The organism is Bifidobacterium callitrichos DSM 23973 (assembly GCF_000741175.1).
GTDB lineage: Bacteria > Actinomycetota > Actinomycetes > Actinomycetales > Bifidobacteriaceae > Bifidobacterium > Bifidobacterium callitrichos.
Map to the genome: position 1 here is coordinate 1 of NZ_JGYS01000013.1, position 88,138 is coordinate 88,138.

General features: G+C 60.4%; 50 protein-coding genes and 2 pseudogenes. 24 read left to right on the forward strand and 28 right to left on the reverse strand.

All coding sequences use genetic code 11. From position 1 onward, the window contains the following. On the forward strand, positions 1-554 hold a 554-nt coding region (locus tag BCAL_RS13405; protein WP_043260060.1), incomplete at its 5' end, for a hypothetical protein. A gap of 165 nt (positions 555-719) precedes the next feature. Here BCAL_RS13405 and phoA read toward each other — a convergent pair. Together phoA and BCAL_RS12265 are read right to left on the reverse strand one after the other, a co-directional pair. Next, complete coding sequence (phoA, locus tag BCAL_RS07725) at positions 720-3,104, reverse strand: alkaline phosphatase (protein WP_081887363.1); 2,385 nt, start codon at positions 3,102-3,104, stop codon at positions 720-722. 232 nt (positions 3,105-3,336) lie between these two features. Continuing rightward, positions 3,337-4,953, reverse strand: coding sequence for a hypothetical protein (locus tag BCAL_RS12265; RefSeq protein WP_052119280.1), 1,617 nt, complete (start codon positions 4,951-4,953; stop codon positions 3,337-3,339). Between the two features lie 200 nt (positions 4,954-5,153). Here BCAL_RS12265 and BCAL_RS07735 point away from each other — a divergent pair, with 200 nt between their 5' ends. The 3 genes from BCAL_RS07735 (at position 5,154) to BCAL_RS07745 (ending at position 10,080) form a co-directional block, all read left to right on the forward strand. Beyond that, positions 5,154-6,512, forward strand: a complete 1,359-nt coding sequence (locus BCAL_RS07735; protein ID WP_043167254.1) for a DUF2142 domain-containing protein — start codon at positions 5,154-5,156, stop codon at positions 6,510-6,512. 52 nt (positions 6,513-6,564) lie between these two features. Continuing rightward, positions 6,565-7,866, forward strand: coding sequence for a hypothetical protein (locus tag BCAL_RS13500; protein ID WP_052119281.1), 1,302 nt, complete (start codon positions 6,565-6,567; stop codon positions 7,864-7,866). Between the two features lie 120 nt (positions 7,867-7,986). Next, on the forward strand, positions 7,987-10,080 hold the full coding sequence (locus BCAL_RS07745; RefSeq protein WP_043260062.1) for a DUF2339 domain-containing protein: 2,094 nt from the start codon (positions 7,987-7,989) through the stop codon (positions 10,078-10,080). A 120-nt stretch (positions 10,081-10,200) separates the two neighbouring features. On the opposite strand, the gene BCAL_RS07750 is transcribed toward BCAL_RS07745, so the two are convergent. The 4 genes from BCAL_RS07750 to BCAL_RS07765 all read right to left on the reverse strand — a co-directional run bounded on the left by BCAL_RS07750 (position 10,201) and on the right by BCAL_RS07765 (position 15,452). Further along, positions 10,201-12,312 (reverse strand): alpha-galactosidase, encoded by a 2,112-nt coding sequence (locus tag BCAL_RS07750; RefSeq protein ID WP_238549666.1) that lies wholly within the window; start codon positions 12,310-12,312, stop codon positions 10,201-10,203. A gap of 78 nt (positions 12,313-12,390) precedes the next feature. Continuing rightward, the gene (locus BCAL_RS07755) at positions 12,391-13,257 is read right to left on the reverse strand and encodes a carbohydrate ABC transporter permease (RefSeq protein ID WP_052119282.1); all 867 of its coding nucleotides are present in this window, start codon (positions 13,255-13,257) and stop codon (positions 12,391-12,393) included. A 1-nt stretch (position 13,258) separates the two neighbouring features. Then, entirely contained in the window at positions 13,259-14,167 is a 909-nt protein-coding gene (locus BCAL_RS07760; RefSeq protein ID WP_052119283.1) for a carbohydrate ABC transporter permease, read from the reverse strand. 31 nt (positions 14,168-14,198) lie between these two features. Beyond that, the gene (locus BCAL_RS07765) at positions 14,199-15,452 is read right to left on the reverse strand and encodes an ABC transporter substrate-binding protein (protein ID WP_043167259.1); all 1,254 of its coding nucleotides are present in this window, start codon (positions 15,450-15,452) and stop codon (positions 14,199-14,201) included. Positions 15,453-15,727: 275 nt separating this feature from the next. Here BCAL_RS07765 and BCAL_RS07770 point away from each other — a divergent pair, with 275 nt between their 5' ends. Beyond that, entirely contained in the window at positions 15,728-16,717 is a 990-nt protein-coding gene (locus tag BCAL_RS07770) for a LacI family DNA-binding transcriptional regulator (protein ID WP_043167261.1), read from the forward strand. Positions 16,718-16,737: 20 nt separating this feature from the next. Here BCAL_RS07770 and BCAL_RS07775 read toward each other — a convergent pair whose 3' ends face one another. The 3 genes from BCAL_RS07775 to BCAL_RS07795 form a co-directional block, all read right to left on the reverse strand. After that, complete coding sequence (locus tag BCAL_RS07775; RefSeq protein ID WP_043167262.1) at positions 16,738-17,388, reverse strand: hypothetical protein; 651 nt, start codon at positions 17,386-17,388, stop codon at positions 16,738-16,740. Positions 17,389-17,489: 101 nt separating this feature from the next. Then, the gene (locus BCAL_RS12275) at positions 17,490-18,992 is read right to left on the reverse strand and encodes an Ig-like domain-containing protein (protein WP_160268301.1); all 1,503 of its coding nucleotides are present in this window, start codon (positions 18,990-18,992) and stop codon (positions 17,490-17,492) included. A 325-nt stretch (positions 18,993-19,317) separates the two neighbouring features. Beyond that, a complete protein-coding gene (locus BCAL_RS07795; protein ID WP_043167298.1) occupies positions 19,318-20,589 on the reverse strand; it encodes an ATP-binding protein in 1,272 nt (423 codons plus the stop codon). Positions 20,590-20,788: 199 nt separating this feature from the next. Here BCAL_RS07795 and BCAL_RS07800 point away from each other — a divergent pair, with 199 nt between their 5' ends. Next, complete coding sequence (locus BCAL_RS07800) at positions 20,789-22,108, forward strand: ATP-binding protein (RefSeq protein WP_052119286.1); 1,320 nt, start codon at positions 20,789-20,791, stop codon at positions 22,106-22,108. A 67-nt stretch (positions 22,109-22,175) separates the two neighbouring features. Here BCAL_RS07800 and BCAL_RS07805 read toward each other — a convergent pair whose 3' ends face one another. Beyond that, entirely contained in the window at positions 22,176-23,648 is a 1,473-nt protein-coding gene (locus BCAL_RS07805; RefSeq protein ID WP_052119287.1) for an RNA-binding domain-containing protein, read from the reverse strand. Positions 23,649-23,945: 297 nt separating this feature from the next. Further along, positions 23,946-25,214: an RNA-binding domain-containing protein gene (locus BCAL_RS07810; protein WP_052401204.1), complete on the reverse strand. Its 1,269-nt coding sequence runs from the start codon at positions 25,212-25,214 to the stop codon at positions 23,946-23,948. A 198-nt stretch (positions 25,215-25,412) separates the two neighbouring features. Between BCAL_RS07810 and BCAL_RS07815 the strand changes: the two genes are divergently transcribed. Further along, positions 25,413-27,572 (forward strand): InlB B-repeat-containing protein, encoded by a 2,160-nt coding sequence (locus BCAL_RS07815; RefSeq protein ID WP_043167272.1) that lies wholly within the window; start codon positions 25,413-25,415, stop codon positions 27,570-27,572. Between the two features lie 454 nt (positions 27,573-28,026). Here BCAL_RS07815 and BCAL_RS07820 read toward each other — a convergent pair whose 3' ends face one another. The 3 genes from BCAL_RS07820 to BCAL_RS13250 form a co-directional block, all read right to left on the reverse strand. Beyond that, positions 28,027-28,434 (reverse strand): hypothetical protein, encoded by a 408-nt coding sequence (locus BCAL_RS07820; RefSeq protein WP_152600418.1) that lies wholly within the window; start codon positions 28,432-28,434, stop codon positions 28,027-28,029. 120 nt (positions 28,435-28,554) lie between these two features. Further along, complete coding sequence (locus tag BCAL_RS12280) at positions 28,555-31,008, reverse strand: InlB B-repeat-containing protein (RefSeq protein ID WP_052401205.1); 2,454 nt, start codon at positions 31,006-31,008, stop codon at positions 28,555-28,557. 131 nt (positions 31,009-31,139) lie between these two features. After that, positions 31,140-31,301 carry a hypothetical protein gene (locus BCAL_RS13250; RefSeq protein ID WP_156101972.1) on the reverse strand — a complete coding sequence of 54 codons (162 nt, stop codon included), beginning with the start codon at positions 31,299-31,301 and terminating at the stop codon, positions 31,140-31,142. Positions 31,302-32,047: 746 nt separating this feature from the next. Between BCAL_RS13250 and BCAL_RS07830 the strand changes: the two genes are divergently transcribed. Next, positions 32,048-34,495, forward strand: coding sequence for an InlB B-repeat-containing protein (locus BCAL_RS07830; protein WP_043260063.1), 2,448 nt, complete (start codon positions 32,048-32,050; stop codon positions 34,493-34,495). Positions 34,496-34,840: 345 nt separating this feature from the next. On the opposite strand, the gene BCAL_RS12285 is transcribed toward BCAL_RS07830, so the two are convergent. Together BCAL_RS12285 and BCAL_RS12290 are read right to left on the reverse strand one after the other, a co-directional pair. Next, positions 34,841-37,327, reverse strand: a complete 2,487-nt coding sequence (locus tag BCAL_RS12285; protein WP_052401206.1) for an InlB B-repeat-containing protein — start codon at positions 37,325-37,327, stop codon at positions 34,841-34,843. A gap of 243 nt (positions 37,328-37,570) precedes the next feature. Continuing rightward, on the reverse strand, positions 37,571-38,908 hold the full coding sequence (locus BCAL_RS12290; protein WP_052119348.1) for a tyrosine-type recombinase/integrase: 1,338 nt from the start codon (positions 38,906-38,908) through the stop codon (positions 37,571-37,573). A 275-nt stretch (positions 38,909-39,183) separates the two neighbouring features. On the opposite strand from BCAL_RS12290, the gene rfbA reads away from it, so the two are divergent. The 6 genes from rfbA (at position 39,184) to BCAL_RS07870 (ending at position 48,988) form a co-directional block, all read left to right on the forward strand. Then, complete coding sequence (rfbA, locus tag BCAL_RS07845) at positions 39,184-40,077, forward strand: glucose-1-phosphate thymidylyltransferase RfbA (protein ID WP_043167776.1); 894 nt, start codon at positions 39,184-39,186, stop codon at positions 40,075-40,077. Between the two features lie 136 nt (positions 40,078-40,213). Next, positions 40,214-41,038 (forward strand): ABC transporter permease, encoded by an 825-nt coding sequence (locus BCAL_RS07850; protein ID WP_081887370.1) that lies wholly within the window; start codon positions 40,214-40,216, stop codon positions 41,036-41,038. A 79-nt stretch (positions 41,039-41,117) separates the two neighbouring features. Then, entirely contained in the window at positions 41,118-42,287 is a 1,170-nt protein-coding gene (locus BCAL_RS07855) for an ABC transporter ATP-binding protein (RefSeq protein ID WP_052119350.1), read from the forward strand. Between the two features lie 23 nt (positions 42,288-42,310). After that, the gene (locus BCAL_RS12795) at positions 42,311-46,411 is read left to right on the forward strand and encodes a glycosyltransferase family 2 protein (protein ID WP_081887372.1); all 4,101 of its coding nucleotides are present in this window, start codon (positions 42,311-42,313) and stop codon (positions 46,409-46,411) included. 93 nt (positions 46,412-46,504) lie between these two features. Then, entirely contained in the window at positions 46,505-47,527 is a 1,023-nt protein-coding gene (gene rfbB / locus BCAL_RS07865; protein ID WP_043260064.1) for a dTDP-glucose 4,6-dehydratase, read from the forward strand. A gap of 6 nt (positions 47,528-47,533) precedes the next feature. Then, positions 47,534-48,988, forward strand: coding sequence for a sugar nucleotide-binding protein (locus BCAL_RS07870; RefSeq protein WP_043260068.1), 1,455 nt, complete (start codon positions 47,534-47,536; stop codon positions 48,986-48,988). A gap of 109 nt (positions 48,989-49,097) precedes the next feature. Here the strand turns inward: BCAL_RS07870 and BCAL_RS07875 are convergent, their stop codons facing one another. Next, positions 49,098-51,704: a hypothetical protein gene (locus BCAL_RS07875; protein WP_043165696.1), complete on the reverse strand. Its 2,607-nt coding sequence runs from the start codon at positions 51,702-51,704 to the stop codon at positions 49,098-49,100. 132 nt (positions 51,705-51,836) lie between these two features. Here BCAL_RS07875 and BCAL_RS07880 point away from each other — a divergent pair, with 132 nt between their 5' ends. Then, positions 51,837-53,396 carry a hypothetical protein gene (locus BCAL_RS07880; protein WP_152600340.1) on the forward strand — a complete coding sequence of 520 codons (1,560 nt, stop codon included), beginning with the start codon at positions 51,837-51,839 and terminating at the stop codon, positions 53,394-53,396. On the opposite strand, the gene BCAL_RS07885 is transcribed toward BCAL_RS07880, so the two are convergent. The 5 genes from BCAL_RS07885 to BCAL_RS12295 form a co-directional block, all read right to left on the reverse strand. After that, entirely contained in the window at positions 53,371-54,534 is a 1,164-nt protein-coding gene (locus tag BCAL_RS07885) for a glycosyltransferase (RefSeq protein ID WP_043165692.1), read from the reverse strand. The genes BCAL_RS07880 and BCAL_RS07885 overlap by 26 nt on opposite strands. After that, positions 54,534-55,601: a glycosyltransferase family 2 protein gene (locus BCAL_RS07890; RefSeq protein ID WP_081887373.1), complete on the reverse strand. Its 1,068-nt coding sequence runs from the start codon at positions 55,599-55,601 to the stop codon at positions 54,534-54,536. Before BCAL_RS07890 ends, BCAL_RS07885 begins: the two co-directional genes overlap by 1 nt. Before the next feature lie 81 nt (positions 55,602-55,682). Continuing rightward, complete coding sequence (locus tag BCAL_RS07895) at positions 55,683-57,158, reverse strand: MATE family efflux transporter (RefSeq protein WP_043165689.1); 1,476 nt, start codon at positions 57,156-57,158, stop codon at positions 55,683-55,685. Between the two features lie 151 nt (positions 57,159-57,309). Further along, entirely contained in the window at positions 57,310-58,560 is a 1,251-nt protein-coding gene (locus BCAL_RS07900) for a UDP binding domain-containing protein (protein WP_043165687.1), read from the reverse strand. 264 nt (positions 58,561-58,824) lie between these two features. Next, entirely contained in the window at positions 58,825-60,027 is a 1,203-nt protein-coding gene (locus BCAL_RS12295) for a CAP domain-containing protein (RefSeq protein WP_052119127.1), read from the reverse strand. 245 nt (positions 60,028-60,272) lie between these two features. Here BCAL_RS12295 and BCAL_RS12800 point away from each other — a divergent pair, with 245 nt between their 5' ends. From BCAL_RS12800 to BCAL_RS12310, 4 genes are all read left to right on the forward strand, one after another. Then, positions 60,273-64,133, forward strand: coding sequence for an Ig-like domain-containing protein (locus BCAL_RS12800; RefSeq protein ID WP_081887375.1), 3,861 nt, complete (start codon positions 60,273-60,275; stop codon positions 64,131-64,133). A gap of 212 nt (positions 64,134-64,345) precedes the next feature. After that, complete coding sequence (locus BCAL_RS12300; protein WP_052119125.1) at positions 64,346-68,239, forward strand: bacterial Ig-like domain-containing protein; 3,894 nt, start codon at positions 64,346-64,348, stop codon at positions 68,237-68,239. A 219-nt stretch (positions 68,240-68,458) separates the two neighbouring features. Beyond that, on the forward strand, positions 68,459-71,683 hold the full coding sequence (locus BCAL_RS12305) for a VWA domain-containing protein (protein WP_052401208.1): 3,225 nt from the start codon (positions 68,459-68,461) through the stop codon (positions 71,681-71,683). Positions 71,684-71,880: 197 nt separating this feature from the next. Continuing rightward, positions 71,881-74,667, forward strand: a complete 2,787-nt coding sequence (locus BCAL_RS12310) for a hypothetical protein (RefSeq protein WP_052119123.1) — start codon at positions 71,881-71,883, stop codon at positions 74,665-74,667. A 116-nt stretch (positions 74,668-74,783) separates the two neighbouring features. Here the strand turns inward: BCAL_RS12310 and BCAL_RS07935 are convergent, their stop codons facing one another. The 4 genes and pseudogenes from BCAL_RS07935 to BCAL_RS14090 all read right to left on the reverse strand — a co-directional run. Beyond that, positions 74,784-75,821 (reverse strand): glycosyltransferase family 2 protein, encoded by a 1,038-nt coding sequence (locus BCAL_RS07935; RefSeq protein WP_043165684.1) that lies wholly within the window; start codon positions 75,819-75,821, stop codon positions 74,784-74,786. Positions 75,822-75,929: 108 nt separating this feature from the next. Next, positions 75,930-77,105, reverse strand: a complete 1,176-nt coding sequence (gene glf, locus BCAL_RS07940) for a UDP-galactopyranose mutase (RefSeq protein ID WP_043165682.1) — start codon at positions 77,103-77,105, stop codon at positions 75,930-75,932. A 101-nt stretch (positions 77,106-77,206) separates the two neighbouring features. Beyond that, a complete protein-coding gene (locus tag BCAL_RS14005; protein WP_420796823.1) occupies positions 77,207-78,391 on the reverse strand; it encodes a glycosyltransferase in 1,185 nt (394 codons plus the stop codon). Then, positions 78,392-78,622, reverse strand: a pseudogene (locus BCAL_RS14090) (glycosyltransferase family 2 protein); the annotation flags it as partial. Between the two features lie 1,555 nt (positions 78,623-80,177). Here BCAL_RS14090 and BCAL_RS07950 point away from each other — a divergent pair. Further along, a complete protein-coding gene (locus BCAL_RS07950) occupies positions 80,178-80,738 on the forward strand; it encodes a hypothetical protein (protein WP_052119121.1) in 561 nt (186 codons plus the stop codon). On the opposite strand, the gene BCAL_RS07955 is transcribed toward BCAL_RS07950, so the two are convergent. Both BCAL_RS07955 and BCAL_RS07960 read right to left on the reverse strand, forming a co-directional pair. Further along, positions 80,739-81,812 (reverse strand): glycosyltransferase family 2 protein, encoded by a 1,074-nt coding sequence (locus BCAL_RS07955; RefSeq protein WP_052119120.1) that lies wholly within the window; start codon positions 81,810-81,812, stop codon positions 80,739-80,741. A 406-nt stretch (positions 81,813-82,218) separates the two neighbouring features. Further along, entirely contained in the window at positions 82,219-83,001 is a 783-nt protein-coding gene (locus BCAL_RS07960) for a TetR/AcrR family transcriptional regulator (RefSeq protein ID WP_052119119.1), read from the reverse strand. Positions 83,002-84,051: 1,050 nt separating this feature from the next. Here BCAL_RS07960 and ftsY point away from each other — a divergent pair. The 4 genes and pseudogenes from ftsY to BCAL_RS07980 all read left to right on the forward strand — a co-directional run. Beyond that, positions 84,052-85,110 (forward strand): annotated as a pseudogene (ftsY, locus tag BCAL_RS07965) (signal recognition particle-docking protein FtsY); the annotation flags it as partial. Between the two features lie 192 nt (positions 85,111-85,302). Continuing rightward, complete coding sequence (locus tag BCAL_RS07970; protein WP_043165678.1) at positions 85,303-86,589, forward strand: ammonium transporter; 1,287 nt, start codon at positions 85,303-85,305, stop codon at positions 86,587-86,589. Position 86,590: 1 nt separating this feature from the next. After that, complete coding sequence (locus BCAL_RS07975) at positions 86,591-86,929, forward strand: P-II family nitrogen regulator (RefSeq protein ID WP_043165676.1); 339 nt, start codon at positions 86,591-86,593, stop codon at positions 86,927-86,929. 129 nt (positions 86,930-87,058) lie between these two features. After that, on the forward strand, positions 87,059-88,138 hold a 1,080-nt coding region (locus tag BCAL_RS07980), incomplete at its 3' end, for a [protein-PII] uridylyltransferase family protein (protein ID WP_043260065.1).

The following is an 88,138-nucleotide window of genomic DNA, read 5'->3' on the forward strand; positions in this document are numbered from 1 at the left end:
TCGCCGACGCCATTCGCTCCGCACAATCGGTGGATGCATACGATATGGATGCGCTTCGGCAGATGGCTGCGCATGTGGTGACCGCTACGGCGGCGGTATCCGATGCGATTGCAGCCCATGATGCGCAAGCCGCTCTTGATGCGGCTCAGCAAGAGCAGAGGAAGACAGCCAAGACGCCATCGTCCTCACGTAGAGCTTCATCAACGACTGACAGCCATACTTATCAGAGCGGAAACGACACGACCGATTACACGTTTGCTGGCGACTGTTACACGGCAGCCGAATGCCAAGCGGCCATCGACGGTGCAGGACGTAATCAGGTGCATGCGCTGCACACGCAAAAGGGGTCCACCTACTATGAGATCCACAATGATCATGGTGGATCATCAACATGGGGCAAGGATAGCGTAACGATCAACGGCCAGGCCCATACGCTCGGGCAGTGGCGTCCGGCGACGTATGTCAATGGGCAGCCGATGGAGGAATCCCAGAAGGGTGAGTATTTCCAGACCTGTGACGCCAACGGCAAAGTGTGGTTCGCTCCGATTCAGTAATTGCCCCCTCAGTGACTACCCCTCAGACCTGCTTTGCAGGCCAGCTCTTCTCACCTGACAACGATAACGTATCGTCAGACTTTCAACGACAAAAGAGGCTGTCACCGGATTTGCTCCGGCGACAGCCTCTCTCCGTTAACCTAACTCGTCGTTAGTCGAGTGGGGTCACTTCTTGACGGCGTAGGCCTTGAAGGAGACGCCTTCGTTGTTCCATCCGGCCTTGACCGCGGAGTTGACCTCGGTTTCGGACAGGGTGAGAACGTGCTCGCCGGAGTTCGGGTTGTAGATGCGGAAGACGCTGTCAGGAGCATCGTCGGTCACGTACCAGGCGATGGTCTCGTACTTCCATCCGGCCTTGACGAGGTTGTTCTTTTCCTTCTCGCTCAAGGTGTAGTGGTGAGAGCCGTCGTTCTTGTTGTACAGACGGTAGACGGGCTTGGCCTTGGTGTCGCTGGTGGTCTGGAACTGCTCGCCTTCACCCTTCCAACCGGCGCGGACCAGAGCGGAGTACTCGGCGTAGCTGGTGGTGTACAGGTGGGAGCCGCCGCGGGTCTCGTTCGGGTTGAACGCACGGTAGACGGCAGCGCGGCCTTCCGGCACGTCCGGCTGCTCCGGCTGACCCGGGGTAGGCGTCTCGCCGCCCTCGCCGAGGGTCACGGTCACGGTCTTGCCGGACTGGCGGCCGGTGACGGTGAGCTTGTAGCCTTCCTTCGCGTTCTTCAGCGCGATCTCGGTGGTGCCGGCGGTCTGGACGCGCACGCCGGAGAGCGGGGTGCTGGAGGCGGACTGGTCGACGACCTTGCCGGAGGCATCGGTCAGCTGGTAGGCGAGAACCGCGTCACCGTTGAAGCCGGTGGCCTTGGCGGTGTAGGCGCCGTCCTTGCCCTCGACGCTCACTTGGGCGCCGTCGGACAGCTTCTTCTGGGCGTCGGTGCTGGTGGCGAGGCCGAGCGCGTTGCCGATGGTGTAGAAGTTGTCGGTCTGGTCGGTCAGGCCGTCGACGCGGGAGGCGTTCGGGCCGGAGGCGGCGATGCGCAGCTGGGTGCCGGTGTGGCTCATGTTGCCCTGAGCGTCGCTCGGATCGGCCTTGCCTTCGACGTCGTTGGAGGTGTCCTTGCCATTGCCGTAGAGGTCGTCCTCGGAGGTGCCGTAGGAGATGACGGTCTTGGAACCGTCACGGTTCTTGAGCACGGTGCTGAGGGCGTAGATCGGCTGGGACTCGACGATCTGGGAGGTGTGGGCGTGGTCGGCGGTGACGATGACGAGCGTGTTGCTCAGGTCAACCTTGGCGAGGGCCGCGGAGATGGCCTTGTCGAGGTCGTCGGTCTCACCGATCTGGCCGCAGGCGTTGGCGTTGTGGTCCTGCTTGTCGATCGAGGCACCCTCGACCTGCAGGAAGTAGCCGTTCTTCTGGCCGTTCGGGTTCTTCTGCAGCAGGTCGATCGACTTGCTGGTGAAGTCGGCGAGGGACGCGCCCTGATTGCCGAGCCAATTCGGGTTGACGGAGCAGACGGTCGGGTTCTCGTCCTTCTTCGGGTCCTGCTTGGTGGCGACGGACGGGTTGAACTCGGTCGGCAGGTTGCCGTCGCCGAGCAGGGCGAGGACCGGCTTGGTCTGGTCGGCGGAGGAGAGGTTCTTGAAGCCGTTCACGTCACCGGACTTGACGGTCTGGAAGCCACGGGCCGCGGCCTGATCCCACAGGGTCTTGCCGTCGAGGCCGAACTGGTTGAAGTACTTGGCGCCACCGCCGATGGTCACGTCGGCGCGGGTGTCGAGCAGCTGCTCGGAGATGGAGCCGATGCCGCCGTTGGCCTTGAGCTGGTCGGCGAGGCAACGCTTGGCGGCTTCGGCGGCACCGTCGGAGGCGTCGATCTTGCCGTCCTTGTTGGTGTCGGTCTTGCCGTCCCACTTGCCCTGCGGGCCGTAGCAGGCGCGCTCGGAGGAGTGGGATTCGAGGACGGCCGGGGTGGCGTCCTGGATCTCGGCGGTGGTCACGTTGCCCGTGGCCTTGCCGGCAGCCTTGGCGAGCTCGATGAGGTTGAGCTGCGGGTTGCCCTTGACGTCGATGTCGACGGCGTTGTTGTAGGTCTTGGTGCCGGTGGCCCAGCCGGAGCCGGACGCGGAGGAGTCGGTGACCGGGGTCAGGACGCCCGCGGTCTTGGAGCCGGCGAGCGTACCGTCGGACTTCTTGGCCAGCAGGCCGTCGTTGGAGCTGTTGCCCAGCGAGAAGGTGGTGTACTGGCCGACACCGGTCTCGACACCCTGCGTGGGCTGGCCGAGGCGGTCGATGCCCTCGAACTTGCCGTTGAGGCCGTGCAGGTAGTTGCGGGCGACGGTGATCTCGGAATCACCCATGCCGTCGCCGATGAACAGGATCACGTTCTTAGCGTTCTTCGAGCCGACGGCGGCGATGCGCTGCGCACCGCCGTGGACGGACAGAGCCGCGACGTCCTTACCTTCCGCGGCAGTCGCCGTGCCCGCGACACCCGCGAGCGTGGCCACCGCGGCGAAGGCGGCCACTGCCGCCTTCAGACCATTGTGCTTCCCCATGATTGGTCCTTTCGTACCTCTGATTTCAGTACGAGGCTCACGTTAGGAATCGTATCCGTCGCCTGAACGACACCTATGGGGCACCTTGGGGATATTTGGGTGAATTCTGGGAGTACGTAGTGAGAATGAGAATCATATGAAAGAACGTCTCCTCTGAATCCTCAGAGGAGACGTTCTCGCGAGATTTACGTAATCGCTATCGAATCATCACTGGTCTATCATCCGCTAGCCATCATCGAAGGACGTTCCAGGCGATGTCCTCGCTCTTCCAGCCGTGCGCGACGTCGAAATCGACCTCGGCCTTCCTCACGGTGTAGAAGTGCTCACCCGAGTTCGGGTTGTAGACGCGATACAGCGGCACCTTCGCATCCTCGGACACGTAGAAGCCGATTCCCTCGTCATGCCATCCGGCCTTGATCGCGTGATCGAACTCGACCTTGCTCAGGGTGTAGAAGTGCGAGCCATCGTTCGGGTTGTACGCACGATAGACGGGCTTGCCCTTGTCCACCGTGACGAACGACTGCCCCTCATCCTTCCAGCCGAGAGCCGTCAGATGCCTGACCTCGGCGAGACTGGACGTGTAGTGGTGGGAGCCGGCGCGTGTCTCGTTCGGGTTGAACAGGCGATATACGGTGACCTCCTTGGCGGTCTCGGCAGTGCCATCCTTGTCCACGGTGACGTCGGTCCAGCCCTGCAGCTGGCCTTCGCCGTCGGTGAGCGCGATCGTGTGCTTGCCGTCGGCCACGGTCTTGGGGATATACGCGTCCACGTAGTACTGCTTGGCGGGGTCGGTAGCCTTGGAGTCCTTCTGGACCTCGAGGTAGGGGGCGCCACTCGGGTCAGTCAGCGCGGTGGGTGTGGAGTAGATGTAGCCGTACCAGATGCACGGGTCGGTGTTGTCGGTGGCGTCGAGCTTGGCCTTGCACTCGGCGCTCAGGTTCCTGACGTACAGGCGGTAGACGGATCCCTGCTTGGCGTTGCCGTCCTGGGCGGTGACGCCGTTCCTGTCGGAGCCGAGCACGGTCTCCTCGCTCGGGGCCGTGGGCTCGGAACCGGTGGTGAATCCGGGGGCGGCGTAGGCGTAGTTGCCTGCCATGTTCGTGGTGCCGTCGTTGAATTCGATGTGCGCGCCCACCGAGAGCGTGTGGACGTCGACGTTGACCGGCTGGTTGAACTTGCCCAGTTTGCGCAGTTCGATGCCCCAGATGGTGGAGAGGTCGTAGAGCGAGGTGTATCCCTCGTAGTCCGAAGTGGTCTGGTTGCGGTTGCCGTAGAAGTGGTTGGGCTGCAATCCGACCAGCGTCATGTCGAACGTGCCGGTGGCGGGACGGGTTTCGGTGTCCCATGCGTCCGGGTAGTAGCGGACCCATTCGCGATACGTGTAGTCGACGTAGTCGTTAGTGCCGAAATCCCTGCGACCGGTGTGTTCGCCGAAGAACTTCTCATAGTCCTCCTGCGTCAGATCCTCGTCGGAGACGCCCTTGCATGAGGAATCCCAGGCGACTCCCCAGGCGGACGGGTCGGGCGTGCCCGGATGATAGGTCATCGTGCTGATCTCGTTCACGTAGGCGACCGGGCAGATCGACTTGATCTGGTCCTTGTACTCCGGGTCGATGCTGTAGCTGACCTTCAGTCCGGCGGAGTGCGCGCCGACGTCCTCGACCTTGACGTCCGTGATGGTGACGGCCTTCTCCTTGTCGGCGGCGTACGTCGACTCGCGGCTTTCGGACAGCGTCTGCGGCGCGGGTTCGGCCACGGTGCCGTTGTCGGCGGCGTTGGCGGCGGGCGCTCCGGCGAACAATGTGCCGGCGGCGACGAGCAGCGCCGCGATTCTTGCCAGTTTCCTCATCTCTTCTGGAACTCCTTTCGTTCCGCTGTGGATGGGTCCGACGCCCATCCGATGAGCACCAACTTACTCGTACACCGCTTCGGACTTGCCAATCTTGGCAACCTTTGGTGAAGCCGTGCGTGGTCAGGCCTTTGGCAGTCCGATCATCGTCCCGTCACTATGATGGTGGTGTCCATATAGCCGACTGTGGGGGTTTAACAATGTGGCGGCAGCAAGTCGAGCGGTTTCTGGAGCGGAATCTGGCGCCATTGCTGGTGTTCCTCGTGATCGCTTCGCTGCAGGGCGCCTACTACATGGAGGCTGTGGGGCCGTTGAGCATGCCCGATCCCGATCTGCATGCCACTACGTCGTATGCGGTGGCGACAGGTCAGGCGTTCAATCCCACGACGACGAAGACCGATGAACATGGCAACACGGTGAAGGTCCAGCATCTCACCGGTGATTCGCGTTTCCTGGAGAATGAGGCCTTCCGTAACATTCTGGTCTCCTCGGTGTTGGACAAGCCCTTCACCAGGGACAAGCACATAGGTCTGCAGCAGGGGGCGGACAGGGAAACGCCGAGGATGGTGACGATCCCCAACGTTCATGTACGCAACCGATCCAACCAGTATTTCCCCATCGCATACCTGCCACAGGGTCTCGGATTGGCTTTGGGAATGCACGGCGGTCATTCGCCGTACGAGTGCTGGCAAATGGCACGTCAGACCAATCTCATCATGTTTCTCATCCTGTTCTCTCTGGCGATCGCGCTGACACCTCGGGCCAAGTTCCTCGTCGTGCTCGTGGGCGCACTCCCGCAGGTGGCGTTCATCTCCTCCAGTCTTATGGCCGACGCCACGTATATCGGCGTGAGCGCTTGCTTTGTGGGCATGCTGCTGCATCTTGCGGATAAGAAATCCTCCGCACGATGGTGGGAGCTGACAGCGCTGATAGCGCTTATCGTGCTGTTGTTCTTCTGCAAGGTCGTATACGTTCTGGAGGCATTGCTGGTTCTTGTCCTGCCGTCCGCGGTGGTCTCATGGAAGCGCAAGGGACTGGTCGTAGGCCTGTCCGTGTTGCTGGGTGTGGTGCCATATGTGTTATGGCACAATCGGTTCGGCGGCATGCTGGCGCGCGTGAACGTGGCCGACAACATCGGGTTCATGATTCATTACCCGGTTCGCGTGCTCAAGATCATCCTATGGAATGTCCTCCAGCTGCCGCAGACGCTCGGCGACGTGCCGGCCTCGTCCTCCGTGGCGGTCGCAGCCATGGCCTTGGGGTGGGTTCTGGTCATGGCGTGCACGTCGAAGATCGAGCGGCCCGATTCGATGCTCGGCTGGCTGAGCGCATACCGCTACTCGATCGTGGCGGTAGCGGCGGCGCTGCTGGCGACGATGCTGATCTATCTGTCGTTGATGGCGACGTGGATGAACATGCCGAAGCTTCCGCTCACCGGCGAGATCGAAGGGTTCCAAGGGCGTTATCTGTTGCCGCTCCTGCCTCTGCTGCTGTGCTCGACGGCAGTGAGTTCAGTGCCGACGGCTACACTGTCGACGGGAACGGGCATGAAGGGATAGATCGCCCGTTATGCAGAGAGGAATCAGAGTTTTGGGAAACGGCATGTTTCATATGATGAGGCGGATGTGCGCGCTGATCGTGGCGGGTGCCGCCTCGGTGTCGTTCGGTCTGGTGGCGCAGTCCACAGCGGTGGCAGATGAGGGTGATTCGGGCACGACGCCCATGTATCGTCTGTACAACCGTAATTCGGGAGAGCACTTCTACACGGCCAATGCCGATGAGCGCGACTATCTGCTGGACCAGCACTGGCGCGACGAGGGCATCGGCTGGGTGGCTCCGAAGCATTCCGATACGCCCGTCTATCGTCTATACAATCCCAACGCCGGAGACCACCACTACACCGTGGGGGCCAAGGAGCGCGATCACCTCGTCAGGCAGGGCTGGAACTATGAAGGCATCGGCTGGTATTCCGATGACAGCGAGCGAGTGCCACTCTACCGCCAGTACAATCCCAATGCGATCGCCGGAGCGCATAACTACACCACCAGCTCCGATGAGAGCGACATGCTCGTGAGCCGCGGCTGGCATGATGAGGGCATCGGCTGGTACGCCGTGGCCAAGGGGCAGGCGCAGCAGCCGGTGACGATGGACAAGGACGGATCGTACGCCTCCATCGAGGGGTACATGCGTCTCGACGGTACGGGAACTGGATACCACACGAAGATCGACATTTCGGACAACAGGGGCGCCGTGGTCTCATTCGGTATCCAGTACGAGAAGGACATCCATCTGGTGTCTCCGCGTCTCGCCTCCAACACGGCGTTTCTGGTGGAGAACGTGATGTCACACTCCGATGTGCCGGGACCCGAGGGCAAGGAATACCTGTATCTGGATGCGGCACCGCTGCGCGAGGACGTGAAGGTGCGCCTGTCCTGGTACCGAGACAACACCATCAGGGTGTACGTCAACGATCTGGAGGTCGTACGCACCAGGACCCGTCTGGCCAGCCCGTTCATCTTCTCGACCGAGGGCAGCGTGGCGAGGAACGGTGATTCCATCGATGCCGGCATACACGGCGTCCGCATCAAGGTGGGCAGGGACGCCTCCTCCTACGGCACCATGGGCGAGTGGAACGACCGCAACGACTACTTCGGTCTGGACGCGATCATCTCCAAGTACGGTCAGAAGGTCGACCAGGCCGGACCGTATGCCACGCATGGCGGGCACGTGCAGGGTGCCGACTTCGTGTTCCGCGGGACTTCGGACATCCCCGGCGTGGATGCGAAGGGACAGCCGTGGACGTGGGACACGAGCTTCGAGACCATCGAGCCCAACACCGGAGAGATTGGCCATCCGCTCTCCGCCATCGCGAACATCGCCCAGTATCGGGTGGACGAAGAGGACGACGAGTGACTCCACGCGTCGCGGATGTCGTCATCCGCCGCATATAATCCATCTTCCAATGGGTTTCGCTTCACCGTGAATTCCCGATAGATGGTGTCATAGAGGTACTCACGGGAGACGCTTGTGCGGTTGGATGACATTTCGAGGCTGAGGGCCACCCTGCTGAAATGGGCATGGTGGCTCCTCCAAGCCGTCGTATGCACGTGGCTGTCATGGAAGGCCGTGCTTGTCCGATGGGACTTCGGCCAGCATCTGCCGTTGGACGGATACCGATCGACCCGTGGCCTGTTCGACGACTGGCTGCTCATCCAGTATGCGCAGCTTGACAGGCACTTCCACCCGGTTTCCGCTTGGGACAAGGCGTTCGCATTGGCGAAGACCATGTCCTTCCCCTACTTCCTCAACGCCGCTCGAGAGCAGGGAATCCCCTACCGTACCGCGTTCACCGCACTGTACGTCATCGGAGCGTTCCTTGCCACGTTCGGGCTGTGGCGACTATGGCGTCGCCTGACCGCCATACCCAGTCGAAAGGCCGACGAACGCGGCGTCCGCGGATGGCGGCCGCCCGTCTGGTTCTGGCACCTCGCATTCGTGTTCCTGCTGTTCTCCCCGACCGGCGTCGAGGACGTCTCAGGCATCAGGATTTACCGCGAATCGCTGCTTCCGCCGATCGTGATGCTGCTGGCCGGATTGACGATGGCGTTCGTCGCGGGCTTCCTGCCGCGCGCCCGCGCACCGTATGACCGTAGGTGGTGGGTGCTGTCGTGGCGTCTGTGCCAGTGGATGGGCCGCTGGGGTCTGCAGATCGTTCTGGCACTGGCCCTTGGAGGCGTGTGGGCGTTCTTCTGGTTCATCAAGGAATCGAGCGTCTGGCTTGCGCCGATGGCAGGTGCGGCGCTGCTCGCATCCGCCATTGGCATACTGTGTACGGCGTTCCATCGGGACGGCAGACATATCGTCGTGCGACTCGTCGCTATGGTGGCGGCTGTTGCCATCGCCGTGACACCGCTGTATGTCTTCGATCAGGGAGACAAGGCGTACCGTCAGGTCAACATGGACAACTATGGCGTCTCCATCGCCTCCTCACGCACCGAAGGCGAGATCGCCGGCTTCTTCCAGCGTCTGTACAACATCCGCAGCAAGGATCGCACCATCAAGCAGTGGGCCCCGTGGTCCGTGATCGAACGGGTCTACCAGATCTCGCCAACCTTGCAGTCCGAGCCCGCACTCATGTGGTACATGGGGGCGGAGGGTTTCCTCGGCTCCGGATCATGGGATGGCACCGCCACCAAGGACATGGGCGTATGGTCCGTGCACTGGGACATCGCCTCGCTGCGCCTCTTCCGCAACCAGAAGGAGACGCAGAAGTTCTTCCACAAGGTCAATCAGGAGATCGACGCGGCCCATCTGCCGCAGCAGACCGAAGGCTTCACACCGTCTGCCTCCCTCGGACCGCTCACTTGGGATCAGATATGGAGCCTCAACCCCTCGTTCCAGACGTCGGCGAACAGCGTGCTGTACTGGTACGGCTACAACATCAACGACCCGGTGAAGTACGTGTGTTCGACGAACCCCGGTGATGACGCCTCCGTAACACGACACAAACTCGCCAAACGATGCGAGACCGTGGCGAAAACCATCGGTGAGAAGGTGCCGACCTCGACCAAGGACCCGATGGTCAAGGCGCAGCGCCCGTATGTGGCCCGTGCGAGGGGGATCATCCACGATTATCAGCGGTATGCGCCGGTATTGGTGAACGCGGGCATCGTCGCTCTAGGTCTTGCCCTGCTGCTCGCTCTGGCATGGCCTCTACGACGCACCAGCCGTGATTGGAATCGCCGAGGCATGGCGTTATGGGGATTGTTCCTTTCCTTCGGCACCTGCGCCTGCGCGCTGATTCTGGCCACCGCGTGGATCACCTACCCGACCAGCGACGAGCTCATGCACCTGCACAGCAAGCTGTACACGGTGGGTATCACCCCGCTGGTGCAGATCCTTGAAGTGGCCGCCTGCCTGTTCCTGCTGCAGAGCATCGCACAGACCACGAAACTGATCTGGCGCGGATACACGGCCCGCCTCACCGTGCGGCTTGCGGAATCCCCGATCTGGTGCCAGCCCGTGACGATCGACTGGCCCGTTCCGCCGGCGCAACCTCGCGAGCGCGCCGGACATCCCAAGCCGCGGAAGGTGCGGAAGGGACGCCGTCATCACCCGAAGCGGTGACGCTGGAGATGACGCCGTCCCTATTTTCGGCACATTCATTCGAGCAATCGGAAGTGGCCATGAGCGCCAGCGGAACATGGGGAAAGCTCATCGAATCATCCCATCTCGAGGCCTTGCCGATCACACTTGCACGATCTCGATGATGCGCATGGTCTCCGGCCGGCATCGTGGCATCCAGAAGCCGATTCGCTCCAGAGTCCTGCCGGTGATGGTGGAATCTCCGATGGGTCCGTTCGGATTGAACTCCTCCAAGGCCGCACCATCCACCGGACGGGGGCCGGACCAGCGCAGACGGTACTCGGCGGACGGTTCCAGTCCCGGAACGCGTAGCCAGACACCGCGGTTGGAGGAGGATTCATCGACCTGGACGTGTGCGATGACCGCCCGTCGGCCATCACGTTCGCTTACTCCGTATGCGTATACCGAAGGATCGGGGATATCCAGTCTCCTCACGATTCCATTGTGCAGCAGCGTCCGATTGGCCTTGAACCATGCAATCCAAGCGGCCAGCTGGGAGAGATCACCCTCGGATGCCTGCATGATGTTCCACTCGATGCCGAATCCGTAGAACACTGCGGTCGCGGCGCGGAACGGCAGCGAGTACGTTCGTCCGCTTTGATGGGAGGTGGGTGCCGATACGTGGGCGCCCATATACTCTGGCGCGATATTCTGCACGGTCCAGCGCTGGATGCGCTGGCGGCTCAAAGCGTCGGTCATGTCTGAGGTCCATACGCGGGATACGTGTTCGATGACGCCGAGGTCGATTCTTCCTCCGCCTGACGCGCAGGACTCCCATTGGATGGAGGGGAATCGTTCTCGCAGTTCGTCGAGCAGCCGATAATAGGCCTGCGTCTGTCGGTGTACGGCGGCAGCGCCGCCGCGTGTGTTGGATCCCGCTTCGTTGAGGTCGCGATTATGGTCCCATTTGACATAATCGACCGGATTGGCCGTCAACACCGTACTTATTGCCTCGAGAACATGCGCATAGGCATGCGGGTTGGTCAGATCAAGTACGTACTGGTTGCGGAACGGGAGAGGAAGCCGATCCGAGGCCTGCATCACCCAGTCCGGGTGGGCACGGTATAGGTCGGAATCCTGATTGATCATCTCAGGCTCGAACCACAGTCCGAACTGCATGCCGAGACCATGCACGAGTTCCGTCAGCGGACGCAGGCCGTTGGGCCATACCGTCGGATCGACCCACCAGTCGCCGAGACCTGCGTGGTCGTCTCTCCGTAGATGGAACCAGCCATCGTCCAGCACATATCGTTCCACGCCGATGGCCGCTGCTCGTCGAGCGATTTCCGCCAGTGTGTCGAAATCATGGTCCATATACACGGCTTCCCAGACGTTAAGGGTGACCGGCTGCATGTCGGGATGAGAGGCCAGCCCTCGTTGCCATGTATGCAGGCTCTGCGCGATGCCGTCCAGTCCTTGGTCGGAAGTGGAGACGACGACCCAAGGCGTCTCATATGAATCGCCTTGGCCGAGCATGATCTCACCGGGCAGCAGCTGCTCTCCGGCGTAGATGGCCGTCCCGTCCTCACAGGTGCGGTCCACGGCCAGCACGCTGTTGCCGCTCCATGCGGGCTGTACTGAAATCACCGAGCCCGATCCGAATCCGAATCCCGGCGTTCCGGCGATGAGTGCGCATCCCTCATAGGACGGTTTGCCGCGGCGGCCCTCCTTCGTCCAGGTGCCGTCCGCAACGGTATGGCGCTGGGGTTGTCGTTCGTTTTCGTGACGGCCGGTGAAGTCCATGAATTCGGTCTGGTTGTCCGATAACGGTATGCGAACCTCCAGTCCCTCGATCACATAGGTGCCGGGGCAGATGTTCGTCAGCCGGTGACGGATTCGTAGCGATCCACCAATCAAAGGTTCAACGGTGGTCTGCAACTGCAGTCCGGCGGACCGGTCTTCCGCCGTAAAGACGAGGACGCCGTTTTCGACGGCAGGATCATCGATCAACGTGAAGCGGGTGGACCAGTCCACTCCATCGGTGACATCCGCAGTCTGCGACATGATGCGGTATCCCCGCAGAGCTGGACGTGCACAGGATCCATGCGATGGCTCATTCAGCAGACTTGACAGGCGCAGCGAAGGCTCGGCGACCTGCTTGGACGCGGATTTGGGATTAGGCGCAATCGGGTCGATCCCGTCCGTATCGGCAGCGGGGAAGACGGCGATCACCGCAGGCAGCGGGTCTCCAACATGGGCATCCGTGAACGCCATTCGTGTTGCAGACTGGTTCGAGTTGATTGATTCAGGGAATAGCATGATAGTCCTTGTCCGTTCGGATTCGTGCTCCTGCTATTTTTCGACGCCGGCCACCATGCCTGCGATGAAGTACTTCTGCAGGAACAGGTAGACGATGACGATCGGCAGGGCGGCGATGAGCGCGGCGGCGGCGCCGACACCGAGGTTGCTGGATTGCATGGCGAAGAACGAGGCGACTCGCGGTGCGATCAGCTGCTTGTCGGGATCGCTGAGCAAGTAGTTCGACAATGCGTATTCGTTCCACACGCCGACGCTGGTCATGATGACCACGGTTGCGGTCACGGGCTTGAGCAGGGGGAGTATGAGCTTGAAGAAGATGACGAACCTGTTTGCTCCGTCGATCATGCCGGCCTCGTCAATGGAACGGGGAATCGCCTTGATGAACGCCGTGTATAGGAAGATCGCCAAAGGCAGGTTGCCGGCGACCGTCACCAGCACCACTCCCCATCGGGTGTTCACTCCGTTGATGTCGACAAGCAGACTGTACAGGGGTACCAGAATGCTCAAGGGTGGGATCATCATCAGTGAGAGGATGCCGCCGGCGACGAGTTTGTTGCCCTTGGTGTTGCGGCGCGCAAGCGGATAGGCGGCGGTGGCTCCGAGCAGGCAGACGAGTGCCGTGCTGCATAGGGTCACGATGGCGCTGTTGCCGACGGCACGCAGGATGCCACCCTCCTCGATGGCCTGCGTGAAATTGCTCCACTGGATGTCGTGCAGGCGGGGAACCAACGTGCTGGACATGTCGCTGGCCGGTTTGCTGGCCGCACAGATGGCCAGCCAGAATGGCAGCAGCTGCGCCACGACCATGATGGCCAGAAACAGGTATATCAGTGCACGTCCGAGCGGTTTGCCGGTCTTCGGCTTGCTGCCGGTGCTCGATGCGAAGGATGCCGATGTCATTTCAGGACTCCCATCCAAGACGATCCAGGCCCTTGTTCAGCAGGGCGGTGACGATGACGATGATCAGGAAGAGGACCACGCCGATTGCCGAGGCGTATCCGGCGTTCTGGTTGCTGAAATACGTCAGGCCGATGTACGTGGATACCGAGTTGGTTGAGTACCCGGGGCCGCCGCCGGTGAGCACCTGGATCACGTCGTACAGCTTGAGGCCGCCGATGAGATTGAGTACCACGGAGGTGGAGAAGGCCGGCATGAGCATCGGCAGCGTGATGTTCCAGAACAGTTTCCATCCGCTCGCCCCGTCTAGGCTGGCCGCCTCCATGACCTCTTGGTTGATGCCCTGAAGGCCTGCGAGGTAGATGATCATCGAGGTGCCGACATACTGGAACGAGTTCACGATCACGATGATGGCCACGGAGATGTGGGGATTGTCGAACCACACCACCTTCTCGAAGCCGAGCGCGACCATGAGCGTGTTCAGGGCGCCCTGCTGGTACTGGAAGATGAAGTAGTACATGGTGCCCATGATGACCGCGGAGATCAGGGCGGGCAGGTAGACGATGGCGCGGATGATGTTCCGCCCTCGGATCTTCGTGTTCAGCAGCAGTGCAAGGGCGAGGCCCATGATCTGCTGGATGATGGTGCTGCCGACGCCGTAGATGAACGTGTTGATCAGGACGGTGCGGAAGTTCTCATCCTTGAGCATCGTGGCATAGTTGCTCAGTCCCACGAACGTTTTGACGGGATTGTATCCGTCCCAGTTCGTCAGGGACAGGGCGAACCCGGAGATAAGGGGGTAGAGCGTGAAGATGATGAGGATGAGCAGTGCGGGGACGTAGAACAGGTTGATGCCTGCGCCGCGGAGGGACCGCCGCCCGGAGCGGACGGCGGTGCGGTTCGATTTAGCCATGGTATGCCTTTGTTGTGTGATGTCTCTGGGTTCAGCTGTTCTGCCCGTACAGGCTGTCGAACGCCGTCTTCATCTGGCTGGCCGCGCCCTTCGGATCGGACTGACCGGTGATCAGACCGTCGGTGGTGGTGGTCAGGGTGCTCCACATGCCGTTCGGCAGGTAGACGCGATCGAACACCGGAACAGTTGTCGTCTTCTTGTCGGTGACCCAGGTCTTGTAGCTGTCGGCAAGCTGGCCGATGTTCATTTCGACGTCGTCGAAGACGGGCGCGTTGCTGGTGGTGTCGGACAGCTTCTTCATGTTCTCGGGCTGCGCCATGAAATCGAGCAGCTTGAGTGCGGTCTCCTTGCTCTTGCTCGTCTTCGAGACGCCGATGGCGTAGTCCTCGGCGCTGATCAGATACGGATCGCCGGTCTCGGACGGGTACGGCATGAATCCGAGCTTTGCGTCGGGGTTGTAGTTCTCGACGCTCTGGACGAGGCTGTTGGGCTGGAATCCGAATGCGCAGTCATCGGTAGCGATGAGCTTGGCGACGTCGTCCGCGGTTGCCGACGTGTAATCGACGTTGAAGTACTTCTTGCGGGCCCACTCGTAAACCGGGGTCACGGCCTCGGCGTACTTGTCCGTGTCGAACGTGCCGTCCTTCAGCTTCTGAAGTTCCTGCTCGGAGTACATGCCGGAAGCCATGTAGTCCACAATGTCTCCGGAGGTCCAATTCTCCTTGCCTGAGGCGGCGAGACATGTCGCTCCTGCGGCGGTGACCTTGTCGCAGGCTGCGGCGAAGTCGTCCCAAGTCGTGATCGTCGTGGGATCCACGCCGGCCTTGTCGAGAACGGTTTTGTTGTAGACGATGCCGGTGATCGCGGCATCAAGCGGCAGCGCGTAGAAGGACTTGTCGTCCTTGCGGATGGCGGAATCAAGCGTGTCGTTCATACGCTTGGCCCAATCTCGGTCCTGCAGGGGCTCGAGGAAGTTGGCGTATCGATCGCGGCTCCAGCCGTGGGTGTTCCACATGTCCGGAGCATTCTTTGCCGCCAAGCGAACCTTCAGGTCGGATTCGTAGGAGTTCGTGCCGGGCACGAGCGTGACCTTGACGCCGGGATTCTCCTTCTCGAACGCCTCGACCACCGAGGTCATGGCCTTGAGCTGCTTCGAGCCGGTAGCCATTCCGGTCATGAATTCGATCTCATTCCCCGAGGACGATGTGGAGGAACCGCAGGCTCCCAATCCCGCGACCATCACAAGGCCACAAGCTGCTGCTGCGATCTTCTTGACGTTGTTCATTTGTCGCTCCTTTGCTTCCTGATGCGTTTCGTCGCCATGGCTGCATCCCGCCTCACCTTGTCTCCATCATCGGCGACAACACATAGCTTACTCGTGTAACTAAGGTTACGCAAAATGTCTCACACAAACCTTTTAGTCACAATAGACACGCCGATAATATGGTTACGGGAATAACAGGTTACATGCGTAACCTATTGGTGTAGTATGGCTATGTCGGAAGATGTCGGCGCGATGTACCGTCACGCAAATCCATGGAGGTTGCACAATTGGGCTCAATGAAGCAGCGCAGCAGGATAACACGGGCCGACGTGGCGCGTCTGGCCAACGTGTCAACGGCCTCGGTCAGCTATGTGCTCAACGGAGTGCCGAACAAGGTGTCCGAAGAGACCGCCCAGCGCATCTGGCATGCGGCCGACATACTGGGATACCGCCCGAGTGCGTTCGCTCGCGCGCTCAAGACCGGATCCTCCAAGACATTCGGCGTCATCGTTCCGGACTTCTCGAACCCCTACTTTGCGAGTCTGAATGATGAAATAGAGTCGGCGGCGTCCGAACACGGCTATTCCATCATCTTTGTCAGTTCGCACGGTGACGCCGAGATCGAGCGCGCCTGCATTGAAAAGCTGAAGAACCGTGACGTCGATACGATTTTTACGTCTTCGGCATTGAGCAACGACGAGCTTGCCAGTCTCGATCAACAGTACTGCCGACTCGTGTTCCTCGATCACACCATCGTGACGCCCGGTGTCAAGTGCATCTCCACCGATTTCGAGAAAGCCGTATCCGTGATGATCTCCCATCTGTTCGGGCACGGGTACACCGACATAGCCTTCCTGTTCGGCGGCAATGATTATTCCGATGCGAGAGTGCAAGGATGGCTGAAGACGTTCCAAGAGGCGGGGGTGCCGGCCGGTCCGATTGTCAACTCCGGGTTCACCAGAGAGGGAGGCTATCAAGCAACTCTCACTTTGCTGGATTCGGACAAAAGGCCCTCGGCCCTGTTCGCCGCATCCGATCTGGAAGCCATAGGGGCCCTGCGCGCACTACACGAACGTCATATCAGAGTGCCGGAGGACATGCCCATCGTTTCATTCGACGGAAGCATTGATACGTTGTACTCCATCCCGCAGCTGACCACCATGCAGCAGGACACTCGAGCAGTCGCCCGCCATGCTGTTGCGGCCGCACTTGATCCGGACAACGTTCCCGACGTGACGCTTATCGATCCCAAGCTGGTTATTGGACGTTCATGCGGATGCCGTTGATTGATTCCCCGGCGTGGGGTTCATCTTCCGAGTTTGAATGTCCTCGTCGCGTCCACGCTGGGATGTCCGTCCAGGAACTCGCGTCTGCTCACGCGTCGTATCCTGCCGCTCTTCCTGATCTCCCCGGGGATGCTGCCGAGTTCGAAGTCCTGCCTAAGTCGCCTGGGGTGCCGCAGCGGCGAATCCAACCAGTACACCCGCAGGATCCTCCTGCCCCGCAGGCCATGCAACAGCTGCGGTTCGCGACTCATCAGGTTTCCCTCGTCGCCGTACATGCCGATGTACACGGTCTCGTCCACGTTGACACTGGGGATGATGGCATCCGTGGCGAGATACCACTTGTCTCCGTCCTTCGTGGGCTTCGCGTGGAAGGCGTTCATGCCCACGACCCAGAACCTTACCTCCGCGGCCTTGCAGTCGCCTACGTTCTGCAGGCCGAACGAATACCAGACGTCCTCCGGCTTCTGTTCCTTGAGCTCCTGCCACTCCTTGTGCAGCAGCGTCGGCGAGAAGGGCGTGGACGTAATATGCCAGAGCACGCCCGGCCGAGACCGCCATCCACCCAATGCGGTGATGATGGAGACGACCAGCGCTGCCCCCGCTATGACGTCACTCCCTTTCAGGCTCTGGAGAAGCTTCCCCAGCTCTATAAACCAACTCACAAAATCCATGAGATGTCCTCCCATCCGGCTTCGGCAACAACCGTACGCGTGTTTCCCGTGTCCCTAAAAGGGCTGGGATGATGATGCTACTGTTGTGTGGAAGTGTTGCCTCACAGGCTCTTCCATGCGATGTTCTCGCCGTGCCAGCCGGCGCGCTGTACCTGCTCGTATTCGGCGTGGTTCGTGGTGTACACGTGCTCCCCGGAGTTCGGGTTGTAGAGCCGGTACACGTCGATCGACGCGGTCGGGTCCACGTACCAGGCAACATCTTCATCCCGCCACCCATGGCGAATCAGCGAGTCGTGTTCGGCACGGCTCATGGTCCAGTTGTGGTTGCCGTCGTTGGGGTTGTATTCGCGATACACCGGTGCCGCCATCATGCTCGAGTCCCCGTCTTTGACCGCGTTGAACGAGACGTGCTCGTCACGCCATCCACGGCGGATCAGGTAGTCCCGTTCCGCGGACGACGTGGTGTAGTGGTGCAGTCCGGAGTTCGGATTGTATACGCGGTAGACCGGCAGCTTCTCGGCCGCGACAGACTGCACGGTGATCGGGAAGATGAATCGTTTCCCCTGCCCGGAAACCGTGATCGTGGCGTGTCCGGCGCGTAGCGCCTTGAACTGCCCGTCGGGGGTCACGCCGGCCACGGACGAATCGGATGACGTCCACGTGCCGCGGAACTCGTATCGTCCGGACAGGTACATGAGCGTGGCCCTGGCCTGAGCGGTTGCGCCCGCATCCATCGCCATCGGAAGATTCGATACGACACCCTGATTGAGCAATGCGTCGGACACGTTGACCTCGACGTCGAAATCCCCTTGCCATCCGGTGGGCGTCGCCGAGTCCCCGGCCGGCGCTGAGGTCGATGACTCCCCGGCGAACGCGTGCCCCCAATCGGGGCTTGTGCCCTGCCCGAACCCGTACCAGCGCCGGTCCGGGTCGATTAGCTGCACGTAGTGTCCGGTCTGGCCGGTGTCATTCCCGGCGAGATGACTGATGTAATCCTGCTTCTCGGACGCCCATTGCGCGTCGATCGCGTGCGCGATGTCGCCACCGCCCCAGGCGAGGATCTCGCCGTCGGACGTGACGCCGTTGTATGCGGCGGTGAAGCCGCTCTCGCCGTTCGGCCTCGTATGATGCAGGCTGTAGTCGGCCGCCTCGACCGCGCGCTGCACGGCGATGCGCTCCAGCGCGTTCGACCATTTCGGCGACAGGTACTCCTGCTCGGACATGCCGATCTGCTTCAGATACTCGCGGATGGTCCAGCTGGCCGTGGCGCCGTCGACGGTTCGTTCGATCCTGATGCGCGAATCGTCGAGCGCGTCCCTGCGCCATTGGATCACGTGGGCCAGGGCCTTGGCGTACACGTCCCGCTGGTCCAGCGTCTCGGTCACATGCACGGTGACGCCGCTGCCGAGCGCCACTCCCAGACCGGAGACGACATCACCGGCTCCGGCATCGGCGATGGTGCGGGCGGTCGACGCGGCGCTGCGGATGCCGGAATCCCCGGAACCGGCCATGGCGATGCCGACCGTGCCGAGCGTGCCGGCGCACATCGCCATCGACACGACGACCGACACGACAAGCCTTCCCCATGTTCCGCTGGCGCTCATATCCACTCCCGATGACTCGAATGAATGTGCCGAAAATCCAGTAGACAGTATAGGGCCCGCACTGCAGAGAGCCTGTCTGGTTCGAGCGGATAGTTGACGCATGTCTCGGGGCATGGTCGACAGGTTGGCGCCGGCTGATTGGCGTATGGATGCACAATCGCAACAGCAGACACCGGCACATTCCAATGATGACGGTCTCGCGGCCCGTAGCGAGTTCCTGCGCAACAAGGCCATCGTCAACGCGATCCTAGACGGCATGCCGGTCCCCGGGGCCCGATGAAACGTCGGTTAAACGCGATTGTCCCCGCGTCCGGCAGGCACATCGTCATTGGTGCGTCGGCGTGAACGCGTCCGGGTCCCAGAGCGCGGTGACGGGCAGGGCCCAGAATCCTCCGGGCCACTGCATGACGCGGGATCCGGTGTAGACGAGGTAGCCTCGGTGGAACCGCGGGTCCTTGGCGAGTTCGGCGAGCCCGCGGAAGTCCTCGCGCGTGACCCGGGACGAGGACTTGACCTCCACGCCCACGAGCCGGTCGCGTCGGCTCATGACCAGATCGACCTCCTTGGGACTCGAGCCCGGCTCCCTCCAGTAGAAGCAGTCCGGGTGGGTCCGCGACCACTGGACGGCGGGCAGGATCTGGTTGACAACGAACGATTCGAGCAGGTTGCCGTAGTCGACCGGCGACGTCATCGGATCGCACCCTTTGGCGAGCATGGTCTGCGCGGACAGGGACGTGTCCACGGGGTGGATCTTCGCGCGGGTGAAGACCTGACGGTTCGGCGCGGTGCGCAGGTTCGGCAGGGCGCGCACGAGGAACCGGCGCAGGAACACGCCCACGTAGCGCTCCACGGTCCGCCGGTCCAGAGCGAGCAGGTCACCGAGCGCGCTGGCGTTCATGATGCCGCCCGGCGTGCACAAAAGCCGGTCGAGCACGTTCTCGGCGATGAGCACGTCGAGACGCTCTCCGGGCAGGATCGTATCGCCCAGCACCGCGCGGACGTCGTCGGCCACGAGCCGCTCGCGCTCCCAGTCCTCGTACATCGGATACTGCATCGCATACTCCGGGAACCCGCCCGCCGCCATCAGGTCGTACAGGTCGGCGCGCGATACTCCGTGGCCGAACCCGGTATTCGGCTCGCCGTCCCACAGGTCGTCCACGACACTGCCCGGCACGCCATGCAGCTCGCGCTGGGTCAGCGGCCCCATCTCGAAACGCTGCGCCCTGCGGGCGAGCGGGTCCTGACCGTCCAGACCACCCCGGTTGATGATCGCGCTGCCGGTAAGCAGGAACCGGATGCCCCCGTCCGACGGCAGGCCGTCCGCGATCTCCTTGACCTCCAACGGCAGATCGGGAACGCGCTGCGCCTCGTCGATGATCACCGGCAGCCGCAGCCCCTCGAGCCAGCCACGCGGATCCATGCTCGCCAGCTCGAACGTGCTCGCGTCCGCCAGAGTCTCGTACGAGAACCCCTCCGGAGCCAGCTGACGCCTCGCCATCAGCGTCTTGCCCACGGCGCGAGCGCCCTCCAGTATCACGACCTTGCGCCGCGAACGCAGCAGCGCGTCCGCCAACGGCCTTGAGATGTACTCGCCCATGAACGACAGCATACGTCCAATGTACAAAAAATACAACATTGAATGTATGAAAAATACAGGCAGACGGAGTCGGAGAACGGGACAGGACGCCGGGCGTATGGGCGACGAGTTAGTATGCCGTTTTTCATTGTGGAAAAGTGGCGTGATGATACACTTTTTTACAGAATAAAGTGTCATGGGATTGTCCGGGAGGTTCTTGATGAGGCGCAGGATCGATGCGGTGTTGGAGTCGTGGGCGCGCGAGGAGGGTGCGCCGCCCCTGCTGCTGCGGGGCGCGAGGCGCGTGGGCAAGACGTATTCGATCAGAAGACTGGGCCGTGAGGTGTTCGGTGAGGGGCGGTTTGCGTACTTCGATTTCCAGACGGATCTGGAGCGGCTTGCGGGGATCTTCGCGAACACGGCGGACGTGGACGGGATCGCGGCGGATCTGTCGGCGTATGCGGGCGTGCCGGTCCGACGCGGGGAGACGCTGATCGCGTTCGACGAGATCCAGTTGTGCGAGAAGGCGTTGAACTCGCTGCGGTTCTTCGCCGCGGACGGCGGGTACCGGGTCGTCGCGTCCGGCTCGCAGCTCGGCGTCACGTTGAGGGACCGCACCCTGCCGTTCCCGAGCGACGTGCGGCAGGTCGCGTTGCATCCGATGGACTTCGAGGAGTGGCTGTGGGCCGTGGGCGACGGGACTTTGGTCGACGCGATCCGCGGGCACTACCAGTCGCGCGAGCCGTTCAGCCTGCACGACATGGCAATGGACCGCTACCGTCGCTACGTGGTCACGGGCGGTCTGCCGGCCGTGGTCGACGCGTACGCGAGGACCGGCGACCTAACGAGGGTGCGCGAGATCCAGCGGGACATCGACGACACGTACACGGCCGACATCGCCCTGTACGCGCCGGGCGAGACGGTCGTGGCCACGCAGGCCGTGTGGAACAGCATCCCCAAGCAGCTGGCGCGGGAGACGACCCGCAAGTTCAAGTACGCGGACGTCAGGAAGGGCGGACGCGAACGCCAGTACCGCCTGCCCCTGGCGTGGCTCGAGGCCGCGGGACTGGTCACGCTGAACGAGCAGACCAACGATCACGACGCGCCGTTGGAGGCGCGCGACGGCGGATCGTTCTTCAAGGTGTACATGGCCGACACCGGCATCCTGTTCAGCAGGTACGCGCTCGACGCGCGCGCCTGGCTGTCGGACGAGCGGCGCGTGCAGCTGTCGGCCCGGTTCCGCGGCGCCCTGACCGAGAACTACGTGATGCAGGCCCTGACGGCGAACGACGTGCCCACGTACTACTGGGCGTCGGACGGGGGCGGCGTGTACGAGGTCGAGTTCGTCACCCAGACCCCCCTGGGCCAAGTCGTGCCGATCGAGGTCAAGTCCGGCACGAACGTGCGCGCCACCAGCCTCAAACGGTTCATGGCCAAGGCCGACGCCCCCTACGCGATCCGCGTGTCCGCGAGGAACTTCGGATTCGAGGACAACCTGTTCAGTGTGCCCCTGTACGCCGCGTTCTGCATCAGACCATAGAACACCGCGCCCCGCATCATGCCGAAGCCGCGGGCGCCGATCCTACCGGCGCAGCGAGAGGAACCGACTACTGGGCGTCACGTCCGCCTGTCCCGTCCCCCGTTCCAGGCAGCCGATATGCGCGGTTGCGTTTGCCTCCCTCCGCGATTATCCGCCCCTCCTGCGAAAGCCTCGTCAGGTGGCGCAGCGCGGTGCGCGAGGTCACTCCCGTCATCGCCGCGACGTCCGAGCTTGATATGCGATCCCGGGCGGACAGCATGCGAAGGATCGCCACGTCGACTTCACCCCCTGACGGGGCGGACGTGCCGCTGCCATTGTCCGTCGAGACCCTTGCCCGGGTGACGGCCGACGCGCCCTCGGCGCCGATGTCTGGGCCCGGGGCCGGCACGAACGCGCGGAACACGTCCCCGTCCTCCAGCACGGGCTCGCGCCCCGAGTAGAGGCGCGAGTACTTGTACAGGTTGCGGGTGCCGCTGCCGAGCTCGTCGGCGCGGCCGATCTGGGTGAAGAACCCCGCGATGATCGGGTTCTTGGGCATCGGGTTGAAATCGTCCAGGGTGACCCGCCCCTCGAACAGGGCGCGGCTGGCGTTCTGCGTGCGGATCCCATCGGCGCCGATCACGATGCGCGCGATGAGCGGGTGCGTGTACTCGCGGTGGATGAGCAGGTTCGACACCAGCTCGCGGCAGATGATGTTGCGCGCACTCACCCGTATCCCGTCCTCGAGCACGAACGGATCGGGAAGACGCTCCTGCACGAACGCGAGCAGCCGGTCGTACGAGTCAATCAGGTTCGTGGCCACGGTCAGCCGGTCGTCATACCGGTCCGGATTCCGTCGTCGCACGAGCGCGTCGGTCTTATAGGCGGGGCACACGTCCCCGATCACCTCGTCCGAGCCCAGCAGCAGCACCGCCGCCAGCGTGAGGCCCTGCTCGCCGGTCTGCCGGTCGCGCCCGTACAGCTTCGCCGCGCGCAGCATATGCTCGACGTCCAGCCCGAGCCAGGGATGGTCCGGGTCGCGCAGGCGGATCATCTCGCGCACTCTCCCGATCAGATCTGCGCGCAGGTCCTCCATGCCCACGTACGGGTAGATGCGCCGTTCGGAGTACAGGTTCTGCTTGCGCATGTACATGAGCGACACCTGCGCGTCGTCACGCACCTTGATGTCCGCGTCAGCCCGACGGTCGTACGCCACGTTCCTGTACCGGTAGACCGACGGCCCCGCCGGCACCCATACGCGTACCACCACGCCCCGGCCGGTATCTATGCGCTCCGTCTCCACCGCGGGAGCCGGGCCGAACGCGTTCGGGTTGCACGTCACGTTCGCGATGTTGCGTTCGATGTCCCGCACGAGCCTCGGGTTCACCCCGAGCACGTTCCCGTCGTCGTCCACGCCCAGGAAGATGCTGCCGCCCTGCCTGTTCGCGAACGAGCACACCGTCTCGAACACGTCCGCCTCCGGCAGCGAGCCGCAGCGCTTGAACTCCTGCGACACGCCCTCGCCCTGCGCGAGCCGGGAACCAAGCTCCTCAGGCGTCATACGACACCACCTCCGCATCTAACCGACATTTTATCCGACATTTTATCGGACATGTCCGATAAAAACAGCAATGGCGTCGCACCGGCGCATCGGTCCGGCACGCCGGGCGCACGGCCACGATCGTCTCGTCCCGGCCCGGCCGCGGTACGGCCGCCATACGGTGGTCCGGTTCAATGGCGTGGCCTATGCCGCATGTTCGGAGCGGACCGTCGCGACTCCGTCCGGTGATGTCTCATCGGACGGAATGGTAACGGGTGGCCCGTCCCGTCCCGCGCTTCTCCGTGACGCCCTCCGCGGTCAGCGAGGACAGCAGTTTGCCGGCGCCGGAGCGCGTGAGCCCGGTCCGCTCCTGCAGCTCCGCGCGGGAGACCCCCTCCGGGCGCGCGGCCAGATCGAGCGCCACCCGACGGTTCGAGGACGGGGCGGCGATGGTCTCCGGCTCCGCGGCGGGAACGGACCACCGTCCCGCGGCCGGGCGCTGGGGTTGTGCGAGGGCAGCGTGAGCTTGAACGCGTTGTCGCTGACCTCGAATCCCGGCTGGACAGGGGCGTCGCGGTAGTCGTCGAGAATCTTGGGGATGCCCGTACCATACGCCTCGACCCAGCGCAGACGGTACAGGATCGCCGCAAGACCGGGATTGCGCTGCAGGGAGACGCCGAGCATCATGTCCCCTCTGGTCATACCGCGCGGCAGACCTCCGAAGTTCACCAGCTCCATTCGGTCGTCGAACATGCTCACCAGGGCCGGGCCGGTGAGCGAATAGTCGCGGTGCACCACGAGATTGAGCAGCGCCTCGCGCACCACCGCAGGACTGTAGTCTCGCCGGTCGCGCCGACGCAGCGACTCGTCGAACGTGGAACGGGTCGAGTTGAACCGGTTGACGTACTCCGCCACCCCGCGGAACTGCGAGAACAGGGAGCCGGAGAACTCCTCGCGGCTGGTGAACGTGAGCTTGTCCGCCCCCTCGAACACTGCGGCCTTGATCGAGGCCGTGCACTGGTCCGACAGCAGCCACGCCAGATTCGTGTACAGGCCATCACCATCGACCAGCCCCAGTGACCGCCTCTCCCCGTCGCCGAACGGGATCCCGGCCTCGCCGAACTCGCCGCTGGCGGCATCGAACGTGAGCGACTGGTCCACGCTCACGGTCCGCTCGAACGGCACGCGCGACGTGTCACGCAGCATCTCCAGAATCGCCGGCTCGGACGCCGGAATGGATCCCGCTCCCAGACGGATGTACACACCCGACGGACGAGGGCCCCTATCACGCAGATAGTAAGGACGATCCGTGCCGGGCCTGACGTCGACGACCACGACCGGCCTGCCCGAACGCACGCCGGAGCCGATATCCACGAAACGGGCCAGATCCGGACTGATCCCGTTGCTGATCGACTGCATGGCCCGCAGCATGCACGCGTCCACGTCCTCCACGCCCACCGGCGTGCCATCGTCGTCGACCCCGACCACGATCCTGCCGCCGTCCGAGTTCGCGAACGCCACGACGGTCTTTTTCGCGCTGTCGTTCCAATCCAGCTTAAACTCCAGACGCTGTCCCTCCCGCTCCACGGGCGTCCCCTCCGGCACCGGATTCTCCCATCTCCCACTCTTCTACCACTTTTCTCCTACTTTTCTACCACCAGTGGGAGAAAAGTAGGAGAAAACAGCAGAGGCAAGACGTCCCGAAACACCATGAGCCGGCAACGGGACGCGCATCCGATTCATCATCCATCCCGTCCGGTGTCCCTAAAAGAAAGGTTCCTGAAGATGACAGGAAATACTAGCAAGTGGCGCGCGCCGCTCGCCGGCCTGGCCCCGATCGCGATGCTCGCGACCATGGGCATGGTCGCCGGTACGGCGAACGCCGCGGTGGGTGATGTGCCCGAGGTGAATCTGCACATCGATACGACGTACACGAACGCCGCTGGTTTCGGTGCCGACAAGGACGGCGTTAGGGTCGTCAAGGACGCCGACAAGGACAACAACTTGAATGTCGAGCTGTCGAACGCCTCCACGCTGGCGGACATGAACAGCGTCAGCTCCAAGTGGGTGTTCACCGGATGGTACACGTCCCCGAACGCGGGCGAGGCGTACGACCCGTCGGCCGAGCTGTCCACGAGCGCTCCGAAGGATCTGTACGCGCATTACGCGCAGCTGGATCAGGCCGTCCAGGTCAAGCTTCCTTCCTCCGTCGAGACGACGTTCGCCGACGGCTACTACACGTCCGACGGCAACGCTTTCTACTTGAACCGCGCTGATTCCGTCGCCGCCTGGCAGGTCGCGACCTCCGACAAGAACAAGGGCAACCACAAACTGTTCTCCGCCTATCAGGCCGACACCGACGGAGACGGCAACTACGAGGACGTGGCGCTGAGCGGCAAGACCGGCGACGCTCTGGCCGATCTGATCAGCCCGGAGCCCGCCGGCACCGCGGTCCTCAACCTGCGTGAGAACCTCGACGAGAACGCCAAGGTCGTGGAATACAAGATCAGCAGCCAGAATGCCGCCAAGGGCTGGAAGCTGAACGGCGACGCCAAGGTCGACGTGCACATGAACGGCGTCGCACCGCAGCAGTCCGCCAGCAAGGACGGCGGCTACACCGCCTCCTCCTGGAACAACGAGGACACGAAGAAGGCCTGGGACTTCTCCGCCCCGGTCAAGACCGACCTCACCCTGTGGCTTGACGTCACGGACGCCGCGGCCACCTACACGGTGACCTACCACGTCGAGACCAGCAAGGCGGCGTTCGGCGCGCTCAAGGACGCCACCTACACGGTTCAGGCACCGGCCGGCGAAGCACTGCCTGCCCATGAGGTGCCCGGTGCCAAGGAAGGCTACAAGTTCCTCGGCTGGACCACGAATAATTCCCTCGCGAGTAGCGCGTTCGTCAAGGACGTGAACCTGTTCGACGGCATTGTCGATAAGAATCTTGACGTGTACGCGGTGTACGCGCCGGAGTACATCGAGGTGACCTACAACCTTGGCTACCCGACCTCGAACAAGACCTACACCACCCAGAAGTACTCCGACGGCGACACGTTCAAGGCCCCGACCGACCCGACCCGCGACGGCGGCTACGAGTTCCTGAACTGGACCCCGACCATCGCATGGCAGAACTACACCGTGAACCTGACGCTCAACGGCGAGATCTGGTCTCAGGGCTCCGCCCCGCGCCAGATCCCGACCGAGTACACCGCCAACTGGGTGCTCGGCACCAAGGAATCCCTCGCGGATTACGAGAACAAGGTCCCGGAGAACTACCTGAAGAAGGACGCGACCAACTACAAGAACGGCGACGATGAGTCCCAGCCGTACTTCACCGCCGACTCGTTCGACCAGTACGTCAAGGACTGGCAGACCTACAAGAAGGACAAGGCCGCCAAGGGCACTCTGTCCCGTGATGAGATCGTCGCTCTGATCAAGGAGCTCTCCGGCTTCCAGTCCAAGCTGGTCGAGACCGGCACCGCGCCGCTGTACCGCGCGTACAACAAGAACAACGGCGACCATTACTACACCAAGAGCAAGGCCGAGTACGAGGCGCTGGTCAAGCTCGGCTGGAACGCCGAAGGCAACAAGTTCGACGCTGTCAGGACTCGCACGGCCAGCACCGGCTCCTACGCGGGCGATCCGAAGGCCGTGCCGGCCAACCTCGGCGAGAAGGTGTTCAGCGTGTACAATCCGAACACGGGTGAGCACCTGCTGACCTCGGAGACCGAGGCCAAGGCCCTGGCCAGGGTCGGCTGGAACAACGAGGGCCTGAAGTTCTACGCCCCGCAGAACGGCTCCGTGGCCGTCTACCGCATCTACAACCCGAACACCAACGGCCCGGCCCACGCCTACGTCGGCAAGGACGAGGGCACGAAGGTCGTCGCCAAGGGCTGGAAGTGGGACAACAACGCCAACGCCGTCTACCAGTTCACCAAGTGAACCAGTAGCACATAGCCCGTCACATCAGCTCATGGTCTGAAGCGACGGGAAGGGCCCCGCAGCCGGATTGTTCCGGTTGCGGGGCCCTGTCATTCGTTAATTCATGCGTTCGAGCAGTTACTCGTTTGTGGGCGAACCGGTTCTGTGTTCCGTTATTGCGTGTTCCGTCGTGGTCGATGGAGTCAGCCCTATTCCCCTTTTTGCCCAATAGGGACATGTTCGCCACGACGAGGATGAGTGGTCAGGGAACGTTCAAATGACGGAGCGTGATTCCCATGCCATTCGCCGATTGACGGCAGAAGGACCGGATGGAGTTCCGACAAATCACACAAACGGATCCGAAGAGCTGTCGAACTGTCGAACTGATTCTTATCCGCGTAACAGGCCCTCTTCTCGTATCACGGAATCGTACGGAGGACTGCCCCAATAGCTCTCTTTCGATTGCTTGATGGCTTTAGACGTCACGGGACCAGACGATGTTCTGGTCGAGTGAGGAATCATCGGCATCGATAAATTCTCCGTCCATGTTGCAGACCAATACCCTATCGCAGCCTATCCAGAGGTTATCCAGTTGTCCATCGAGAAAGGCTCGTACCTGATGGAGGGCCGTCCAGTCGAACGTTTCAACGTCCGACGTCAAACGGTAGTCGTCAGGCGTCGAATCCTCGAATCGCAACGAGTCGGGAATCGCTTTCCTTTCTTTGTCATAGCATAGGGTCGGCGGGAATCGGTACTCCTCCGTCACGGAGATGACGGCCCATTCGTCGTCAATGCAATGCTCGATTTTTACCGTGCAAGGGAAGTCGTCCCGGAAAAGCCGTGCGACTGCTTCAATCGCATGCTGACGCGTGGGGACCGTCATATGGGCATTTATCATTTGTAGCCACCTTCAACGGATACGAAGAAGGGTGGCGGCCTACCGGAGTATGCCACCACCCTTGATTATTTACCGGCTGATGTCAGTCTTGCAGTGAGTAGGCGTTCACTTGGCGGGGTAGGCCTTGAAGCCCACGCCCTCGTCGTTCCAGCCGGCCTTGACCGCGTTGTTGACCTCGGCCTTGCTCAGGGTGAACACGTGCTCGCCCGAGTTCGGGTTGTAGATACGCAGCACGTCATTGGACGCGTCCTTGGCCACGTACCAGCCGATGCCCTCGTACTTCCAGCCCGCCTTGACCGTGTGCTTGTACTCCACCTCGCTCAGCGTGTAGAAGTGCGAGCCATCGTTCGGGTTGTACAGACGGTACACCGGGGACGCGCTCTTGCTGCTCGTGGTCTGGAACTGCACGCCCTCGCCCTTCCAGCCGGCACGCACGACCGCGTTGTACTCGGCCTCGCTGGTCGTGTACAGGTGCGAACCGCCACGCGTCTCGTTCGGGTTGAACGCACGATACACAGCCACCCTGCCAGCCGGCACCTCAGCACCGTTCGACTTCACCAGCAGAGCCTTGGCCGCGTCGTACTTCGCGTTGAGCTTGACGGCCGCGTCGATCTGGGCCTGGGAGCCGGTCTTCAGACCGGTGTACGCGGCGTACTCGTCACGCAGCGCGTACTGGGCGTCCACGAACGACTTGGCGGACGCCTTCGTGTAACCGGCCGCCTCGACCGCGGCGTAGTCCTTCTCCACGTTCTCGTACTTGAGCACGCCATTGAAGTCATACGTCGCCTTCGTCACCTGAACAGCACCACTCCACCACAACGCCTTGAACTTGACCGGGCCGGTCAGGTCCTTGAGCTGCGTGGAGACAACAGGCTTGCTGTTGATGTCGAAGAAGTTCTCGAACTTGTCGTTGTACGCGTAGAACTGGCCGTTCGCCGAGTTCAGCACCAGACCCTCGGCGGCAGAATCACCGTCAGAGACGACCTGCCAGGCGCCGAAGGTGTAGCCGGCACGGGTCGGGACCGGGAAGCTGATCGCAGCGCCCTCGGCGACGGTGGCCCACTGGGAGGTGGATCCGTCGGCGAACTTGCCGCCGTTCGCATCAAGCAGGTACGCGTGATCCGTGGACCAGTGCGCCGTCAGCTCGGTCGTAGACTTCGCGGCCGGGGCCTTCACCGTGGTCACCACGTCCTTGGCAGAACCGTACTCCCAGCCCGTAAGCTTGGAGGCCGTGTACTCGCCCTTGTCGGCATCCTGCTGGGCCTCGGTCTGGTAGTACTCCTCCAGACCAGCCGGCAGAGTCACCGTGGAACCCGGACGCACGTACTCGATGATACGAGCACCCAGAGCGGTCTTGTATTTGAGGTTGAGCTTGATACGGGACACGTTCGTGTAGTCCCAGCCAGCATACAGGTTCACCACGCCGGTGGCATCCTTGAAGTTCGCGTCGACCGACTTGTCGAAATCGTACTTGTTCGACTGACCGCTCGCGTCACGCACCGTGTACCAGCCCGTGAACACCGCACCAGCCTGAGCCGGAGTCGTCGGGGCAGTGACCTGCTGGTCAGACGTCGTCTCGACCTTCTCGGTAGCGACGCCACGGGCGCCGCCGTCCTGATAGTTGAACACCACGGTCACATCCTGAGCGGAAGCGTCCGCCGGGGTGAACACGGCGTTGGCGTCAACGTCATCCGCATTGTAGTAGTCGTTGCCGGTGCCGATGTTCTTGCCGGCGCTGATCGGGGTCTTGAAGTCGTAGTCCCACGATCCCTTGGCGTTCTGGTTCATCGGCAGACGGTAGGCCGGGAACGCGTGGCCGTTGAGCGTGGCGCGAGTGAACTTGACGGACTCGCCCAGATTGCGGAACGTGATCGTGGCCACGTTCTGAGCGGCGGCCACACGCGGGTACAGGGTGGTGTCAGCGTTGATCGCGGCACCCTCGTACAGGGCATCGGAGGACTTGGAGGCGCTGTACGTGGTCGTCCAACCGACGAACGTGTCGCTCGGCCAGGCAGAGGCACCCGGCTCCTTCGGGGAACCGTTGGCGTTGGTGTCCAGAGCGGCGGCGTAGTCGTCGGCCGTCAGGGCGGAGCCCTTGGCGATCTTTACCGTCTTGTCAGCGGCAGTCACGGAGTTGGTGTTGTCCACGTCGAAGGTGACCGTGACCGCGTCCTTGTACTGGGCGAACAGCTTCACGTCACCCGTCAGCACGTAGTCGGACGGCACCTTGTGCTCGCCAGCCAGATCCGTCGAGAAATACGACAGGATCTTCGAGGAATCACCGTCGTACGGATCGGCCAGAGAGGTCAGATCTTCGACCTGACCATACGTGCCCTTGACCTCGACAGCGGTGGAACGGTCGTAGGGCTGGTCCGCACGATACACCAAGACCGTGTACTTAGTCGCGTTAGAACCGTCGCTCGCAGCCTCGGACCAATCCGAAGCCGTCACGTTCGTGGCCGCGTTCGCCGTACCGGCGACCATGCCCATGGTCGCGAGCATCGCGATCGAGGCCAGGCCGGCGAGCGGCGCGCGCCACTTGCTAGTATTTCCTGTCATCTTCAGGAACCTTTCTTTTAGGGGCACAGGAAACACGCGAATCGCGTCTGTCGGAAAATCCCATGAAAGAAATCCCATGACGGGCCGGCTGATGAAAACGGCCCCGCGATGCGGGGCCGCCCGGATTCCGGTTACTTGCGGTCACGCCAGTCCTTGGCGATCGCGTACATAACGAGAACGCCGAGGAACACGGTCACCCACGCCCTGTCGGCGTAGTAGGCGAGCACGACCACCGCAATGGTCATGATGCCCGGACCGGGGCCGGATTTACCGGATTTGGGAGGCGAAGCCATGATGGCTTCCTTTCTGTTGGTCGGCGACCGGACCGGGTGGCCCGGTCGATCGCCCATGCGTTTCGGGGCCTCGGTTCAATGAAGCCCGACCGCGCATGCGCGGTAGAAACATGTTACATCGGCAGGGATGGGAGCTCCTCGGCGCGCAGACGTTCTCTGTTCGCTGAGAAGACGGCTGGGAATGGCTGTAGCCGCTTGTACTGTTCGCTCGTGGGTGTCTATACTTGAAGCTGTCGATGAAAGGGTCGGTTCAACTTCGAGGTTCTTTTAGGCGGCCGCTCAAAAGCTTTGGCCTCGTTGGGCCCCGGGTCGATAGGGCGTCCGGGAGGCGTCCTCTGTTGGCGAAGACCGCCGGCACCGCAATGCCGGCGGTCTTTTTCCGTTCCTGCGATGTTGTTATGCCAGAGCGACCGTAAGGACGCAGCCGGGGCCACGGAATGGAGCTCTCCGACACCGGGAAACCGGATTGTGGCATTCATCCTTCCGTGTTGAACCGCCACATTCTCGCGCATCCGGGACGGAGTCTTCGGATCGGCCCGTGTGCGCCGTCCAGTGATCGATTTCCCCGAAGCCCTCTGTCATGGCGTGGGTTCCATCCGTTTCCAGCGCGTCGCAACGACGCGGATACGCGACTGCCGACAGGCATGGAACATGGCCGATCGGCAACACCCGAGCCGACATCGGATCACACGCGAGTTGATTCCATACCCGTGTTCCCGGCGTCCCTAAAAGAAAGGTTCCTGAAGATGACAGGAAATACTAGCAAGTGGCGCGCGCCGCTCGCCGGCCTGGCCTCGATCGCGATGCTCGCGACCATGGGCGTCGCCGCGACGACCGCCAACGCCGCGACTCCGGTTTCGGATCCCGTCGTGGACACGCTTGCGGATCCGACCGCAGCCGCGACGTACTCGGTGAAGGTGTACCGTGCCGATCAGCCCTACGCCGATCTCGGCAGTACCTACACCTTCGGCAGCTACAAGTACGGTGACACGTTCCAGCTGGACGATATCACTCGTGACGTGTACAAGGATGCGAATGACCACAAGGTGCTGACCGGCTATTCCTACGACAAGGCCGGCAACAACAAGGTCGCTGACGGCAAGATCGCCATCAAGGGCGACACCAAGCTGTACGCCCAGTACGCCACCGCGAATACGGTCAAGTTCAATGTCCCGGGAGCCAAGACGGTCGAGGTCAAGTCCGGCTCTGCTCTGGATGCCGAGACCTATGCCGCCTCCGGTGCCGAGGCTGCAGCGGACGCTGCGAAGCCGACTAACACGAAGTTCGTGGGTTGGAAGCTGTCCAAGGCCGCGGATGCCAACGACTTCTACACGACCCAGCCCATCACGTCCGACACGATCCTGTACCCGGTGTACGAGAAGTACTCCGGAACGCAGGATCAGGAGAACGTGGCCGTGGTCGTGTTCCATGTGAGCGACTCCACCGCTGACTACACGCGCTACACGCTGACCGGTCACCCGTTCCCGGCGTTCCGCGCCCCCGCCTCCACCTCCACTGATACGACGACTAAGTATCTTGCCGGCGTCAAGCAGTGGAGCGCCGCGAAGGACAACTCCTCCGCGTACGACTTCACCGCGAACGTCGCGAACAGCAACGTCGACTTCGGCGCCGCTGATTTGACCCTGTATGGCTTCGGCGACTATGGCGACAAGAACTGGACCGTGACCTACGACTTCAAGTACGGCAGCGTCTACGGCGCGAAGTACACGGTCGATGACGTTGACGGCAATGCCGGCAACGGCGCTCAGGTGAACGTGGCCGAGGGCTCCACCATCGTCGAGCCGAACGATCCGGCCTACTGGAACGCTGAGTTCACCGGCTGGTACGACAAGAACAACGCGAAGGTCGACTTCAACACTCCGGTGCAGAACATCCCGGGTGCCGATCCGTCCACCCGCACGCTGACCGTTCACGCCGGCTGGGACCAGGACAACATCAAGCAGGTCACCTACTACTACGGCTACTACGTTGCCGGCTGGAACAACCCGAGCTTCGACCTCAAGAACATCAAGAAGCACACGGGCGTCGCGGTCGACTTCGTGACCGGTGACAGCAAGATCAACGCCCCGACCGGTGTGGAGGACTACTTCCAGACTCAGGCCGATCAGGCTCACAACACCTACACGTCCCGCACCGTGTCCGCGTGGGTCTCGACCAAGGATGGCGCTCCGATCAGCACTGTGAAGGCCAAGACCTCCGTGTACGCCCTGTGGGACGGTGCCGCTGCGGTCAAGCTCAACGGCAACGGCGGACAGTTCTCCAACGGTGAGCTGTACGCCTACGCCACCAAGACCGATGGCCAGAAGTGGCAGGATGTCGTCGTCACCCCGACCCGCTCCGGCTTCGATTTCGCCGGCTGGTACAAGAACGACGTCAACGTCCCCGGCAACAAGGCCAACCTGTACGACGGCATCTACGCCGACGGTACCAAGATCGGCGAGAACGACGAGCTTATCGCCAAGTGGACCCCGAGCGAGCAGCTTGACAACGCCGCGGCCCTGAGCGCGTGGCCGCTCATCGGCGCCGTTGAGCCCGACTGGAAGCCGGACTTCAAGAACATCAAGGCCGACTACAAGCTGGCCGAGAAGTACGCGAAGACCGACGCCTCCTGGAAGACCTACGTCGACACCGTCTACGCTCTCCAGGACGAGTACGACGCGTACTCCAAGCTCTCCGGTCAGGCGAAGATCGATGCGGGCAACAAGCTCGCCGCGAAGCTCGCCACCGCTCAGGGCAAGCTGGTTGATGATAAGGCTCCGGCTGGTACGACGACCGTGTACCGCTTGTTCAACCCGAATGCGCGTGATGCTGGTTCGCACCATTACACGGCTTCGGTGGTGGAGTACAACAGCCTGGTGCGCAAGGGCTGGCGTGCGGAGGGCGTGAGCTTCGTGACCACGTCGGATGGCAAGCCGGTGTACCGTGCGTACAACCCGAACGACGGCGGTCACTTCTACACGCTGTCGAAGGTGGAGCTGGATCATGCGGTGAAGGCAGGCTGGAAGGACGAGGGCATCGCGTTCCGCGTGTCCGATGGTTCGAAGGTGCCGCTGTACCGCATCTACAACCCGAACTCGGGCGAGCACGCGTACACGACCGGTGCCGGTGAGGCGAAGGCCGCGGTCAAGGCGGGCTGGAACGACGAGGGCATCGCCTGGAACGTCATCAAGTGACCTTCCCCGGCGGGGGTGAGGACGATCCGACTAGGGTCTGACATCCCCGCCCGTGCCTAGACGAATTGAGGGGTTCCTCCCAACCGGACTTGTTCCGGATGGGAGGAACCCCTCTCTCTTCGTATGCTCGCGTGTCCTTCAGGGCGGGATCATGCCGGCCCCCGCATGGATCCGCCGGTGTTCCCGCATACGGCGCATCCCACGTGGGGGAACGTGTTCGTGGAGGAACGGCAACGAATATGCGGAAGGGCCCCGCAGCCGGATTGTTCCGGTTGCGGGGCCCTCGCTTATGCTCAGGGATTCTGGGAGGAATCCCGGGAGCGGGTCAGTCTACAGGCTTGGCGTTCACTTGGCGGGGTAGGCCTTGAAGCCCACGCCCTCGTCGTTCCAGCCGGCCTTGACCGCGTTGTTGACCTCGGCCTTGCTCAGGGTGAACACGTGCTCGCCCGAGTTCGGGTTGTAGATACGCAGCACGTCATTGGACGCGTCCTTGGCCACGTACCAGCCGATGCCCTCGTACTTCCAGCCCGCCTTGACCGTGTGCTTGTACTCCACCTCGCTCAGCGTGTAGAAGTGCGAGCCATCGTTCGGATTGTACAGACGGTACACCGGGGACGCGCTCTTGCTGCTCGTGGTCTGGAACTGCACGCCCTCGCCCTTCCAGCCGGCACGCACGACCGCGTTGTACTCGGCCTCGCTGGTCGTGTACAGGTGCGAACCGCCACGCGTCTCGTTCGGGTTGAACGCACGATACACAGCCACCCTGCCAGCCGGCACGACGGCGGAATCGGACTTCACCAGGCTCTTCTGAGCAGCCTGCAGCTTGGCAGCAAGCTTCTCGGCGGCGTCCTTCTTGGCCTGACCCTTGGCGTCGCGGTAGGCCTCGTAGTCGTCCTTCAGGGTGTAGACGGTGTCCACGTACGCCTTCCAGGAGGCCTCGGTGAAGCCGTACTTGTCGAACAGCGCGTAGTCCGCGGTCTTGTTCTTGAAGGACGGGACGGTCACGCCGAACTCGTCGGTCGGCAGGGCGCTGACCAGCGGGTACGCGGTCAGGGCCGCGTCAACGGACTGCGAACCGGACTGCTGCCACTGAGCAACCAGCTCATCGCCATCCTTGATCGGGGCGCGCTGGGCGCCGGTGGCGTCGTACCAGTGGTTGTCGGAGAGGTTGGCGTGCAGGCTCTTATCGACGGAGCTGACCCAGTTGATGAAGTTGTAGCCATCACGGGTCGGGGTTTCGACGACGTTCTGCAGCTGCTGGCCGTCGGCGATGGTCGCGTAGGCGTAGCCGGTGTTGTTCTTGAAGGTACCACCGTTGGCGTTCAGCTTGACGGCGAGGGCGGAGGACCACTTCGCGTAGACCTCGATGCCCGCGGCGCCGGCCGGGACGGACGCGATCGGAGCGTCATCGTTCACGGCGAGCCAAGCGGTCACGGACTGGTCGGTCCAGTCACCGTGGGCCACGTTGGCAGCGGTCTGGAAGTGCTGCTCGAGGTTGGCCGGAGCGGTCAGGGCGGTGCCGGCAGTCACGTAGTCGATGGCCTTGCCGGTCTTGGACAGGACCTTGCCGTTCGCGTCAGCGGTGGTGACCGGGAACGTGAAGTTGTCCCACGGGTGGACCGGCTCGGTGCGGTTGTAGCCGAAGTAGAACACGACCGGGACGATGTTCTCGGTATCCCAGCCGGCCTTCACGGTCACCGTACGGGTGGACGCATCAGCGCCCGGCAGGTCCTCGACGTTCTTGGAGAAGTCGACCTTGGTGGTGCCGCTGAACCAGCCGGTGAACTGGGCGTTCTTCTTGGCCGGATCGGACGGCTGCGGGGCCTGGGTACCCTCGGCCACGTACTGGTAGGCCGTGGTGCCGTGGGCGGTGGTCGTGCCGTTGTCGAGCGTCGCGTTCGCGCCGTCGAAGTCGTACTTCACGGTCCAGGCGTTGCTGGAGGAGAACTTCACGCCGTTGACAGTCAGATCGGCCTTGCCGTAATCCTCGTTGCCGTTGGCAACGGTCGCGTTGAAGTCGTACGCGGTGCCGAGCGGGGCCTGCCACTGGTCCTGCTTGAGGCCCTGCGGGGCACGGAACTCCGGGAACGCCTTGTTCGCCAGTGTGTAGAAGCGCTGCGTGTTGGTCGTGCCGTTCTCGTGGAAGTCCACCACGGACACGTTCTGCTCATCCTCAGGAGCGGAGTAGCGCTCGTACACCGGGTACAGGGTGAGGTTGGAGTTCACGGCCTGGTTCGTGAACAGATCGTCCACGTCATCGGCCTTGGACTGCTTCCAGCCGGCGAACACATCGCCGGAGACCTTCGCGGTCTCCGCGGCGGCCTCGGCACCGGACTTGGCGTAGGCGGCGGCATCGATCGGAGAACCGGCCTTGACCTCGATCTTCTTGTCGGAGGAGTCGGCCTTGCCGTTCGCGTTGGTGTCGAAGGTCACGGTGTAGGCCTTGGCGTACTGGGCGTACAGGTTCGTGTCGCCCTTGACCGCGATCAGGTCCTTCGCCGGACGGGTGCCGGCCAGATCGTACGTGTAACCGGTCAGGATCTTGCCATCGGTCGCGGAGTTGTACGGCTCAACGGAGGAGTACGGATCGGCCACAGAACGCAGATCGAACGTGTCACCGTACTTGTACTGGGCACCGCTGTAGTTGAACGCCTTGTACGGAGCGTCAGCGGTGTAAAGGGCCACGCGGAACGCGTAAGTGCCGTGAACGTCATCGTCGTTCACCAGCGGATAAGCGTTGGCAGTGCTGGCGGCGACGCCCATGGTCGCGAGCATCGCGATCGAGGCCAGGCCGGCGAGCGGCGCGCGCCACTTGCTAGTATTTCCTGTCATCTTCAGGAACCTTTCTTTTAGGGCTATGGGTTTCCCGGGTAACGGCGGTCGAAAAGGCTTCTGTCATAAGGGGTCGCGAACACAGGGACTCCGCAACGGCACATCGCAGACACGGTTGGACACGACCGCGACGGCGCTCGCGGGTTCCGCAACGTCCCAACCGCGGAAATCGATTCACCTCGTCCGATCGTGTCTGGGCCCGTTCCGGACACGACCCAGACACGATACCGACGAGCCGTTTCACTACGTTCCAGACCGTGCTCCGGCCTGCGTTCCGGACCGCGTTCCTCCCCGCGCCCTGCCTCGCTTTCCACCGTTGAGCACGGCATCCCGCTCCATGTCCACGGCGTCCGCCACCTGTTCCAGCCTCTCGGGGAACAGGAACCCGTACACGTCCAGGGTCAGGCTCGCCGAGGCGTGACCCATCTGGCGTTGCAGGATCTTCACGTCCGCTCCGGCCTTGATCGCGATCGCCGCGTACGAATGCCGCAGACTGTGCGGGGTAAGCCCCTGCACGTCGCCCAGTTTCGCCAGTTCCACGGCCTTGTGCCACACCTTGCGCCGCCAGTTGTGATCGTTGATGTGCCCGCCGCGCATCGCACGGAACACGTACGCGGTCTCCGGCTGCCCCTTGATCTGCTCTTTCAACGGCTTGATGAGGAACTTCGGGATCGCCACCGTGCGCGGCTTGCCCGACTTCGGCGGCCCCAGCCGCTGCGCCTTCGCACTGTTCTTCCACGTGCGCCGGATGCGGGCCTTGCGATGTTCCAGATCCAGATCGCCCACCTGCAATGCGAACGACTCGTTGATGCGCGTGCCCACATAGCTTTGGAACCGGATGATCAGCCCGTCCACGGGCCTGCCCACGCTTGCCGCCGCATCGGCCAGCGCCTCGATCTCGTGGATGTCGAGGAAGATCAGATCGCGATACTCGGATTTCGGTATCTCCACGTCTCGCGCCGGATTGCTCATCAGATACCGCGACTTCACCGCGTAATCCAGCACCCCGGCGAACACCACTTTGACGATGCTCTTGACCGACCTCGGTGCCAGCGGCTTCGCCTTGCGTTCCGTGGACGACAGGCTCACCGGGTAGTCGCCCGTCGTCAGGTCGCTCACCCAGCGCGCCACGTCGTCGATGGTGATCGACCCGATCGGCGTGTTCTCCCAGCGCGGTTTCACGTACACGCGCAGCTCGCACTCGTAGCGGGCGCGCACGCCTTCACTCACGTGGTTCTTCGATCGCAGCCACATGTCGGCGATGTCGCCGAACGGTTTGCGCGCGTCGTTCGGATCTGCGTATCGTCCGCGACGCACGTCGTCCTCCATGCCGGCCTGGAACGCCTCCGCGTCGGCGAGTTTGGCGAACGATTTCGAATGCTGCCGGCGATTCTCGCCTTCGATCGTGTACCAGCGGCATCGCCATCGCTTACCCTTGCCGTAACGGGAGGAGCGCCATCGCTCCGGAACCTGCGCGGTCATCGGATCGCTCACCGCGGCAAGCGAACGCTTCGCGGTGGAGGACGGCGGGACGCCGTTGTCGTGTTTCAGCCAGAGATCATCAATCCATACCCTTGCCATTCATTCACAGTAGGCCTTCGATAGGCCCTGAGCAGGTCGTGGGAGCTTGGCGAAATGTCATGGAATACCTTCCGAAGGTTTGATGCGTTGCCCGGTGTGCTCTCGGTGCAAGTCGATGCGCAATCGAAGCATGAACGTTGTATGAAGAGACGTGCGGCTACGTTCGACCGGCGGCGGGCCGGCCGCTACTATGGATTCCGTTATCCGGAAAATCGCAAGAGAACATTGAGGAAACGAGGTTCCGGCCATCGGCCGGAAGTCGGGAAAAGGATGTTATGAAAGGCATAATTCTCGCCGGTGGTTCGGGCACGAGGCTGTACCCGCTGACAACGGTCACGTCGAAGCAGCTGCTGCCCGTATACGACAAGCCGATGATCTACTACCCGCTGAGCGTGCTCATGATGGCCGGTATCCGTGACATCCTCATCATCTCCACGCCGAAGGATCTGCCGAATTTCGAAAAGCTGCTCGGCGACGGCTCCCAGTACGGCGTCCAGTTCAGCTACAAGGTGCAGCCGAGTCCGGACGGTCTGGCGCAGGCGTTCATCCTCGGCGAGGAGTTCATCGCGGGGGAGCCGTGCGCGCTGGTTCTCGGCGACAACATCTTCTATGGCAACGGTCTGGGCAGGACTTTGCGCAAGGCAGCCGCCGTCAAACACGGAGCCACCGTGTTCGGCTACTATGTGGACGATCCCGAACGGTACGGCGTGGTCGAATTCGACAAGAACAAGAAGGCCATCAGCATCGTCGAGAAGCCGGAGCATCCTGCGAGCAACTATGCGGTGACCGGTCTGTACTTCTACGACGAGCGGGTCACCGAATTCGCCAAGCAGGTCAAGCCCTCCGCGCGTGGCGAACTGGAGATCACCGACCTCAACAAGATGTATCTCGAAGATGGCACGCTCAACGTGCAGACTCTGGGTCGTGGCTACGCGTGGCTGGACACCGGCACCATGGATTCCCTGTATGAGGCGGGCGAGTTCGTGCGTACCGTGCAGCGTGCGCAGGGCCTGCCGATCGCTGTGGCCGAGGAGATCGCCTACGAGAACGATTGGATCACCCGCGACGAGCTCATGGAGGCGGCTGTCAAATACGGTAAGTCGCCGTATGGCAAGCATCTGAAGGACGTCGCCGAGGATAGGATCATCGCCAAGCCCAAGGACGCGTGAGCCCCCGCGCCGCTGCATCGAGCTCCCTGATCCGGGGATGAATGCCTTGAGAAGGCGCTTCCGTTACAAGTATTGTCAGGACGCCTTCTCAAGGGTGGGAGTAGTATTGACGCGTTTATGACGCGAGGAGCCCTAGTTGATTATTAAGGAAATCTTCACCAAGAAGAACAGGCTGTTGCTCAAGGCGATGGTCAGCACCGATTTCAAGTTGCGCTACCAGCAGTCGGTGCTCGGCTACGTCTGGTCCGTGCTGAAACCTCTGATGCTGTTCGCCATCATGTATGTGGTGTTCATCCGTTTTCTGAAGTTCGGCGCCGATGTGCCCCACTTCGCGGTGGCACTGCTGCTCGGCATCATCATGTGGAACTTCTTCAACGAGACGACCACGGGCGGCATGATGTCCATCGTGGGGCACGGCGATCTGCTGCGGAAGATCTACTTCCAGAAGCATATCGTCGTCATCGCCTCCTCGATGAGCGCCCTGATCAACTTCGGCTTCAACTTCATCGTGGTGATCCTGTTCTGTATGCTCAACGGGGTCATGCCATCACCGTCATGGCTGCTCATCATCCCGATCCTGATCGAGGAGTATCTGCTCGCACTGGGCGTGGCATTCTTCCTCGCTGCCGTGTATGTGAACCTGCGCGATCTCAACCCGATCTGGGAGGTCGTCATGCAGGCCGGTTTCTACGGCACTCCGATCATCTACCCGATCAGCATGATCTCCAGCAGAGCCGGCGTATGGGGTCCGTTGTTCGCCAAGCTTGATCTGGCGCTCAACCCGATGGCGCAGATCGTCCAGGACGCCCGTCATGTGATGATCTCCACGGCGAACCCCACCATCTGGGAGTGGGTGAAGTTCCCGTACGCCTTGTGGCCGGTGGTGTTCAGCCTCCTGATCTTCTTCGGCGGATTCCACTACTTCACCGTCAAGTCCAAGCATTTCGCAGAGTTGGTGTGAGATCGTGAACAATAACAACAACGTCGAAACCAAACCGCAGACAGAGCAGACCACGACTGCGAATCCCACCGGTCTCGCGCTGAAGGTCAGGGGAGTGTCGAAAAGCTTCCGACTGCCCACGGAACGTGCCGGAAGCCTGAAGAACACCATCTTCAATTGGATCCGTGGCATCCGTGGCTACCGTGTGCAGCACGTGCTCAAGGACATCTCCTTCGATATCGCCAAAGGCGAGTTCTTCGGCATCGTGGGCAAGAATGGTTCGGGCAAATCCACCCTGCTCAAGCTGATCTCCCAGATCTACACCCCGGATTCCGGCACGATCGAGGTGGACGGCAAACTGGTGCCCTTCATCGAGCTCGGCGTTGGTTTCAACCCCGAACTGACCGGCCGAGAGAACGTCTACCTCAACGGCGCGATGCTTGGCTTCACCAATGAGGAAATCGACTCCATGTACGATGACATCGTCGAATTCGCTGAGCTCGGTGACTTCATGGAGCAGAAGCTCAAGAACTACTCGTCCGGCATGCAGGTCCGTCTTGCGTTCTCCGTGGCCATCAAGTCGCAGGGCGATATCCTCGTCCTCGACGAGGTGCTTGCCGTCGGTGACGAGGCGTTCCAGAAGAAGTGTCAGGACTACTTCTTCGAGGCGAAGCGCCAGAAGAAGACCGTCATCCTGGTCACGCACTCCATGCCGGACGTTCGTCGCTACTGCGATCGTGCGATGTTCATTCAGGACGGCCGCATCTCCAAGATCGGCGATCCTGATGCGATCGCCGACGCCTACTCCGACTCTTTCCTGCCGCCCAAGCAGGAGGTCAAGGAGGAGGAGACCGAAAAGAAGCGTGAGATCGTCGTATTGGACGATATGCGATTGCTGGTGAACGGTGACAAGCAGAAGTTCCTCGCCGAAAGCGAGGACTTCGACCTTGTTCTGGATATCGACTGTGATAGGGAGCTGCAGGCCAAGAACCTGTTCGTCGACATCTATGATGGTCGTAACGTTCCCGTGTTGTCCGTTCCGCTTGCGGACGATGATCGCACGACCATCTCCGCGGGGAAGCATGAGGTCTCCCTGCACATCAGGAACGTGCTGGCGTTCGGCGACTATCGAATCAACTGCGCGTTGCAGAATGATTCGGATCGCATCATGATCCGTGAGAACGCTCTGCGATTCCATATCAAAGGCACGGCCATGCCGGTTATGTCGGTTGTCAATCCGCAGGAAGCGGTCGCCGTTTCCATTAGCTGAAAGCGCTGAGAGAGGACGTCATTATGTACACCGTATTGGGCAATCGCTCATATCAGGTATCCATCGAGACGGTCGAGGAGACGGTAATCGGCGCGGACAAACGCGTCGTGGTGACCGGCTGGGCCGTGGACAAGCTGCGCACCCGTGCATTGGATCTGTCCATCAAGGCGCGCAATGGCCGTATCACCCGTCAGGTGAGGCCGGATGTGACGCCGGTGTTCGGTCTGGGCCCGCAAGAGCAGTCCGGATTCACCGTTGTGCTTCCCGTAAAGGATCACGTGTTCATCATGGGATGCGAGACCCCCGGCGGCACCATCGCGAAGAAGGTCGATATCAACCGCGTCAGAAGGGAGCTGCACGCGGAGTACCAGCGCAAGCGCATGAGCCAGATGTGGTTCTACGTCTCCCACGCGTGGACGAAGCAGGGCGCCAAGGCGCTGTTCGGTGCGGTGAAGCGTCGATTCGTCAAGAAGCAGAGCTTCTACGAGCGTTGGATCGCCAACAATGAGACGATGACCAAGGACAAGGCCGTCTCGCAGATCGCCTCGTTCCAGCGCAAGCCGCTGATCTCCATCGTCACCCCGGTCTACAACGTCGACGAGGTCTGGCTGCGCAAGTTCGTCGAATCCGTGCAGAATCAGTGGTACGACAACTGGGAGTTGTGCCTGGCCGACGATCATTCGCCCGCCGCACACATCAAGCCCCTGCTCACGGAGCTCGCCAAACAGGATCCCCGCATCAAGGTGACGTTCCGCACCGAGAACGGCCGTATCTCCAAGGCCACCAACTCCGCCATCGAACTGGCCACCGGTGATTACGTCGGATTCATGGACAATGATGACGAGCTCGCTCCGCAGGCGCTGTTCGAAGTCGTCAAAGCGCTCAACGACGATGCCGACATCGATTTCATCTACACGGATGAGGACAAGATCCACGAGGACGGCACACGCTTTGACCCGTTCTTCAAGCCGGACTGGTCTCCGGATCTGCTGCTCGGCCACAACTACATCACCCACTTCGTGGTGGTCTCTAAGCAGCTGCTCGATACTGTCGGCCCGCTGCGCAGCGAATACGACGGCAGCCAGGACTATGACTTCGTACTGCGTGCCACCGAGCAGGCGCACAAGGTGCATCACATTCCCCAGATGCTGTACCACTGGCGTACGCTTGCCAGCTCCGTCGCCGGTGACCCGCGCAGCAAGATGTACGCCTACCGAGCCGGACAGGCCGCGATCGAGGACGCGCTGCAGCGTCGTGGCATTAAGGGTTCCATTCGTATGACCGAGAACCTCGGTACGTACAAGATCGACTACACGTTCGACCTGCCGTCCGTCGCCGTCATCGCATCCGGCTATGACGAGGCGCAGTTCCGGCAGCTGAAGGACACGACCAATTACCCGTCCGTCCGATTCATCCGGATCGCGGATCGCGGTGACGCCGATCAGGCGGCGCGCGGTGCGGACGAGGACTTCGTCATGTTCCTCGATGGTCTCATGCCGCAGAACGACCAGTGGCTCAGGGAGATGGTGAACTATTCGCACGACTCCCGCATCGGCGTGGTCGGCGGCAAGATCTTCGACTCGCGTCAGCGCGTCGTCAACGTGGGCGTGACCCTGCGTGCGCTCAAGAGTGGCAAGCCCTTTGAAATGCGCGGTGCCTGGGATGAGGGTATCGGCTACTACTTCCGTGACCTGCTGCCGAGGGACATGTTCGCCGTCACCGAGGACTGCATGCTGGTTCCGCGCAAGGAGTTCGTCGATCTGGGCGGTTTCAACGGCCGGCTCGAGACGGGACTGCGCGGCATCGACTACTGCGTGCGCGTCTATGAACAGTCGGGCCGTGCCACTCTGTGGCAGCCGTATTCGGTTTTCACCGATCTCAAGCACGAGCACCTGACCATCGATGCCGCCGATGCGGTGAAGTACATCAATTCCCGCCGAAACCTGTCCGACCCGTTCGCCTCGGCCTGCTTCCCCGACGATTACACCAAGCAGGAGGGCATCAAGTACTCGATCGACCGCGTGGAAACCCGCAACGGCGGTAAGACGATTCTGGTCACCGGCTGGGCCGCCGACCTGCACAACAACGACGAAGTGGACATCACCCTGAGTGAGACTCCGAACGCCATGTTGCGCAAGGTCGAACGTATCGTTCGTCTGGATGTGAACACCGAGAACCCGGTCCCGGGCGATTCGGTGCTTGGCTTCAAGGCCGAAATCGTTCTGAACGGTCAGTCTCGACGTGCCGCCAAGGGGCTGGCGCTGGTGTTCACCACCCCCACTGACCGCAAGGAGGCCAAACTCTACGTGCAGACCTCCCCGGTGATGGCCGGCTTGGCGTCCTTCTTCCACAAGGTCGCACTGCTCAGGCATCCCCGCTCCACCGGCAAGCGTCTGATCGAGAAGTACTGGTCTCCTCGTTGGCAGAAGCGGGCGTATCAGAACCTCATCAAGCGCACCGAACAGTACGATCCGGCTGAGGTGCGCAAGCAGATCAGCTCCTTCGACTACAAGCCGCTGATTTCGCTGCTGGTTCCTGTCTACAACGTTGACCCGCAGTGGCTGGAGAAGTGCGTCGACTCCGTCACCAGCCAGTTCTATGACAAGTGGGAACTGTGCCTGGCGGACGACTGTTCTACCGATGCGCGAGTCAGGCCGAAGCTGGAGGAGATCGCCAAGCGCGACTCCCGTATCCGCTTGGTCTTCCGCGACAAGAACGGACACATCTCCCGTGCCACCAACTCCGCACTGTCCATCGCGAACGGCGAATTCGTCGGTCTGCTCGACAACGATGATGAACTCGCGCCTCAGGCGTTGTTCGAAGTCGTCAAGACGCTCAACGAGCATCCCGAAACCGACCTCATCTACAGCGACGAGGACAAGGAGGATGAGAACGGCAACCGTTCCGATCCGCACTTCAAGCCGGACTACTCGCCTGATCTGCTGCTGAGCACCAATTACATCAGCCATTTCGGCGTGTACCGCAAGTCCATCGTCGATGAGATCGGAGGCTTCCGAGTCGGATACGAGGGCTCTCAGGACTACGATCTCGTCCTGCGCTTCGTCGAGAAGACTGAGCCCTCGCGAATCCGCCACATCGCCAAGGTGCTGTACCACTGGCGTACGCTGGCCACGTCCACTGCATCCGGTGCGGGCGCGAAGAGCTACGCGTCCGACGCCGGTCTGAAGGCTCTGCAGTCCGCCATGGATCGTCGGGGCATTGATGCCGAAGTCGTTTCGGCAGGCCCCAACGGCATCTACAACGTGCACTATGCGATCGCCGACCCCGCTCTGGTGTCCGTCATCATCCCCACCAAGAACGGGTACGACAACATCGAACGATGCGTCAGTTCGATCATCGAGAAGACGGAATACAAGAACTACGAGATCATCATCGCGGATAACGGCAGCACCAACCCGCACATGTTCGACCTGTACAAGCGATACGAACAGCAGCTGGGCGATCGTTTCCACGTTGAGGAGATCGACATCCCGTTCAACTTCTCGCGTATCAACAACCTCGCCGCCGAAAAAGCCAAGGGCAAGTACCTGCTGTTCCTCAACGACGATACCGAGGTCATCAGCCCCACGTGGATGACCCGCATGGTGTCCTTCGCGCAGCTGGACCGTATCGGTGTCGTCGGCGCGAAGCTGTACTACCCGACTGAAACCATTCAGCATGCCGGTATCGTGCTTGGCTTGGGTGGTGTCGCCGGCCATATCCAGGTTGGATTCCCGCGCACCTACTTGGGGTACTTCGGCCGACTCATCGAGAACGTCAACTACTCCGGTGTGACCGCGGCCTGCTGCATGGTAAAGGCCGACGACTTCCGTGCGGTCAACGGCTTCGACGAGAATCTCGCCGTTGCATACAACGACGTCGACCTGTGTCTGCGCATCGGTCGCGAGTTGGGACGTGACAACGTCTGGGCCCACGAGGTGGAGCTGTACCACTACGAGTCCGTCACTCGTGGGTACGACGTCAAGAGCCAGAAGAAGAAGCAGCGTCTCGATCGTGAGGCCGAGAAGATGCGCAAGAAGTACGGTGCGCTGATCGACAACGACCCGTACTACAACCCGAACCTGTCCCGCACGTCCGGCAACTACTGGGTACGCAAGGTCTGACACTCTGCCATGTCATTTCGATATACGGTGGCCCCTCTCACATGAGAGGGGCCACCGTCATTTGGTGTTCCCGCCGGCGGGTACGATGGAACCATGTCTGAAGAAGTGTTTACTCCTCATAACATCATTGTGACCGGTGGCTGCGGGTTCATCGGTTCGAACTTCGTGCACTACGTGTACAACAACCACCCGGACGTGCACGTCACTGTCCTGGACGCGCTCACGTACGCGGGCAATCTGGAGAACATCCGCGCGATCCTGGGTGATCGTGTGGAGTTCGTGCACGGGAACATCTGCGACGCGGAGCTGCTCGACAAGCTGGTGCCGGGTCATGACGCGATCGTGCACTACGCGGCCGAGTCGCACAACGACAACAGCATCGCGAACCCCGAGCCGTTCCTCAAGACGAACGTGGAGGGCACGTTCCGCCTGTTGGAGGCCGTGCGCAAGTACGGGATCCGCTATCATCACGTGAGCACGGACGAGGTGTACGGCGATCTCGCGCTGGACGATCCGGCGAAGTTCACCGAGGAGACCCCGTATCATCCGTCGAGCCCGTATTCGTCGACGAAGGCGAGTTCGGACCTGCTGGTGCGCGCGTGGCATCGCACGTTCGGGATCCGCGCGACGATCTCGAACTGCTCGAACAACTACGGCCCGTACCAGCATGTGGAGAAGTTCATCCCGCGTCAGATCACGAACATCCTCGACGGCCTTAGGCCGAAGCTGTACGGCAACGGGTCGAACGTGCGTGACTGGATCCACACGGACGACCACTCCACGGGCGTGTGGACGATCCTGACGAAGGGTCGTATCGGCGAGACGTATCTGATCGGCGCGAACGGCGAGAAGAACAACCTGACCGTGCTGCGCGACATCCTGACCGTCATGGGCAAGGATCCGGACGACTTCGACTGGGTCAAGGACCGTCCGGGCCACGATCGCCGGTACGCGATCGACTCGACGAAGCTGCGCACCGAGCTCGGCTGGCAGCCCGTGCACACGGACTTCCAGAAGGGCCTCGAGCAGACGATCCAGTGGTACACGGACAACCGCGCCTGGTGGGAGCCCGCCAAGGCCGCCACCGAAGCCAAGTACAAGCAGCAGGGACAGTGAGTGATCATGGGTTTTGAGTTTGAGAAGGAATTGAGGGTTACGGAGACGAATATTCCGGGCCTGTTGGTGTTTGATCTGCCGGTGCACGGGGATAATCGTGGCTGGTTCAAGGAGAACTGGCAGCGTGCGAAGATGACCGCGCTCGGCCTGCCGGATTTCGGTCCGGTGCAGAACAACATCAGCTATAACGCCACCAAGGGCGTGACGCGTGGCATCCACGCGGAGCCGTGGGACAAGTACATCAGCATCGCGGCCGGTGAGATCTTCGGCGCGTGGGTGGACCTGCGTCCGGGCGATTCGTTCGGTCAGGTGTACACGACGCGGTTGGATCCGTCGCGTGCGATCTACGTGCCGCGTGGCGTGGGCAACAGCTTCCAGGCTTTGCAGGATGGGACGGTGTACACGTATCTGGTGAACGCGCACTGGTCGTTGGAGCAGAAGAAGACGTACACGTTCGTGAACCTCGCCGACCCGACGCTCAACATCCAGTGGCCGATCCCCCTGTCGGAGAGCGAGCGCAGCGAAGCGGACCTGCATCACCCGATGCTTAAGGATGCGAAGCCGATGGCGCCGAAGCGCACGCTGGTGACGGGCTGCAACGGGCAGCTGGGACACGCGATCCGCGCCTACGCCGAGGCGCACCACTTGGAGGGCTTCGAGTACACGGACATCGACACGTTCGACTTCTCCGATCCGACGGCCTACGACCGGTTCGACTGGAGCCTGTACGGGACGATCATCAACGCGGGCGCGTATACGGCCGTGGACAGGGCCGAGACCGCGGAGGGCCGCCCGGTCGCGTGGAAGGCGAACGCGGCCGGCCCGGCCCTGCTGGCGCGTGTGGCCGCGGAGCATCACATCACGCTGGTGCACATCAGCTCGGACTATGTGTTCGACGGGACGCGCGAGGAGCATACGGAGTCGGAGGCGTTCGCGCCGCTCGGCGTGTACGGGCAGACCAAGGCCGCGGGCGACATCGCGGTGGCGAACGCGCCGGAGCATTACATCCTGCGTTCGAGCTGGGTGATCGGCGAGGGCCACAACTTCGTCAAGACCATGATGATGTTGTCGAACCGCGTGGCCGACCCGGCGGATGCGTTGGATCACGTGACCGTGGTGGATGACCAGTTCGGTCGTCTGACGTTCACGAAGGACATGGCCGAGGCGATCTTCCACCTGCTCGACACGCACGCCCCGTACGGCACGTACAACCTCACCGGAAGCGGTGCGGTCAGGAACTGGGCCGAGATCGCCGCGGCGGTGTTCGAGCAGACGAACGGCAACGGCGACAGGGTCCAGCCGATCACCACCGCCGAGTACTTCGCCAACGCGAAGAACCCCGTAAGTCCGAGGCCGGTGCACTCCGCCCTTGACCTGAGCAAGATCGAACAGGCCGGCTATACGCCCGCCGACTGGGAAACCAGCCTCAAGGAGTACATCGCCCGCGAACTCAACAAGTGACAGGTGAACGAGTAATCGCAATCAGCGAATCGATCACTGAATAACAAGTGGAGGGGATGGTCGCAGGAATACGACCATCCCCTCCACGTATCTACTCATAGCTGTCCGGTCATAGCTGTCCGGTGAAGCCTGCGACTCCATCCGCGTGGTAGAGGAAGGAGTCGATGAAACCATCAAAGGCCAGCAGGATGATGGCAATGAGACAGATCGCCATGCCCAATCGCGTGAGCGGAATGGCTGTCGTGGATTCCGCATCCGTGGTACGAGAGGATGTGTGGCAAATCATCCAGATGATCGCCAGCGAGAAGATGGATACGGCACAGAGATAGTAACGGCTGGAGAACGCACCCGCATATCCGTTCGTGTAAAAGCCATTGAACGCCGAATACCACTGGTACAGTGCGGTGATCAGGATGCCTGTTTCGGCGATGATGAAGTAATCGCGGTGCCGTGATCGCCGCATCAGGAACGCCAGCAACGGGACTGCCAGTATCGCCATAACGGCCACTCGATCGAGTGAATAGAGCGGTGCCTCCGGCTTTGGAACGCCTATCGTACCGGCCAACGCCTGCCAGGTGTCCAGGAAGTGCTGGATGTAGTAGTTCACATATTCCCAGACGCCGTACGAAAGACGATGTTCGGCATCGACGTAGAAATTCGACTTCACATATCCGGAGAAGTCGTATTTCTGGAAACTCGGCTGCAGCGTATGGAATCTGGCGATCATATAACCGAAATACCCCAGCGGAATAAGGTATATCGGCAACGTGCCAAGGAACGACGGGCGTACGAATGGTTTCACGTTACGTTCCACGCACACGGTGTACGCCACCACACCCACCGCAATGAGTCCGACGATCATCGCCGCGGTCAGTTTGCTCAGGAACGATAGCGTGACGCCACTCGCAATGATGAGATACGTCCACACATCGTATCTGCGTTCGAAGAACCGCACGATGCCGAGTACGAACACGGAAACGGCGAGCATGGTCATCGAATCGTTGGAAACACCGCTCATCGTGAACAGCAGATTCGGCGGACTGATGATCATCAATCCGAACAGCAGATGCAGTACCGGGATCTTACGGATACGCGTGAACCCGAGATAGAACGTCAACGCAATGCCAAGGAATCCGATCAGGAACGAGATGAACTCCATCCGTACGACGTCGAACGTGGCCGTACTGCCAACAATGGTCATGCCACCGAGGAACCGTTCGATCTGGTAGAACAGCGGAGGATGCCCCAGACGGTTGAATTCGGTGAGCTGCGAAAGATCCAGACTGTTGGCGCTGGTTCGCGCGTACACCTGCATATCGGCGAAATCAGGGATCAGACCGCCGTGCTGCTTGAGATACGCGATGTATGACAGGTGCGCTTCCTCATCGGGGAAGCCTTGAAGGTAACGGGTATACAGGCCGAACTGGAAGAACGCGTATGCGGACAGTGCCACGTAATCGAACACGCACATCACCGCTGCCGCCGTGCGACTGCCATATCTGCCGATCAGTATGTTACCCAGCACCACCAGTAGCAATCCGAGCACGATCAGCGTGATGACCATCTGATACGGATACCCGCGGTATCCGATCGACAGATTGAGATAGGTGAAGGGCTGTGCGGAATGAACAGGCGACTGTTCAGAGCCCAGCGCGGCGCCTGCGGGCAGCGAATTAGTGGGCTGGGATAGCGAGGCCCCCTGCAGCTGCACTGTGGCGGGATGCCGGTCGAGCTTGCTGATGCTGACCGTAAACGTCTGCCCGGCAACATTATCGGCGTGCAGCGGGATTTCAGCGTCTGCGGTGTCCTCATCCAGAAGATCGGGGGTGATCAGTCCTGAATACAACTGTTGCCCGGTGGTTGTGTTCGTCACCGTGACGGCGTACTGGTTGCGATATTCATGCGAGTCCACGTACAGCTTGTCGTAGTTCGGATTGCCGGTATCCATCGGATCAATGGACAACGTGAACGACAGCGGCAGTCGGATGGACCGCAGATCGGACTGCTGTGCTACGAACGACTGGTCGTACCGATACGGCGAATCGCCATCGATGTTGACCGGCTGTGTGAAGGCGTAGGAGTAGTGGTAGACGATCGGCTTCTTGACCATCCACACGTTCGCGAGGAAACCGCCGATGAGCAGCATCACCACGGTGCCCAGTGCGAAATACCTGCGATCCATGGTTCGCAGCACGCCCATCCGGCAGATCACGATCAGATACAGTACGGCGATCGCGATCAGTAATGCCGGCTTGATCTCCGATCGGAACGAGGACACGCGCTGCAGCCGCTCCAGTGCCTGCGGCGAGACAGAGAAACTTCGTTCCACCGCGGAACCGGTAGATGGGCCGCTGGTGATCGAGACGCCGGACACCGTCGCAATGGGATACAGCGTCTTCCCATTCGCAACGACACTTGCATCCAGCTGCGTGAGCTTGGCGTTGCCAGGGGCCTCGATCCGCAGCGTACGGGAATCGAGATTCAACGAATCCACAGTGATCGAGGCGTCGCCATTGATCGGAAACGCGCGTTGGGTGGCTGAACTCGGGTATCCGGGATTGTCGTCGAACACGAACGACACCTGATCGGACGGATTGATCGAATCGCCGAATCGCGCCGAATACTGCACATTGATCGCCGGAAAACGTCCGATTCCGACCGCGAAGGCGATCAGGAGAAAGACGATGGTCGTGGCTATCAGACGATGTGCGGACATGAGGGCAGCGGACCTGTCCAATGCGTGTTTCATAGGCGAACTTCCGGCGGATCGATGGATACTGCACTTCATTGTAGGAGACGTGATTGGAGGAGACCTGCGGGAGACCGGCCGGATTGTATAATCGCCTGCGTGAACACAGGTGGCAGGCACAGCAGAAACCAGCAGAACACGGCACCCCGCCGCATGGATCGCATGAGCAGAGCAGGGGCGCTGCTGCTGATCGCGGCCCTGCTGGTCTACAGCGCCGGCGACCTCTGGCAGAACATCGCGTGGCCGCCGTTCTTCAGCTTTGACGAGACGCTGGAGATCGACTATGTCTACCAGCTCACGCAAGGACATCTGCCCACGTTTTTCGGGGGAGCGGAGTTCAACCCGCTCAATCTCACCTACCCATACGATGTGCAGTGGCGGTATCAGCATCCGCCACTGTTCTACGCGCTCGAAGTGCCGGTGTTCCTGCTGTTCGACACCCTCCACCATCCGATACGCGGCATCTGGGCGATGCGCATCCTCGTGTGGGTGATGGGTGTGCTGTTGATCGTCGCATCACGTTGGACGGCGAAATGGGTCATCGGGCACGAGAACATGGTGGTCTGCCTCGTCCCCGTCATCGTGGCGGCGAACCGCTGCCTGCCCTCGGTCGTGTTCAACTACACGTTGGCAAGCCTGTGGGTGACGCTGCTCATCGGCATGAGCGCGAAACTTGTCCGAACGATGTCTCTGCCGGAACGCCAATCGCAGCCCGGCACACTGCGGACAATCGTCGCATGGTGGCTGATCGTCATCCTTGCGCCGTTGACCCGACTGTCGACCGTCCCGATCATGGGACTGTGTCTGCTGATCGTCTTCCTTGCCGCATGCTGGATGGGGCACGCCGGCCGTACCGGGCTTTCCGGGCGTACAGGAAACATCAGCGTCCGCATCCGCAACATCCTCGTGCTCTGTTTGCTGCCAGGACTCGCCGCCGTGCTGTCGTCGGCCTGGTTCTACCTGCGATTGCACGCGCTATCCGGCAACTTCACCGGATCCCAGCCGGAATGGTCACGCACACATCTGCAGCGCGACACGCATAAATCATTCATCGCGTCCCTGCTGGACCCGCATTTCTACAAGAGCACGATGTCCCAGTACCAGAATTCCGCAGTCACCAATACCGGCTACGGATGGGCGTTCGTCCTGCTGCTCACCATCATCCCGATGCTGATCGGGTTCATCGTCCTGATCGTTTGGGTGATCCGTCAATGGCGGGAACAACGTCCGACCGATGATACGGGACGGCCGGCAACATTGATTGCACTCATGCTGATACTCGCATTCGGCGGCACAGTGTTCCAGCAGTTGCTGTTCTACATGCAAGGCGGCAGCGATAACGCCGTGTACTTCAGTCTGATCTCCATCGTATTCGCCATCGTCATCGCCGTGGGATTCACCGAACCGGCGTTCCTTCTGCCGCATTGGATGATGAACAGTGTCATCGTCATATGGCTTGCGCTGAAACTCGCGGCTCTGCTGCTCGAAGCGAAACTGAAATGGCCGTTTGCCGTAGGCGGAGCGATGGAACATGCCGGCACGGTGATGCAGGCGGGAGCATGGTCGGCGCTCGCAGTCTCTGTGATCGGCGTATTACTTGCAGTTATTACCGTCTGCCTGTGCTCTTGGCCGTCTACTGGGCGTTCTGAGTCTGAGTAGCAGTCCAACGAATCCACGTTGCCAACTGCTGGGTGATCCTCGCGCTGGTGAATCGTTGCGCCGCTGTGCTGGCTGCACGTTGCGCTCTAAGTAGCACCGTCCGGTTGCTCATCAGTTGTTCGATGGCATCCGCCAGTGCCACCGGATCCCCGGGCTTCACATACACGACCCCGTCTCCGAGCATGCGTCTCTGCGGCGCGGTATCCGAGGTGATGACCGCGCACCCGGCCGCCATCGACTGATACACCTTGTTCGGTACCACGTGCAGTCCCTTGGATGTGGTCGAGAAGATGCCGAGCGAGATCGCGTGCGAGGACACCAGCGCCGGCAGGTCTTCGGGCTCCACCCATTCGCGGAACTCCACGTTGTCGAGTCCGTGCGTGATCGTACGCACCTTGGCGTAGTCCTGACCCTTGCCGATGAGCGTGAAATGCGGGGTCAGCCCGCGCTTGGACAGCTCGCGGGCGGCCTTCGCGATGACCGGCACGCCCTGCAACGGCGTGTACAGCCCGTAGAACACGATGTCGTTCGTCCGTGCGGTTTCGCCCGCGGCAACCCGTGCCGTCTCAGCGGAGCCGGCAGCATACCATTCGGCAGGCGCTCCCACCGGAATGACCATGGTCTGGTCTCCCGGACGGCACATGAGCTGATGCTCCTGCGTATCGAGTACGGTCAGCGTGGCCGAGTTGATCGCCATGCGGTCGAGACGATTGAGCAGTCGCACCCTGAGTCCGTGCGCGCCGCGGTCCTTGGCGGTATCTCCCGCGAAGATCATGTGATCGAGGATGATCGGAATCCCGCGGAACAGACGACGGGCGAGCAGCACGTCGAAATGCCCCATGTACCCCACGAGCACCGCGTCCGGGCGACCGTGGCGGCGCATCCACGCGCGCGCGTCGCGGCGTAGGGCACGCCACAGACCGAGCAGATCCCATGCGAAGCCGAACAACTTCCATGGCTTTCTAAGGATCTCCACGCGCTGCGCCGTCGACAGCTCCAGAGGATGGTTGATCTCGGTCACCTCGCACCCGTTGGCGCGCAGACCGTCGATCAGAATGCCCACGCGGGGATGCTTGCGCACGTTATACGTGCCGAACGCGAGTACACGCGGCTTACGAACAGACTGCTGCGTCGTCACTACTTGGCGTCCTTACCTTCCTTCGCGGTGGTGGACGTTCCAAGCTGTGACACGTAGTCCGTCAATCCCGTGGACATGCCGCTGTAGCCGCCCCACTCGTCCTGCTGCGCCCACATCCGCTGGCTTTCACGGCAGTAGGTGATCTCCTTGGTGCGTTCCAACTCGTCCTCGACGAGTTTGCGCTGGATGCGCAACACTTCGGAGATGATCTGCAACGCCAGACAGAATGCGGAAAGCATGATCAGAGCCACACCGGCGAGCATCGACTGAATATGCCCGGCTGAATCCCCGGAGAAGAAGAACACGAGATATCGCACGAACGGAATCAGACCAAGGATACCGAAAACGATCGTCGCCCACTTGAAGATCACGTTCGACTTGAACATGAGGAAGCTGCGAATGATCGCGCCGCCGGACTTCGCCATATGCTCGAAGATGTTCGAGAACAGGCGCGACTCACGCGTCTTCGGATTCGTGGTGATGGGGATGCTGGTGATGGCGATCCGCTTGTTGCCCGCTTGGATGATCGTCTCCATGCAGTAGCTGAACTCGGTGACGATATTGAGCTGGATCAGCGACTTCTTCGAGTAGGCGCGGAATCCACTGGCGGCATCGGGGATGTGCGTTCCGGCGGCCTTGTTCACCACCCATGAGCCGAAGTGCTGCATGAGCTTCTTGAACGCCGAGAACTCCTTGATCTTCGAGGTCTGACGATCACCGACCACGATCTCAGCCTCATGCCTGACGATGGGTTGGACCAGATCCGCGATGGATGCACTTGGATACTGGTTGTCGCCGTCCGTGTTCACCACGATGTCGGCGCCATGCTTGAGCGCGTAGTCGACGCCGTCACGGAACGCGCGCGCCAGGCCCATCGGCTTGGCATGATGCACCACGTGCTTGACGCCCAGGGACTTGGCTACGGCGACGGTATTGTCCGAGCAGCCATCATCGATGATGAGCAGTTGGATGTCATCGATGCCCGGAATGCTGGTCGGCATGTCCTTCAACACCAGAGGAAGGGTCTTCTCCTCGTTCAGGCATGGAATCTGTATGAAAAGACGCATAAGGTCAGGCACCTGCCATGGTTAGAGCTCTACAATTCTTCAACGCCGTTCATCATAGCCGTCGGCACCAACACGACGGGATTACCTTCCCAATGCCTTGAGCTGCTTTACCGTAATGACTTTCGCCAAGAACAGCACCGCCAGATACACGATGTAGATGAGCGCATACAGGACGGCGAGCAGAAGCAGATTAGGTCGAATTCCGATGATGCCGCCGAAATAAGAGAATCCAAGTCGCACGACCAGCCACAAGACCACATTCGCCCCGAGCACGATCCACGTGCGACGCAGCATCACGCGGCCGACCTTCTGCCGCACGCGCAGGAACGTGACCAGCATCGCGAGGCCCGTGCAGGTCACGCTGGCGACGGCGATGCCGGTGATGCCGAACGCCCTCGCGGCGATGATGAACACGGGGATCACGACCACGAGCGACACGATGGATAGCACGTCGGAGAACCGGCTGGAGCCGAACGAGTTCAGCACCATGTTGAGGATCACCGTGATCCCCATGAAAAAGTTCGAGAACGCGAGGCATGACAATGCCGTCGAGGCCACGTCGAACGAGGGGCCGTAGAAGGCAGCCAGCAGGTCGGCGCTGCTCGCCGAGACGACCGCGCAGATCGGCAGGATGAACACGAACGCCACGAGCAGCAGGTCCGCGGTGCGCGAGACGGCCTCGCTGCGCCGCCCCTCCCCCACCAGTTTCGCGACCACGGGCAGGATGATCGTGGAGAACGCCTGCAAGAGGTAGTAGGCGATTTTGCCGAAGTTCATCGCACCGGTGTAGTAACCGGCCATCGACGCGGGTTCGACGACCGCTTTGACGATCAGGGTGTCGACGCTCAGCACGAGCGAGACCATGATGAAGAAGAACGAGAAGCTCAGCGTGTGCGTGGCGACGTAGCGGAACGGGATGCGCTCCGGCGTCCGTCGGTCGCCGTCGAACGCTTGCAGTTCCCGCAGCTCCCCGCGCCGTGCGAACAGCAGCACGCAGCCGAGGAGGATCGTCAGGACCACGGCGAGCAGGAAACCGATTTCGACGCCGATGACCGGGTCGCTGCGGAACACGAAGATGATGAGTGGGATCACGCCAAGTTTGGCGATCGGGTAGAACGTGCTCAGCAGCGCGCTCGTGCCAAATCTCTGCAGTCCGTCGTTGACGCCGAGCAGGACGGTCTGCAGGCCGTTGACGACGACGAGGAACGCGGCGACGCGGAAGTAGAAGTCCAGCGATCGGTCGTTGAGGACGATGCCGAACAGGGGCGCGCCGAGGAAGTTCACGCAGAAGAAGAACGCGACGACGATCATCTGGAAGGCGAGCGTCTTGCCGACGACGTCGCGGAACGCGTAGCGGCGACGGGAGATCTCGCTGGCAACGGACTGTCGGGCGCCGTTCGAGACGAACATGTATTCGAAGTCGAGGACCGTGATGATCGTGCCAACCACACCGTAGGCGGCCGGCGGCATCGTGTTGCCAAGGAAGAAGTGCAGCGCATAGCCGCTGACGAAGAACACGATGTTGCTGATCAGGTTCAGCAGGAGACCTCGGCGCATATGCCCTCCGAATACGAGTGATGGTGGCGTATCGCGGATACGATACGCCACCATCGGAACAACCCCATTTTGGCTCCCCTTGTCAGGGGAGCTGGCCCGCGAAGCGGGACTGAGGGGTAGTCAGGCGAGGAGTATTTCAGGCAAGCCCCGCTCAGTCGCGGCGGAACAGGTCGCGCGTGAACACCTTTTCGCCGACGTCCTTGAGGTCGTCGTTCCAGCGGTTCGCGACGATCACGGTGGATTCGGCCTTGAACGCGGCCAGATCGTGGGTGACCTTGGAGCCGAAGAAGTCGGACGCGTCGAGCGTGGGCTCGTAGACGACGACGGTGAGGCCCTTGGCCTTGAGTCGCTTCATCACGCCCTGGATGGCGGACTGGCGGAAGTTGTCGGATCCGGACTTCATGGTGAGGCGGTAGATGCCGATGATCGGATTCGCGACGCCGGATTCCTCGACGCGTTCGAGGATCTCGTCGGCGATGAAGTCCTTGCGCGTGCGGTTGGCGTCGACGATCGCCTCGATGAGGTTCTGCGGCACCTTGTCGTAGTTGGCGAGCAGCTGCTTGGTGTCCTTGGGCAGGCAGTAGCCGCCGTAGCCGAAGCTCGGGTTGTTGTAGTCGTTGCGGATGCGCGGGTCGAGGCATACGCCGCTGATGATCGACTTCGTATCGAGGTCGCGCGATTCGGCGTACGTGTCGAGCTCGTTGAAGTAGGCGACGCGCAGGGCCAGATACGTGTTGGCGAACAGTTTGATCGCCTCGGCCTCGGTCAGCCCGACGACGAGCTCGGGGATGCCGGTCGAACCGTCCGGGTTGACGCGGGTCGCCTCCTCGGGCGCAGCGCCGGCCGCGAGAAGCCCAACGAAGGTGTGCGCGGCGGCGACGGCCTCGAGATCGTCCTGCGGGGCGCCGGCGACGATGCGGCTCGGGTGCAGGTTGTCGTAGAGGGCGTGGCCCTCGCGCAGGAACTCCGGGGAGAAGAGGATGCGGTTGTCGTTCAAGCGCTCGTGGAGTTTCTTCGTGTAGCCGACCGGGATCGTGGACTTGATGACGATCCACGCGTCCGGCGCGTACGTGCGCACGGCCTTGATCGCGGCCTCGACGCTGGAGGTGTCGAAGTAGTTCTTCTTCGGATCGTAGTTGGTCGGCGTGGCGATGATCGCGTATTCGGCACCCGTGTACGCCTGCTCCGGGTCGAGCGTGGCGTGGAAGTCGAGCGGGCGTTCGCCGGACGCGTTCTCGTCGAGGAAGTCGGTGATCTCCCTGTCGACGATCGGGCTCTTGGCGTTGTTGAGCAGCTCCACCTTCTCCGGGATGATGTCGAGCGCGTGGACCTCGTTGTGCTGCGAGAGCAGCAGCGCCACGGACAGTCCTACGTAACCGGTACCTGCAACCGCGATTTTCATAGTGTCGTACTTTCTCTTTACTACCTATTGGTGCATCAGTGTAGTCGAGCGGCGGGGGAGTTGAAGGCTTCTACGCGAATGCCCCGTGAACGGAGAACAGTCTTTCGTTTCCATTCACAGGGCATTCATATTGTCAGTGTTCTGTCCAGAGGTTCGTTGGGACTGTATTTCGGCTCCCCTTGTCAGGGGAGCTGGCCCGGCGGGCCTGAGGGGTAGTCGGTTCGGTATCTGCTGGTTGGGCTACTTCGCCGTTAGGCTGTTGGCCTACTTGAGCGCGATCCAGGCGACGCTTTCCTGAGTCCAGCCCTTCGAACCGACGCTTTCGTACTCGTTGAAGCTGGTGGTGAACACGTGCTCGCCGTTGTTCGGGTTGTACAGACGGTAGACGGGCACGGTGCCATTGCCGGGAACGTGCCAGCCGATGCCTTCGTCGTTCCAGCCGACGCGAACGAGGCTGTCCGCCTCCTGACGGCTCATCGTGTAATGATGCGTGCCGTCGTTCGGGTTGTACAGGCGGTAGACGGGGTATCCCTTGGAGGAGACGGTGAAGGACACGTTCTCGTACCTCCAGCCCACGGAGACCAGATGGTCGCTTTCCTTCTTGGACGTGGTGTAGTGGTGCAGACCGTCGTTCGGGTTGTACAGGCGGTACACCGGAGTTTCGGTGCCGTTGTCGTCGGGCTTGGAGGGAGTGAAGTCGGAACCGTTCGAGTGCGCGATGAGCAGTTTGTAGCCAACCAGCGATGCGACGTAGGCGTCAACGCTCATGCCGGTGTCGCTCGTCGAACCGCCGAAGTTCTGCGCGGCGTACTTGCCGGTGTCGCCGTAGCCGGTGACGTTATACGAGGAGCTGGTCAGATTGAGGTAGTGACCGACCACGTTCTCATTGCGCGATCCCAGATCGTAGGCCGTCTTCTCGGCGAAGTACCAGCCCGCATAGGGGTCGAGATAGCCGTATGCGATGTTCTGGCCCGCTGCGGAGTAGCTGCCGTAGTCGAACGGATCGTAGTTCTGGTGCTGCATGGTGCCTTTGGAGTACATCCAATCCGATGCGGTTTCAGCCATGGCCGTCAGCAGGTGGCTGACGCGGAGCGGGGCGAGGCCGCGGAAGTTGTTGTCGTTGGTGCGCAGCGTGTTGCCGTGCTTGACGGACAGCGCAGCCTTGATCGCGTTATCGATCGAGGTCGCCGAATTGGCCTCGCCGAGACGCAGGTACTGCGCGCGGCCCGGATCGGCACGTACCTGGTCGAACCATGCGACCGCGTCCTGTGCGCCGATGTACTCGTAGTATCCGAGCATGCTGTTGCGGATCTGCGGATCGGAGCTGATGGTCCGGGATGTCGACGCGGTGTTCGTGACGATCGTCGAGTTCGGTTCCGCGGCCGATGCAGTCGCGGTGCCGGCCACGGACAGGGCGATGGCTGCGGCGATCGCCGTCAGCCTGCTGATGAAACGTGATGTTCTCATAATGGTTCCCTCTCCTTGGGATCACTGGCTTTTCGAACATGCCATACCGTGTTCGATTTTACTGCTGCCGACCTGCCGCGGAAAGCGACATTCGGCCCCGAGTTGCTCATTGCCATTCGGGTCCTTTCTGTCTATGGGGGGGGGGATTCTGGTAGCAAGGTTGGGGAGTTCTCCTAACTTCATCTCGCCGGCGGATGTTGGGGCTGTTGGTCGGCATGTGTTGAGAAGTTGAAGAGAAAGAAGCGATGATGCATGGGACAATGCATGCCATATGGTCGCGGCTGACTGCAGTGCTGATTGCCGTGGCCATGCTGCTCGGCTTCGGCGTGACGGCGGCGCAGGCGGCTGAACCGACCGCGACACTGCCGACGGCCGACAATGGCAAGGAAAACCATAATGCCGTTGTTTTGGTGTTGGACACGTCCGGTGGCATGAAGAACACGCTTGCGCGTGAGGTGGCCGAGGCGAGACGTGTCGCTTCGGCGGTATTGACTGATCCGGCAGCCAAGGTTGGAGTGGTGCATTTCGGCCTCAACGTGGGTGGCTTTGGTGACGCTCTTGCGTGCAAGGCGGGGATGACGTCTGATGAGAAGGCGACCAGTTCGTGCCTGGATGAATTGGCCCATCTTGTGCCGTACGGCTCCCCCAATACATATAGGGGCCTTGAGGAGGCACAGAAGCTGCTTGGGGATGTGCAGGATACCGACAGCGTTCATTATGTGAAGAGCGTTGTGACCATGTCCAGTTTCAAGGCGTTCAACATCTCTCCCTGCTACAACGGCAATGACTGCGACAATGTTGCCGAAGATGCCATTGTAGAGGCCCATGCCATAGGCTCGATAGCGAATACATATTCAGTCGGTGTATATCCTGCAGGGGCTGAAGCTCTTGCCTTCTTGCACGCCATCCAGAAGGACGGCTATTACGACATCGACGATATCGATGACCTGATCAAAATCTTTGTTCGGCCAAAAACCTCTTTGTCGTTCGAGGCAGAACAGGCGTGGTTCAATACCGGCACAGGCACCTACATTGGTACAAAGATTCCAATGAAATTGACGATTTCACTGGACCGTGATCTTGTTGGGCCGAAGCCTGTGTCAGTAAATTCGGCGGTAGTGACGTTGCCTAAAGAGCTAAGTTTTGATGAATCCAAGGATATCAGATCTAAAGATCTGAAGGATCTATTGTTCTATGCAGGATCGCCTTCACCTATCAGTTGGACAATGCAGACTGCGTCATTTGATGTCTACATCAAACAAGAGTTTATGACAACGCGAGTGGATAGTTTTTCAGCACAAGCGAATGTATCTACATCTATTGGGCAAACCAAACTTTCTGCAGTGCTTCCGGTAAAAGATACCTCAACGAACTTCACTTTGATTCGTCGTGTTGAAGGCTGGTATGACAATCCGGATATATCTTCTGAACTCAATCGTGTTACAGACGGAAAGATGCGTTCCATGTGGTACAACATCTATGCTGAAGCAGGGAAAAATGCAGGCATGGATGGCTTGTCAAATGTATGGAAATGGATTCAGGGCTATGCAGGCAATGATCTACTTCGTACATATTTCAAGGATCAGAAAGATGCTGAAGATCTTTTATATGCACTTCTGAATGATACGGATGATGAGGTCACGAAGCTGATGAATCAGAATTTTGTGATGGAATTCAACGATCGTTTGGAGCAAGAGGCAAAGCATCGTGTTCAGGACACCACAGATTCTGATGATAAAAAAATGTGGGAAGCTGTTTCTGATACTGCTGAACAAGTAGCTAATACCTTGGATCTGATTGATGCAGGAAATGCTGCTGCACAAGATGTCACAATGCGCTTTTATCTTAGTGTTTTTCGTCAGCGCTTGAAGTGGGTATACAAAGGAAATCTGGATTTTGAGAAGGCTCTTAATGATCAATTCACTGATGAGGTCTTCCTTGAAAAGATGAAAGGAAGCACAGAAGGATTTAGTGATTTTGTTACTGCCTTTGATTATGCTGCAAGAGTGGCATCTGCTAGCAAGGATGTGATAGATCAAGGCCAGATTTTGGATACAATTCAAAGGATTCGAACTATGGCGAATAGAAATAAGTTTTATGTAGATATTATGAATAGTATCGCCAATGATGAATCTCTGGATAGTCCTACTTCGCAGACGGTTCGAGATGCAGCAAAAACTGTCGCTCGTACCATTGACGTTAATACGAATCAATCGTTTACTGATATATCAGACTCTCTTAAGCGTGTGGTGCCGGCTGGTAGTGTGATTGAGCTGGCAGCTTGGAATCTTGCATATAAAGCAATGGTAGAAAAGTGTAAGTATGCTGCTGTAGTTAAATTGGGTGCGGCCGCTGGTGCAGCTAATATTGCTACGGCGGTTATGGTTAATACTTTGTTAAAAAACACGTCAGACAGTATGACCATGTATCGCACGATGAAGCTTCAGACTGATGTTGCCACTGCTTTAACAGATTACTATTCTGCGCATCGCAAAGCGTTTGATGATGAGCAGTCCAATACAGATAACAAATTGGATGAAGCGAAAAGAACTGCCTATAGTGTCTTTATGCTGCTGCTTATTCATCAGAAAGGTGAAGGAGAGTTTTCAGAGGATGATTCCAAGTTCCGTTGGGCTGATGATACTCAGCGAACCCAGGCGGCAGACAATGTTGAGTCAATTAAATCACTGCTAGGTAAGATGGCAGGACCGACGGAATGGAATCTTCGTCACTGGTATGCAACAGTTCTTTGTCCTGTAGATGTGAATGTCTATCATAACGGAAAGCTTGTGGCTACACTCGGTGACAAGTCGGGAACTGTAACAAACGATGCTGGTTCGTTCACCACATATGTTACGGGCGGAGACGCTAAGAAGATCATGGTTCTTAATGGTGATCCTGCTGAATACCGCTTCACTATGAAGGGCACTGATGTCGGCAATGCCGTTTTTGCTACTCATGTGCGTAATACGGATTATCGGACTGGTTTGATTCCTGTATCCAAGGGAATGATGTTGTCTGTGGATCATATTGGATCGGTAGACGGATCGTTCTCAGTGAATGTCGATAAGGATGCTGACGGTAATGCTGATGTTGGTGTTTCGGCAAAACCTGTTCGGGCAAACAGTGTGAATGATAAGGTTGAAGTTGCGCTGTCTTCCTCTGAAGTGCACATCGAAAATGGTGCTTCCACTTCTATGGGGGTGACGCTTACTCCTTCTGATTCCTTCAATAACGGTATTACTTGGGCGAGTTCTGATCCTACGGTTGCCACAGTCAATCAATCCGGCAAGATCACTGGTATTAAGGAGGGTAAGACTCAAGTTACAGCTTCTACCCTTACTGGTGGTAAGGCTACGGTTGCTGTGTACGTTGATAAATCTCAGAATCAAGTGAATATCCGAAAAGACCTTGAGCAGTCTATCGACGAGGCTAAGAAACTTGATTCCTCGAAGTACACGTCTGATTCGTGGGCGAAACTCCAGGATGCGATTGATAAGGCCGAGAAGCTTGTCAAGAATGATAAGGCAACGTCTGGCGAATTGACGAAGGCCAAGACGAATTTGGATGAAGCAGTCAAGGGGTTGGTGAAGGTCGAGCCGTCTCCTGAGCCTGAGCCGAATCCGTCTCCGTCGCCTAATCCGACTCCCTCGCCTAATCCGACGCCTACTCCGTCTCCTTCGGTGACTGTTGTTCCGGTGTATCGCGTGTACGATCGCAATTCCGGTTTGCATCATTACACGACGAGTGAGGCTGAGCGTGACCACTTGGTGCGTCTTGGTTGGCGTGACGAGGGCGTGTCGTTCAAGGCGGCCGAGAAGGACGCTTCCAACGCGAACCTCAAGCCGGTGTATCGCGAGTACAACCCGAATGATGGTAACCATAACTGGACGATGAGCAGGGCCGAGCATGATCATCTGGTCAGGGTCGGTTGGCATGACGAGGGCATCGCCTGGTGTGTGGATTCGACTGCGTCGGCGGATGTGTATCGCCTGTATAACCCGAACAGTGGTGAGCACGTGTATACGACGTCGAAGGTTGAGTATGAGAACGTCGGTCGTGCGGGCTGGCACAAGGAGGGAGTCGCCTGGAAGAGCCTGAAGTAACGCTGTTCTGATGAGGCCCGTTTATTCGGGTCATGAGTAGCTGGTGTGGTCTGCCGCTGTATGGAAGTGTGGTGGCAGACCGCACCGGCCCATCCTTCTTCGTCATGTTGAAGGATTTCGATATTTGGCTGGGGTTGTTCCGGCCCGTCTCGCCGGCGGACGTATGGGCTGTTGGCCGGCATGTAGGGGAAATCTAAGGGTAAGGGAACGTGATGCGAGATAGATTGCGTGTCATATGGTCGAGGCTTGTAGCGGTACTCATCGCCGCCGCTATGCTGCTCGGCTTCGGCGTGACGACTGCACAGGCCGTTGAACCGACGGCGCAGGCCGATGCGCCTGTGGCCAAGGCTGACGATTCGGTGACGACGACGAAGGTGAATCACAATGCCGTTGTTTTGGTGTTGGATACGTCTAAGGACATGAGGAAGCTGGTTCCGGATTCGTCTACGGGTGAGACGAAGCTGGATCGTGAGTTTGTTGCGGCGAGGCGTCTTGCGAAGGCGATTTTCGCGAATGATTCTCAGGCTCGTGTGGGTGTGGTGTATTTCGGTCTGAACGTGGGTGGTTTCGGTGACGCGAATGCATGCCCTGTGGGGATGGCGTCTGATGAGAAGACTGTCAGCGCCTGTCTGAACGGGCATGATGCGTATGGTTCTCCCAATACGAAGAGGGGTCTTGAGGAGGCCGAGAAGCTTCTTGATGGTGTGCAGGATACTGATACCGTTCACTATGTGAAGAGCGTGGTGACCATGTCTGGTGAGAAGGCGTGGAACATATCTCCCTGCTGGAACGGTAATGATTGCGAGGATGTCGCAGCGGACAGCATAAAGCAGGCCGGCAAGATGACGGCGAAGGGCGTGGATCTGTATTCGGTGGGTGTGTACCCGGATGCCGATGGCCGTGTCTTCCTGCAACAGCTACAGAACAAGGGCGACAAGGGCTACTACGAGATGAATAATTTCGGAGACCTTGTCGATCTCTTCGGAATCACCGCTGAGATCTTGTATGTGGATGAAGTTCAGTACACGCCTCTTAATGGTTACAGGGCAAAGAATGATGATGGTTCGGTTTACGCCATGCTTCGTGTGACGCTGAATCGTAATACCGGCATCGGCGGAAAAGATGTCAAGTTGGAGTCGGTGAAGGTGACGTTGCCGGAGCCGTTGAGTTTCTCGCCGGATAAGAGGGAGCCGACTCGTGAGTTCGTTCAGGATATGGAGACTGGCTGGGCGCCGTCTACATGGGATTCTTGGTATCTGGCGACCGCAGACATGAAGTTCTACGTGCTGCCACAAGAGGTCCACAAGGACTTGGGTGATCTGAATGCGACCATAGATGTGAAATCCTCCATTGGCGAGAAGCCATACACGACTGGGATTCCCGTAACAATGAGCGGGGATTCCGATGGTGATGCTCTGCCGGATTCATGGGAGACGGCAGATGACAAGACTGCCGATAAGATGGGTATTCCTCATTTGAAGTCGCTGGGCGCCGATCCGAAGGTTAAGGACGTGTTTGTCGAAGCGGATTGGACCGAGAAGACTAGGTCCGGCATTATTTCATGGCTGAAGGGCGACAAGAATACAGTAGAACGCTCGCTTCAACCTGATCAAGAGGCTATGACCGATGTTTGTCGAGCTTTTGATGAGCATGGCATTCATCTTCATATTGATTCCGGTGAAAAATCCATTAATGGATGTGGGACATGGAGCAAAGGTCCTTGGGGATCGGAGAGTCGTGCCGGTAATGTTGTCGGTAATGATTGGTCTGAAGGACGCCAGAATTTGGGCGGCCAAGATGGATGGGATAGATTCTCTGAGTGGCAGAAGCAAAGTCTGCAAGATCCTAATAAGGGATTTAGTGACATTCGTAAACGTGTATTCCATTATGCTATTTTCGGTGATCTTCTCAATGCTGATATCGATAAATCCGGGAATGTCAATGATTGGGGAATCACTGGTATAGCTGATGCTTCAGATGTATTAAGGTTCTATGTTGCCGTGGGTGGAATGCATGAAGATAAATTCCAACAGGCATCTACGTTCATGCATGAGCTTGGTCATACGCTCGGGCTTGGTCACGGTGGCGGTAATGGTGTCAATTACAAGCCTAATTATCTAAGTGTGATGAATTATTCATTCCAGCTGTCAGGTCTTGTGACCTCTGACAAGTCGAAGCGTTTGAATTATTCAGAACATCAGCTTCCTGACTTAGATGAGAACTCCTTGGATGAGTCAAAAGGGGTTGATCCCAATCATCTCTATAAAGATGATGTGATTGGTACGAGATGGTCATGCCCAGCGGATGCAAAGCTTCATGATTATAATTCAGATTATCTTACGACATATAATATTGACGCAGATATTTCGGATGAAGATGCTAGGGTTGGTGATTTCAACTGTAATGGCATGACTGATCCCGGATTCATATCTGCTAACATCAACCAAGATCCTGATAATCCGAAGGACACTGATAAAAGCATTCTCCATGGCTATGAGGATTGGTCTCATCTTGTGTTCAACCTGAATGGGGCTATCGGTCCTGAGGAAGAGGAAACAGCGTCTGAAGCTGCTGCACAGAATGAGGTGCTGCCAGACGATAAGGGACTGAGTCTGGATACTGCGCTTTCTATGGATGCTTTGGCTCCGAAGGGTACTGGCCGTGCGGATGTGCTTGGGCCTTACACATTGTTCAACGGCGTTAAGGACCAGCATTTGCTGGTGGATATTCAGAACCTGAATCGTGGAGCAAATGAATTTACGGTGAAGGTGGAGAGTGATCTGCTGGCTAAGCCGTACACGACCAAGGTCAATGTGAAGGGATCCTCGTCGTTCCCGCTTTCGTCGACCCGTATCAAGGTTCCGATGACCGAAGTCGGTAAGGACGGAGATCATACCGTGAAGATCACGGTGACCGGTCCGACCGGCGAGATCAACGACAGCACGGTCACAGTGAACGTGTATTCGCCGACCGATGCTCAGAAGCAGCAGTTGCTGCAGGCCTTCAAGGACGGCAGCCTTAAGCTGATCGACGGTGTGGAGGAAGAGACGCGTGTCGCTCTGGGTGATGCTTCCAAGCCTTCCGATGGTGTGACTCCTCAGGCTCCTTCCCGTAAGGGCAATGTGGTGTCTATTCCGGTTCAGGATGGTGTGGAGTATGTGAATGGCGCTGATAATAAGGTGCTGTCCGGTGATGTCACGTTGCAGAAGGGCCAGACGCTGAAGGTGATCGCGAAGGCGAAGAAGGGTACTTCGTTCGCCGAGGGTGCCACGACCGAGTGGACGTTCACCTTCCAGGAGTCCGTTTCGCCGACCGTGACCGGTGTCAAGGTGACTGCGAAGCCTGCAAAGACTAAGTACGAGGTGGGTGAGACCTTCTCGTCTGACGGTTTGCAGGTGTCGAAGAACCTGTCCGATGGAACCTCTGCGAAGTTGGATTCCAAGGATTACGTGTTGACGGCGAAGAGCGAGACCGGTAAGCCGGTGGATCTGGCCAAGCCGTTCGAGAAGTCCGCTGTCGGCAAGGTGACGGTCACCGTCACGCTGAATTCCGATCCGAAGAAGATCGCCACGTTCACGGTGACGGTCGTCGAGAAGGATCAGCCCAAGCCTCCGACGCCGAACCCGTCTCCTGAGCCTGAGCCGTCCCCGACTCCTAATCCGACTCCTACTCCCACTCCTTCGGTGACTGCTGTTCCGGTGTATCGTGTGTATGATCGCAATTCCGGTTTGCATCATTACACGACGAGTAGGGCTGAGCGTGACCACTTGGTCAGGCTTGGTTGGCGTGACGAGGGTACGTCGTTCAAGGCCGCGAAGGAGGATGCGTCGAATAAGGATCTCAAGCCGGTGTATCGCGAGTACAACCCGAATGACGGCAACCATAACTGGACGATGAGCAGGGCTGAGCATGATCATCTGGTCAGGGTCGGCTGGCGTGACGAGGGCATCGCCTGGTATGTGGATTCGACTGCGTCGACGGATGTGTATCGCTTGTACAACCCGAACAGTGGTGAGCATGTGTATACGACGTCGAAGGTCGAGTATGAGAATGTCGGTCGTGCGGGCTGGCACAAGGAAGGAGTCGCCTGGAAAAGCCTCAAATAATGCATTGATGCTGCTGAAACGTAGACCGGCATGAGCCGGGTCGTGAGTCGCCGAGAGGTCTGTCGTTATGTGAATTGTGGCGGCAGGCCTCTCGGCCCGTACCTCGTTGATGTGTTCGGGGGGTTCTGATGGGTCGGGTATTCCGGCCCCATCGTGCCGGTGGGTGTGAAAGGGCTGTTGGCCGGCATGGTATGTATTTATGTATTAGGGAAAGAAGTGATGATGCATAAGGAAATGCGTGTCATATGGTCGCGGCTGGTTGCGGTGCTGGTTGCCGTGGCCATGCTGCTTGGCTTCGGCTTGGCGACGGCTCAGGCCGTCGAGCCTTCGACCGGTAAGACGGACACGAAGACGAAGCACAATGCAATCGTGCTGGTGTTGGATTCGTCCGGAAGTATGTCGGGTGATCCGTTCGACAAGGGCGTGCGCCCGGCGGCAAAGAAGTTCATCGAAGCCGTGTTCGACAAGGATCCGTTGTCCCAGATCGCCGTGGTCTCATTTGGCGATACAGTTCATATGAATCCGCAGGGGTTCACCAATGATGAGAAGTCGTTGGTGGATTACACCCAGACCCCTGGTACTGGTGATGACAAGATCTGGGTCGGTGGCGGAACGAACGTGACGCTCGGTCTTCAGAAGGCCGACGAGCTCGGCAGCAAGCTTTCTGATGATGATTATGTCAAGAGCATCGTCACCATGTCCGATGGCTGGCCGAATGATGCCAGTGGAGCGACAGCCCAGGCGCAGAGCATGTTCCCCCGCTATAACATGTATTCGGTCGGTTTCAACATCGATGACAGGGGACGTGCCTTCCTGAAGACGATTCAGAACAAGGGTGATGATGGATACTACGATGCGACCGATATCGATACTCTGATCAAGATCTTCGGCAAAATCGTCGATCAGATCCTTCACCCGCTGGATATTGCTCTGTCCTATGAGGATGAAGGCAATACCGTCGGCAATGGTCGCCAATATCTCGTTACCGCGAAGCTTTCAAATCCAAACACTCAAAAGGCATCTAGCGTAAAGGCTTCTATCTCCTTCAAGGAGAATGCGATTCTGGCTACTGGTGAGCAGGCTGAGAAAACCGTCGGCGAGATTCCGGCTAAGGATTCCCGCACTGTTTCGTGGCGTATCCGTGTTGTGAAAACCGCCTCGTCCGTTATGTACACGGTTACCGTGTCCGGTGACAACATGGCGGACTTCTCCAAGTCCGACAAAATCGCCGTTGGCAACAACACCGGTACGTCTAATGTGTTCGACTTTGATAAGGATACATGGAAGTTCGGTAATTACCGCGAAGATGTTGTGGAACCGTTTACTGGTAATAAAGATTCCAATGTGCCGGTAAGAAATCTGATGTCCAATGAAGACTTCGATCGGCTTATTGATAGTGTAAATGATCCTGATGAGTTTGCAAATATAATGAAGTGGAGTCAGACCGAATGGGCTGGATCCTGCTATGGATTTGCAGCCACCTCCATTCTTGCAAAGATGGGATCTGCGACGCCGTATGATCGTCAATCTGGTGCTTCATCGCTTCATGATATGAATAATTCGAAATCTGTTATTTCATATATCAATTATTACTACCTTTCGCAGCAATATAAGGCAGTGCAAAGCGTGAAACAGGAATCTACTCAAGATTCCAAGGATGCGGTTTCTCGTTTGCTGGCAGATTTGGATCAAGTTAAGCAGGGTGGCGCCCCTGTATTGCTCTTTTTCTCTGTTCTTGATAACAAAAAGAGTATAGAGCAGGGTAGGATCGTGTCAACGATCAATCATGTTGTAGTGGCTGACTCCTATAGTGAAACCTCTTATGCATATGATGGTCATTCATTTAACTATGCAGTTCGAATCTACGATTCGAATATGCCTAATAATGCGAATGTTTATCTATATGTGAACAAAGATACAGGCGATTGGTACTTCCCTGGTGTGGAGCCCAATGTCTATGGTGCAAAGTCCTGGGCTGTAGACACCGGGAAGAGCTATTTCCCCATGATCATCAATGATCTTAACATTCTCAATCCTAAAGAACATGATCTTGAATTGTTGTCGAAGAACTATTTCGCGCAACTAAATGCACATGCTAGGACCAATAACGCTGATCTGCTGATCAAGAGCGGTGCTTCGCAGTGGTCCATTGATAAAATTCTCCGCGACAAGAATTCTGATGTCAGCTTCTCATTCCCTATGGATGGAGCCATTGGTAATGATTTCTCCTTTAACTTGCCTAATAATGACAATGATTACTCGGTAGAAACGAAGGGGCAGTATGACTATGCGTTGCATTATCCGGATGCGTATGTTGCCGTCAAGGCCGATAAGGCTGATTCTGCCACCTTCTCGCGCAACGGCAATGTGGCGCTGACTGGTAATTCCGGCAAGTACACGTTGTCGTCGACGCTTGACTCCGCGAAGGGCCCGTGGTTCACGTATTCGGTGTCGGGCTCGAAGGCCAAGGACATCAAGCTCACAAAGAACGGCGACGGCTACATCGTTGAGGCCGACAACCTGACGGATGCCAGGTTCTCCGCCAACAACAAGGAGGAGACCAAGACCCTGTCCGTGGATACCTCCGCGAAGAAGGTCGAGGTGAAGGCGGACGAGTCCGGCAGGAACCTCGTCGCCTCCATCGACAAGGATGGTGACGGCAAGTTCGAGACGGTGATCGCCGACAGCTCAAAGCAGTCTGTTGTCACGGTAGAGCCGAAGGCTCCGTCTCGTGTCGGTAACACGGTGTCGATCCCGTCGGTCAAGGGCGTGTCCTATGTGGATGGCCAGGGCAAGGTCCTCAAGGGTGATGTCGTGTTGCATCGCGGTGAGACCCTGACGGTGAAGGCGCAGGCGCAGGACGGGTACAAGCTCCAGTCCGGCGTGCGTTCCGAATGGACGTTCACGTACCAAGACGAGACCCCAGTGCCGAATCCTGAGCCGTCGCCTTCTCCGACTCCTACGCCTACGCCGTCTCCTTCGGTGACTGCTGTTCCGGTGTATCGCGTGTATGATCGCAATTCCGGTTTGCATCATTACACGACGAGCAGGGCCGAGCGTGACCACTTGGTGCGTCTTGGTTGGCGTGACGAGGGCGTGTCGTTCAAGGCGGCCGAGAAGGACGCTTCCAACGCGAACCTCAAGCCGGTGTATCGCGAGTACAACCCGAATGATGGTAACCATAACTGGACGATGAGCAGGGCCGAGCATGATCATCTGGTCAGGGTTGGCTGGCGTGATGAGGCGTCGCCTGGTATGTGGATTCGACTGCGTCGGCGGATGTGTATCGCCTGTATAACCCGAACAGTGGTGAGCACGTGTATACGACGTCGAAGGTTGAGTATGAGAACGTCGGTCGTGCGGGCTGGCACAAGGAAGGAGTCGCCTGGAAGAGCCTTGACTGACAATACCGCTGATGCTGCCGGTGTGCCGGTAGACGAGTGAATGGGGCGTGTGATCCGCATCGATGCCATGAGCATCACCGCAGGATCGCACGCCCCTTCTTCGTGCAATGACAGTATGCATTCATGAACGTCCCGTGAACTGCGTCACTTCCCGTGTTATGGGGGATCCCAAGGGGGTACTCTGGAAGAGTGAGTCGGCAAAGTAGTCGACTGAACCTTCGAGAAAGGAAGGCAGAGGTGAATAGGGGTACCACCAAAGGTCCGCGCAAGCTCGTCGCATTGCTTGCAGCGGTATGCACACTTGGCGCGCTCGCGGTCGTTCCGACGGCAAACGCTGTGGATGACGGTTCTTTCGGAACCGACGCGGTTCCGTACAGCGAGGAGGTCGTCAAGGCGGTAACGACGACCACTCCGGCGGAAGCGGCGCTTCAGCCGGCGCAGCTCAAGGAGATCAAGACTCCGACGCTGGCCGTCGCGTCCGGTTCCAGCTCGTCGAACGGGCTTCTTCAGGGCAACGTGAGCGGTGTCAGGCCGAACGCGGTCGCCAAGGACTGGCAGAAGACTATCGATGAAGCCAAGGAGGGCAGCACGGTCACACTGACCGGCGCCATCTCCAGCGGACTCAACGTCAACAAGAAGCTCACCATTACCGCCGCCAAGGATGCCGTCTTCACTGGTTCGCTGCGCATCATGGCAGATGACGTCACCGTCAAGGGCGTGAACTTCAAGCTCGACCCGGCGACGAACAAGAACGCGCAGAACATCGTCATCGTCGGCACCAAGAACGTCACGATCACCGGCAACACGTTCACCATCGCGGCCGGTGATCCGGCTGCCGGCGCCTCCGCGAACAAGGATTGGCAGCCGAGCTCGGTGTGGCTCCAGAATGGTGCTGCCGATACCGTCATCTCCGGTAATACGTTCAAGCTCGGACAGGTCGTCAACAACTCCTCGGTCGGTGTGAATCTGGTCGGCGGTCCTGCAGAGGCTCCGATCACCGGAACCGTGATCAAGAACAACACCGTGTCCGCCGGGCCGAAGAGCGGTGACGGCGTTTCCGGCTCGATGATGTTCGTCGTTGGCAACGGCAACACCAAGACCGGCTACGGCATCACTGACCTGACCTTCTCCGGCAACACCGTGACCAATGACACTGGTTTGGCCGCTCAGTACTCCCGTGTCTACGGTATCGCGATCACCGCGACGAAGGGCGCCACCATCTCCGGCAACACCATCGGCGGTTACATGGCGGTGTCCTACAGCACGTGGCCCGGACAGGGGCCGAACGACGACGTGACGGTGTCCGGCAACACGCTTGACGCGTACGCCGCCATCTTCTTCGGCAACGGCAATGAGTCCCACGTCACTACCAAGGGCCTGACCGTCAAGAACAACACGTACGGCAAGAACACTGAATTCCAGGTCACCGGCGGCAACCTGCTCGTCGCCGATCAGAACGGACGCGTCTACCCGAGCATCAACGCGGCCATCAACGGCGGTGACGACGACGGCAGTCCGTACGTCGAACTGCTGCGCTCGTTCGCCGAACCCATCGTGATCAAGCAGAACCAGACCGTCACGCTGGAACTCAACGGCTACACGTTGTCCAATGGTGCAAGCACCGTTCGTCGTCACACCATCGTCAACCGCGGCAAGCTGACCGTCAAGGACTCCTCCGCGGCCAAGACCGGTTCCGTCGACAACACGGCTAACGGTGCCGCGGCGATCGCCAACTACACGACCGGTACGGTCACCATCGAATCGGGTCGCTTCACCCGCTCGGCGGAGGCCAGCAGCTACGATCCGAAGACCGACAAGGCCGTCTCCGGCGGCAACAGCTACTACGTGATCAAGAACTTCGGCGTCATGAACATCACTAGCGGCGACTTCTACTTCGGAGTCGGTGAATCGGGCAACGACGGCTACTATTCCAGCCTGATCGCCAACGGCTGGTACTCCAAGAACGAAAGCCCCGACTACAACCCGTACGGCGGTGAGAACGGTGCCGGTGCTACTCTGAACATCTCCGGCGGTACGTTCAGAGGCGGCAAGATCACCATCAAGAACGACGACTACGGCATTCTGAACATCTCCGGTGGTGAGATCAAGCAGCCGACCGAGCAGTTCTACGCCGTGCTCAACTACAACGTCGCCAAGATCACCGGCGGTACGATCACCGCTCCGGAGAAACCGCTCGGTGCCAGTGGCATCAAGGGCGCGGCTGCGGACAAGGGTGAGACCACGCTCGGCGGCAAGGTCGAGATCACGAGCGATAAGGGCTACGCTCTGCGCGCGCTGGACAACGGCAAGCTGACGGTCACCGGCGGCAAGTACTACTCCGGCAACAAGAAGAGCGTCTCCAAACTCAAGGAGAGCGAGCATGGCACCCCGTCCATCGCGATCTCCGGTGGCCGCTTCAACGTGGAGCCCACGGAGAAGGAGCTCGCTGACGGCTACGTGGCGGTGAAGGACGACGCGGACAAGACCTACCCGTACACGGTGGTCAAGTACACCGAGCCGAGCCCGGAGCCTGAGCCCGGTCCGTCGCCGAACCCGGATCCGACGCCTTCGCCGAACCCGACTCCGACCCCCACTCCCACGGTGACTGCTGTTCCTGTGTATCGCGTGTATGACGTGAACTCCGGTCTGCATCACTACACGACGAGCGAGGCTGAGCGTGATCACTTGGTGCGTCTTGGTTGGCGTGACGAGGGTACGTCGTTCAAGGCCGCGAAGGAGGATGCCTCGAACAAGAACCTCAAGCCGGTGTACCGCGAGTACAACCCGAATGATGGCAACCATAACTGGACGATGAGCAAGGCCGAGCACGATCATCTGGTCAGGGTCGGCTGGCATGACGAGGGCGTCGCCTGGTATGTGGACGCGTCCGCGTCGACGGAGGTGTATCGCTTGTACAACCCGAATTCGGGTGAGCACGTGTACACCACCAGCTGGGCCGAGTATGAGAGCGTCGGTCGTGCCGGCTGGCATCAGGAGGGCGTTGCCTGGCAGAGCCTCGACTGATGTTTGTCTTGGTTACCCGGTTGTAGCCATCTAAAAGTAGAGAAAGTGGGGGCGCGCCGCATGCGTTGCGGTGCGCCCCCACTCGTTATGCCGGCATGTCATTCGCTATGCCATGGTTACTTCATGTTCTTGACTCGCATGTCGTAGACCTGCTTTTCCAACAAGCGAATGTAATAAGTGGCAGCACATCGTATGCGCTGCGCAGGCGTGAGTCGTGAAAGCAGATCAGCGAGAATCTCACGATCTTTCGCATACCGCTCCGTATTATCGGAAGCCGAAAAGTCCGACGCGGTTTTTGCTTCGCCAAGCTGTTCGACCATCGTGTAATAACTGCGTGCGGGAACCACGCCGTGCTCTATGCAAAGTCTGAAATTCGTCGAACCGGCCACGAAATTATCCTGATAGAAATTGAAGCCGCGCTCCTTATGGGTCACCGAACCGCTCGACTGCAGCCAGTTGTAAAGATTCACGTCAATATCGGCCACTTTGCGTGTACGCGAATACAATTCGCCGGCGACCATGACGTCTTGGGCGTACATCCCTTCCGGGAATCGAAGTCCCTCCCAGAGCTCGCGTTTATACAGGCGGCACCAATTGGCCTCATTGAAGTATTTGGCTTCGGTATTATGCCCGAGTCGGTTTCCGATGATTCGCAGACTCTTGCAGAACACTGACTGATACGCTCTCAACGGTTCCGTGAACACACTGATCGTCACGGGATCCGTGGCGCCTTCTGCGGCCTCCTCGGCAACGATGTCGAGCTGTGAGACTCCGAACTGCCGCCAACGAGCCTTACTCATATCAGCGTCCGCCTTGACCAGTGCGTGCAGCAGTAGTTCGATATTACGGCGGTCGAGGATGTCATCATTGTCGGAAAACGCGATGTACTCGCCATGAGCTGCATCAAGACCGGTGTTCTGCGCCTTGGCGATGCCGCCGTTTGACTGATGGATCACCGTTACACGAGCATCTTTTCGCGCATAATCATCCAGTATGTTCGGGCTGCTATCGGTCGCGCCATCATCGACCAGAATCACTTCAAGATTCGTATAGGACTGTCCAAGAATCGAATCCACGCAGTAATGCAGGTATCGTTCCGCGTTATACACCGGCACGATGATGGAAACCAAAGGGGACTCATGAACAAGTTGCATGGTTGTTGCTTATCTTCCTGATCGCTTGATGGATGCTATGCGCCACTTCGCGCAAGGTAAATGATGTTTATGTGGTAGGAGAGTGATCTTCCAAGCAGTATGTGGAGTTCACCCGAGCAACGGAGCCACCTGCTCCTCGTACGCGGTCAGCGCCGTGTCGATGACGTTGTGCATGTCGTAGTACTTGTACGTGCCGAGTCGGCCGCCGAACACGGTTTTCGGCTCAGCGGCGGCCTTCGCGGCGTACTGCGCGTACAGGGCCTTGTCCTCGTCGGTGTTGATCGGGTAGTACGGTTCGTCGCCGCGCTCGGCGAATCGCGAGTACTCCTCCCACACCACGGTCTTGCCGGGCGTGTACGACGCGGCGCGCTCCGGATTGAAGTTCTTGAACTCGATCGCGCGGGTGTACGGCACGTCCGCATCGGAGAAGTTCATGACCGGGCAGCCGAAGTGGTCGTCCTCGTCGTAGCGGACCTCCTTGAAGTCGACCGTGCGCCACTTCAAGTCGCCGAGCTCGTAGTCGAAGTAGCGGTCGACCGGACCGGTGTACACGACCGGCACGCCGGCCTCGCGCAGCGCCTTCTTGTTGTACGGCTGCGTCTCGTCGAAGAAGTCGACCCCAAGCTCCACCGTGATGCGGGGATCGTCGATCATCTTCTCGAACCATGCGGTGTAGCCGTCCTTCGGCAGGCCCTCCCAAGTGTCCTTGAAGTAGCGGTTGTCGTAGTTGAAGCGCACCGGCAGTCGCTTGATGATCGACGCCGGCAGCTCGGCCGGATCGGTCTGCCACTGCTTGGCCGTGTAGTTCTTGATGAACGCCTCGTACAGCGGGCGACCGATCAGCTGGATGCCCTTGTCGTTGAGGTTCTGCGGATCGGAACCGGCCAGCTCGCCCGCCTGCTCCTGGATCAGCGACTGCGCTTCGGCGGGCGTGTAGTGCGCGCGGAAGAACTGGTTGATCGTGCCGAGGTTGATCGGCAGCGGGTAGACCTCGCCGTCATGTGTGGCGTACACGCGATGCACGTAGTTCGTGAACTCGGTGAAGCGATTCACGTACTTCCACACGCGTTCGTTCGACGTGTGGAACAGGTGCGCGCCGTACTTGTGGATCTCCGCGCCCGTCTCCTTGTCGAAGTACGAGTACGCGTTGCCGCCGATGTGATCGCGCACGTCGATGATGTGCACCCGCGCGCCCGCGTGCTCCACCGCCTGCTGGGCGATGGTCAGGCCGAACAGGCCCGCGCCTACGATCACCAGATCCGGGTATTGCGTGTTTTCCGCCATCAATATTCCTTACTGCTCAGGTGCATGTGGACGCACTTGCGCCGCATGCACGTGACATCCATCCTCGATTAGACTACCTCTCAGTCCCGCTTTGCGTCTTCTCACGCCAGCTCCCCGCCGTCCGGCGAGTACGTCGGCTTGGCCAGCGATGCGGGCAGGATCCGCTTGACGCTCTCCTCGAACAGTCGCATCCTTCGCGCGCCCATGCACTGCATGCGCTGCGCGAGCGTCAGCTTGCCGCGCAGCTCCTCCAGTTCGGTCGTGTCGAGCGCGAACTGCTCCTGATGCTCCGGCACGTCGAAATCGGGCGCGGATTTCGCCTGTTCGTACGCGGTCACCATCGTGTAGTAGCTGCGGGCGGGCAGGATCCCCTTGTCGAACGCGAACCGGAAGTTCGCCGTCCCCGCCGTGAACCGGTCGTGATAGTAGCGGAATCGCCGACGCTCATCCGTATCGCCGTCCAGCACCCGGTACAGCACGACATCCATGTCCGCGACCTTGCTCATCCGCGAATACAGCTCTCCCGCGGCCAGCAGCTCCGGCGAGTAGATGCCCTCCGGCAGTCGCACGTCGTCCCACACCGACGCGCGATACAGTCGTCCCCAGTCCTCGTCGTTCAGATACCGCGCCTCCGTGTTGTGCCCGAACTCGTCGCCGAGCACGCGCACGCTCTTCAGGAACACGCTCTGATACGCCTCGAGCGCGTCGGTGAACACCGTCACCGACTCCGGCTCGCGCGCGCCCTCGGCCGACACTTCGGACACCGCATACAGCTGGTCGGGCGTGAACCGCTCCCAGCGCGACTTGGCCATATCCGCACCGGTCTTGATCAGCGCGTGCAGCAGCAGCTCGATGGCGCGGCGATCCAGCACCCCGTCGCTGCCCACGAACGCCACGTACTCGCCGTGCGCCGCATCCAGTCCGGCGTTCCTCGCCCGCGCCGCGACGTCGCCGTTCTCAGCCGCAGCGTCGTCGATCGCGTCGATCGCATCATCGGTCACGTCATCATCGGTCGCTTTGTCGATCGCATCGATCGCAGCGGCATCGTCGCCTACGTGGTCGGCATCATCATGGTCGGCGTCGACGGGGGTCGTCGTGTCATGCGCGTCGGACTCCGTCCCTCTTCCGGGATCCGTGCCCTCGTTCTCGGAATCTATGCCTTCGCTCGCGGGATCCGTGTCTCCATTCCCGGGACCCATATCTCCGCGATCGGGCTCCGCGTCCGGCTTGCTGCTTTTGCTGTCCCGTTCCCCGCCGTCGTTCGGCGCATTAGGATCGCTCAGCATGATCGTCTTTACGCGGTCGTCGCGACGCGCGTACTCGTCGAGAATCACCGGACCGTCGTCGTTCGACCCGTCGTCGACCAGAATCACCTCGAGATTCGCGTACGACTGGCGCAGGATCGAATCGACGCAGTATCGCACGGTCTCCGCCGCGTCGTGCACCGTCACGATCACCGACACCAGCGGCGAGACGGGGGATTGGGACTCATCGCCCGCAGCCACGAACTTCGGCATCACCCGGTGCGCTCGATTGGCGCGATCCGCCCGGCGCGCGGCGCGTTCCTCGCCCGTCGGCGCATACGACGGCTCGATCGTGGCCGGCGTGGCCGGCGTGGCCGGTGTGGCCGAGTTGGCCGGTATAGCCAGCGCAGCCGGAGTGGCAGACATGGTTGGAGTAACGGGTGCGGTCGGCGTGATCGGCGTGACCGAGACGGCCGGTGCCTCCGCCGCGTCGGCCGTGGCCTGCGGCGGTGTGGTCGGAATCGCGTCGCCCGACGGTCCACCCGGAACCCCCGCCTCCGCCGAAAGCGGGGGCTCGGGACTCGGCGATGCATACGGTTGCAGAGGCTCTTGCGGCATGTATTCCCTCAGACTTCCTTCCCGGCGGTGACTTCCGACTGCGACGATTCCAGATTCCAGCAACGATTCCAACTACAGCGACTCATAACCTATCCTCCCCGCGGCCCCGCCGCCCCAAAATGTTCGAATCCATCCCAATAACTCCATGACGCCTTCATACGAACTTCACGATTTGTTCGATTTTGCCCCCTCGGTCGTGTTTGTGTGGTGCCTTTTGCGGGCTATTAGTCCTAGGCGCCCCCGCATGTTCGGTGCCGCGTTACGGCTGTGCTCTTGACGGGAATGGAACGCTATTGGTCCTGTGTTCGCCTGGTGCCGCGTGTGTATTGACTCATCAGAGGCTCCTTTGGACCGTGCAGCTGACATGCAAAGCGGATCCGAGAGATGCCGAATGCGCTAATGAAGTGCTAGCGAAGCAATGGTCTCGCCACAACGCTCCTGTCGATCGATTGCCGTTCTTGCCGTGGCAGGATTTCATGCCACAACTCAAGTTGAATCGCCGATTGGGCATGTTGTGGTGGCACTCTTCAACGAAGCGCGAGTGGAAGTGGATTCCGCAGTAGAGGGGTGGTGGACGGTAGGAGCTTGAAAAGCTTGAAATTCCAACGATTCTGGTAGATGTCACGATGAGTGGGTTGTTGGCGGAGAGGAAGAGGCGTTGCCATAACTCCCTGAATCGCCATTTTCTCTCGAGTTGTGGCAAGGGAGCATGCCACGACTCGTTCAAAATGTGTGGGATCGCACGTTGTGGCCGGGGATCATGCCACAACTCGTTCAGAATGTGTGGGATCGCACGTTGTGGCCGGGGATCATGCCACGACTCGTCAACGCCACGCGAATCCGCTCGTTATGGCAAAGGGCGGGCAAAGGGCCGTGCCGCAACGCATCCAAACCTTGGACTGGTCGCATAACCGTCCAAAAAACATCCGCACCCCCAACTGAACAGAATCGTACGTTGTGGCATTATTCCTGCGTATGTACGGGCGCGCGGAATCACGCGGAATCATCTTGATGGGGCACGTGGGAATGAAATATGCGGCAACCATCTTGACAAACCATCTTGGCGGGGCTTGGCGGGGCGCGGTCCTGAATTCGCGGACAGTTTCATTCCGCGTGGTGAGCGATGGTTGCGGTGCTATCCGGAATGAGTAGTCTATTGCGGGTTTCCCTGTGCGAAGGGTGCTAGAAGAAACGAAGGAGTGCATACGCTATGACGAGCGAGCAGAGCGAGCAGAAGAACGAGAACATTACCGAGACTACCGGCGTCACCGAGAACGCGAAGAACACCGAAACCGGCACCACGAACGCCGCCGCCCCCGCCGCCAAGCAGTCGAGGAAGGACCCGATCATCGGCATCATCGTCGCGATCGTGGTGGTCGTGATTGCGGTCGTCACGTTCATGCTGATCAACGGCGGCGACAAGGCCAGCGCCGAATCCGTCGAGAACTGCCAGCTGCAGGTCGAGGCCCTGAAGGCGCATCAGGAGGCGCTGAAGACCACGCAGGAATCGGCCGACGAAGCCGCCAAGCTCACCGCGAAGGACGTCGAGGACGCCTCCCTGCTGGACGACCTCAAGACCGCGCAGGCCGAGATCGACGAGCTCGGCGACGCCCCCACCTGCCCGACCGACGGTTCCCAGCAGGAGGTCGACGACGCCACGCAGGCCATCCGTGACTACGCCGACAACCTGCGCGGCGCCACGAGCAGCCTCGACGCCGCCGCCAAGGCTGCGATCGCCTCCAACGAGGCACTGACCGGCACCGCCGAGTGATCAGTTGAACCCGACCACGCGCTCGGCCACGCGATACCCCCAGCGGATCACGAATCGCCCGGCCGAGCCGTGCAGGTTCAGCGCCCGAGACATCGGCTTGCGTCGCACATCCCGATAGATCGATGACGAATGATCGCGGATGTCGGCCCACAGCTGCTTCTTCTTCGCGTAGTTCTCCGAGTCGCGCGAGAGAATCAGGAACACGCTCGCCACCGAGCTCTCGATCGCGAGGAAGTGGATCATGTACCGGTATAGGCCATCCGGCACGGTCCCACGCTCCGGCGTCGCCTCGACCATGCGATGATTGACGAGAATCAGCTGGTCGACGCGGCGGATCATCACATCAGTCTGCACGCTCTGCCCGTCGCGTCCGATGAAGTAGTGGTAGAACGGCGTATCCAGATATCGCAGCGACTTCACCCACGGGAACGGCTGGTACGCGTAGATGAAATCGACGTAGAACGTGTTCTCCGGCAGCTGCATCCCCGACTCGCGCACGACGGCCGTGCGGAAGATCAGCGCGTGCATCAGGATGTATTCGGCGAGTCCGAAATGTCCGAGATCGTCCCAGGTGAGGCGCTCGCCGGCCTTCATCGCGTGGCGGAAGTTGACCTCGTGCTTGTGACGCTTGCCGACCTTGTCGTACACGTAGTTGGTCACGAGCATGTCGATCGGGGCGTCGGCGTCGATGCCGCCCTTCTCGGCCTCGTCGCGCAGCACGCTCATTACCTGTTCGAGCGATTCCGGTCCGACCCAGTCGTCGGCGTCGACGACCTTCACGTACATGCCGCGGGCGGCGGCGATGCCGGTGTTGACCGCGCCGCCGTGCCCCTTGTTCTCCTGATGGATCGCCCTGACGACTCCGGGGAATCGCCGTTCGAACGCGCGCGCCACCTCCAGCGTCGAGTCCTTCGACCCGTCGTCGACGACGAGCACCTCGATATCGTCGATGCGTTTCGCCGCAGTGAGCGAGTGCACGCAACGCTCCAGATACGTTTCCATGTTGTAGGCCGGAACCACGAAGGTGAGTGTCTTGGGCGTCCTGTTGGCCGTCGTCGTCGCCGGTAGTGTCATATGGTTTCGGTCCTCAACATCACAAATCGGGTGGTACTTTCAACGCCACAGACTAGCACTCATTCGACTAGGCGGGCATTAGGATACATATTCTGCACATCGCGCAGCACAGTATGCGATCGTCGGGAGAGCGATCATCGGGGAATCGGGGGCCTCTTCATACGGAATTGCCACAACGCGCGATTCCTGACGTTTTTCTCGAGCTGTGACACGGATCGCCAGCAATGCGGGCGATCACGCACAGAGGGGAATTCGTGGAATGGCGGAATTCCAATCTTTCTGATGATCAGGTTTCGACTCTCACTCGCTGCAGGTCCGTAGTTCTTGTCACGACGTGCGATTCCCGCCGATATAGGCAAGTTGTGACAACGATAATTGCCATGACGTACCGAAAGGCGATCAGGAATCACGTTGTGGCATTCGCCGCATCTGGCATACCCGCCGTATCCGCCGCTTCGCCACTCGCCTCTTCGCCTACATCACCATTCGCGTCCGTGGTCTCCGTGGTCTCATCGGGATCTGTGGTTGCGGTCGTCGCCGCGCCCCTCGTCATCGACGCGGCCTTCTCCGCCGCCCGCCGTGCGCGCTCGCCCTCGAACAGCAGCTTCGGCTTGGAATCCAGGCGACTCAACCCGTGCCATGCCAGATCCACGATGTACGCGGCCAGCTGCTCCTTGCTCACCTTCGGCCGATCCGCCCAGTACTGTCCGGTGAACACGGTCATGCCGACGAGCATCTGCGCGTAGTACGGCACGCCCTTCGGCGAGAGCTTCTGCCGTTTGAACGCAGCCGTGAGCAGGTCCTCGACGCGCAGGGAGATGTCGCCCAGCAGCGAGCTGAACGATCCGGACGGGTCGGTGCTCGGCGAGTCGCGCGAGAGCACCTGGAACCCCTCCGCGTTTTCCTCGATGTAGGTGAGCAGCGCCAGCGCGGTGCGTTCGACGATCCGCCGCGGGTGCATCGTCGGATCGTCGAGCGCGGCGGTGAGCGTGGAGGTCAGCGCCTGCATTTCGCGATCGACGATGACGGCGTACAGGCCCTCCTTGCCTCCGAAATGTTCGTAGACGATCGGCTTGGACACCTTCGCGTGACTGGCGATCTCCTCGACGCTCACCGCCTCGAATCCCTTGGTCGCGAACAGCGACCGTCCGATGCGGATGAGTTGCTCCCGTCGCTGATACGACGTCATACGTGAGGAAGTGACCATATGAGTGCAGTCTAGTCGGCGGCTTGGTCGGGGGCCGGGATGCCTTGCGGCGTACGTTCTCTGTGGTTGATTGCGGCCTGATCCCGGAATGCGTACGCTGAGTCCGGCTCGGCGTACGTTCCTCGTGGCGATATCAGCACTATCACCCGTGTTCGTACGCTGCCATCGACTCGGCGTACGTTTTCGGGTGATAGGGAGGCTGGAGCCACGATCTGCGTACGCTGAGCTGTGTCTGGCGTACGCAAGTCGTGACTAGCGCCGAGATACCCCCGATCAACGTACGAGGTGTCATCGGGCATGGTGGGGTCGACCTCGGACAGGCGTCATCCAAGACCGGCAGCGTGAGGTGCCATCGGGCCTGGTGGGGTCGACCGGGACTGGCCGGGACTGGCCGGGACTGGCCGGGACTGGCTGGGACTGACCGGGCTGGCCGGGGTCCTGTCGACCGCCCAATAGACGCCCTTCATTAGACTGGGGATCATGGATAGCAATACTTTGGCCATGATTGGCGTCGGCGTAGTCGCGATCGTTCTGATCCTGCTCGCCGTGTGGTTCTCCAAGTCGCGCAAGCGCGATCTTGACAAGGTCTTCGAGGAGCGCGAGCAGCTCCGCGAACGGGAAGAGCAGGACGAGGAACGGCGCAGGGCCGACGAGGCCGCGAAGGCCGTGAAGGAGTCGACGACCGTCGAGCCGGCGGAGTCGTCGGAGACATCGGCGAAGCGGCCGGCGGCGGAACGCTCCGATACGTCCGAATCGGCTCCCGCGCGCGCTGCATCGACTGCGGCGGCCGTCACCTCAACTGTGCCCGGGGAACGGGAATCGCAGGAATCACGGGCCGCCGAAACATCCGCCTTCGACGGGGAATCGGCCGGAACGGGCCCGTCGACTGCGGCGGCCGATCAGCCCGAGGAGACCGAGGGATCCACCGTTTCCGAGGGCTCCGCAGTCGCGGCCGCCCAGCCCGCTGCCGAAGAATCCGAGGCCGATGAGTCGGCTCCGGAAACCGAGTCCCATATCGAATCCACGCCTCGTCCGGTGCAGGCCGCCCAGCCCGAGTTCCAGCCCGCACAGCCGGCCACTGCCCCCCAGCCCGTAACCCCCCAGCCCACACAGCCGACTCCCGTCCCAACCCCCAAGCCGGCAACCCCCAAGTCCGAAGCTCCGGAGAAGGTCGTCTCCCGACTGACCCGCCTTAAGGAGAAGCTTGCCAAGTCGAGCAACCCGTTCGGCAAGGCCCTGTTCAACATCCTCACCAAGGACAACCTCTCCGAATCCGACTGGGAGGATGTCGAGGACACGCTGCTGCTCGCCGACGTCGGCGCCGAGGCCTCCGGCCAGCTCGTCGACGATCTGCGCACCGACGCCCGCGTCACCGGCAAGGCGACTCCCGACGAGGTGCGCGCGGCCCTGAAGGAGAAGCTCCTCGATCTGGTCGGCCGTGACATGGATCGTCGACTCAACGCCGACAAGCCCGGCGCGAACAGGCCGAGCGTCATCATCATGGTCGGCGTCAACGGCACCGGCAAGACCACGACCGCCGGCAAGCTCGCCCGGCTGTTCGTCTCCGAGGACAAGAAGGTCGTCATGGGCGCTGCCGACACGTTCCGCGCCGCCGCCGCCGATCAGCTCGAGACGTGGGGCGCCCGCGTGAACGTGCCGGTCGTGCGCTCCGACAAGGACGGCGCCGATCCGGCGTCGGTCGCCTTCGAAGCCAGCGCGAAGGCCAAGGAGATGAACGCTGACGTGCTCATCATCGACACCGCCGGACGCCTGCAGAACAAGTCCAACCTGATGGACGAGCTCGGCAAGATCCGCCGCGTCACCGAGAAGAACCTGCCCGTCGACGAGGTCCTGCTCGTCCTCGACGCCACCACCGGCCAGAACGGCATGACCCAGGCCAAGGTGTTCGCCGAGGCGATCGGCATCACCGGCGTGGTTCTCTCGAAGCTCGACGGCTCCGCCAAGGGCGGCATCGTGATCTCCGTGCAGAAGGAGCTCGGCGTCCCCGTCAAGCTCGTCGGCCTCGGCGAAGGCCCCGACGACCTCGCCCCCTTCACCCCCGAATCCTTCGTCGACGGCATCCTCGCCTAGCTCGATTAACAATCGCGTAACCTGCCGTAACGAACTCAAAACCAACCGGGCGTTCACTACCGAACTGTTAGCCCCGTTACAGGGGACGGCAATAACGAACAGAGACCCGATCCGTCGTGCGGCAGGCCGTGACATCAAGTCAGGGCGCGGCGCGTGCGGCCAGACCGGGAAGGATAAGAGAGGGAGGTAGACATGGATTCCGGAAACACCGCATGGATTTTGACTTCCGCGTCCCTGGTTTTCCTCATGACGCCGGGTGTGGCGTTCTTCTACGGTGGCATGGTCCGTGCGAAGGCCGTGCTGAACATGCTGATGCTCGAGGCGGCGGCCCTGTCGGTCACCATGGTCATCTGGACCCTGTGGGGCTGGTCGATCGCCTACGCCGGCAGTGACATCGGCGGCATCTTCGGCGATCCGGCCTCCGGCTTCCTGCTGAAGGATTCGATGGTCGCCCAGGACGGCGTGTTCACCACGACCGGCCTGAACGCGAACAAGTACCCGGTGTCCGTCGACGTGGCCTTCCAGGCCGCATTCGCGATGATCACCGTGGGCCTGATCTGCGGCGCCATCGCCGAGCGTGTCAAGTACAGCACGTGGATGATCTTCGTGGCCCTGTGGATCACGTTCGACTACGCTCCGCTGGCGCACATGGTCTGGAACAAGGGCCTGCTGTCCGGCACCGGCGCGATCTCCACCGCCATCGGCGCCGCCGCCCACGATTTCGCAGGTGGTACGGTCGTCCACATCAACGCCGCAGTCGCCGCGCTCGTGATCGTGCTGATCATCGGCAAGCGCAAGGGCTTCGCCGTGCAGCCGTTCCGTCCTCACAACGTTCCGTTCGTGATGCTCGGCGCGTTCCTGCTGTGGTTCGGCTGGTTCGGCTTCAACGCTGGTTCCGCGTTCGCCGCGAACGGCACCGCCGGCTACGCGTGGGTCTCCACCTCCGCCGCCGCGGCCGCCGCCATGCTCTCCTGGGGCTTCACCGAGAAGATCCGTACCGGCCACTACACCGCGATGGGTGCGGCCTCCGGTATGGTCGCCGGCCTGGTCGGCATCACCCCGGCCGCCGATGTGGTCTCCCCGCTGTGGGCGATCGTCCTCGGCGCGATCGTCGGCATCCTGACGTGCCTGGCCTGCGGACTCAAGTTCAAGCTCGGCTACGATGACTCCCTCGATGTCGTCGGCGTCCACGGCGTCGGCGGTCTGACCGGCACCGTCCTCATCGGCTTCTTCGGCGAGGGCACCGGCCTGCTGGCCGGCGGCGACTGGAAGCAGCTGGTCGTCCAGATCGTCATCGCCCTGTGCGCGATCGTATACTCCGCCGTCATCACCGCGATCATCGCCTTCGCTCTGGAGAAGACGATCGGTTGGCGCGTCACCGAGGCTCAGGAGGTCGGCGGCATCGATCTTGCCGACCAGGGCGAGCGTGCTTACGATTTTGCTGGTACCGCCAGCTCCGTCCTCAAGGAGGTGAGGTGAGATGAAGCTCATCACCGCAATCATTCAGCCCCATAAGCTCGACGACGTCAAGGAGGCCCTCGCGGCCGCCGGCGTGCACGGTCTGACCGTCTCCGAGGCCAACGGCTACGGCCGTCAGCGCGGACACACCGAGGTCTACCGTGGCGCCGAGTACACCGTCGACCTGATTCCGAAGATCCGCATCGAGGTCCTGTCCGACGATGCGGACGCCGAGACCCTCGTCGGCGTGATCGTCAAGGCCGCCGGCACCGGCACCATCGGTGACGGCAAGGTCTGGGTCGCGCCCCTCGATTCCGTCACCCGCGTGCGTACCGGCGAGTCCGGTTCCGCCGCGATCTGACGATTGACAGTCGTCCGGACTTTGCGTGACTTCGTCCACGGGTTCGGGCCATCAATAGACAGGGAGTCCCCGCACGCTGCTATCGGAGCCGTGCGGGGACTCTTTTGATACACAGGAAAAGAGCTGGCAATGACCTCAGCGGTGGATGGTCTCAAGCAACGATTCATGGAAATAAGCCGTCCGGACGACGACGGCGTGTACCGTAACGGCGCGGCCAAACGCAAGGCCCGCACCGAACTCGCGATGACGAGCCTCAAGGCCCTGTGGGCCGAGGCGACGGCCGCCACAAGCTTCCCCGTCCCCGATCACGGCATCGGATTCGCCGCGGTCGGCTCGCTCGCCCGCGGCCAGATCGGCCCGTCCTCCGACCTTGATCTCGTCATCATCTACGATCCGCATGCGATCAACGACCAGCAGCTCAACGAGCTCGCCAACAAACTGTGGTATCCGCTGTGGGATTCCGGACTCGACCTCGACCATTCGATCCGCACGCGTCAGCAGTGCGAATCGGTCACCGACCATGATCTGCCCGCCGCGATGGGCTGGCTCGACGTCGACCCGATCGCCGGCGACACCGCGCTCATCCGCGAAACCTCCGATTCGATCCTCGAGCGCTGGCGCAAGGCCGCGCGCAAACGCCTGCCCGAACTGCTCGACTCCGCCAGATCGCGTCTTGACGAGTTCGGTCGACTCCAATACCTGAACCAGCCCGACGTCAAGGAGGCGCGCGGAGGCCTGCGCGACTCGGTCCTCGTCTCCGCGCTCGCCGTCTCCTGGCTGGCCGATCGCCCGCACGGCGTCTACGACGAGGCCGTCGACCGCCTGCTTGACGTGCGCGACTGCATCCATCTGGTCGCCAACAAGGACACGAACCTGCTGCTCACCCCCTATCAGGACAAGGTCGCCGCGATGCTCGGCCTCGCCGATCCGACCCTGCCGGCCGGCGGCGAACGCGAGGCCAAGTCGATCGACGACATGCAGACGATGCTCGCACGCATCGGCCGCCGCATCGCGTTCTCGCTCGACTCCACCGCCTCCCGCGCCGAGCATTCGCTCACGCATGAGAAGCCGCGATTCGCGTTCTTCCAGATGTTCTCCCAGCGTGCCGGCGGACACCGCGAGGCGCCGAAGTTCGACATCCTCGCGCCCGGCGTCGCCGAACACGAGCATGAGGTCGTGCTCGCGCCCGGCGTCGACCCGTCCGCCGAC

What these genes read in the sequence shown, in the direction of transcription:
- BCAL_RS07770 (WP_043167261.1), top strand. Translation starts at nt 15,728, where the DNA reads ATGAAGCAGCGCAGCAGGATAACACGGGCCGACGTGGCGCGTCTGGCC.
- BCAL_RS07805 (WP_052119287.1), bottom strand. Translation starts at nt 23,648, where the DNA reads ATGACGCCTGAGGAGCTTGGTTCCCGGCTCGCGCAGGGCGAGGGCGTG.
- BCAL_RS07890 (WP_081887373.1), bottom strand. Translation starts at nt 55,601, where the DNA reads ATGCGTCTTTTCATACAGATTCCATGCCTGAACGAGGAGAAGACCCTT.
- BCAL_RS12285 (WP_052401206.1), bottom strand. Translation starts at nt 37,327, where the DNA reads ATGACAGGAAATACTAGCAAGTGGCGCGCGCCGCTCGCCGGCCTGGCC.
- BCAL_RS07875 (WP_043165696.1), bottom strand. Translation starts at nt 51,704, where the DNA reads ATGTCCGCACATCGTCTGATAGCCACGACCATCGTCTTTCTCCTGATC.
- BCAL_RS07795 (WP_043167298.1), bottom strand. Translation starts at nt 20,589, where the DNA reads ATGGGCGAGTACATCTCAAGGCCGTTGGCGGACGCGCTGCTGCGTTCG.
- BCAL_RS07765 (WP_043167259.1), bottom strand. Translation starts at nt 15,452, where the DNA reads ATGAACAACGTCAAGAAGATCGCAGCAGCAGCTTGTGGCCTTGTGATG.
- BCAL_RS12275 (WP_160268301.1), bottom strand. Translation starts at nt 18,992, where the DNA reads ATGAGCGCCAGCGGAACATGGGGAAGGCTTGTCGTGTCGGTCGTCGTG.
- BCAL_RS14005 (WP_420796823.1), bottom strand. Translation starts at nt 78,391, where the DNA reads ATGCTGAGCGATCCTAATGCGCCGAACGACGGCGGGGAACGGGACAGC.
- BCAL_RS07820 (WP_152600418.1), bottom strand. Translation starts at nt 28,434, where the DNA reads ATGACGGTCCCCACGCGTCAGCATGCGATTGAAGCAGTCGCACGGCTT.
- BCAL_RS07950 (WP_052119121.1), top strand. Translation starts at nt 80,178, where the DNA reads ATGACGAGCGAGCAGAGCGAGCAGAAGAACGAGAACATTACCGAGACT.
- BCAL_RS07955 (WP_052119120.1), bottom strand. Translation starts at nt 81,812, where the DNA reads ATGACACTACCGGCGACGACGACGGCCAACAGGACGCCCAAGACACTC.
- BCAL_RS13250 (WP_156101972.1), bottom strand. Translation starts at nt 31,301, where the DNA reads ATGGCTTCGCCTCCCAAATCCGGTAAATCCGGCCCCGGTCCGGGCATC.
- BCAL_RS12290 (WP_052119348.1), bottom strand. Translation starts at nt 38,908, where the DNA reads ATGGCAAGGGTATGGATTGATGATCTCTGGCTGAAACACGACAACGGC.
- BCAL_RS07750 (WP_238549666.1), bottom strand. Translation starts at nt 12,312, where the DNA reads ATGGCGTTCACGGATGCCCATGTTGGAGACCCGCTGCCTGCGGTGATC.
- BCAL_RS07830 (WP_043260063.1), top strand. Translation starts at nt 32,048, where the DNA reads ATGACAGGAAATACTAGCAAGTGGCGCGCGCCGCTCGCCGGCCTGGCC.
- BCAL_RS07735 (WP_043167254.1), top strand. Translation starts at nt 5,154, where the DNA reads ATGTGGCGGCAGCAAGTCGAGCGGTTTCTGGAGCGGAATCTGGCGCCA.
- BCAL_RS12800 (WP_081887375.1), top strand. Translation starts at nt 60,273, where the DNA reads ATGATGCATGGGACAATGCATGCCATATGGTCGCGGCTGACTGCAGTG.
- BCAL_RS07935 (WP_043165684.1), bottom strand. Translation starts at nt 75,821, where the DNA reads ATGCAACTTGTTCATGAGTCCCCTTTGGTTTCCATCATCGTGCCGGTG.
- rfbA (WP_043167776.1), top strand. Translation starts at nt 39,184, where the DNA reads ATGAAAGGCATAATTCTCGCCGGTGGTTCGGGCACGAGGCTGTACCCG.
- BCAL_RS12305 (WP_052401208.1), top strand. Translation starts at nt 68,459, where the DNA reads ATGATGCATAAGGAAATGCGTGTCATATGGTCGCGGCTGGTTGCGGTG.
- BCAL_RS07900 (WP_043165687.1), bottom strand. Translation starts at nt 58,560, where the DNA reads ATGAAAATCGCGGTTGCAGGTACCGGTTACGTAGGACTGTCCGTGGCG.
- BCAL_RS07970 (WP_043165678.1), top strand. Translation starts at nt 85,303, where the DNA reads ATGGATTCCGGAAACACCGCATGGATTTTGACTTCCGCGTCCCTGGTT.
- BCAL_RS13500 (WP_052119281.1), top strand. Translation starts at nt 6,565, where the DNA reads ATGATGAGGCGGATGTGCGCGCTGATCGTGGCGGGTGCCGCCTCGGTG.
- BCAL_RS12265 (WP_052119280.1), bottom strand. Translation starts at nt 4,953, where the DNA reads ATGAGGAAACTGGCAAGAATCGCGGCGCTGCTCGTCGCCGCCGGCACA.
- BCAL_RS12295 (WP_052119127.1), bottom strand. Translation starts at nt 60,027, where the DNA reads ATGAGAACATCACGTTTCATCAGCAGGCTGACGGCGATCGCCGCAGCC.
- phoA (WP_081887363.1), bottom strand. Translation starts at nt 3,104, where the DNA reads ATGGGGAAGCACAATGGTCTGAAGGCGGCAGTGGCCGCCTTCGCCGCG.
- rfbB (WP_043260064.1), top strand. Translation starts at nt 46,505, where the DNA reads ATGTCTGAAGAAGTGTTTACTCCTCATAACATCATTGTGACCGGTGGC.
- BCAL_RS12795 (WP_081887372.1), top strand. Translation starts at nt 42,311, where the DNA reads ATGTACACCGTATTGGGCAATCGCTCATATCAGGTATCCATCGAGACG.
- BCAL_RS07960 (WP_052119119.1), bottom strand. Translation starts at nt 83,001, where the DNA reads ATGACGTCGTATCAGCGACGGGAGCAACTCATCCGCATCGGACGGTCG.
- BCAL_RS07800 (WP_052119286.1), top strand. Translation starts at nt 20,789, where the DNA reads ATGAGGCGCAGGATCGATGCGGTGTTGGAGTCGTGGGCGCGCGAGGAG.
- BCAL_RS07815 (WP_043167272.1), top strand. Translation starts at nt 25,413, where the DNA reads ATGACAGGAAATACTAGCAAGTGGCGCGCGCCGCTCGCCGGCCTGGCC.
- BCAL_RS07775 (WP_043167262.1), bottom strand. Translation starts at nt 17,388, where the DNA reads ATGGATTTTGTGAGTTGGTTTATAGAGCTGGGGAAGCTTCTCCAGAGC.
- BCAL_RS07755 (WP_052119282.1), bottom strand. Translation starts at nt 13,257, where the DNA reads ATGACATCGGCATCCTTCGCATCGAGCACCGGCAGCAAGCCGAAGACC.
- BCAL_RS07895 (WP_043165689.1), bottom strand. Translation starts at nt 57,158, where the DNA reads ATGCGCCGAGGTCTCCTGCTGAACCTGATCAGCAACATCGTGTTCTTC.
- BCAL_RS07870 (WP_043260068.1), top strand. Translation starts at nt 47,534, where the DNA reads ATGGGTTTTGAGTTTGAGAAGGAATTGAGGGTTACGGAGACGAATATT.
- BCAL_RS12280 (WP_052401205.1), bottom strand. Translation starts at nt 31,008, where the DNA reads ATGACAGGAAATACTAGCAAGTGGCGCGCGCCGCTCGCCGGCCTGGCC.
- BCAL_RS07975 (WP_043165676.1), top strand. Translation starts at nt 86,591, where the DNA reads ATGAAGCTCATCACCGCAATCATTCAGCCCCATAAGCTCGACGACGTC.
- glf (WP_043165682.1), bottom strand. Translation starts at nt 77,105, where the DNA reads ATGGCGGAAAACACGCAATACCCGGATCTGGTGATCGTAGGCGCGGGC.
- BCAL_RS07760 (WP_052119283.1), bottom strand. Translation starts at nt 14,167, where the DNA reads ATGGCTAAATCGAACCGCACCGCCGTCCGCTCCGGGCGGCGGTCCCTC.
- BCAL_RS12300 (WP_052119125.1), top strand. Translation starts at nt 64,346, where the DNA reads ATGCGAGATAGATTGCGTGTCATATGGTCGAGGCTTGTAGCGGTACTC.